Origin of the sequence: Aquimarina sp. BL5 (genome assembly GCF_003443675.1) — a bacterium.
Lineage (GTDB): Bacteria > Bacteroidota > Bacteroidia > Flavobacteriales > Flavobacteriaceae > Aquimarina.
In genome coordinates this window covers 5,139,217-5,254,559 of the sequence record NZ_CP031963.1, presented here as the reverse complement: position 1 = coordinate 5,254,559, position 115,343 = coordinate 5,139,217, and the positions used below count along the sequence as shown (strand labels likewise).

The following is a 115,343-nucleotide window of genomic DNA, read 5'->3' as shown; positions in this document are numbered from 1 at the left end:
GATATTAGCATTTAGTGCTCCGTGATAACCTGTAGCAAAATTATCTCCTAACGGAAGAACTTTCGTATCATGCTCATCTCCAGTTAAACCTTCTGGAAGTTTAAATAATGATGTATTGGCATAAGGCACACGTATAAATTCAGCTTGCCCTCCTTGGATATCATCACCTCCATGCTCTGCAAAAAGAGGTGTTCCAAATAAGCCTCCATGATCACAGGCCGAAGGCAAATCACGTTTACAATAGTAACAATCTCCGTCAACAAACATAGCAGAAGCCACAACGCGGTCTCCAACTTTTAAGGTGTGAATATCTTTACCTACTTGATCTATTACTCCAACGAATTCATGACCTATTCGCATCCCTTCAAACAATCCCATTTCGGGTCCGTTTTGGGTAAATTCTAAATCCGCTCCGCAAACACCCGCAAGGGTAATACGTACGATAACATCATCGTCTTTTAATAATTGAGGTTTTGCTATATCAACGACCTCGATTTTTGCTCTTTCTTTGTATACTACTGCTTTCATAATTTTAATTATTTATTTTCTAGTTTGAAGTAACTTCTTCTTATTTATTGAATTTTATATTTGTTAAAATTGTTGATAGATTTGAATAGGAAAACACTAACTCTGAATGTTTTCTAAATTATATCCATTGTTAAACTTGACATTTTTAGTAAACTGCTCTGTCCACGATCCTTCTAGCTTATTGCCATCCCAATCTGCTGGCGCATATCTGCGATAAGTTGATAAATAGATACCATCTACCTTCTCATACTTTACTTTCATTATACTTGGTTCAGTAATACCAAATCCTGTTGCGTTATATAGAAATTGATCTACTCTATATGTCTGTGGATTGATGTATAGGATATACTTATCTTGGCTCGATTCTCCTATATTATCGCCAAAGGTCATCTCTATAACTTTATAGGTTATGTCTTCAACCTTTCTAGAGGACAATATTTTATGATTCACACCCGGATCAGATAGTTTGAACATCATGGTAAACCAGTAATAGTTGGTTTTCCTAAGAATGTGACCAATAAATGCTGGTTGTTGCTCTGTAATAGCTTTTCCATCTATTTTAGATATAGAGTTTGTACCATTAAAGAACTGTGTGTAAGTTTCACCAGGCATTTGAGGTATTGCATAAACTTGTCTTTTGGTATATTCTGCAAAGGAAACTTCTCTATCAAAAATATACCGCTCTTTAGAAACATCTTCTACATTGTTATCTTTAACTTTAAATGTATAATCAAAGGATACATCTTTTAATTTATGTAATGCATTTTTGCCGCCATTGGCTTCTACTACTTTAGCGATTAGCTCCTTTGCTTCTTGAGCTTGAGTTGAAAATGCAAAAACGATTAATACGAATGGTACGATTTTAAAAATTACTTTTTTCATGATAAATTAATTATTGTGATTTTACTTTGGTTTTATTGTGATTGTGTTTAAAAAAAATTGAATTGAATTTTTGAATAGACTGTTTATTTTTTGTTTAAAGCGTTTATAATATCATAGGGCTCGACACGATTTCTATAGTCACCGCCTCCTGTTTTTGCAAAGGAAATTATACTATCTTTCTCAATGATAAATGTGGCAGGAATGGGAATTTCACTTTTCTCATCGCAATTATAACAATCGTAATCGTGCCCTAAATCGGCCATTTTTTCTAATGAGTCTTCTGGATTTTTATGAACTGTAGTAAACTCCTTTGATACAATATTTCCATTATCACTTAAGACTTCAAACTGCAATGCATTTTTGTCTTTAGTACTGAAAGAGGCATCTGGTGTTTGTGGAGAAATAGCAACTAGAATAGCCCCTTCTTTTTCTATTTCCGGAAGCACTGTTTGGTACTGGCTTAATATTAAGTTACAATATGGACACCAAGTACCTCTATAAAAAGTAAGAACGACTCTTTTCGTTTCTAATAATCTATAAAGGTTAACACGTTCGTTAAGCGCATTTAAAAGCGTAAAATTGGGCGCTTTATCACCGACTTGAAGTTTTAAAATAGAAGTGTGTTCTTCACCTATTCTTTCTGCATCTGAATTAAGGACCTCAAATACATCCGAAGGAAGCGTATGCGATAACTTTTCTTTTAATTCTTTTAAGCCTTCTTTATATGAAGGAATTACTTGTGTATTCATCACTGCTAATTTTATAGTAAAATGAGACATAGTTTTTATAAGTTTCCTATGGTCTCATTATCTATTCTTATTTAGTAAATAATAGACAAGACAAAGTTGCGTCATATGTGAAGAGATAAATATGACGCGTGTTAAGAAAAGAGCTTGACGTTTATCAAGCAGTAAAATTGATATACATCAATTTTTTAAGATTTCGAACGGATTCTACTTATTGATTCAGGAGAAATTCCTAGATAAGATGCTAAAACATACTGGGGTACACGATTTGCAATTTGAGGATATTTATTAACGTACTCCCAATAGCGTTCTTCTGAAGTTTTACTAATATTAGAAATGGTTCTTTTATAAGAGTAAGCCATTGACCTTTCTGTAAATAATCTAAAATATTGACATAAATTATGTATTCTACTACAAAGTTCTTCAACATCATCATATTTCATTTGTAAAATTATAGAATCTTCAAGCGCTTCAGCATAATATTCTGCAGGAGTTCTATTTATATAACTATAAAAGTCGGTAAAAAACCAATCTTCGATTGCAATAATTACAGTATGTTCTTTTCCCAAGTCATCTAAATAAAAAACTCTGACTGCACCTTCTACGATATAGTTTCGATATTCAGATACAAACCCCGGTTGAACAATAAATTGCCTTTTCTTTATTCTAGTGGTTTTTAATATTGAAGTGAACTCTCCTATTTCATCATCTGTTAGCTCAACATATTTGGCTATATGATCCAATAGTCCTTTGTACTTATTCATAGATTTATGTTGTTTTTACTATCACTGATAACGTTTAATATTTTTTTCATTTTGCTTAGATTTATTTTTAAATATGCTACAACCGATTTGTATACAATTTCGCTGCGTGTTTCAGCTTCTAATTTAGCAAATACAAATTGAATAGAAAATCCTAACGGATTTTCGTAAGTAGTCTCATACCGGTTATAAAAATCTAACATCACAGCATAAAGTAAATCACCCAGGGATTCTGTGCTAAATTTTGCTCTAATTTTTATATATTTTGTTTTGTTAAGTTTATTTTCGACAATTAGCATTTTCTATTCTGATCACGCACTTTTATACTCTTTTTTTTCAAATATAAGTAGTTCAAGATTAACTCTTTTATCAGCCTCATCTTCACTTTCAAAATGTCCATTATATATACAGAAAATAACAAACAGTTAATTCATAAAGATAAAATAGTGATAATTGTAAATCTAAAAGGCAGGTGCGTCCTTTAAGAAAGTTATGGATTGATAACTATTGCTTAAACGTTTCTGGGTTTTTATATTTTACAGTTTGTAAATGTTCACAGTATAATACTAATTCTCCTGGCTGTTTGTATACTTCATAACTTACTACAATGAGTCCCATTTCTTTGTACTTCGGCTTTTTACTTAAATGGGTACGAACCGTATAGATTGTATCTCCTATAAATACCGGTTTAATAAATCGTAACTTATCATAGCCATAACTAAAGGTGTTCACATTGTTATTGGCCATTAAGCCTAATCCTAAAGAGAATACCATAGCACCTGCCACTAATCTTTTGCCAAAAAGACCTTCTGTTTCAGCGAAATTTTGGTCGCCAACATAAGGATGCATATCCAATACTAATCCATTAAACATCATGGCTTCTCCTTCTGAAATGGTTCGACTAATTGATCTGTCTTTTTGACCTATCTTAAAATCTTCATACATCCACGTCTCCGTGTTGTACAATGGAATGTCTTTGTGTTTATCTACAGGAGTGTTTTCGGGCATAATTTTGTAAGTTTTGAATACTATTTTTCTTTGTTTTTGTTTATTTCAATTACCTTCTAAAAAATGTACTTACAATTTATCCTCTAACTATTTTTTGTTTCTTTTCATTCCAATTTAGTGTACTTTTCAAATTCATAACAAATCGTTCTAACGGGGAATTACCCATGTGTCTTCAACTTTTATTTAGATTGAATTTTAAATATAAAAGCGTGCTTACAAGGTTTACTTTCCGGTAATTGAATTTCCAATGCATCTAACGTTTGCTAAAAGCAATTTTTGATTTAGAACCAATTAATTCTATTTTTTCTATTTTACCATTATAAGTCGTAGAACTCAATGATTTAATTGGAAGAATTCCTGATTCTGACCATCCTAATGCAATGGCGTATAATTGTCCATCGCGCGTAGTAAAACGAATGTCTTCATCACCAAAACCATCAAACTTCATATCTGCTAAATGCCCTGTTTTTGTTTCTGTAGGGCCTTCACCGTAAATAAGCCAAGGTCGGCTTTCATAAATCGCTTCTCCATTAAGTTTCAGCCATTTCCCTATTTCTCTTAAACGTTGCTTTTGATCCTCAGGGATGGTTCCGTTAGGATGTGGCGCTACATTTAGTAAAAGATTGCCGTTTTTACTTACAATGTCTACCAAATCGTCTATTAAATTGTTGGTTGGATAACATTTTAGATCTTTGTGCCAAATCCATTTTTGTTTAGAGATTGACGTATCGGTTAACCAAGGTTCTGGATATATTTTAGGCATGCGATTGCGTTCAAGATCAACAGTACCTGTTCCAAGTGGAAAGTCAGGACGTTTAAAAGTTAAAACGAATTCTTGTTCTTTTTTAGCTGCTGCATTGTAGGCATAAGCCATCATTTCTTGACGTACTTCTTCAGATAGTATTTGTATGCGGTTATCGAACCAGAGTAAGTCAGGTGAATAACCATCTATCACTTCTTTTACTTTTTCGAGCCAAACGTGTTCAAAAGCAGCACTAGGCATTGGATTTACATTATAGTAGCCTTTAGCTTCTTTTGTACTCCAAGCCGTTTTAGGTAATTTTTCGCCATATAAAGAAGCGTTTTCTATGGCAGCACAATCAGTGCTCTCATCCCAGGTAGGAAACCATCCCCAAAGCCAGGAATGATGAAGACTTACAACGTATTTTAGTCCGCGTTTACGAATTGCTTTTTCCAATTCAGAAACAATATCTCTTTTGGGGCCTTTGTCTACAGAATTCCAAGTATTTACTTTAGAATCCCACATCGAAAAACCATCTGCATGTTCTCCTGCTGGACCAGCAAACCGAGCTCCGGCCTCTACAAATAAATCTGCCCATTCATCGGCGTCAAATTTAGGTGCTTTAAATAAAGGGACTAAATCTTTATATCCAAACTGTTTTTGATCGCCGTAAGTTTGTTTATGCGAGGCATAGTTAGGGTGCTTTTTAGAATACATATTATGACCATACCAGTCTGAAGCCGTTTCCGGAACAGAGTAAACTCCCCAATGGGTATAAATACCAAATTTGGCATCTCGAAACCACTCAGGACATTTATACTGCGAAAGCGATTCCCAATTGGCTTTATATTGTTCTTGGCCGAAAAGAAATTGACAGCTAACAAATAAAGTAACTATAAATAGTACTTTCTTTAATGTGCACATCTTTAATCTGTTTTATAATTATAAGAAATTTTAAGGCTATAGAATGTAGATTAGATTTAAAATAAAACCCAACTTTTTTGTGGCCTGTCTTTATTTAGTCTCGTGTTACAAATCTAAATATTAATACTAGCTCCATGTTATACAGACCCAATGAATCATTTAACAAACCCGATATTACTTCTTTTTCAAATTTTTAATAATTTAGCCTAAATTCACGTTATAGTCAATAAATAAAGATAATGTACAACTTTGGTCTTTTAAAAAACATATCATTTAATTTATCTTCAGTTAAACATTGTCGACTTGGCAAAGAATGGAACTACAAAAATATAATAAGCCCATTTACAAGAATGTATCTTATTACAAAGGGAGGTGCTTACATTTATCTAAAAGGTAAAAAAATAAAACTGAGGCAAGATCATCTTTACTTAATTCCAAGTTATCAGCAGTGTAATTACGAATGCAATGACTACATGGAGCAATTCTATACTACGTTTACAATTCACCTTCCAGATAATTTAAGCATCTATCAATTATATAACTTTAGCATTGAGATTAAGGCAAATGCATTTCATTACGAATTGTTTTATAAATTATGTAAAGCGAACCCTAATAGAAGGTTACCAATTGGGGATCCTTTAATATACCAGAAAACAAATTTGAATACACTTAAACACAAAAAAAGTGGTGCCAAAGAAAATTTAATTACGGGCGGGCTACTGGGCGTATTATTGTCTGAGTTTATCGACTCCACTAAAATGACATTAAAATCGGAGCCGTCTAATAGGATATCAGCTTCTATCATGTTCATTCATAAAAATCTTAGTAATCGTCTTACGGTATCTCAGTTGGCATCACAATGTTTTATGTCGCCAGATCACTATACAAGAAAATTTAAAGACTTAACCAAGCAAAATCCTATTGATTATATTAATAGGCAACGTATTGAAAAAGCACTTTTACTATTAAATACAACTTCAAGTTCATGTAAAGAAATTGGATACCAATGTGGATATAATAGTAATACTTATTTTTGTAAAATCTTCAAAAAACATGTGAAGCTTTCTCCCAATGATTACAGAATTAACTTAGGTAAGTTGTAATCTTAAATTCTCAAACATGTATTTTTTTGTAGTCTGAAGTCTTGACCTAGGATTAAACCCGCTTTATAAAATCACGATTTCCGTCGTTAGGTATCTGAGTAATTTTCATATTCAATATGAGGACGATAAACAGAATGAACAAGATTTTTTCCTTCTATTTAAGGAAATTTCATTTTTACAGAAAAGTAATGATATAGATGGTAATAGGATGATAATATATGTTTATTAATTAATCAGGCTGAATTTTAGATCTCCTTCGGAATGACAATTCATAGTATTCTTAATTAAGAATACGGGCTATTTTTTGTTGTAAGCAATGTTGCTCTGGCTTGGATTGGGTAAGTTGTATTGCTTGTTGATAATACTCAACGGCTATATGAGGTTGTATCAAGCGTTCATGGATTTCTCCCAGAATGGCATGATATAAATAATACTTATTAAGTATTTTATGATCCCTGATTTCTTCTATCGCTTCTAATGCTTCTTCAGGTCCATATAACTCTAGTAGAATTAAGCATCTATTTAAATAAACAATGGGATCTTTATCTATGTTTAACAACAGATCATAATATTTAAGAATTTCTTTCCAATTCGTAGTTTCATAACTTAGAACTGTACAATGCTGATATGCTATGGCCGCTTCTAGATGATATGTAGTAAGTGCATCGCCAAATGCTGCTTGATTAAGATAGTTACTTCCTAACGCAATCAGTTTTGTATCCCAAGTACTTCTGTCCTGATCTGGTAATAGGATGAGCGCTCCTTGTTCCGTAATTCGGCTATTTATTCTAGCGGTATGAAAACACATCAGCGACATCAATGCATATACTTCTGGCAATTGTGTGCGCTCACTATCTAAAAGTGATTTGCATAACCACATGGATTGCGAGATCAAATCTTTTCGTATTAACTGATCATCATGAGTGGAATTATATCCTTCGTTAAACATCAAATAGATTGCGCTTAACACGGAAGAAGTTCTAACACCAATTTCCTCCGGAAATGGTATACTCGGTCTTATCTTATGTTTTCTGAAATATTCTTTAGTACGATATAGTCTTTTAGAGATGGTATCTTCTGATGTAAGAAAAGATTTTGCTACTTCTTTGGTACTAAATCCGCAAAGAGATTTAAGAATAAATGTAATCTGGTTTTCCTGAGAAATATCTGGATGACAACACGCATACATCATCGCCAAAAAATCATCTTGTATATGTTGCTCTTTCCAGAAATCCTTCATAGTACTTGCTAACGTATATTCTGAGGTCAGTAGTTTACGTTCGGGATCAGAGAAATCAATAGTTTTACTGTGCTTTTTTCTTCTGATAATATCTATTGCTTTGTTGCGGGCTGTGCGATATAACCACGCTCTTGGGTTATCCGGCATTCCTCTATACTTCCAGGTTTCCAAAGCACTCACCAGTGCATCCTGCACTACATCTTCTGCAAGTTCTATATTTTCTGTACCGAAGATTTTGATTAAAACAGCAACCATCTTTCCAGACTCTTGTCTAAAAAGATGGTTTATCGTATTGTCTATGTGATCTTTTGGTTCCAAGATGATTGTTTAATCCATCGGAGCTATTTCACGAACCTCTACACTACAATCATACTCGAAACTAGGGCAGTCTTTTGCGATCTCTGTAGCATGCACTAGAGAATCTGCCTTAATAAGTAAGTACCCTCCCACCAATTCTTTGCCTTCTGCAAATGGACGATCCGTAACTTTCTTTCCTCCTTCTGTCATGGTACTTCCTTCATTCATTAAAGGTTGCCCTCCTACTAATTTATCTTCTTGTGCCAAGCTTCCCATCCATTGTTGCCAATGTTCCATATGCTTTTGCATACCTTCTGGAGATACCGAATCATATTTTTCCTGTCCTCCTCGTATCAACATTAAAAATTCTTTCATCATTTATGATTTTTAATTACACTTGCGATTAAGCCTCATCTGGCCAAACTTCTCTAACTTCTACAGAAGACTCCCATTGCAATCCTGGGCATCCTTTCGCCATTTCGGTTGCTTCTTCTATTGTTTCTGCCATTACGGTAATATAACCGCCTACTAATTCTTTAGCTTCAGCAAAAGATCTGTCAGTAATTTTCGTACCTCCAGGATGAATGGTTTTTACAGTTGGATACAAACGTTCACCACCCACATATTTTTCTTGTTCTGCCATTTCCCCAATCCATTCCATCCACTTTTCCATATGTGCATTTTGTTCTTCTTCGGATTTTGCATCCCAAACGTCGTCTCCTCCTTTAAAAAGGAACATAAATTGTTTCATAAGTCTATTTATTTATGGTTTATATGGTTCTATGACGAAGTAGTTTTTAGTATTTGGACAGGTTATCCATTTTTTTTCGACGCACGTCCTCTACTAATGATTCTCACTTAGCTCGAAGCACTACTTTTTTTTCATCATCATCAGTGTAAATCCTCCTAGTAATGCGATAATTATACCCATCACTGCCCATAACCAAATTTTGTTTTCAAAAAGTGGTGCAACAACCTTCTCTCCTTTCTTTTCAATTCTTTTTTCTGTTCCTAACTCTATTGTTTTCAGCTTTTCTGGAACTATATTAGACATATATTGCAAATCGTATGAAGGTTTACCAATCTTAGCATTTCCGTAGACAAGAAAATAGGTAGCAGGTGTTGTAAATCGAGTGATCAATTCATGTGTATATCCTTTTATCTGAATAGCACCAATTGTAAGTGGTTCATTATCCTGATTGTTAATAATCACTCTTAATTTGTTTGTAATCTTACTATTACTTCTAAATTCATTTTCTTCTATAGAATTAAGGATCCCTGAACTAAGGTTTTGATAATTATAACGCCATCCTTTTTCTGTTTTTATACTATCTCTAAGATATTCTATGCGAACTGATCGATAATAATCAAAATCATTACCACCTTCTATTTTTATATAACTTACTGGAACCGCTGTTTGCAAATCGATATCTATTACTGTACTTCGATTTTGTTTTTTCTCCTGCGTACGCATCGATTTAATCGTGTGCATCTTGTAGTCACCTTCTGTTGTTTCCTTTAAGGTTATCTGAGCATTCTTTAGTTCTGGTGCGTTAGTTCCGTTGACGAAAAGGCGATAGTATTGATGCTTAGAATCAGGAAGCTTAAGACTTGTGAACGTATATGCTGTTAGTTCATTTCTAATCGAAAGGATACGATAGCTATCTACAATCGAATACCACTCTTTTAAGTTTTGGCTTCCTTCTAGGTTAACTAATCTATCAAAATTATCCTCTTTAAAGAATAATTTAATCTGATTAATTGCTTGGTCAGATGATATTTTGAAAGTTATAAAAGATCCTTTGCTGGTCGTCGCTCTATTTATAATTTTGAAATTAACCTGTTTACTAGATCTTTTCTCCTGATTTTTTTTCAAAATATAAGGAGCTTCTACCGTATCATTCTCTTTAGTAATTCCATAAATTCTAATATCCGAAAGATCCGATGATACGTTTTTAAATAGTTCATCAGGCAACATAATACGATGCCAACTATCGATAATACCTTTTAGTTCTCTTTTATACTCATACCTATCAATCTGTCCATATATAGAAGAACAGATTAAAAAAAGTACACAACCTAGTATATTAATCTTTGACCTCATCTGTAATGATATGTTTGTATTTATTATATAAGAAAGAAATAACTAATAATAACAACCCTAAGGATACAAATACGATAGTTTTAGAAATCGTATTAAGGTGCGAAATATCATAAAGGAAAAGTTTTATCAAGGTAATTCCAAAAAGCGTAAAAGCAATAATTCGTATATGTTTTATCTTTTTCCAAAAGCCTAAAACAACCAATAATAATGAGTATATACCCCAAAGAATACTTAATCCCAGTTTATCTGAAGATGCATAACCAGCGATATCCAACCAATGAATCAACTCACTGCTAATTATATAAAGGATAGCTATTTGTAATATAATATCAAAGGCTATCTTAAATGTTCTTCCAAGGAACTCCTGTCTTACATATTGATAACAGGCTACCAATAGACCAACACAAAAAACTAGCGATATATATCGAATACCAATATGATAAAAACCTGCTTCACCAGATTCCAGTAGCGTTGGGTCTAGATAACTTTCTCGTAACTCACTAAGTATATACAATCCATTTGTTAGGAAAATAAGTAAGGTGAATATATTAAGGAGTATATTAATATATCCGAAAACCATATTTTTAAACTTCTTGATATTTAAAAAAGATAAAACTGTTAGGAAGATTAGTGTATAATTTATCAACCAAATTCCTCGAAACTCTGATCTATTACCCTCGAAAGCATTCCAATATTCTATAATTTCTAAGAAAAAGGCCATATATAAGATGGATAAAAACATAGCCGAAATCCACAAAGAGATTAGTTGATACAAGGTTTTGTAATTAGGCCAAGGAAATGGATGTTTATCACTGCGATGTATATACAAAATGTATCCAAATGAAACTGCACATAGTAAAGATGTGAGTAAGGAAATATTAAAAAACGGAGTCATTCCTGTTTCTGGTTCTAAAGAAGCATACGAGTATTCCACATAATAAAACCACCAATCCTGAATCAAACTAAAAAAGGTTAATGCCATAACTGGATATGCCAGTTTTTCATAAATAGGAACTTTTTTAGTTCTACCTATCCAAAATAGTAAAGCAGCTTCTGTGGCCCATAATAATGTTACCCAATTACCATCTAACTGCACAGGGAATGCAATACTGATAAAGACCAATACCATTCCTGAAGTAAAGTAAAACAGATTACGATCTGCTAACTTTAATCTGTAAATAACAACGCTTATCACAAAATGTATGATCGCATTTGCCAAAGTAAATATTCCTAATAATTGTTCTCCTACAGGATGATCGTTTAGTATAGCAAAACCAATCCCATAAAAAACAAAAGCATTAATCAACTGAAGTATTACATCTCCCGTACCAAACTTTTCCTTTTTCCGAAGTTTATATACTAAGAATATAGAGTAGAACGTAGCAAAAAACACTAATAAAAAGACAAATGCCAGCTTAAAATGAATGTCAGTTTCATAATCTGAAGCATACCAGCCAAAGTAAATCAACCAAGTAAGGAAAAAAGAAGAATAATACAATGATTTCCAATATCGCTGCAGTGCTATGAATAAAATCCCAATATTAATGATTGCCATATAACTGAATAGTACTGCTACTTGTCCGGATCCATTACTTAATAAAAATGGAACTGCATAAGCACCTACTAATCCTATATGGGCAATTACCGGTTTATTATATTGTATCGCAGCAAATACGGTAAAAATGGTAAACAAAACCATTAATCCAAAAGCGAACAACTGCGGAAAAAGGTCATATAGACTGTACCCTAAAAAGGTAATAAAATATAATATCGCAATAGCACCACTAACCAAAACAGAGCTAAAATTATGATACTTCTTTTTTAATTTCATCCCCACTCCTATCAAACCAATACCAGTTAGATATCCTAGTATGATCCTCGTTAATGGGCTTATTAAATCATTATCTATAGAATATTTGGCTCCTATAGCTACCCCAATTATTAAAATAATGACTCCTATTTTACTAATCAGATTCTCTCCAATAAATTTTTCTATATTCGACTTCCCTTTTGGTTTAACAGCCTTTTTAACCACAGGTTTCGAAACTGGTATCACAGGTTGTTTCTGTGCCACAGGTTCAATGGGTTTAGATGTATCTTCTGCTGTTTTGGGGACTGGTTCAGGAATTGGAGAAATCGTTTTTTCCTTTACAATTGGATTTTCTTTTTGCTCTTCAGAAGTCTTTAACTGATGAATTTCATATTTCAAGTCTAGTATTTCTCTGCGAAAAACTTCCTGTTTTTTCGAAAGAATTTCCAGCTTCTGAAGGAGCTCATTGATGTACTTTTGATTGTCGGCCATTATTTTTTCAATATAAAAATGAATATACGATCTCGATATTCATCATAGAAATATAGGTAAAAAAAAGAGTCTTCTTAAAATATAAGAACATCTTATACCTTTTTGATACTCAAAAATATCATTAAAAGAAATCAATTAACCCCCTGAAAAAAGGGTATTACCCCAATGGTTTATAGTGTTTAGAAATTCTAAAAACCTGTGGTAAATAAATTTCTGGCTCCTCTAATACCACATTTTTGATACTTATGGTAGGATTGAGCGGCTCTTTCATCAATCTGACTTCCTGATTCTTTCCTAACCCATCCATCGATTGCTGCCTTTAATGTATATGCTTCAGGAGCCATAAGATGTGTTGTCCATAATATCGGATTAGCCTTTGCTTTTTTAATTTCAGGAGAAAAATAACTTTTACTATAACATGCCAGAATAATGACATCTCTTGTTTTAGTAACGGATTCTTTATACGTAATATTCACATCAAAATCCATTAAACCATCGTGTCCTACATACGCTAATAAATCCGACCCTCCTCCAAAATCTAATATCCTTTCTTTTTCTTTTATCTGAATCGGAATCTGACCATTAGATGATTTTAAAAAATCTTCTATACTTGTTTTGATTTTAGCCCCATCATATGCATCTGCTAACAGGTAGATGTCCTTAGTAGCATGTTTAAACAATAATCTTTCTAAGATATTAGAATCTTTAGAAGGAATGCTTCTTAGCAGTGTCCAATCTCTGGTTTTAACTTTAAAAAATGTCTTTACACCATATCCAGCTCCCCAGTATAAATTATTTTTAGGATCCTGACCATTTCCTATACTTTTTGGAACAGGAACAATACCTTGATTTATATTATCACATAAAGCCACAAAAACATGAATGGTTTTTGCCTGACCAAAAGAAGGTTTTGAAATTAATATAAATATAAGTATTCCTATTATCCTCATTCTTTTATACTTAAAATCAATTCTATATTCTTTTTTTCTATTTCTGTTAACTTACCAGTCGCATCATCGTCTGAAGGCATATACCAAGATTTTGATTCAAAATAATCCTGCCACTTTTCTGTTGTAAACATATACCCGTGCGAAGCGAAAATCTCGTTTTTAATAACTGCCAATTCTTCTTCGGTCTTCTTATTAAGTTCGTCTAGTGTAAAAACTCTATGAGAGAATATATAGTGGTCTCGTTCAATTGCTTTTAGATCTGTATACGGTTTTGAGAATGCACCATTTTCTTTTATTGGCTGAAACTCCAACCATTCCTTCATTCCAATTTGCTTGCCGTCTCCTAAACAATCTAACTTTTCTCTTGTTTCTTTAAAGACCAATAAATCACTAGCGATAAAAACGGATTTTCTTTTATCATCAAAAGAGCAATCTGCCATTTCTCTTTCATAAGCTATCGTATCAATTCTTTCGCCATTATTACTAAAAGAAGTTATGGAAGATTGTTCACAACTGCCTCCCGCATTGCATTCTAAAATGGTAGATACAATAATATAATCGTTCGTTTTTGCAACTATTTTACCTGCAAATAATTTTTCCGATCTTTCTGTAGGTTTAAAATCAAAATACTTCTTTGCTAACGCTAACGGGATTTCTTTTTTGGACGAATCAAAAAACAGTAGAAGCCCATTAAAATCATTTTTCTGAGCATAGTTTTTAGAAGAAAGGAAAACAACTATGATTAACAAATATCTTATCATAAATGATATTACTTTTTAAAAAAATTAATAAAACAGGTTAATCATCAGAAAAAGGGAGGGTAAAGTACAAATCTAAAAAAAAGCCTATCGAAAATTAACAGGCTTTATGTTTTTTTTTGAATAATAATATATTGTCATCTCTATCTCACTGCAATGAAATACAAAATTCTCTATTATTCCTATCGATATTGATTGATAATAGAAGCATCAACCCAATAAATATCTTGATTACTAGTGTAGAAAAAGTATTTCCCATCTTTGGTAACAAATGGACATAATTCATGTCCTTTAGTATTGATAGAAGCTCCCATATTCTTAGATGTAGCCCAACTACCATCTTCATTTTTAAAACTAATATATAAATCTCCTCTACCCAATCCTTCTTTGCGTGTCGCGCAAAAAATAATATAAGATTCATCCGGAGCTACAAACACATCTGCTTCATAACTTTTAGTATTTACAGCATCACTCAATTTCTTTGGCTCCTGAAATTCACCATTTATTTTTTTTGAAGCGTATATATCAAAATTGTCATTTTCTGAATTGTGATTTGAACTAAAGTACATAGTACCACTATCCGTAAAGGAAATATAATATTCATTGGCATCAGAATTAATATTAGATCCAGCATTTATAGGGTCTGACCATCCATTTTCTTCTTTCTTCACATACCAGATATCTATATCTTTTTTATTTCCTTTTCCTGTTAAGGGTCTATTCGATATAAAATAGAGTTCTGTTTCATCAGGAGAAAGAAATGGGTCATTACCGCTGTATAAAGAATGTGATATGATAGTTTTTGGTACGATCCAAGAATCTTTTTCTAATCTTGTGTACCTAATCTCCGGTTTGCCATTTATATCAACTCCGAAAAAAAATTCTTTTCCATCTTTAGAGAAGACAGATCCAAATTCATATTCTGAAGGTTTAGAAATTATATTAGGGGCAAATATTTCTGGTTGTAATCCAGGAGGTTTTTGTTTTAAGTATAATAGGGATTCTTCTTTATTTTGGGCATATCCTAATATAGGTAGTATAACAAAGAAAAAAAGTATTCTCATAATTTTTAATTTCATCATCGTTAAATCTTGATAGTTTTTAAAATGTGATTACTGATAATTGTCAATCGCTCCGAAATCTTTACTTTGATTATTCTATGAAATCTTAATCCCAAAATTCGATAAGATATCTTTTAATGCAATTAAAGACTAATGTATATCTATATACTATACCTATTTAAACGTATAATGTTACATAGTACCACTATCTTTTTATGTTCTTTTTGAAAAAAATTATGCTAAATTATCAATCAATACTTTTAATTATTATATCTGATCCTGAGTAACTATCATCATGATACTCATGCCAATGCCTTATTCTTGGTATAATAATTCCTTTGTAATTAAAATCTTTCTCAAAATATAATCGTTCTCCTTTTTTAGATTCATTGGGAAAGATGATCTCTAGTCCAACTAATTTGTAATCTGAAGTTCTTATGTATAATTTCCAAAATTCAGAAAACACTGCTTCCTTTAATTCTAATTCAATTTTATAACTCGTTTCATCATTAAAATCAACTATAGCAGTAGTATCAATACTTTTCAAGGTTTGATCATTTAATGCCATTGGTAAACCATACATTATTTGATAAAATTTCTGGTATACACTGCTCCTTTCTGTTTGTAATCGATATTTAGCGACCAATGTTGAATCTATAGTTTCTGAATTGTTTAGTAACACCTTGGTAAGTCCATTCTCATCTACTATATGGGTAGAAACATATTGACCTCTATTTCGCTGAAGTTCAAATGAACCCGTAGCGTTATTCATTTTTATAATAGAATATCGTGTTGAATTTACTATTCTAGGTTCTTGGATATAAACGTCAAAACTTACTTCTCCCCATATATTCGAAGGATCATGATATTTTTTACTTTTTTGTAAAATCTCTCTACCGTTTAACTCTGCTGAAGTTGAAGAACATCCACATAAAAAGAATAGTGATCCTAAAAGTATACTTTGAAAAAATAGCGTCTTTATTGTTTTCCTTACGATCATTTTAAATGATTAGTAAATTACATAGTACTAATCTATAAAATCATTTTTGCAATCTGTACTAATAAACTCTTAATCAATTACAAAACTGAATCTGTCAAGTACAGTATTTCTGGTTTACTTATTCAAAAAAAGGTAAAAAAATAAGCATGTGATCACATGCTCATTAGGAGTTTATTCTTTAAATTTAATTAATCAACTTATAGCTTAGGGCATCTTTTACAATTACTTTTTCCTTTCTTCTTATATTTCTTACAACATTTTTTCTTTTTGCCACCACAACTAACTTCGCAATTCATTGCTGCACAAGGTGAATATAAAGAGGTCATTCCCGAATTTTGCACTACTATTTAATTTTTATTGAATCTAAATAAAGCGCAAAAATATAAAAAAAAGACTCTCAAAAAAAGAATCTTTTAATTTTATTTAGTTACTTATTAACAACAAGTTACCTACTCCTGTTGTGAATTACTTATCTGAAAGGTATTAATATCTCTATCGAATAAATAGTGCCCTGATTTATCATCACCGATAATTTTTAATTTATCCAATAAAGTTCTCGCGACTGCTTCCTCTTCTAATTGTTCTGCTACATACCACTGCATAAAATTATGAACATTATAATCTTTATGTTGTAGACATTGAAAAATAACGTTATTGATCTGTGCAGTTACAAATTCTTCACTTTCTAAGAAAATTTCGAATAATTCTCTTAATGAATTAAAATCATCTCTTGGCTTTTCGATAGCAGGTATTACCGCTTGTCCATTTCTTTCATTAATAAATTTGACCAGCTTAGTCATATGTACACGTTCTTCTTCAGATTGTGTATAAAAAAAATCGGCTATCCCATTATAGCCATTTACATCAGCCCAACATGCCATAGAAAGATATTGTGCAGATGCCGTAGCCTCATATCGTACTTGTTCATTCAATGATTTCTCTATTTCAGGTATCATATTTTTTTAATTTCTTGTATTTATAATATTATTTAAATGTAAAAAGGAACTCACCTATAATAATCTCCGATGTGTATCAAAAGTTTTACTGTAGCTCTTTTCATTTTAATGAACTAAAAGTACATAATTTATAGTCTTTTCAATAGTTTTGACTAGTGTTTTCAGCTAATTTAAAATAAGACTACTTAATAATCCAAGGATCATAAACAGTTCTCCCCTATTTCTTTATAAAACTATTGACGAGTATATTGTGTAATTATCTCTGAATGATCTGGATATTGATTTACCAAAACATCCCTGTTAGCTAACTCAAAATCAGCAAAATCAAAACCAGGTGATACCGTACAACCCACAAAAGAATAACCTTCTGTGTCTTTTACACTAGAAGCAAACCAACAACCTGCAGGCACTACCAACTGAGGAGTTTCTCCTAGATCCAGGTCCATTCCTACAGCGTATCTAGTATATATTCCTTCTGGAGTAATCACGTGCACATACAACGAATTTCCTCCATAAAAATGCCACATCTCATCTTGTTTAATACGATGAAACGCTGAAAAATTTTCTGAAGTAAGTAGAAAATAGATTCCTGTACAATAATTACGATCTCCAGAAAATTTATCTTTTAAAACTGCTTTCGGAATAATACCATCGCTTCTATAAGTCTCCTTATAAAAACCACCTTCCGGATGTGGCATCATATCCAGTTTGGCAACTATTTCTTTTACTTTTTTATCCATACAAAAATCTTCTGCAAAAAAAGAAGCGACCCAAAGTTATGGATCGCTTCAAAATATGTTATAAATCTATACTTAGATATTATGCTAACACTGCTTGCACTTTATCTGCAGCTTCCTGAAACTGTGCAGCACTCTGTACATCCAATCCACTATTATCGATTAATTCTTTAGCGATATCCGCATTGGTACCTTGTAAACGCACAATGATAGGAACATTAATAGCGTCTCCCATATTTTTATATGCATCTACTACACCTTGAGCAACTCGATCACAACGTACAATTCCTCCAAAAATATTGATTAGAATCGCTTTTACGTTCTCATCTTTAAGGATAATTCTAAACGCTTCTTCTACACGCTTAGCATCTGCTGTACCTCCTACATCAAGGAAGTTAGCAGGTTCTCCACCAGCTTGCTTAATCAAATCCATCGTTGCCATCGCAAGACCAGCACCATTTACCATACATCCTACATTACCATCAAGATCCACATAGTTAAGACCTACTTCATTCGCTTCAACCTCGATCGGGTTTTCTTCGCGGATATCACGCATATCTACATAATTCTTATGGCGATACAATGCATTATCATCAATTGTAACCTTAGCATCAACTGCCATGATCTTATCATCACTTGTTTTTAAAACAGGATTGATCTCAAACATAGAAGAATCCGATTTTACATAAGCCGTATATAACGCCATCACGAACTTAGTCATTTCTTTAAACGCACCACCGCTTAATCCTAAGTTAAAAGCAATACGTCTAGCCTGAAATGGTAATAACCCTACTGAAGGATCTATTTCTTCTGTAAAAATTAAATGCGGAGTTTCTTCTGCTACAGTTTCTATATCCATTCCACCTTCTGTAGAATACATAACCATATTACGACCTGTAGTACGATTTAATAATACAGAAATATAAAATTCGTCTGGTTCACTATCTCCAGGATAATATACATCTTCTGCTACTAATACCTGATGTACTTTTTTCCCTTCTGCTGATGTCTGAGGAGTAATCAAATTCATTCCGATGATTTGTCCTGCTATATCTTCTACTTCCTGAAGATTTTTAGCAAGCTTTACTCCACCACCTTTTCCTCGACCACCTGCGTGTACTTGAGCTTTGATCACATGCCATCCAGTACCTGTCTCAGCAGTTAGTTGTTTTGCAGCAGCAACTGCTTCTTTTGCATTCTGTGCAACAATACCTCGCTGGATACGCACACCAAAGCTGCTTAATATCTCTTTACCCTGATATTCGTGTAAGTTCATAGTCTTATTTTTTGCCTTTTGAATAGGAGTCCCAAAAATAGGAAAAGTGAAGTTACTGTGCCAATCTTTTGTGGTAAAAAAAGTTATATCGAAATAGGAATCTTGTAATATGAAAAGTAACCCTAGAATTTATCCAAAATTGAAAGATAACTTAACTATAATTCGAAATCCTCAAAATCCAATGGGTCAAAATTTTTAAAATGGCCATTTAACTTAATTACTTCCTTAGCACGATTCATTTCTCTAACTACTGGAATTGTGATTTTTAGATGACCTATAAGATAGTTCAGTCGTTCTAGTTCACTTCGTAGCTTTAACAAATGATACTCTTGATGTAATGCTAAACCAACTTTATGTGCCACTTGATAACTCACAAATGGAATATTAAAAATAGGAGGTTTCTCGATAGTTAGTTCTACATACAAAATAGCAATATTTTTTAATAATTCTTCCTGTAGTTCTTCTACACCATTCTCTCTATCTTCTAAAAATTCAACCTCTCCGCCAGCATATAATTTACCTGGTAATTGTTTATGAAAACTCTTAATCTTAAAAACTCTAGTGCCAACGCAAATGACATCACTAGCACCATTAGGATGCCTTTTCTCTATTTTTTGCAGGGTAACCTCGGTACCGTATTCTAGTTTTTTATCAATATACGCTGGCACCCCAAACGAGATCCCCTCGGTTTCGCAATCAGATATCAACTGCTGATATCTCTTTTCGAAAATATGAAGAGGTAATCGTTCACCTGGATACACTACCAATTGTAAAGGAAAGAGTGCTAACATTTTTTATTTTAAAAATAGTAAATAAAACGTCTACCCTATGTATAATATTCGTTCAAAAATTAAAAATTCGTTATTTAAGGCCACTTTTTTTCAAGTTTAGATAATTTTATACTAATTACGCGGCGCTTAGAGGTAATCTATAGTAAAAATAGTAATTTCGTAAGCTTAATTTAATTAAAATGGAAAACGCAAATTTATTAGCAATCGCAAAAGAGTTTGGGAGTCCTGTATATGTATATGACTCCGAAAAAATTGTTTCACAGTATGAACGCCTAACCAGTGCCTTTAAACAGGTGAAACATGTAAAGCTTAACTATGCTGTCAAGGCATTGTCTAATCTTGCGATATTAAAACTAATGAATTCATTAGGTGCCGGATTAGACACTGTATCGATCCAGGAAGTTAAATTAGGATTATTGGCTGGTGTAGCACCCAGTAATATCATTTTTACTCCAAACGGAGTTTCCTTAACAGAAATCGAGAAGGTTTCTGAAATGGGTGTACAAATAAATATTGACAACCTATCCATTCTAGAACAGTTCGGAACAAAACATCCGGAAGTACCTGTTTGTATTAGAATTAACCCACATGTGATGGCTGGAGGAAACAGTAACATCTCTGTAGGGCATATCGATAGTAAGTTTGGCATTTCTATTCACCAGATTCCACATATTCTTAGAATTGTAGAGAATACCGGTATGAATATTAATGGTATCCACATGCATACTGGTAGTGATATTTTGGATATTGATGTATTTTTATATGCTAGTGAAATATTATTTGAAACTGCCAAGAACTTCAAAAATCTAGATTTTATAGATTTCGGAAGTGGCTTTAAAGTTCCTTATAAAAAAGGAGATATTGAAACCAATATTGAAGAGTTTGGTCAAAAACTCACAAAACGTTTTAATGATTTTTGTAAAGAGTACGGAAAAGAATTGACTCTTGGTTTCGAACCGGGTAAATTCTTAGTAAGTGAAGCTGGATATTTTTTAGCAGAAGTAAATGTTGTGAAACAAACAACTTCTACGGTTTTTGCAGGAATTGATAGTGGCTTCAACCATTTGATAAGACCTATGCTTTACAATTCTTATCATGAAATCATCAACATCTCAAACCCTAAAGGTAGAGAACGCTTTTACTCTGTTGTAGGATATATTTGTGAAACTGACACTTTTGCTACTAACAGAAGGATTTCAGAAATTACAGAAGGTGATATTATAGCTTTTAAAAATGCAGGAGCTTACTGTTTTTCTATGGCTAGTAATTACAATTCTCGTTTTCGCCCAGCAGAGGTGCTTTGGCATAATAATGAAGCACATCTAATCCGTAAACGTGAAACTTTTGAAGATTTAACCAAAAATCAAGTAAATATGGAAATCTTCTCTAAAGTTACAGAACCTGCTTCGTAAAACAATGCAATTTTTTATATACAAAATGCATCTGGAATCAACCAGATGCATTTTTCATTTTGATTTAATAGTATGAATAATTCTATTCTTTTATACCCGGTTGAATTATAGAAAAGTTTTCAGTCTTTTTAGCCTCATCTACCATTCTTTTTACATCAACAAGCAGTTCTTTAGCATTATATATTACGCCGTCTTTAATGGTATATTGAACACCTCCTGCCCTAATCACTTTATTTTCTTCTGTTAATCTAATCGCACCAGTACCATATAATACTTTTAGATTTTTAAGAGGATTTTCTTTCACCAATACAAAGTCAGCTAATTTACCTACTTCAACAGATCCTATTTTATCTGAAACTCCTAAAGCTTCGGCACCGTTTAGTGTAGCTGCTCTAATTACTTCCAAAGGATGAAAACCTGCTTCCCTTAGAAGTTCCAATTCTCTGATATACGCAAAACCGTACAATTGAAATATAAATCCAGAATCCGAACCAGTAGTAACTCTTCCTCCGCGATTCTTATATTCATTTATAAATGTCATCCATAAACGATAATTCTCTTTCCAAGCTACCTCTTGTTCGGTTCCCCAATCATGCCAATAAGAACCATGTGAAATCTTACTGGGTTGATAGAATTTCCATAGAGAAGGTAATGTGTAGGTTTCGTGCCACTCTGCTCTTCTAGCTCTTTGCAAATCTCTACTGGCCTCATAAATATTAAAGGTAGGATCTAATGTAAAATCTAATTCAAGAAGTTCATTCATCACCTTATTCCAATGATCAGAATATGGTTTTGCAGCTTGTTTCCATAGTTTCCCAGCTTCCTCAAACCTATCTTGCTCGTTCTGGTAATTATAATCTAAAGGATAATGCTGAATGGTTTTATCTTCAAACAACGCTTCGGGTAATCCATACCAATGCTCCATGGTTGTTAATCCCGCTCTAGCAGAATTAAGGACATTCCAGCGAGCAACATCCGTTTGGGCGTGATGGCAAGCGGAACCTAATCCTAATTTTTTATTCTCATCTAATGCCGCTTTCATAATTTCTGGAGCAGCACCAAAAAACTTTATTCCATCCGCTCCTTTTTTAGCATTTTCTCGAACCCAATTTCTAGCCATTTCTACGGTGCTTATGGGTTCTTTATTTCCTTGGCCAAAACCCGTATATGCATAAATACGTGGCGCTATAATTTCATTTCTTTCGCTAGCTTTTTTGAGTTTCAATGTCCAATCAATTCCTCTTCCGCTTGGTTCCCTAATTGTAGTGATTCCGTGGGCCATCCATAGTTTAAAAACATAATCGGAGTCGGCTCCTTGTGCAACTCCTCCAATATGACCGTGCATATCTATAAAGCCCGGCAAAAGGTACATTCCGTGAGCGTTTACCTCTTTTCCACCAGATTTAAGTTTGGGTCGTTTGGCATCATCTATATCAACCCCAGGATAACCTACCACTACAATATCTTTAATGATATTTCTTTCTACAACAATATCTACAGGACCTCTTGGGGGCGAACCATTACCATTAATCAAGGTAGCACCTCTAATAATAAGCTGAGAGAATGGTCCTTCACTAAATTCTTGTGAGTAAATTTCTGCATTACAAACAAAAGACAGAATAAAAAATCCGATGATTAATTTATATATATTCATATAAAATGATTTATGTGATATCAGATAAACAGTAATTTATTTTTAGAAATAAATTTACCTAATTCTTTATGGAATCAAAGAATTTCTAATTAAAGATTACTTAAACTCAAATAAAACTAATTATAACTTTCTAATATTTCTTATCAGATACTCAAGACCATTTAACTTTAGTTCGTAAACAGTTTGCATTTGCCGACCAAGAGTTCCTTTGGGAAATCCTTTGTTATGATACCAAACAATATAATGCTCTGGTAAGTCGATAAGATATCTGTCTTTGTATTTACCAAAAGGCATTTTGGTATTGGCGAGTTTGACTAAAAAATCCTTTTGGGATTGTTGATCCATAAATCCTGAGAGTATGAAATGAACCTATTTGGTATATGCTCTATAGTACCACATTAAATTCTTCACCTTCTTCTCCCATATTTTCTGACTAGTTTTATTCTTGGAATGTTCCGTTTCTATGTCGTATTGTTCTTGCATATTAATACGCATCCGTTCGACTCTTTTATACATCTTATTTAGATCCTTACGAACATTCTTACCTGGTTTGTACTCTTTCAATTTCTTACGCATTATTCTCGCGTGCAATTCGGAAATATCAAAATGGAGTTGTTCATGTGACAGCAGGTATTTAGTGGACTGACCTTTTTTCACCCATGATAATGAGGGGTAACAAAAGCTGTCCACTTCGTATTTTAATTCAGTTTTCCCGTAATCCTTGCTTATAGACCATTGATAAGTTATACCTGTATTGACACTAGCATCAAAATCACTGTCTGTTTTAGGTTCTCCTCTAAAATCTGACCAATCTAACTTACTCTTTTCTGCATAAGAAAAACGCTCTACATATCCATGATTAGCAAAAACTAAAACTAAGAGAATAGTAAAAAATTTACCCATAATTGCAATAATTATGCCCGGCTAAAAGTTGTTGTTTTCTATTTCAGCATCCAAGTATTTAATACGGGGCTAAGTATTAATAATCTTTACTAAAATAGATTTTATTTATATTCAGATATAAAAATTTATATCTATCCCAATCTAAACAATTTTTCCAAAAATCAATAATTACTTTAGTTTATCAAAATCGTTTTCAAACTCTATATCAATTTCCATACCACGTGTCTAAAATTGACTAAAAATCTAAACCAAAGTTTACCTCTGTTTTATTTTCCTATTAAAAAACAAAACAATTCAGCATCTAAAAATAAAAAAAATGATTTTAAAATCAGCTGTAAAATTGATTATTGATGAAATAAATTTTATTCTATAACGGTGAGCTTCAATTCGTCATCAAATTTAATAATATAGGATGCTTTGTTATAATAGCCTCCCAAGAGCTTTTTTGCATAATTAAATTTATTTTCTACATACTCCGTTGTCCCTTCAAAAGTTGCAGCATGGTACAAATCATCTGCAGAACCTAATCGCATCAAAATATCATACGTAATATCAAAACCTCTTACTGCATATTTACTCGGAATAGTTCCATATTCCTTTTTATATCTTGCCACAAAGGGAGTCATACTATTCTCATCGTAATTATCAAACTCTTTATCTATTGATGGATAATGTAAATGTAAATTAGATAAATGTTCATTTTTTATATTATCGTCATCAAATGCATCATCCTTATCCGTAGTAAACAATGTAATCTTATGACTCTCTGCTTTAGCATTAAGTAATGGAGTTACATTACTAATCATTGCTACATCATCCGACTCCAGAAAAACCCAATTTGGCTTATTCTTATTTAGAACTTTATTCAGATGTAATTCGTATAAATAATTACCTTCTTCTATTCTTGCTATTTTAGCATCTGGAAATTTGGCAATCAACTTATTCTTTATATCATCGTGTTTCTTCTTTCCTTGCTGCACAATTATAATAATATTCTTATCAGTAGAATCCCTTTCTACATAATTAATCAATTTATCCTGAAGCATTATGTCCGTCGGAATTGTCTGAAAAAAATTACTATAGAGTTTAGATTCTTTATTAGATAATGGAGAAAGCACTGGTGTTTCGTACTTTTTTAATTCTGCAGTTGCTGCTTCTACATTTGTCTGATACAAAGGCCCAATCACAACATCCATTTCATCAAAATTATTTTGATCAATTAGCTTCTTTATATACCCCGCGTTATTATTTCTTTGAGTATCAAAAACGGTAAGATCAACACTAAGTCCTTTTGTCTTCGCTGAATCAACAGCCATCTGAATTCCTTTATAAAAATCAAGAGCAACTCTAACTCCTCTGGCTTTTCTACTTTTTAAGAACTCTTCTGTTTCTTTTCTGGCATTAAGATCTAATGTATCCAGTCCAAAAGGTAACATTATTGCTAACTTCTTTGTCTTAAAATTATATAGCATATTCTCAAGGGGCACTACTTTTCTTTCAGGAAAATCAATAGCCAATGAATCAACTTCACCTCTTTTAGGGAGCGTTATTACCATACCTGCCTTAAGACCATCTCTTAAATAAGGATTCATATTAAACAAAGAATCTGATGAAATTTCAGTTCGCTTGAGAATACTGTATATAGTTTCTTTTGGTTGAACTTCATACAATTCGAACTCAGGTGTTATAACTTCTTGTAATGGAACGAAAATAGTAGTCGGAACAATAATTTCCATGCCAATAGGGAAACTAGGATCCAATTCCGGGTTGAGTTGATTTAATTCTCCAACAGTAATACCATGTCTTCTAGAGATACTATATCTTGTATCCTTTGGTTTTACGATATATTTTGTGGTAGTAGAAACTCTGCTACTTAAAGAATCTTTAGGAGTTTCTGTTTCTACAACGGCCTCTTCCGCATATATTGGAATTCGGAGCTTATCGCGTTTACGAATTTGTTCAGAATACAATCTTTTATTATGCTTTTTAATATCATCTACAGTAATATCATACTTCTTTGAAATACTATACAAAGTTTCTTTTCTTCTTACCTTATGCGTTTTAAATCGAACAATTTGTCTTATTTCTTCTAACGGCTTGATACTATCTAGGATTGGATCACTTACATTTTCTATAGGAGTATTCTTATCAGTTTCATCGTTTTTTTCAAGTTTAGCTACTCGTAAAATTTGCCCAAGATTAATACCGTTGACCGCATCTGGATTTAAATTGTAAATCGCCTCTGGAGTTGTGTTATACTTCTTGGATAAACTATATACCGTATCATCTTCTACAACGACATGAATTTGATATTCTTGATCATCAATCACCGGGATAGCCAGAATTTGCCCTTCTTTAATTCCTTCTTTTGCTGTCGGGTTTATTTTATAAATTGCCTCTGGAGTTGTATTATATCGTTTTGCAATTCTATATACATTTTCTCCTTGAGCAACTTTATGACTTTTATACTGCTGAGCAAAACCAATATTGGTTAGAAGAAGTACAAAAAAGAACAACAATACTTTTTTCATTCGATTTAATTTTAATGTATATGATTCTTAAAGAACCGAAGCGTTAATACCTTACTAAATTACTCCCATTCTATGGTCGCAGGTGGTTTTGAGCTGATATCATACACTACTCTATTAACGCCTTTTACCTTATTTATTATTTCATTAGAGGTTTTCTGTAAAAACTCATATGGAAGATTTACCCAATCAGCAGTCATTCCGTCTGTACTTTCTACAGCCCTTAATGCTACACATTTTTCATAGGTTCTTTCGTCTCCCATTACCCCAACACTTTGTACAGGTAACAACATAGCTCCTGCTTGCCAAACTTTATCATATAGACCGTTATTTTTTAGTCCATTGATAAATATAGCATCAACTTCTTGCAAAATACTAACTTTTTCTGGAGTAATATCTCCTAATATACGAATTGCTAGTCCAGGACCAGGAAATGGGTGTCTTCCTAATAACTCCGGATCAAGTCCCATAGACTTTCCTACTCGTCTTACTTCGTCTTTAAATAGCATTTTTAAAGGTTCCACTACTTTCAGTTTCATAAAATCAGGTAATCCCCCTACGTTATGATGCGATTTAATTGTAGCAGATGGACCTCCGCTTACAGAAACTGATTCTATAACATCCGGATAAATAGTTCCTTGCGCCAACCACTTGGCATCTTCTATTTGGTTAGCTTCATCATCAAAAACTTCTATAAATACTCTTCCGATTATCTTTCGTTTTCCTTCTGGGTCACTTTCACCGGCTAAAGCATCCAAAAAACGTGCCGAAGCATCTACACCTTTTACATTAAGTCCCATTCCTTCATATTGATCTAATACAGAAGAGAACTCATTTTTACGAAGTAATCCGTTGTTTACAAAAATACAATGAAGATTACTTCCAATTGCCTTATGCAATAAAACAGCGGCAACAGTAGAATCAACTCCTCCAGAAAGCCCTAAAACAACTTTATCGTTTCCTAACTGCTCTTTTAAACCCTTTACTGTTTCCTCTACAAAAGAATCTGGAGTCCAATCTTGAGCAAGGCCAGCTATGCCTACTAAAAAATTTTCCAAAAGCTGTGTACCATCTTTTGAATGATAAACTTCTGGATGAAATTGAATTGCGTAGGTTTCTTCTCCATCAATTTTAAAGGCTGCATTTTCTACATCTTGGGTACTTGCCAAAAGTTTTGCGTTAGTTGGCAATTCTTTAATGGTATCACTATGACTCATCCATACCTGAGAACCTTCAGTAATGTTTTTAAACAAATCATTATTATTTATATATGACAAGTTTGCTCGACCATACTCTCTTGTATTAGATTCCGCTACTCTTCCACCGCCAAAATGTGCTAGATATTGTGCTCCATAACAAATACCTAATAATGGTTTTTTACCCTGCACCTCTGATAAGTCAGGATGTGCAACATCACTACCTCGTACTGAAAGCGGACTCCCCGACAAAATTACAGCACTGTAATCACTCATGTTTTGTGGAGGTTTATTATACGGATGTATTTCTGAATAAATATTGAGTTCTCTTACTCGGCGTCCTATAAGTTGTGTTACTTGTGACCCGAAGTCTAAAATAAGTACCTTGTTATTTTGCATAGGCAAAAATAAAATTAAATTGAAAACCCTGAAATCCTAACTGATATAATTTTCAATTACAGTCATTATTTTATAAACACCTTGTTAATTGTCCCAAAAAACAACAACTTACTTAGTATATTTATAGAAAAACTATGAAATATTCATTTTTACACCTCTTATGTTTTAGTATTCTCACTATTACTACTTCATGTAAAAGCGGATTGGATACAAGAGGCTCTAAAGATTATATCAGTAGTATTAGTGTAGCATCTTTTAAAGCAATTCCGCTAACTCCTGGAAATATAATTAGTACTATCAAAGTCAATGATAAAGAATCTGAATGGAAATATGATCTTACTGTTCCAAAAATTAAAGAAGGTGAGAAAGTACCACTGTTTATTTTACTACACGGAGGCGTAGGTGGCAAGAATTACATTAAGTTTAGTAATTGCCTAGTTGCTCCTGCTTTACAAGATGCCGGGGGTTTCATTTTTAGTCCATCTGGAGCGTGGAGAACCTGGACATTAGATTATCTAGAGAAAAGAATTTTAGATTTTATTGATCTAGCTAAAGAACACTGGCCCATTGATCCAAATAAAATTATATTAGTAGGATATAGTAACGGTGCTATGGCAGGATGGAAATATGCTAAAGATTATGAAAGCATTTTTTCCGGAATGATACTTATGGGATCTAATTGTAAGGTAAAAGAAAAGTTGAACATCCCCATTTATGCTATCCAAGGAACAGAGGATAAGTTTTTTCCCATAAAAAAGGCAAGAAAACGTATTGCTGAAGCTAAAACGTTAGGATGTAATATCACTTTTGTAGAAGCTGAAGGAAACACCCATTTAAAAGCTTGTGAATATCAAGAAGTATTAAAAACAAGTATTTCCTGGATGGAAAAAGAAGTATGGAAAACTAAGTAAACCTTCTTTGATATTAATATCTGCTTTTTTTAGGTTGCTCTATAAATTGATTAACTTTATAATATCATAATAAATCTAACGACCCATGACCGATATTATATTTTCTTCTATTACAGTAGATCTAAAAACTGCTGTCGAAGCTAAGACACACCCTTTTCGATATTTTACGCTAGCCACTTCCGATTTCAATAGTATACCTAGATTAAGAACTGTTGTTCTTAGGGATGTTGATGATGATTTGAATATGACAGTATACACAGATGAAAGGTCTAAAAAAATTGCAAATATTCAAGCAAATAACCGAGTAAGTCTTTTGTTCTATGATCAAGAACGATTATTACAAATTACAATAAAAGCAAAAGCAGAAATTATTTCAGACGATAAGGCTATACAACAAATTTGGAAACAGATTCCGGAACAGTATAGGAAAGACTATTCTACAGAATTATCTCCAGGTATAGAAATCAAAAGCCCTAATGATATCGATTACTTAGAAGGAAAACATTTTTTCTCTGCGATTAGGATTATTCCTATGAGGATAGAATATTTAAGTTTAAATAGGCCAAATCATATTCGGGTTGTATTTAAAAAAGAAAACAATAATTGGAAAGGAGCCTATATAGTCCCTTAATTCTTTTTCACCAATTTGAAATTACTTTGTTGATTCCCTGATGTTATACTCCCTATGTATAACCCATTCGACAAATTTTCGATATTAATATCAGTAGAAGCAACTGAGGATGGAATTTCATTCTCATATACTAATTGCCCATTAATATCATAAATCCTTAATGATTTTGTTTTTACAACATCAGAAGTGGTAAATCTAAAAACATCGCTTACAGGGTTCGGAGTTATCTGAAAAGGTATTTGTTGATCTGGTCCGCCCACGCTTAATGTATTACCGATCACATATTTTATTCCTTCTTCTATGTGTTTTATAAAATTTGCATTATTTGTATAATCACTAGAATTGTGACCTAAAGCTGTATAAAATGATCGCCCACCTCCATATTTTTTATACCAGGACATCGGTCTTTCTTCATCATAATTATTAGAACCTGTAGATTCTACCATCAATAGATTTATATTACCACTAAATAACTGCCCTCCGTTATTTTTCCAATAATAATACTCTTCAGATTTATTCCAAGTAGTTCCTAGAAAATCAACAGATGGATGTGAATTTACTACTGTCATATCTGCATTAAAATTATTACTGGTATGATTCGGGCCTGATTGTACAATTCCTCCTACAAGTTCATTGTAAAATGACCAGCTTCGATCTCTATATGTATCTGTAGCTGCGTGGATACCTAAAAAACCACCGCCTGCAGTAATAAAATCTTCAAAAGCCTCACGTTGCGAAGCATTTAATAAATTATTCCCGCTAGTATTACACCAAATTACGGCGCTATATTGTGCTAAATTATTTGCATTAAAATCATTAGCATTCTCCGTTTGATCAGTTGTCCAAAGACCATTGGTATTTCCAAGATTGGTTATCATCGTAACACCCGCTCCGATGGAAGGATGCGTAAAACCATTAGTTTTGGTAAAGACTAATACTTTATCTTGTGCAGATAAGCTATAGAGTGATAAGAGAACTAGGGTTATTAAGAGGCTTTTTATTTTCATGACGTTAAGAGTTTGTTACTCAATAACGTTAAATATTACTTTAAAATTATATAACTCAATATTAGATATTTAAAATATTTTTCTTCCATACCTATCCTTATGAAGATGAACAACAAAAACTAATGTTTTCTTCTAGGTATTATAATAAGATTTTTTTTTAGTTTTCTTACAGTATCGATCTACCCATCGCTAGTTAAAGTATCAAACAGTAATTTCAAAGAAAACAAGGTTATGTTTGTGTAAATTTTGACAGGTCACATCTTTTTTACAAAGTTCTCAAAACCACCCTTAAACCTCAACAATAAATTGATTTACAGATTATTGACAAGGTGTCCCGCTTTTGTCCTGCACGAATTTTAGCAATTTATTTACCATTTTATCTACGTTTATAGCTGGCTTACTTAAAAACTATTAATAAACAAAAACGCTCATTTTTCCTTTGTTCAAAAAACCAAATTGAACTATGGGGTAAACCGTTTAAAATTACACACAATCATGAAAAAAATACTCGTATTTAAAAAAGGATCATTTATTTATATTAAGGCTTTTATCATAATGTTAGTCTTCTGGGTCCTGTCACCAAATTTATCAGCACAGCAAACTAGTAATGACACGTATCGCCCTAGAGTAGTTGCTAATAAATTACACTCTAAAAAAGCAAGAGTAATATTTTTTAACGAAGATAAATCTAATGACAGAAATGAAAATTTTTATGTTGCTACTGGTAGACATCCCCAATGGTTCAGTAATATAAAGCTCGAAGTACAACATGAAGGAGGAGTAAGCACTAGAAATGGAATGTTTATGGATACCGGGCATTTATTTCTAGTTGGTGATTGGAACAATAAAGGTTCTGAAGATATCATCTTTGACTTTGGAAGTAACCTTAAAGCTAATGTCAGAGAAAAAATGCGTTTAACTGACAAAGGCCATCTGGGACTAGGTACCGAATCACCAAAAGGTATGTTACATGTTACCGGGGATACCTACTCAAAAGGGACTATTTATCTATTTGCCCACGAAGGAGATGGTAAATCTGGGACAGCTTATTTACAGGCTCGGGATAAATCTGGAAATTCTAATATTGGCCTTCAACTACGAAGTCAAAATGCCGGGAATATTGTCAATGCACTTAAAATAATACCAAACGGGAACATAGGTATTGGAACTGGCAGTCCACAAGCAAAATTAGATGTACGAGGGAATACAACTATTATTGGAAATACTAAAATTGATGGAGACACCAATATCAATGGAGATACCTCGATAAAAGGAGATCTTACATTATCTAATCCCAATAGATCTCAAGGGTTTTTGATCAATAAAGGTCTTGATATAAGATTAACAAATATTCCTAACTCTCATTTTTCTATACAAAATGCATTTGGAGCTGACGCTTTATATATAGACACCAAAGGAAAAATAGCCATTGGCGAACTATCAAATTCTGAGCTCACAGAACAACTACACGTAGGTGGTAGAATAAAAGCTCGTGGTTTTATCGCAGACGCATCCTCGTTTCCAGATTACGTATTTAACAAAAATTATGACCTGACACCAATAGAAGAGGTTAAAACGTACACAGAAATACATCACAGTTTACCGGGTATGCCTACCGAAAAAGAAGTCATAAAAAATGGATTAGATCTAAAAAAAATAACAACCATATCCGTAGAAAAGATTGAAGAGTTATATCTGTACACTTTTAAACAACAGAAATTGATAAAAAGACAACAAGCAAAGATTAATGAGCTAAACGATGCAAGAATCTCTCAACAAAAGCTTATCCAAAATCTGCAAGACCGATTAGAAAAACTAGAGAGACCAAAATAACATAGAAATCACCCTTAAACAATTAAAACTAAATACTAATGAAACACACATGTACATCTAATAGAAGATTATTCGCTATTGAAATAATCACAGTATCTATTTTCTTTTTGATTTCGACCTCTAGTTTGTCCGCACAAAATAGTACTCCAAAGCCCGGTAATCCAAGAAAACATATGAAAATTGATTCTAAGATTGGCATCGTAAATCACTTTAATAAAGATAGCAAAGGTGATAACGAAGATTTTTATTTTTCTGCCGGATCGGGAGATTGGAGGGACAAAGTCCAATTTAGAATTCATCATAACGGAACTATAAGTACTACTGCAGGCATACATGCTGATTGGGGGGATTTATACCTAGTAGCAGACTGGGATAATTCCAGTTCTAATGAAGATATTATTTTTGGTTTTGATGGATATCAAAGAAATAAAGTAAAAGAAAGAATGCGGCTTACCGATGATGGCCGTTTAGGTATAGGCACAAAAAGTCCCAGATCACCACTTCATGTTAATGGGGATATCTATTCTAAAGGAAATATTAAAATGTCTTCTTATGAGGGAGAAGGTAAATCTGGGACTGCCTATATACAGGCCAGAGATTTCTCGGGAAACTCTAATATAGCGTTTCAATTCAGAACCCAAAAATCAGGTAATAAAGTTGACGTTCTTAAAATGACCTCAACCGGAAATGTAGGTATTGGAACTTCAAGCCCACAAGCAAAATTGGATGTACGAGGGAATACAACTATTATTGGAAACACTAAAATTAATGGAGACACCAATATCAATGGAGATACCTCGATAAAAGGAGATCTTACATTGTCTAATCCCGATAAATCTCAAGAGTTTTTGATTAATAAAGGTCTTGATATAAGATTAACCAATATTCCTAACTCTCATTTTTCTGTACAAAATGCATTTGGAGCTGATGCATTCTATATAGATACTAAAGGTAAAATTGCAATTGGGGACCTACAAGAAACTGAAATTACTGAACAACTACACGTAGGTGGTAGAATCAAAGCTGGTGGATTTATTGCTGACGCATCCTCGTTCCCCGATTATGTTTTCGCTAATGATTATCAGCTGATGCCATTAGAAACTCTAAAAGCATATACTTCTCAAAATCATAGTCTACCGGGTATGCCAACTGAAGAAGAGGTCTTAACCGATGGATTAGATCTAAAAAAAGTAGTAACCATTTCTGTTGAAAAAATTGAAGAGCTCTATTTACACATGTTTGCACAGCAACAAACCATCAAAAAATTAGAACAGCAAATAAAAAAATTAGAAAAATCTAAATAAACCTATTTAAAAATTAAACAATGAAAAAGACAATTATTATTCACGCAATTTTGACTATAACCCTATTTAACTCAAGTCAATTAATAGCACAAAACAGTAATAATAAGCCTAGACCAAGTGCTTCAATTTTTGGTAGAAACAATGCCATTGTAATGCATATGAACGATGATGGTTCAAGTCATAGAGATGAAGAATTCTTTGTATCCCAAGGCAAAGGAAGTTGGTATAACAACATACTTTTTAGAGTTCATGCCAACGGTACAATTAGTACAAGAGGTGGTATACACGCAGATGCAGGTAATCTCTACCTAATCGCTGACTGGGATAATTCTCGAAATAATGAAGATATCATTTTTGGATTCGATAGCTATAAAAAAGACAAGATTAAAGAAAAAATGCGATTAACCGATGAAGGAAGATTAGGAATAGGAACTTCTAACCCAAAAGAAAAGCTTCATGTAAATGGAAACACATATGCCAAAGGAAATGTTCAGTTGTTTGCAAATGAGGGAGATGGGAAATCTGGAACCGCCTATCTACAAGCAAGAGATAAATCAAATAACTCTAATATTGGATTTCAACTACGAAGTCAAAATGGCGGAAATATTGTCAATGCTCTTAAGATTAGCCCCAATGGCGATATCGGTATTGGAACAACTACCCCTGAAGTAAAACTTGACGTAAAAGGAAACACTACCATTGTTGGAATCACCAAATTGCAGGGAAATACCGATATCAACGGAGATACTTCGATAAAAGGAGATACCTCGATAAAAGGAGATCTTACATTATCTAATCTGGATAAATCACAAACGTTTTTGATCAATAGAGGTCTTGATATACGATTAACCAATATTCCTAACTCTCATTTCTCGGTAAAAAATGCATTTGGGGCTGATGCTTTGTATATCGATACTGATGGAAAAATAGCGATTGGCTCTGTTTCTAGCGAATCTCTTACTGAACAACTAAGTGTAGATGGTAGAATCAAAGCTGGTGGATTTATTGCTGACGCATCCTCGTTCCCTGATTATGTATTTGCTAATGATTATGAATTAATGTCATTAGCAGCTGTAAAAGCATATACTTCTCAAAATCATAGTCTACCAGGTATGCCAACTGAAAAAGAAGTAATAAAGAATGGATTGAATATTAAAAAAGTGATGACAGTTTCTGTTGAAAAAATTGAAGAATTATATCTGCACACTATAAAACAACAGGAATTGATTGAAAAGCAGCAAATATTGATTAAAAAACTTGAAGAACGTATTACCAAATTAGAAAAATAACAAATGATCTAAAACATACCCATGAAAAAATTAAAGAAATTACACTTCATCATACTATTCACCATAGGAACCTCCCTTACTTCATTTGCTCAATCTTTTGGAGTACCTACTGGTGATAAATTTGACACCTTTATCATCAATAATGATAGATCTAATAATAAAAGTGAGTTTAGAATGCAGAATAGAAGTATATCTTTTACGCTTTCTAATTTATCCAATCGAATGGCTTTATCATATTCTTCAATATATAAAGGATGGGCAAATAATGGAACAGAAATTTTCTCTGTAAATACTAACGGCAGTACTACCATGAGCACCGCTTTTGTCGGTCTTACGATATATGGATCAGATTGGGCAGGATTTTCACATGAATCAATGAAAGGCACACCCAATTACAGCTTACTAGCATCCAAAAGCGGAAAACTTACCTTAATAAATAAGGCAGATACGGATGACGGATATATTGGATTTAGAGTTGGTAACATCGACAAAATGGTTCTTTCTAATAGTGGTAACCTAGGTATAGGCACTACTACTCCTAATCGAAAACTTCACGTAAATGGAAATGCAATAATTACCGGAAATACGAAAATAAACGGAACCACAAATTTTGATGATACCGTTACACTTACCAAAGGGATGAATATTAGAGGTGATATTACATCCTATGACACATTCAATGTTAGCGGTACACTAAATTTTGCGAATACAGATATTTCACAGCAAATAACTATCAACAAAGGGCTAAACCTACGTTTAACCAATATTCCTGATTCTCATTTCTCAGTGAAAAATGCATTTGGAGCTGATGCTTTGTATATCGATACTGATGGAAAAATAGCGATTGGCTCTGTTTCTAGCGAATCTCTTACTGAACAACTAAACGTAGATGGTAGAATCAAAGCTGGTGGTTTTATAGCTGACGCATCCTCGTTCCCTGATTATGTATTTGCTAATGATTATCAGTTGATGTCTTTAGAGGCAATAAAAGCATATACCACCAAACATCATAAACTACCTGACATGCCAACCGAAAAAGAGGTAATCAATAATGGGTTGAATATCAAAAAAGTGATGACAGTTTCTGTTGAAAAAATTGAAGAGTTATATCTACATGCTATTGCACAACAAGAATTAATCATTCAACAGCGAAAGGAAATCTTAGCCTTAAAAAAATCACTCAAAGACCAGAAAGAAAGTACAAAGATTCAAAAAGAAAACATGGATGGCTTACATAAAAGATTAGAACAAATCGAACAATATATAAAACAGAAATAGCAAAACTCATAAATCAAAAAAACACACATGAAAAAATTCAAAAACTTACTATTCATTACTCTGGCAAGCGCAGGAACCTCGCTTACCTCCTTTGCTCAATCTTTTGGTGGTGCTACAGGGCATAGTTATGACACCTACGTTATTAATACTGATAGATCCAATCATAAAAGTGAGTTCAGAATGCAGAATAGAAATATATCTTTTACGCTTTCTAATTTGTCAAATCGCATGACTTTATCATATGCTCCCACCTACACTGGATGGCAAAACTCAGGCGCGGAGATTTTTTCAGTTAACACTAATGGTAGTACTACTATGAGCAATGCTTTTGTCGGTATTATTGGACATGGAGCGCATTGGGCGGGGTTTACACATAAATCACAGTTAGGAAAAGAGAGCTATAGCTTGCTAGCTGCTAAAGACGGAAAATTCACCCTTATTAATAAGAAAAACACAAATAACGGATATATCGGATTTAGAGTTGGTAACGTAGACAAAATGGTTCTTTCTAATAGTGGTAACCTTGGTATAGGCACTACTACTCCGAATCGAAAGCTTCACGTAAATGGAAATGCCCTAATTACCGGAGATACAAAAATAAACGGAACCACAAATTTTGATGATACCGTTACACTTACCAAAGGAATGAATATTAGAGGTGATATTACATCCTATGACACATTCAATGTTAGCGGTACACTAAATTTTGCGAATACAGATATTTCACAGCAAATAACTATCAACAAAGGGCTAAACCTACGTTTAACCAATATTCCTGATTCTCATTTCTCAGTAAAAAATGCATTTGGAGCAGATGCTTTGTATATCGATACTGATGGAAAAATAGCGATTGGCTCTGTTTCTAGCGAATCTCTTACTGAACAACTAAGTGTTGATGGTAGAATCAAAGCTGGTGGTTTTATAGCTGATGCTTCTTCATTCCCAGATTATGTATTTGCAGAAGCCTATGATTTGATGTCTTTAGAAAAAGTGAAAGCCTACATTACCCTAAACAAAAGTCTACCTGGTATGCCAACCGAAAAAGAAGTCGTCGCTCAGGGATTAGATGTAACTCAAGTAACTAATCTAACTGTAGAAAAAATTGAAGAATTATATCTACATACAATCAAACAGCAAGAAGAAATAAAAAACCTAAAGCAACTAGTTACTGAATTACAAAAGCAAATAAAAAGTATACAAAACAAATAGCAACTACATACTAATGAAAACAACAAACAAACTATTCCTATTCATTGTACTATTGGTAAGTTTTTTTAACACTAATAAAATGGATGCGCAACGCGATTTCAGATTTAGAGATATATACGCCCGAGGGCATACCTATTATCATGCATTTGAAGGAAAAAACAAGAATGGAACAGCATATATACAAGCTAGAGATAAGTCAAATAGATCTAACATTGCAATGCAACTTCGTACTCAAATTAATGGTAATATTAGAAACGCCTTAAGAATTAATCCTGACGGTAATACTTCTATTCAAAGAAACCTATCCATCTATGGAACTATAGATATCAGAGGAAATGCCTTTGCTAAAGGTGGATTATTTCTTTCAGCGAAAGAAGGATACGGTCAATCAGGAACTACTTTTTTAGAAGCTAAAGACAATTCAGGAAGTTCTAGTATAGGACTACAATTACGCTCACAAAATAATGGAGCTTTTGTTGATGCTTTTAAAATCAATCCAGATGGTAACATTGGTATAGGTACTGCCGCCCCACAACAAAAGTTACATGTAAATGGAAATACGCTAATTACCGGAGATACAAAAATAAACGGAACCACAAATTTTGATGATACCGTTACACTTACCAAAGGAATGAATATTAGAGGTGATATTACATCCTATGATACATTCAATGTTAGCGGTACACTAAATTTTGCAAATACAGATATTTCACAGCAAATAACTATCAACAAAGGCCTAAACCTACGTTTAACCAATATTCCTGATTCTCATTTCTCAGTAAAAAATGCGTTTGGAGCAGATGCTTTGTATATAGATACCGATGGTAAAATAGCGATTGGCTCTATTTCCAATGAATCTCTTACGGAACAATTACATGTAGATGGTAGAATCAAAGCCGTTGGTTTTATTGCAGATGCTTCTTCATTCCCTGATTATGTATTCGCTGAGGATTACGAATTAACACCATTAGCAGTAATAAAAGCACATACTGCTCAACATCATAGCTTACCCGGTATGCCAACTGAAGAAGAGGTTGTTGCAAATGGATTAGATCTGAAAAAAGTAACTACAATCTCAGTAGAAAAAATCGAAGAACTATACCTTCATGCTATCAAACAACAAGAATTGATCAAAAAACAACAGGATGAAAACGATACGATGAAAAAAATGATCCTGCAATTACAACAGCGATTAAACATACTTGAACAAAACACATCTAAAAACTAATCATCTCACACATACCTATTATGAAAACAATATTCACAAAACTTATACTGAATTGGTTATGTATCATCTGCCTAGTGTGCAGTATCAATCAATTGTACGCACAAGAACATAAGGTTTCTAGCACGAACAGAAGTCTTGATTTTGGTTTTGCATCATTAAAAACTCCCGAGCTTAAAAGGAATCAAACCGTAAAAGCATTAATCACCATCTCACCAGATAGCAGAGACAACGAATTTTTGACCAGAACCTCAGAAGGATTGGCTATAGAAGAACGTTCTTTTGTATACTTTCTTAAAAAAAGTCAGTTATGGTGGCTAGTACAAGATTACAAACTTAATGCATTTGCATTAGTAAGTGTTGACGATGGTGCCGATTGGATGTATTTAGATTCTCAAGAAAATGGAACAAATTCGTTACGCATGATCACTAATGATCAAACAGAAAACGAATACATGGATGATAACTATTTCTTTGAATTCGTAATGCCATATGTAACGCAAGAAGACAAGCATTATTTGATCCAAAGTATCGCTACAACAGATCAATACTGGAAGTCTAATGATATAACTTTAGCTTCTCAGAATCTTGATCTAAATGACTCAGCACCTTATACATTTACCTTTAGAACATTTCGTTCGTTTGAAGATAAGTACATCTCAGTTCCGACATACGATTCTGCCTTTCATTCTATTGAAACGCTGGAAAGTGGGGCTGCCGGATCAGAATACACTAAAATTAGCGCTAACGAAGCAATAGCACCAATAGATGATAATACGGCCATTGTAGGATCTGGTAATATTACTATTCTAAAAAGAGGCGGATCCGAAGATATGTTTCAAGTTATTTTTGAAAATGATGCGATCGCAAAAATTGGTTTATTAGATTATAATGTAAGTAAATATACCAAGGAAGCATTACAAACTCCAGGGTCTAGAAAATTATTTTCAGGAATCGAAATGAATGAGGATGGTGAAATTTATTTGTTCAATAAAGGAATAGAAAAATATACTGAGTTTGTTGCAGATACTCCGATCGTTTTTGGATATGATAATGGTACTTTAGTTGCTCGACAAGATACCAAAAGTTATACTATGACAGGAGTACCTACTCCAATCTTACTAAATGGAGATAGTGGTAATTATTCGCGGTTAATCACAATATCCCGAAAAGGAAGCGTACAAGTATCCTATAAACCACAGGCAGTCATTGTTAGTGGAGAAGATTTCGGAGAACTCAATGCTCCTGCACAACATAATACAGATCCACAATTCTCATACGCTCCAAGTAATGGTCCTACAAATGCTTTTGATTGGCGCCAACGCATATACCCTATAGCTTTCGAAAATCAAGGTACTCCAAATACAATTTTCCCATTAAGTCCTTTTTATACCACAGGTGATCCTGATCTATATCCAGTAGCTTCTAAACAATCTGCTAGTGGCACCTATCTGGGAGGAGAAGATTTTAGTTCTATCGATGGATGGGAAATGATACAAATGGATTTTGGATATGATGAAAATGGATTGCAAAAAGAAGACCTGCGTGGGGAGCCTTATATGGTACTATACAATCGGTTTACTGGTACGCTTAGAGTATTCTTATATATTCACAATAGTTCTATTGCCAATAACCTGAGGGTTTCTTTGGTAGATAAAAAAACACAAACCATCAGTGGTCGATACCATCAACCAAGGTTGTGGTCTAGTTATCTACAAGGAAAAGCCTTAGATAATCCAACTTTGGGATCAGAGGCGTATAGTAAATCAGTTCGATTATATAATACTTCAGAAAGCAAATTCTATTATGTAGATTTCATCTTCAACTATGATCCTTGTACCTGTTTCTTCGAATCTAATTTACAGATCAAAGTAGATAAAGTAACTCAAGGATCCATGGAGATCGTAGGTAAAACATTAGGAGGTAGTATTCCTGCCGGAGCAGATGGTTATGATGAGTGGATGGCCAATTCAGACTCTTATCTTACAGGAGTAATGGACACTCCATACGGAGAACAATCTCAAAGCCTTGGAGATATTAGTCTTAAAAGTTTAAATGAATGGGAAGACACTCCTTGGAGTAATGAAACTGATCTTACGATACCTGGCAGAAAAGTACCTGATTGGGAACGAGAAGCCCTACGATTACAATATGAAGGAACCGCAGCTATGGCTGCAGGAGATTTTTTATCTGCTGCAGGGAAAGCAACAAAAGCAATTGCAGAAGCAGGTGACTTAGGGTTTATAAATTTTGGAGGTCCAGGAAAAGTTGCAGGAGAATTTATGGATGCAGCAGGAACGGCCATGAAAGGTGGTGGTAGAGCTACCACAGCTGCTGCGGTAAAAGTAAGACTGGATAACTTAGCTGATGAACCAGATCAGACTACTACGCTATCCTTTCCTCCACCTCAGCCTAGCTTAGTATTTGCAGAATTAGCAGCAAAAGGAACGTTGACTATAGAAACACCCGTTTTTGATAATGTGGTGATCACAACACCAGGATCTAAAAATGCAGAGTATGCTCCTATAGAAACTGGAAATAACACCAAAGGAGCCTTTCCTTATTATAATGAACCATTAGGAGTTTTTAATTTGGTATATACACCACGAGTAGCTATTAGTGTTGTGAAAAATCAAAATGATAAATTTGGAGCACATTTTCGTCTTAAAGAAAAGCCATACATTACCACAAATATGGATAAAATTCAAGGAACGGAATTTGGTCTCTTCTCCGCTAATTATGTGATCACTACTTATAATTCTGAAGGGTATTCTGTGAACTCCCGAAGAACAAAACCATATATGATCTCCAATGGTATTGATCTTGACAAACAATTGCCAACTTCTTTAGATATTACAAGATTTATTGATCAAAATACGCTTGCTCAAAACCTGAATAGTCTTTCAGGAAACACTGCTGTTTCATTAAAAAGGTTTATTTCAGTTACTTTAGAAATTGATTATATGGGATTATCTGGTGTTGGAGAAAGTGGTAAACAAAATGGAGAGATCATCAGACAATCGTATGATGCGATCACAGATTTTTCTTATGCTACAGTAAGTGCATTAACACCCGATCTAAATCAATTGGCTGAAGATAAGGCGATGGCAGACTTTGCTGAATACGATGGATTTAATAATGATATCTGGAAAGAGAATTATCTTATCACTAAAAACACAGAAGGTTTTGATAACAAAATGCTAACTTTTTGTGAGCAAACTGTACCATATATCAATAGTTCATACCGTTCTGTAGCGCAAGGTAAAAATGGAAATGAAACAGAAAACAAAACATCTGACACATCAGAAGAGCTAACATCAGAGTTAGAAGAAGTTGGTTTTGTAGCTTATCCAAATCCAAGCAAAAGAGATTTTAACATTAACTACTATGGATTAACCGAAGGAAAAGTTGACATAACCATTTCTGATCTTAGTGGTCGTGTTATCTTATCACATACAGATGTAGTTATCAAAAAAGGGGAGCAAAAAAGTGCTCATATTAACTTACAACAACTAAGCGGTGTTTACATCTTAAACATTCAGTTTGAAGATGGTGAATCATACAGCACTAAATTAGTAAAAGAAAATTAAATCTTATTTACTTCCAATTTTAAATAAACTTCCTTTCTATTATACATCTAGAAGGGAAGTTTTTCTTTTAATCTAAAAATCAAATAATTACAAATCACAAAAAAAGCTCGTTTTAAGATTGTATTACCTATTTGTTAAGAGAAGTCAATTTTTGAAGTAAAACTTTATTTTTGAAAAACTCTTTAAACCATCACACCTCACAAAATGAAAACTCTTTGTATAAGTAGTATTTGTTATATTATCTTATTATACAACTTTGGTTTACAAGCACAAAATAAACAAATAGTAGATAGTCTTCTACTAATAACTACTAACACTATTACACCAGATACTACGCTCGTCAAAGCATTTAATGACCTGGGTATTCAATATGCAACTTCTAATCCTGTACTAGCAAAACAACATATCAATAAAGCTCTTGGCATTGCTCATAAAATCAAAAAGCCTAGGGCAATTGCAGGAGCCAATAACTGTTTAGGAGTAGTTTATTATTATCAAAAAGAATATGATTCCGCGCTATTTCGCTTTAAAAAGGCCTTGGCAATTAATAAAGAAATAGGGCATTCCTGGGGACAAGCTTCGGCATTACATCAAATTGGTGCAGTTCAAAATCACCTAAATCATTATACGGAAGCAATTGAAAATTTTCAGAAAGCTGGTGAGATATTTAAATCCTTACCAGATTCTATATCCTATATAAAATCTATAGAAAACATTGGAGTTTCTTATAGCTTAATGAAACACAGAAAAAAAGCATTAGAACATTTTCTTACAGCTAACAAACTATATGAACAATACAATAATATAGAAGGTATTGGTCGTACTTATATTCATATTAGTAACTTTCTGATCAAACAGAAAGATTTTAAGAAAGCTCTAGTATACCTCAATAAATCTTTACCTATAATCACAGAAGCCGGTAACAAAAGGCATCTTAGTGTTATTCTCCAAAACATAGGAATAAGTCAAAGAGGATTACACAACTATCAGAAAGCATTAGACCACTTTCAAAAATCCTTATTACTTAGAAAAGAAAAAGGAAATCCTAAAACAATTGCCATTGCTCAATACGAGATTGGAAATACTTATTACGCAATGGAATTATATTCCAAAGGACTTCTTTATCAAAAAAATGCTTTAAAAAACTATAGCTCAACAGGGAATTATATACAAAAAGCGATCACTTACAATTCCATCGCAAAGTCTTTTTTTAAATTAAATCTATTGGACTCGGCTAAGTCTCATGCTGAAAAATCCATTTCTATTTCAAAAAAAGCATATGACCTGGAAACCGAAAAAGAAGCGAATCAAACACTTGCTCATATTGCAGAAAAAGAAGGAAATAGCAGCGATGCCTATATGTATTACAAAAATTTATCAAAGTTGAAAGACTCTTTGGAGATTATTCAAAAAAATAAACAAGCTACCGAGCTTCAAGCCAAATTCGAAATCAGTAAAAAAGAGCTTAAAATTACTGAGCTAGAAAAACAAAACCAACAAACAAAACTTCAAAATATTCTTTTGATTTTAGGATTAGGAATTGGTAACATCTTACTGGGAACGGCTATATTTATTTTTAGAAAGAAGATTAAACTTAGTTGTCTTGAAAAAACATTATTAAATCGAGAATTAGACACTAAGAAAAAAGAGCTAACCACTAATTCTCTACATCTAGCTAAAAAAAATAACGTATTAGAAAATCTAAAAGAAGAAGTAGAACTAATTAGATATTCAGAAGATCAAAACACTCAATACAATTATCAAAAAGTAATTCAAATTATTAATTTTGATTTAAAAGACGATAGTAGTTGGGAGAACTTCAAAAATCATTTTGAACAAGTACATAAAGATTTCTATGCCAATATTAAAAGTAAATATCCTAATGTTACTCCAAATGAGCTACGCTTAATGGCTTTGTTAAAAATGAATCTTTCTTCTAAAGAGATTGCCAGTATATTAAATATAACTCAAGAAGGCGTACGAAAAGCTCGTTATCGACTTCGTAAAAAATTAGAAATACCTACTAATAATGTATTAATGGAAATTATCCTACATATTTAAAACTACAAACTCCCCACATAAAGGATCGAGCTGTTTTATCAATTCCGAAATCAATTCCTCCCCATATTCCAGATACATTTCAGAGAAATTGGTGTTTCGTTCCTGCAAACTTTGATTAGGAAATAGTTCATTTTGGATTGTAGTCAATCGCTGTACGTGATCACTAAGTTTTATTCTTTGGGCTTTTAACAGTCGCTTTTCTAGCACATCTAATCCTTTAAGCTGCTTTACTTCTTGAGCCTTCACAGCGTTTACAAAAGTAACATCCGTTTGCTTAGCTAACTCATACATTCCTTCGAATTGCTCTTTTAGAACTTTACGCTGAGGATCAAAATTAATATCAATATTAGATATTTGTCGCACCTTTCGGTTAATCAGCTCGTGTTGTTTTAGAAATAATTCTGTATCGGAAATAACTAATCTCTTAATTTTGTCCGCTTGCTTTTCAGTTTTAATTAAAACAGAATTACGTAATAACAACATCGGAAATGGAATCTGAACAGCTTCAAAATAATCTTTTAACTCCAACCAATACGCTAATTCTCCTCCTCCACCGATATAGCAAAGGTTTGGTAAAATCACTTCTTGATACAAAGGCCTCATCATCACATTAGGACTAAATCGCTCCGGGAACTCAGAGAGTTCTTTTAGTAATCCACTCTTGCTCCAGGAAATCTCTGTATCATTAACAAAATAACTACCTTCCTTTTCTATAATACGTTCTCTTGATCCTTCAGATAGATAAAACAGATTAATTTCTCGAGGATTTACTTGTACCTTATACCCTTTTGCTTCTAATTTTTCCGCTTTTGGCAATACAGTATTATAGGAAACTTGTTCTTCTAATTCTCTCTTTACATATGGAATAAACAGGCGTTTTAACTCTTTATCATCTGCATCTACAATCACCAAACCATAATCTCTAAACAACTCATTTGCCAAATACCTAGTAGCGTCTGCCAAGTTGTTGTGTTTCAGATAAGCTTCCCGAAAAAGAGACTTTAATCGTTCCGCATTTCGTCCAGATCCAATTTCCGAAGAAAAAATTTCAAAAACTTTATCTAATCCTTCGGTATCAAAAACCCCTACTGCACCACCGTCCTTACGATTCCACTGAATTTTTTTTCCTTTAAAATTAAAATAATTGATCTCATCAAAATCATGATCCTCTGTCGCCATCCAATATATCGGAACAAAATCATATTCTGGATGTTTCTCTTTCAATACGCTAGTGAGATTAATCGTAGAAACTATTTTGTACAAAAAATACAAAGGACCTGTGAATAAATTCAACTGATGTCCGGTAGTAACCGTAAAGGTGGTATCCTTATCCAGAAGATCAATGTTCTTTTGGGTAGCTTCAGAAATATCAACATTTTTATATTGAGAAGATAAAGAAGCTTTCAATACCTTGCGGTTTTCTGATGGAAAAGATTGTTGTTTTTCCTGAAGTTGATCTTTAAAATTGTCAAGCTTTGGAAATCGATGATAAAATTCTTTTAGTTCTGGTTTTTCGTCTAAATAATCACAAATAAAAGATGAAAAGTAATTTGTTTCTCTAAACGGAATACAGTCACTAGGCATAGGGTGGTCTTTTTAAGTCGATAAATATACGGTAGATTGTGATTGCATCTATTTTTTTATATTTTTTTTAATAGTCACTTGATCAACTTCACGCGATCATATCTTCTAAACCTAAATTTATGAATATAGTTATCTCAAATCCTAAAATTTAGTTAATACAATTTATATCCTAAATTTAAGGCGGTATTTTACCAAAATTAAAAGCTCATCAATGAAAAAAATTCTCTTAATGCTCCTTGTTGTATCCATAACTTGGGTATCCGCACAAAACAATCTTCAATCTCCCGCTTCATTTTTAGGTTATGAAATCGGCAGTCAGTTTACACGTCACGCAGATGTAGTAAACTATTTTAATCATGTGGCTGCTAACTCTGATTTAGTTACTTATCAAAGCTATGGAAAAACAAATGAGCGAAGACCATTGACTTATGCTGTCATCACGAGTGCTGAGAATCAAAAAAATATTGAAAACATTCGTCTCGATCATCTTAAAAATACAGGTATCGTAGCCGGAAATAGTAATCCACAAATTGCTGTGGTATGGCTTAGTTATAATGTTCATGGTAATGAAGCTTCTAGTACCGAAGCTTCTATGAAAACCGTTTATGAACTTATCACTACAAAAAAGGAATGGTTAAAAAATACAGTAGTCATCATAGACCCTTGTGTAAATCCTGACGGAAGAGATCGATACGCCAATTGGTATAATCAAACCAAAGCTACTCCTTATAATACAGATCAAAATGCTACTGAACACAATGAACCTTGGCCAGGCGGTCGACCTAATCATTATCTTTTTGATCTTAATAGAGATTGGGCTTGGGCCACACAGGTAGAATCCTATAGTCGATTAACCGCTTATAATAAATGGATGCCGCATGTTCACGTAGATTTTCATGAGCAAGGTATCAACGAACCTTATTATTTTGCACCGGCAGCTGAGCCTTTTCACGAAATTATTACACCTTGGCAAAGAGATTTTCAAACTCAAATTGGTAAAAATCACGCTAGATATTTTGATGCAGAAGGTTGGTTATTTTTTACTAGAGAACGTTTTGACCTATTATATCCTAGTTATGGAGATACCTACCCTACTTTTATGGGAGCAATCGGTATGACTTATGAACAAGCAGGTCACGGTCGTGCTGGATTAGGTATACAAACTGATGAAGGTTATGTGCTTACATTAAAAGATCGCGCTTTACATCATACTACAACGGGATTATCCACTGTAGAAATATCTTCAAAAAATGCTATAAAGTTAAACTCAGAATTCAAAAAGTTCTTTAATAACGCATCCTTAAAGTATAAAAGTTACGTACTTAACGGTCATGCAGACAAAATCAAGGCCCTAACAGAACTATTGGACAAGCATGAGATAAAATATGGATACACCAATAGTGCTAAGATATCCGGTTTTAATTTTAGAGAAAATAAGCAAGGTAGTATCAATGCTAATGGAGCATTAGTTGTAAGTACAGACCAACCTAAAGGTAAAATGGTGAAAGTACTATTCGAACCAGATGCAAAATTAAGCGACCCTCTAACCTATGATATTACTGCCTGGAGTATTCCACACGCATATGGATTAGAAGCTATTGCCTCTACTTCTTTCATACCAGCAAATGGAAGTAAAAAAAGTAGTCAAATTAATAATACTGTCAATACATCTGGAGCAGGATATATTGCAAAATGGAATAGTCTTGATGATGCAGCTTTTCTTGCTGATCTTTTAAACAATAAAATCAGAGTTCGATTTAGTGAAAAAAACTTTGAGAATAGTGGAGAAAAGTTCAAAAAAGGGAGTTTAATTATTACCAAAAGTGATAATCGTAAAACAAAAGATTATGATCAAACTGTAATTAATATTGCTAATAAGCATAACCGTAAACTCTATACTACAACCTCAAGTTTCGCTTCGAATGGAGTCGATTTTGGATCACCTGATGTAAAATTGATTAATAATCAGCGCATAGCAGTACTAAAAGGAAATTACACATCTTCTTTAAGCTACGGGGAGATTTGGCATTTCTTTGAGCAGCAACTACAATACCCAATCACGTCTATTGATACAGATTATTTCAAAAGAGTTAACCTGGATAAGTACGATGTATTGATACTTCCTAATGGATATTATGGTGGATATTTAGATAAAAGTTCACTGGATAAACTAAAGGAATGGATTAGAAGTGGAGGAAAAGTAATCGCAATTGCGAATGCAGTAAATGCCTTTGCTAACAAAGACGGTTTTGATTTAAAAAGCAATAAACCTAAAGACGAGAAAAAAGATTCCATTGGAAATCTAATACCTTACGACAAACGGGAACGCGAAAGAGTTAAAGACTTTATTACTGGAAGTATTTATAAAACTAAAGTAGACACATCACATCCTTTAGCCTTTGGATATGAGGACACCTATTTTAGTCTGAAATTAGGTAGCAGTTCTTATAAGTTTATGCAAGATGGATATAATGTTGCCTATATCGAAGAACCAACAAGTGTTTCAGGTTTTTCCGGCAAAGATGCTTTTAAAGGACTTAAAAACTCATTAGTTTTTGGTGAAGCGAGAATGGGGAATGGAAGTGTAATTTATTTAGTAGATAATCCATTATTTAGATCTTTTTGGGAAAACGGAAAACTGTTTTTTGTAAATGCAATTTTCTTTACTAATAACAATAAGTTTAGATTATAGATTAATTGATAGTAGAATACCTATAATGGCGTTTCTGCCTCAGGCAGGTCGGGCTATTCGTTATATCTTTTTACTTGTTCTCGGTAGTTCTGCTGAGCATTATCGAAGTACGCCACATGAAAATGTGACACTAGAACTGACGTAAAAAGGATGCCACTATTATCCCTAACACAAAAGAATAAAGGAATTAAATATAAAAACATGAATACTCAACACATCTCAAAAACACTGCAAACTATAGCGATTTTTTCACTGATTGCTATAACGGGTTGTAATAAAAAGAAAGAAACCGTGGAAAACACACACTCAGAAGAAAAGATCTCAAATACATTATTAACTGAATGGACAGGGCCATATAGTGGGACTCCTGCTTTTGACAAAATGAATATTGCTGATATCAAACCTGCTTTAGAAAAAGGCATGGAACTGAATCTAGCGGAAATTGATGCTATCACAAGTAATTCTGATGCTCCAACCTTTGAGAACACTATTGTTCCGTTAGAAAAGTCAGGACAAGAATTAAATAGAGTTTTTACATATTATGGAATTCTAAGTAGCAATATGTCTTCTCCTGAGTTTAGAAAAATTCAAAAGGAAATGGCTCCGAAATTATCTGATTTTCGATCTAAAATATCTCAAAACGAAATTTTATTCCAAAGAATTAAAGCAGTATATGATAATTCTCAAAAACAACCTTTGGAAGCAGATCAGCAGCGTGTAGTACAATTGACCTATGAACAATTTGCGATGAATGGTGCTGAATTAGACACGGAAAAAAAGAAACGCTACGCGGAAATAAATAAAGAATTATCCGAATTATACACGAATTTTTCTAATAATATTTTAGCAGATGAAGAAGGATATGTGACTTACCTTACTAAAGATCAATTAGGAGGATTATCAGAACCGCTGATCAAAGCATACGGAAAAGCTGCTGCAGACAAAGGACAAGAAGGTACATATGCTGTAACCAATACAAGATCTTCTATGGATCCATTCCTAAAATATTCTACAGAGAGAGCACTGCGAGAAAAGGTTTGGAAAAATTATTACTCCAGAGGTGATAATGGAGATGATAAAGACAACAATGAGAACATTGCTAAAATTCTTAAATTAAGAAAAGAGCGTGTAGCCTTATTAGGATATAATAATTATGCCGACTGGAGATTACAGAACCGAATGGCGAAGAATCCTGAAAACGCTATGAAATTAATGAATGCTGTTTGGCCAGCTGCTATTGCTCGAGTAAAGGAAGAAGTAGCCGATATGCAGGCTGTAGCAGATGCTAATAAAGATAATATTACCATTGAGCCTTGGGATTACAGATATTATGCAGAAAAAGTTAGAAAGAAAAAGTATGATCTTGATTCTGATGAAGTTAAACAATACTTACAATTAGATAAACTTACAGAAGCTATGTTCTTCGTAGCTGGAGAATTATTTAATTATGAGTTTACCGCAGTAGCAAAAGGAACGGTTCCTGTATTCCACGAAGACGTAAACGTTTGGGAAGTAAAAGATAAAACTTCGGGAGAACATATAGGATTGTGGTATTTAGATCCTTTTGCCAGAACAGGAAAGCGTTCTGGGGCCTGGGCAACAACCTACAGAAGTCACACCACTTTTGATGGCAAGAAAACAGTGTTAGCATCCAACAATTCAAATTTTGTAAAACCAGCTCCTGGAGAACCTGTATTGGTATCCTGGGATGATGCCACAACCTTTTTTCATGAATTCGGTCATGCGTTACATTTTTTCTCTTCAGAAGTACGATATCCTACTCTTAATGGCGGTGTTAGAGATTACACTGAGTTTCAATCTCAATTATTAGAGCGTTGGTTATCTACAGATAAAGTAATTGATACTTATTTAGTTCATTATAAGACAGGAGAACCTATGCCAAAAGCATTAGTTGCTAAAGTGAAGAAAGCAGCTACTTTTAATCAAGGATTTGCTACTACAGAGTATTTAGCATCTGCATTGATGGACATGAAATTTCATTTAGCAGATCCATCAAATATTGATGTGGATGCATTCGAAAAAGAAACCTTAGCAGCACTAGATATGCCGAAAGAATTAGTAATGCGTCATCGTACTCCTCATTTTGGACATGTATTTTCTGGAGAAGGATATGCAACTGCCTATTATGGATATATGTGGGCAGATGTCCTAACATCTGATGCAGCAGAAGCCTTTGCTGAAGCTCCTAATGGATTCTATGACAAAGAAGTTGCTGCCAAATTAGTTAAATATCTCTTTGCTCCCAGAAACGCTATGGATCCTGCAGAAGCCTATAGATTGTTTCGTGGTCGTGATGCCAAAATAGAAGCCTTGATGAAAGATCGGGGGTTTCCTATTACTGTAAAATAAAAGCATAGTTGCTAATATAATTATTCATTCTAAAATCTCTCAATGATGAAAAAAGAATCTAATAAAACCAGTAGAAGAAAATTCATCAAAGGTTCGGCAATACTAACAGCAGGACTAGCAGCTACGCCTTTGATGAGCTTTACAGATGAAACTGCTTCTATAAACACTTCAGATAACATTTATTTGATAGGTCCACAAAAAGGATATTCTCCACAAATTGGTACCTTATTATCTACGATGACTATGATGAGAGCTTGGGTTGTTCAAACTGTTAAAGATCTTACGGTAGCGCAATTGGATTTTCAAATAGATGAGCAATCCAATTCCGTTGGCGCCATGCTGTTACATCTAGCAGCAACAGAAAGATATTATCAGCTTAATACTTTTGACGAAATAGCTTGGGGCAAATGGGATGAAGACATAAAAAAAGAATGGGACATTGCCAGTGGTTTAGGTAAAAAAGGAAGAGAAATAATTAAAGGGAACTCTATTGATTATTACCTTCAAACACTTGCAGAAGTTAGGGAAGTAACCAAAAAAGAATTTGCCAAAAGAGATGATCAATGGATAATGAAATCTGAATCCTTTTTTGGTAATCAACCCACCAACAATTATGCTAAGTGGTTTCACGTATGCGAGCACGAATCCAATCATCGTGGACAGATGAAGTTTATTATTAAAAGGCTTCCTGCGTAATTAAGAATATGAGTAATCCTTTAAAACTAGATCCCGAAAAAATTATTGACACTATCTCTTTGTTGGAGAAAAGAATCTCTGATAGATTTCCCGATTCAGGACTTAAAAAAGTATGTCATAATTTTTTGCAAACCGCTCAAGACAGCAAACAGAATATAGATTGGATTTCCAAACCAAACCTATCGTTGAGAATTTTTGCTTATTTGGTGATATTAGTTGGTTTAGGTGGATTAATCTATAGTATTACTTATATCGACTTACGAATAGAAAACACAACACTTAGTAATATCGTTTCTATATCAGAAGCTATATTTAACGATATCATACTATTAGGTGCAGCTATTTTCTTTTTAGTTTCATTAGAATCTAGGTTAAAAACACGTCGTGCTCTTAAATCTCTTAACGAACTTAGGGTTATCGCCCATGTAATTGACATGCATCAATTAACCAAAGATCCTAATTTAACTGATTTACCAGAATCCGCAACAGAAAATTCGCCCAAAAGAACGTTTACCAGATTCGAACTGCAAAGATATCTGGATTATTGTTCTGAAGCTACAGCACTCGTTGGTAAGGTAGCTGCTCTATATTCTCAAAGTTTACCGGATGAAGCTGTTGTGCGAGCAGTAAATGAGATTGAGGTACTTACAACAGGCTTAAGCAGAAAAATATGGCAAAAACTTATTATTTTAAACGAATCAAATACAAATAAAAGTAAAGGGATAAAATAATATAATCAATGGCATATAATATAGTTCTTGTAGAACCAGAAATACATACAAACACCGGGAATATTGGCCGTTTAAGCCTAGCTTCAGGATCAAATTTACATCTCGTAAAACCGTTTGGTTTTGAATTAAGTGATAAAAGATTAAAACGCGCTGGACTGGATTATTGGAAACATATTTCTTTAAAGACTTATGAAAGTTTAGATGAATTCTTATTGATACATAAAGGAAAGAAAATGGCTTTTTTCTCTAGCCATGGAAAGACAGATCATTGGTCGGTTGATTATGAAGATGATATGTTTCTTATATTCGGAAAAGAATCAGCAGGTTTACCCACAGAGATCACTGAAGCTAATTCGAATAAAACATACAAAATACCAATACTTAATGAGCATATCAGAAGTTTAAATCTCGCTAATGCCGTGAGTATAGTAGTCTATGAAGGACTGAGAAATCTGAATAGATGAAATATTTTTGAAACCATCATACTTTAAAATGGAGTAGTTATAATTAATACACTTAAAAAAGGATATTAAAAATAGGATTATGATAGTTAAACTAGCCGAAACTAATCTAAAAACCAAGTTTGGTGAGTATCGTGAAATTCTGTTTTACGATGGTCAGAAAGAATCCTTTGCACTGGTTATGGGCGATGTAAAAGATGAAGAAAATGTATTATGTAGAGTACACTCCTCTTGCATTTTCGCTCATCATTTTAATAGTATAGAATGTGACTGCAGGGAGCAAATGGAAATCTCACAACAACTTATACAAAAAGAAGGTAAAGGAATTATTATTTGGTTAGATCAGGAAGGCAAGTCTAATGGACATCTTGCTTTGCTTAAAAGTATTACATATAAAAACAAAGGATTCTCGCAAGCGGAAGCTTATGAAGCGGCTGGTTTTAAAAAAGATGCTAGAGACTTTTCTCCGGCCGCAAAAATTTTAAATGAATTAGGAACAATATCTATTAGAATGCTAACTAATAACCCTAAGAAAGTAAATACTTTAAGCGAACTGGGGATTAAAGTTATTGGTACACAACCAACAGTTTTATGATTAAAGCATCTCACTAATCAAAACCATACAACTATACCTTATAACAATTAATCCACAAAACTGGGATTGGTAGGGTTAACAGAATAAAAGCTAATCATAAGCGTAATTAAGAAAATCTTACTAAAATTTATGAATGCAAACCCAATAAATATCTGGCTATAGAAGACCCTTATTCTCAAATCTCAACTTTTAATCAATATCAATATTAAGAACTACATAAACAGTTGTTTATTTCCCTAAACAAAACATTGACCTATGTGACTTATTATTGAAATATTCTTATTAAAACACACATTTTATAAAAAAATAATCAAAACAAACATTAATAAAGGCTTCAATGTTATCAAATTGTTAATTTGAACCGTATTTGATTTTTATTCGATTTACAACTTTTACCTCAAAAGATTGCACATAATTTATCGATTTGTTTCAATACGATACCATATATGCAAACTTCTTTCTTATTTATTAAAGACTATGCACACCTCATATTGCCTAAACCCCTATATGCAAAGAGTTGTTAAGATATTTTTAAGAGTTTGGATTCTTTTTTTAGATACATTTGCACCCGTTTTGAAAAAACAACAAAACTAAAAAGTAAACACATAATTAATTTTTATTAAAATGATCAAAAAAATCCCATTTCTATTTATGCTCGTTATTGCTTTAGCATCTTGCGAAAATACTTCTGTAGAAGACGAGACTTTTAATGAAGGAAATGAAAAACCAGAAATCATTGACATCTATGAAGATAGTAGTCACGGTTTAGGTAACTAAAAAATAAAATATCCCAAAATAAAATTAAAATAATAAAACAAACAGACATGAAAAAAATTACATTCTTATTAGTATTAGCATTAGCATCAGTATTCGTTTCTTGTGAAAACGAAACTATTGAAAGTCAAGTTTTCAACCAAGAAAGCAACAATAACGAAACTGAGGATAACACTGAAGACGAAAACAACGAAGATGGAGAAATCGTAATCGGTGGTAATGACTAATTACGACAAATCTCTTTTATAGATTAGAATTAGCAAACAAGAAGATTAAATCTTATTTTGAAGGGAAAGTCCAGACGACTTTCCCTTTTTTATTTGTATTATTATTAACTAATTAAAATAAATGATTAGACAATTGAACTAAAAAAAAGTATTATGAAACTGGCTGCTTTTTATGGCAACATTCTTTATCAGACAGATCAATATTTTACACGTATTTATATTTAAAAGCAACAAATGACTTCCATCAAAACATACAAATTAACTGATGAAACTGAAAACCAAATTGTTTTTGACATCAAAAAAATGGAAGATATTTACGACAAAAACGGTGGTACCACCGATACACCTCATCGCCACGATTTTTACATCATTCTTTTAGTATCAAAAGCTAAAGGTGCGCATATTATTGATTTTAATGAATTCTTACTTGAAGATCGTCAAGCCTTTTTCCTAAGTCCAGGACAAGTACATCAAATAAAAGAAGAACAGAAATCCTATGGTTGGGTAATCACATTTTCTAGACAATTTCTTGCGAAGAACAACATTAACTATCGTTTTATTGAAGACATCAACTTATTTCAGGATTATGGACACACTCCTCCACTTTATTTAAATGAACTTCAATTAAAACAATTGAATGCATATAGTTCCCAGATTTTTAATACTTATTCCTCCAATTCTAAATTTAAACTAGAAGCCATTGGAGCCTTATTAAAGCTATTTCTTATTTACAGTAATAATATCTGTGATATTGAGACAAAAGACCCTCAGCAACTTCACGTAGGCTCCGTTATATTGAAAGAATATAAAAATTTAGTCGAAAAACATTTCTCAGATTGGCATAAGGTACAGCAGTATGCAGAAGCATTGCACGTTACCCCGGACCATTTAAACAGAACTATCAAATCCCTTATAGGAAAAACTGCAAAAGAATATTTACAATCCAGAATTATTATTGCTGCAAAAAGGCTTTTAAGTTTTTCTGATAAAACTACTAAAGAAATTGGATATGATTTAGGGTTTACTGAACCTGCTAATTTCAGTAACTTCTTTAAGAAATGCACTAGCTTCCCTCCTTCATACTTTAGGCAAAAAATCTAGAGATCGGATTTTTATAATATTCTTTCGTATTCTCACATTTCAGACCAACATATAATACCAGAACTTTGTATTCAAATATAAAGAAAGGATATATTATGAAAACGATAATGCATAAATCAGATACTAGAGGAAAAGCTAATTTTGGATGGTTAAACTCTTACCATTCCTTTAGTTTTGGAAATTACTACAATCCAGAAAGAATGAATTTCGGAGCGCTAAGGGTGCTCAATGATGATACGGTATCATCCGGAATGGGATTTGGTAAACACCCTCACGACAACATGGAGATTATATCTATTCCCTTGGAAGGTGACTTAGAACACAAGGATAGTATGGGTAATACAACCATAATCAAACAGGGTGATATCCAAGTAATGAGTGCCGGGACAGGTGTCTTTCATAGCGAGTATAATAAAAACTCGGACAAGGAGGTAAAGTTTCTACAAATATGGGTAACTCCCAATAAGAAAAATGTAACTCCCAGATATGATCAGATTGCGATAGATAACAAAAACATCAAAAATGAATTGTATCAAATTCTATCTCCTAATCCAGATGATAATGGAGTTTGGATTCATCAAGACGCTTGGTTTCATCTTGGCGAACTAGAAAACGAACACTTACAAACCTATACATTGAAAGACAAAAAAAATGGCGTCTATGCTTTTGTTTTAGAAGGAAGTGTTACTATCGAAGATAAAGTATTAGAAAAAAGAGATGGATTAGGAATTTGGGACGTAGAACAAATTAAAATTAAATCGAACGAAGCTTCTAAAATATTATTAATGGAAGTTCCTATCACACAATAAAATCATATAGATATGCAACTATTAAAAAATCTAGAATGGCGTTACGCCACTAAAAAATTTGATTCAACAAAAAAGATATCCGAATCTGATCTCGAAAAAATTAAAAATGCAATTTCTTTGTCTGCTTCTTCTTATGGATTACAAGCTTATAAAGTTTTAATTATAGAAGATCTAGAAATCCGTAAACAATTACAACCTAAATCTTGGGGTCAATCTCAAATAGTAAATGCTTCACAATTGATTGTTTTTTGCAACTACACAAAAGTGGATGAAAAAGTAATTGATGACTATCTAAAACTAAAAGCAACTATACAAGATTTAAATTTAGATGACTTAAAAGGATATGGTGATTTTATGAAGTCCAAAATCAGTGAATTCAGTGATGACGAAGTAAAATCCTGGACTGCTAAGCAAACTTATATAGGTTTAGGAAACTTACTTGCTGCCTGCGCAGAACTGAAGATTGATGCATGTCCTATGGAAGGCTTTGAACCAAAAGCCTATAATGACATATTAGGATTATCCGAAAAGGGACTATCTGCTGCAGTAATTTCAACAATAGGATATCGATCTGAAGAAGATTTAACTCAGGATAATAAAAAGGTCCGTAAACCGATAAACGAGTTATTCGAAACTATATAAATAAAACCTTTTGGTTAAATATAGAGAGGCTTGAAATCATTAAAATTCAAGCCTTTTTCTTATTCTAAAAGAATTCAAACAAAAATAGACCTAAATAAACACATCAAACTCTCTTATTATATTATAATCAACTTGTCAGCTTTTTCTTTAGAGGAAAATTATTAAAGCAAAGGTGTTTCAATTCCTAATATTACCAAATTGTTAAGTTTACATCCTTTTGGATAAAAAAGGCAATGAATATATTTCAACAAAAGCCTAAAAAAAATACATTCAACTAACCATTTTTTTCATTGCGCTGCCGATATCTCAACCCCTGTCTTTAGAGAGTTACGAAAATCTCAAGTTATCATTTCCTTTAATAATAGAACCAAAAAGAACATTGTCTTAAATTAAGAATTTCGTATCTCTTTTTTAAATACTTTTGCGCCCGAATAAAATTAAATTAAAAATAAAGCGTTTAACATAAAACTTTGTCCCTTAATAAAATAAAGAAATAAAGTTCTCTCTTATATTAGAATTAGCCAAAAAATCTAAAGAGTATTACGCAACAGAATCGAGGATTGTTATGATCCTCGATTTTTTTTATCTTTAAAGTCTCCTTCTTTATCAATATTTCTAAACAAAACTAAACACGGCATATTTTTTACACTAGCATGTATAACGACTATATTATCCGCCTAAAAACAATGTTTATAAATGTACCGAATTTAATTTTTGGGTTGGTGAATGCAATGTCTACAAATATGATACTAACACAATTGTTGGTAAAAGTAAAATTGAAATAATTGTTGATAGTATGGAAATAAAAGAAACCTATCAATTCTACAACATCTTAATATCACAAAACACGTTTAAACAAATATAATCCAAGAACGAATCAATGGGAGTAATTTTGGGTGGATAACTCTGGATTATTACATATCCAAAGAGACATTAAAGATGGGAAATGGTATTACAAAATCAGATCAATACTGAAAAAGGTATACTATCTAATAAAACATTATGGCCTAAAAACCCGGACAATACTGTTAGGTAAACTTGGTTACAAAGCAGCGATCGAGGTAAAAATTAGAAAGTAGTATTTCACGGAGACTACAAACCCGCTACATCCAGATTAAACTAATTCTCCATACAAATCAAAATCCTCTGCTTCGTATATTTTAACGGTGGTATATTCTCCAGTTTTTAAATAAAACTTAGATGCATCAATTAACACCTCGTTATCTACATCAGGAGAGTCAAACTCTGTTCTACCTACAAAATAAGGCCCTTCTTTTCTATCAATAACAACCTTAAATTCTTGTCCTATTTTCTGTTGATTCAGCTCCCAAGAGATTTGTGATTGTATTTCCATGATTTCGTTGGCACGATCCATTTTCACATCTTCCGGAACATCATTTTCTAGGTTATAAGCATGTGTGTTTTCTTCGTGAGAATATGTAAAACATCCAAGACGTTCAAAACGCATCTCCTTTACCCAATCTCTTAGTGTTTCAAAATCTTCTTGTGTTTCTCCTGGATACCCAACAATTAATGTAGTTCGAATTGTCATTTCTGGCACTGCCGCTCTAAACTCATTAAGCAGCTTAGTAGTTTTTGCTTTCGTAGTACCGCGACGCATTGACTTCAGAATCGGATCTGCTATATGCTGTAATGGGATATCAATATAATTACATATTTTAGGTTCTTGTTTCATTACGTCTAATACTTCCATCGGAAATCCTGTTGGAAATGCATAATGTAAACGTATCCACTCTATTCCTTCGACTTTTACCAATTCACGAAGTAAATCCGCTAACTTTCTTTCTTTATAAAGATCAAGTCCATAATAGGTTAAATCCTGAGCAATTAGCACTAATTCTTTCACTCCATTGGCAGCTAACTTTTCTGCTTCGGTAACTAATTCTTCAATTGGTGTTGATTTATGCTTACCACGCATCAATGGAATTGCACAAAAAGAACATGGGCGATCACAACCTTCTGCTATTTTTAGATATGCATAATTCTTAGGAGTTGTTGTTAATCTCTCTCCTATTAGTTCATGTTTATAATCTGCTCCCAACGCTTTCAATAAGCCTGGTAACTCTGTAGTACCAAAATATTGATCTACATCCGGAATTTCTTTCTGCAAATCCGGCTTATATCTTTCTGACAAACATCCAGTAACAAAAACTTTATCTACAATACCTTGATCTTTTTTCTGTACATATTCTAAAATAGTATTTACAGACTCTTCTTTTGCATTTGCAATAAAACCACAAGTATTAATAACCACGACATTCCCTTCTTCTTCGTGAACTACTTCTTTGTTGTTAGCTTTCAGTTGTCCCATAAGAACCTCACTGTCATACACATTCTTACTACAACCTAATGTAACTACATTGATCTTATTTTTCTTTAAAGTCTTTGTTCTCATATCTTCCGGATAAAGGTTTGCAAAGATACAATGAATAACTAAAGTTTAGCACATAATTACCAATAACTCTATATGTTAAAAAAAATCAATCATTTAAACCTTTTGTATATTGTAATGTCTAAATCTACACAACCCCCAACTTATGAAAAATAGAATGACCTTATTTTATTCGGTATTACTTAGCCTTATCCTTTCGTGTTCTGATGGCGCAGAAGAAATTCTTACAGAAGTTCCTAACCCTGATCAAAGCGATTTATATTTTCCTCCTATCGATTCTGAAGCATGGGAAACCACCACTATTAGTGACTTAGGGTGGAATGCTGCGGCAGAACAACCACTTCTTGACTTTCTGGATGAAAAAGATACTAAGGCTTTTATTATTCTAAAAAATGGAAAAATTGCAGTAGAGAAGTACTTTAATGGAGGTTCAGTCTCTGATAACAACCCTTGGTATTCTGCAGGAAAAACATTGACTGCTTTTACTGTTGGATTGGCTCAACAAGAAGGGTTACTAGATATTAACGAACCCTCTTCAACATACCTAGGAACTCAATGGGCAGATATCACAACAGACCAAGAACAAGCAATTACAGTCAGAAATCATTTAACGATGACTACAGGCTTAGATTACACTAATATTCTTTTGCAAAATTGCACTAATTTTGATTGCCTTACGTATCTTAATGAACCAGGGAGTTTTTGGTACTACCATAACGCAGCCTATACACTACTGACAGATATCGTTGCTGGAGCTGTAAACACAGATTACAATACCTATTTTGATACTAAATTAAAAAACAAAATAGGTATGAATGGAGCTTGGGTCAGCCTTGGATACACTAACATTTACTATAGCACAGCTAGAAGCATGGCTCGTTTTGGCCTCTTAAACCTAAACAAAGGAACATGGAACACTACTGAAATTCTTACGGATCAAAACTACTTTACCGAAATGACTACTACTTCGCAAAACCTAAATCCATCTTATGGATATTTATGGTGGTTAAATGGAAAATCAAGTTTTAGAGCACCAGCGTTCGAAAATGAATTCCCCGGAGAATTAATGCCAGATGCTCCAAATGACCTTATAGCAGGTTTAGGCAAAAATGATCAAAAGCTATATATAGTACCCAGTAAGAATTTGGTTATTATCAGAATGGGGGATGATACTGGTCAAGCGTTACTAGGCCCATCAAGTTTTGATAATAATCTTTGGATAAAAATTAATGCGCTTACCAATTAATTGTAATTAACAGGTATTTTACGTTCTTTAGATATCGATTCATACCACAATCCTAATTGTAACAACTTATCTTCTGAAAATGGCTTTCCAATAAAAGTAAGTCCTTTGGGTTCACCTTTATTTGTATACCCCATTGGCACTGTCAAAGCTGGGTATTTAGCCACTGCTGCATAACCGGCGTGGTAATTATTTATTGACAGCACAACATCCAGGTTATGTTGATCAATTTGAGAATCAAAATACTTACGAGCCGTAACTTTAAGATCTTCTTTTATTTTTTTCAGACCTTCTGTAGTAGTACTATCTTTTACAATTCCTTCGAATATACCTTGTCCATACGGAATCCTGACAAGTGTATCTTGTAAATTAAATGCGATTATATCTTCTACCGTTTTTATACTAATAGTATCAGTGGAGTTCCTTCTAATATATTCAGGAAGATCATTCTTCATATCAATATTCAAAATACTAAGAAACCCTGGTAATGAAGGTTGTCCTGGCTCTACTTCTATAATCTCTCCTCCAGCTATTTTGATCTTATTAATCGCTTTAACATATACAGAATCTTGCAACAAACTCTTAATAACACCAAAACGCTTTCCCTCTATAATAGAATCTTTTATAGATATTATAAAATCTGTGTCGGTAGAAACAGAAGTAGCATCCTCTGGATCTTTGCCGATCATTGCATTTAACAAAATAGCATTATCAATTATACTTTTTGTCATAGGTCCTGGTGTATCCAGCGTACTAGAAATCGGAACAATCCCAGACCTACTTAACAAACCAATCGTTGGCTTCAATCCAACAATAGAATTCTGACTCGAAGGCGATAAAATAGAACCACTTGTCTCAGTTCCTATGGCAGCCACGCAAAAATTAGCAGCAACAACTGCACCGCTTCCTGAACTAGAACCACCACTTTCAAAAATCATTCTTCCATATGGATTAAGCGTTTGACCTCCAATTGCACTATACCCCACAGGGCAACCTACACAAAGAAAATACGCCCATTCACTAAGATTTGCCTTTCCTAAAATCAATGCATTTTCTTCTAACAAACGCTTAGTTATAAAAGCATTATCTGTTCTATTATTTTGCAATGCAATCGCACCGGCAGTTGTAAGCATATCTTTGGTCCCGATATTATCCTTAAGCATAATTGGCATTCCATATATAGAATTAACCTCTATGTTCTTTTTATCCACTTTATCCAACACTCTTGCTTGCTTAACAACATCAGGATTTAAGGATATCACTGAATTAAGAGATAAGGAATTATCACTCTCATATTTTCTGATTCTATAAATATAAAACTTGGTCAACTCTTCATAGGATAGTTTACCTTCTTTTATACTTTTCTGGATAGAAGGTATGTCCTGCTCAAGTACAAACGGTTTTAATCTACCATAATCTTCTTCTGAAAAGTAATCCAGTTCTGATTCTAATGTGCTCCAGATATCATTCTTATCTAAAACTTTAGAATTTACAAGTTTTAAATGCATTCTTTCCTGGCTCAGCTTTTTCGTCGATTCTAAATCTTCAACTTCGTCATAAGACTCCCAAACTATTTTGGATTGTAGAGCTTTTTGTTGTATTTCTTTCTCTTTTTTACAGGAATTAAAAATCAAAAGTGATATAAAAATGTATACTAATTTTCTCATAGAATGACGGTTATGCAGAAGTTTTAAAAAATTGAAAGTATAAAAAAAAGGTGCTATGAATATTACATAACACCTTTTTAACTATTCTGTAACAGTCTTGTACTTACTTAAAAAAAGAATCCACAAATTCGTATTTATTAAATACCTGAAGATCTTCAATCCCTTCTCCTACTCCAATATATTTGACCGGAATCTGAAATTGATCACTAATCCCTATAACCACACCACCTTTTGCTGTTCCGTCTAATTTCGTCACTGCTAATGAGGTTACCTCTGTTGCAGCAGTAAACTGTTTAGCTTGTTCAAAGGCATTTTGACCTGTAGAACCATCCAAAACTAATAAGACATCGTGCGGAGCATCTCCAATCACTTTTTGCATTACTCGCTTTACCTTGGTCAGCTCATTCATTAAATTCACCTTATTATGCAATCGTCCAGCTGTATCAATTATAATAACATCTGCATCCTGATTCACTCCAGATTTTAAGGTATCAAAAGCGACAGATGCAGGATCACTACCCATATCTTGCTTTATAATTGGCACATCTACACGATCAGCCCAAACTTGCAACTGATCAATTGCCGCAGCTCTAAACGTATCAGCAGCTCCTAAAACTACTTTCAACCCTTTTTTATTAAACTGATAAGCTAACTTACCAATGGTTGTTGTTTTTCCAACGCCATTTACTCCTACCACCATTAGAACATATGGCTTTTTATCTGCTGGAATATCGAAATCTGTAGCTTCACCAGAATTCGTTTCAGAAAGTAAACCTGCTATCTCTTCTCGTAAAATTTGATTCAGCTCATCTGTTCCTAGATATTTATCTCTAGAAACTCGACCTTCTATTCTTTCTATAACCTTTATTGTAGTTTTTACACCTACATCACTAGTTACCAAGACCTCTTCCAGATTATCCAGTACATCATCATCTACTTTGGATTTACCAGCAACCGCTTTACCTAATTTAGAAAAGAAGCTAGTTTTAGACTTCTCTAATCCTTTATCTAAGGTTTCTTTTTTCTCCGAAGAGAATATTTTTTTAAACAAACTCATGTATTATATTCAGAATGCTAATAAGTTAAAATTTAAACACTAACATAAAATCGCATAAATATATAAAAAGAAAGAGCCATTCCAATTAAATTGAAACGGCTTCTTTTTAAAATATTTTTATTGCTATCTACTTTTTCTTAAAAAAGTCATTTACTGCATCTGGCTGCATAATTGACTCTACGAAAGTATATGCTCCTGTTTTAGGAGATTTCACCATTTTAATAGCCTTGGTCAATCTCTTTGATCCTGTCTGTAACGATGCTACTGATTTCTTTGCCATTGTCTTATTTTATTTCTTTATGAACAGTCATTTTCTTAAGAATAGGATTAAATTTCTTTATTTCCATTCTATCAGGAGTGTTCTTCTTATTTTTTGTTGTAATATATCTAGAAGTACCTGGTTTACCAGTAGCTTTGTGCTCTGTACATTCTAAGATTACCTGAACTCTATTACCTCTCTTTGCCATTATAGTATCTTTTTAAAAGCTGATTTATTTTGTTAAGAAACCTTTAGCTCTTGCTTCTTTTAAAACAGCAGCAATACCGTTTTTATTTATATTTTTTAAAGCCGCAGTAGACACCTTAAGTGTTACCCAACGATCTTCTTCTGGAATATAAAAACGCTTTTTTATTAAATTCGCGTTGAATTTACGTTTTGTTTTATTCATAGCGTGAGAAACGTTATTTCCCACCATCGCTTTTTTACCTGTAAGCTCGCAAACTCTTGACATCTCTTCTTAATTTTGGTATTATTTCAAAACAGGGTGCAAATTAACGAATTATTTACCGAACCACCAATAATAGTTTTGTATTTTTTTCTCTTTTTAAATATTTTATTTCAATACTACCGTAAATACTAAAACCAAAGGTATTCATCTAGCAAAAATGACCTATGATTCATTCATTACACAAAGACATCAAAGATAAAGAAATTCTACTCTCATTTATTAAAACAGGTATTTATACCTATATAACAATTCATGTATACCAAGTACTTTTACACCAGTTAGTTTTCATAACTATAACTAACTACTTGATATGGGGTAATTGAGTAGTAAACAAGCGGATCTTAGGATCCGCTTTTTTTATACACTCTATTTATAGTGATATTGAAAACCAAAAATTCTTACAACAAAAAGCTTATCCTACTAAAAAAAACTTAAAATAACTTATATCAAATGATTGATTTTTAAAACTCTAAATTGTATCTTAGAGAAAAAATGATTGTTATGCGCCAAAATAATGCTAATGACTTCATTAGGAAGCACGTACTTGATATAGGATCTTTCTTTTTTTATAAAAATTTTATGGTTTCAGAAATGAATGAAGGTGCGTCCTTAAATTATGATAAGGCCACAAAATTGTTTTTATTAACCAAAGAATATTATGGAACAAACATACCATTTGTGTATATAACTAATAGGAAAAATTCATATTCTTTTGAACCAACAACTCATTTTAAATCAGCAAAACTGTTTCCGAATTTAAAGGGCTATGGAGTAGTTACATATAACTCTATCAATAACAAAATAGCTACACTAGAACAGTCCTTTCTTAACGTTCCTACAAGAATTTTTGAAAATCTAGACGATGCTAAGCTCTGGGCTGATAAACTAATGCTTCATGATTAAAGTAAAATCGTAGTTTTGATTATACTGTAATGAATTATCACATACTTTAAAAATTAATGCTCCCACATTTAAAAAAAAGACTAATCAAAAAACATGTCATTGCCAAAATTGGTTCTTTTTATTATTGTGATAATTTTATGGTTTCTGAAATTAATGAAGGGGTTATAGTGAGTTTGGAGATGGTATTAAAGGTCACCAACAAATACACAAAAAAATATTACCCTAATAATACTCCATTTGTATATATCGCCAATAGAATTAATTCATATTCTATACAGCCGACCATTCATTTTGAAACTAAAAAAATATTACCTAACGTAAAAGGATATGGGGTAATTACTTATAACTCTATTAATAACAAAATAGCTACATTAGAACAATCTTTTCTTTATGCACCAACAAAGATTTTTGATAATTTAGAAGAAGCTATACTTTGGGTAGATGAACTAATTCTGCACGATTAAACGAGTAAGTTAACGTTACTTATATTTTACAAAATTAACTGTAAAAATGATTTTTTATTAACTTTACATTCTTATTATTGACTAATAATCAAATAAAGAGTATATTACATTTGTAATTGGAAAACATCTTATCTAAAAATGGTTCACGATTTTAACGAAAAGCTTATCCATAAGCATCAACTTTCTATTGGGTCATTTTATTTTTATAAAAATCATATAATTTCGGAAATAAAAGAAGGCATCATCCTTAGTTTTGAAAACTGCTCGGACTTATTTGAACGAATTCATTCCTATTACGGAACTACTATTCCATTTGTATATATATCTAATAGAAAAAATTCCTACTCTTTTGTGCCTACTGGACATTTCAAATCCTCAAAGTTGTTTCCAAACTTTACGGGATATGGAGTAGTAACCTATGATGCTATTAATAACAAAGTAGCCACCTTGGAGCAATCCTTTCTTGAAACTTCAACTGGAATTTTTAATTCCTTAGATGATGCTTTGCTATGGGCAGATGAATTAATTGCACCATTAGCTAATACTAACTAAAATTATCTAACAACAATAAATAAGCAACAAAGTACTCCTGAAAAAACTATTCATGATGTAATAAACTTAATAGAACTATGTACAATTAGGAATGAAGTGTACTTATAGCAAAAAACCCGTTCATAAACACGAGCTCGATATTGGAATATTTTATTTCCACAAAAACTTCGTTATATCAGAAATCAACGAAGGAGTTATTCTTACTTATGAAAATGCCTCAGAGCTTATAAAATTAGGAAAAACGCACTATGGAGACAAAACGCCATTTGTTTATATTGCCAATAGAATCAATTCATATTCTTTTGAACCTACAAATCATTTTAAAACAAATGAACAATTCCCCAATGTAAAAGGATATGCTGTGGTGAGTTACAATTCTATCGGATCAAAAATTGCTGAGTTAGAAAGATCATTCTTAAAAATTCCAACACGTACATTCTATAAGCTTGATGATGCAATTAAATGGGTAGACAAATTAGTCATCTCAGATTAATTAAAAGGTTATCCCAAATTTTATTCTCGACGGAAGAATAGCAAATCCATTATGCTAATATTTTCATAATTTTCTAAAAAAAACCCAACTATAACGTTTGAAATCCTTAAAACACTGAATAACAAATAGTAACAAGAAATGATAACCTTAGTTTCCCGACTTATTCATAACTAACAAAAGAATAAAAGTTATGAAAATCATATCAAATGACACTTTGATCAAAAAATACGATCTTAATCTCGGTACCTATTACTTTTATGACCAATACATCATTGCAGAGATCAAAGAAGGTGAAGTAATTACATTAGGGAAACTTCATGATCTTATACCTATCGTACAAAAACACTATGGAAATGACCAACCATTCACCTATATTTCTGACAGAATTAATTCACATTCGATTATACCCACGGATTATTTGGACTGCCCGCTTATATATATGGACAATTTTAAAGGTTATGGTGTAGTTACCTATAATTCAATAAGCACAATGTCTACAGAAATTGAAAAACATTTTGCAAAAAGGCCTTTTTATAATTTCCAAGACCTGAAAGATGCTATTGAGTGGACAAAAAAAGAAGCTATCAAATAACCAGATTAGGTAATCTCGTTAAAAAGCATTTCAAAGGATTTATTTACAGCCTTCCCTATTGTTCGTTCACGTAAATTACTAAACACGAATTTCTCTGAAAAAACACGATCTGGAGTAGCAATTGCTATAAAAACTGTACCTACCTCAACATCTCCATCTCCTTTAGAAGGTCCGGCATTTCCGGTTGTAGCGATCGCATAATCAGATTTAAACTTATTTTTCACTCCTAATGCCATAGCTTTAGCAACTTCATTACTGGTCACTGTATACTGTTTAATCAAATCCCTATCAACACCCAAAAGATCTGTTTTAGATTGAGTAGCATAAGTAACTGCACCTCCTTTAAAGAATGATGAAGATCCTGCATAAGCCGTTATAGATTGAGAAATTTTTCCACCGGTACAACTCTCTGCAACTGCCAAAAATTGTCCTCGAGAAGCAAGTATCTTACCGATCATTAACTCTATCGACTCATCTTCTTCATAACCTACGATGATATCACCTATAAACGCATGTAAATCAGCTATCTTATTCTCAATAGTATCTATCAATAATTTTTCATCAATTCCACGTGCGGAAAGACGTAATCTAACCCTACCTAAATTTGGCAGATATGCTAGTTTGATAAAAGAAGGTAAATCATCCTCCCATTGTTCTATTTTCTTTGCTATTGCGCTTTCTCCTAAACCATATGTTAATACGGTCTTATGAATAATAAATGGTCTATCAAATTTTTCCTGAAGTCTAGGTAACACCTCATCCTTCATTAGATTTTTCATCTCAAAAGGCACTCCGGGCATAGACACAAAAACAGTATTCTCCTTTTCTAACCACATTCCAGGAGCAGTACCAAAACTATTCATAAGAACAGTTGATGTACTTGGAACGAGCGCTTGCATTCTGTTAATATCCGTAACCGGTGTATGTATATATTTTGCAAAAAGTGTTTCGATATGCTGTAACACTTTATCATTTTCCACTAACGTATCATCAAAAAACTCACAGATAGTATGCTTTGTTATATCGTCTTTTGTAGGACCTAATCCCCCAGTCACAAGAACTATATCAACTCTGTTTTTTGCTTCTTCTAGTGCGTCTAAAATATGTTGTTTATCATCTTGAATGGACGTTATCTGATAAACATCAATACCTATTTTATTAAGCTCTTTTCCAATAAAAGCAGAATTGGAATCTACAATTTGACCAATAAGAATTTCATCTCCGATGGTAATTATTTCTGCAAGCATAATTATTGAAAGTCAGCTTTCAGATCTTCGATAGCCCCATTAACTGTAGTAACGATATGATTTAATATAGGTTCTATTTCTGATTGTGTTTTACCAGATTTAGACCAAGCCTCTACTTGTTTAATCTCTTTTAAAAGATCAATCCCAAACAACTGAAGATTCGGTTTCATCTTATGTGCAAATTGGTACGCAGTTTTGGGATCATTGTTTTTAACTGCCTGTCCCATACTATCCAAATCGGGAGGTATCTCTTCTAAAAATGTTTGTACTAAAACTGTTATAAACTCATCATCTCCACCAGATAATTCATTTACACTTTCTAAGCTATACCCTTTGCTCATCTATTTGATTCTTATTGAAAAAATTTGTTGTTTCTCTATAAAACCAGTTAAAGTATCATCTGCCTTTACAGCTCCAACTCCAGCCGGTGTTCCTGTAAAGATAACATCTCCTATCTTTAAAGTAAAATATTTTGACACATATTCTATCAATTCATCAATTTTCCAAAGCATAAACCCTGTGTTTCCTTTTTGAACAGTCTCTGCATTTTTTTCTAAGTGAAAATTAATATTGTTAACATCCGGAAAATTTTCTTTGGACATCCAATTCCCTATAACAGCCGCTCCATCAAAAGCTTTAGCCTTTTCCCAAGGCAATCCTTTAGATTTCAATTCGCTTTGTAAATCTCGGGCTGTAAAATCGATTCCAAGCCCAATTTCATCGTAATATTTATATGCGAATTTTCGATCAATATGCTTTCCAACCTTTTTAATTTTGACTAAAATTTCTACCTCATGATGGATATCATCAGAAAAATCAGGAATAAAGAAAGGTTGTTTTTTTAACAAAATCGAAGTATCTGGTTTCATGAAAACCACGGGATCGGTTGGTTTCTCGTTTTCTAATTCTTCGATATGATCCGTATAATTACGACCTATACAAATAAGCTTCATAATTGATTATAAAAAGAATTAAAGTTTAAGACTATTATTTAGTTTACGTAGCCTCACTGCAGTAAGAACTTTCTTTGTATATAAAGGAAAATCCGCATTCTGAAGCCAACCAAAATATCCTGGCTCTTCTTCCATCACCTTTTCTACCAATTTACCTTTATGTTTCCCAAAAGAAAATACCTCTCTTCCTTCTTTATCATAGGCAATAAAACCTGCAAAATCTGCAAATTGTTTTCTGGAACTAAATTCGGCAAGAAACTTAGTATCATTCTCTAACTCTGAATACCTATCCAACTGTGCTTTGAGAACTTCGTATGTTGCATTCGTATCAGCCTCTGCAGAATGTGCATTCTCTAAATCCTTATCACAATAAAATTTATATGCAGCAGCTAATGTTCTCTTTTCCATTTTATGAAAAATAGTTTGCACATCTACCGCCACTGTATTTTTCATATCAAAATCTAAATCAGCACGTAATAATTCTTCAGCTAGTAAAGGAATATCGAAACGATTAGAATTAAACCCTCCCAGATCACATCCTTTAATCATTTCGCTAACTTTACTTGCTAATTGCCTAAAAGTAGGCTCATTCGCTACTTTTTCATCAGTAATACCATGTACTTCGGTAGTCTCTCGTGGAATTGGCATCTCTGGATTGACTAGCCAAGTTTTGCTTTCCTTGTTTCCATTGGGAAAAACTTTAAGAATAGAGATTTCCACGATTCGATCTTTAGAAATATTAATACCGGTTGTTTCCAGATCAAAAAAACAGATCGGTCTTTTTAAATTAAGCTCCATAAATTGATTGTGTGATTCAAAGATAATAGGTATATCTTATAAACCCGTATAGTGTTTCTTTTTTTAACATTTATTCTTGTACTATATCACCTTCACAAAAACATTATCCGCAAATTTTCTGGTAACAGTTTCTTCCGTTTGATTAAACTGTATCTTTATAGAACTATCGAATTCTCTTACTTCTAACACCTTTATCTCACTACTTAATGCTAAACCAATTTCCGATACATATTTAAGAAATGTTACAGAAGCATCATTTACAGAAACTAACTGACAAACGGCTCCTTCTTCTAATGACGATAATGTAATTTTCGGCAAAACAGAATATTCCCCATTTGCATTTGGAATTACTTCTCCATGAGGATCTTTAGTAGGGAAATCCATAAAACGATCCAATTCATTAATCAATTTTTGAGATTTTATATGTTCTAGCTGTTCCGCAACATCATGGACTTCATCCCAACTGAAATTTAAATAATTACAAAGAAATGTTTCCCATAATCTATGTTTTCGGATTAGACGAACTGCTATAGATCTCCCTTCTTCTGTAAGCTCTAACTTACCATATTTCTCACTTACAACATACTTCTTAGCTTTTAGCTTTTTAATCATGTTATTTGTGGAAGCAGGAGAAACTTTTAGATAATCAGCTAGTTGATTGTTCCCTACTTTTACAGAATCCCCCTCTATAAGTAAATGAAAAAGAGCCTTTAAATAATCTTCTTCACTTTTTGTTAAATTATTCAAATTTAATTTGTTAGTCATAACTAACTTTTTTAGTTTTGTATCATTAATAAAACAAAAGTACTAAACCTAATGCAAATACGCAGAATCATCTTACTTACTTTTTTGAGTTGTCTAAGTTTCAACGCTATTTTTTCTCAGGAAACCAACAAACTTGGAACCTTAGTTACTGATCGACCTGATCAAACCGAATCTCCTACTTTAGTGCCGAAAGGGTACCTTCAAATAGAAACTGGTGCTTTTTATGAAGATGCTGGAGAAGATGCTTTCAAACAAAAAACCACAACCTTTAATACTACATTACTCAGATACGGATTATTAGACAATCTAGAACTAAGAGTAGGATGGGATTTTGCAGAAACTAAAACCGAAATTAATAGCACAGAACTAGATGATATAGAAAGTGGATTATCACCATTATTATTGGGAGCTAAAATTGGAATTACTGAAGAAAAAGGATGGTTACCCGAAATAGGAATTTTGGGACACCTATATTTACCATTTACGGCTGGGAATGATTTTAAACCAGAAACTACGGGAGTAGATTTTAGATTTTCGTTTGCACACACACTTAATGAAAAATCAAGCTTTTCTTATAATCTGGGAGCCGCTTGGGGCGATGATTCTCCTGAAGCAGCATATGTTTATACGGTTGTTTATGGATACAGCATCACAGATAACTTAGGTGTATATGCAGAACTATATGGAGATTTTCCAGAAGATAGTAGAGCCAATCACCTTTGGGATGCAGGTTTTACTTATTTATTAAGTGATTCAATACAACTGGATGCTACTGTTGGATCCGGAATCACCGATGGACAAAATCTATTACTAAGTGCAGGTGTTAGTGTAAGACTACCCAACTAATTTATTTAAATTTTTAAAATTAAGAACAAAATAATAAAATGAAAAAAATAGTTATAATACTGATAGTTTCAATATTCGTTTTTTCTTGCAAACAAGAAACAAAAGATCCTAATGCAAAATTAAATGTAGTTACCACCACAACTATGATTACAGATCTTGTAAAAAATATTGGAGGTGATCTAATAACGGTAGAAGGATTAATGGGTTCAGGAGTAGACCCTCATTTGTACAAGGCCAGTGAAGGTGATGTTACAAAATTAGTTAACGCAGATGTTATCTTTTATAATGGATTGCATCTAGAAGGCAAACTGGTAGAAGTCTTCGAAAAGATGGGAAATCAAAATATGAAAACTATTGCGGTTGGAGAAGTTTTAAACAAAAGCACCCTTATCGGTTCTGATTATTTCGCTTCTAACTATGACCCTCATATCTGGTTTAGTGTTAAAAACTGGAAACAAGTTACAGCTTTTACTATCGAAAAATTAAAAGAATTAGATCCTAAAAATGCGTTAGCTTTTGAAACTAATGGGAAAGCATATCTAGAAAAACTAGATATACTTGAAGCAGAACTTAAAGGAATCATAGGAACATTACCCAAAGAAAAAAGAATATTAGTAACAGCTCACGATGCTTTTAGTTATTTTGGGAAAGAATATGAGTTTAATGTAGTTGGTCTGCAAGGATTATCTACTGCTACAGAAGCGGGTGTGCAAGATGTACAGAAGTTAGCAACCTTCATCATAGAAAATAAAGTAAAAGCTATTTTTGTCGAAACATCAGTTCCTAAACGTACTATTGAAGCCTTACAGGCAGCTGTAAAATCAAAAGATCATGAAGTAATTATTGGAGGAACTTTATATTCTGACGCCCTTGGAAATCCAGGAACCATAGAAGGAACATATATCGGAATGTTCGAATACAATGTTAATACAATTGTAAATGCTTTGAAGTAATGAAAAACAAAATCGCTGTACAAATAGATGACCTTACTGTAGCATATAACTATAAACCTGTATTATGGGATATTGATCTAGCAATTCCAGAAGGTGTTTTAATGGCTATTGTTGGACCTAATGGTGCCGGAAAGTCTACATTAATCAAATCGATTTTGGACATCATTAAACCTATAGCAGGAAGCGTAAAAATATATGACAAACCATATAAGAAGCAAAGATCTCTAGTTGCATATGTACCACAGAAAGGAAGTGTGGATTGGGATTTTCCTACCACAGCTCTGGATGTTGTAATGATGGGAACTTATGGAAGTTTAGGCTGGATCAAAAGACCTGGACAAAAGCAAAAAAAAGAAGCGCTTGAAGCTTTAGAAAAAGTAGGAATGCTTGCCTTTAAAGGTCGACAGATTAGTCAGCTTTCCGGAGGACAACAGCAACGTATTTTCTTAGCTAGGGCATTGGTTCAAAATGCATCTATTTATTTTATGGATGAACCGTTTCAAGGAGTAGACGCTACCACGGAAAAAGCAATAATAAACATTCTAAAAGAACTAAGAAAAGCAGGAAAAACAGTAATCGTAGTGCATCACGATCTACAAACAGTTCCAGAATATTTTGATTGGGTAACTTTTCTCAATGTAAAAAAGATAGCAACTGGACCTGTGAAAGATATTTTCAACGATGACAACCTTACCAAAACCTATGGTATTAATTATAAAGTAAGTGTACAACAATAGTAATTATTAGTGAATAGCTGTTCTATTAACCATTCAACTATAAACTAATAAGAAGCAAGAAAAAAAATGGATATTCTAGAATATATAGAACTTGTTTTTACAGATTATACCCTTCGTACAATTACGTTAGGAACAGCTGTTTTGGGAGCAATCTGTGGGATGTTAGGTAGTTTTGCAGTACTAAGAAAACAAAGTCTTCTGGGAGACGCAATTTCGCATGCTGCTTTACCAGGTATCGCAATTGCTTTTTTAATCATTGGAGCAAAAAACAGTAATGCTTTTTTATTAGGAGCACTGATAAGTGGTTTAATCGGAAGTTTCTGGATTAGAGGAATTATAAGAAAAACCCATCTTAAATCCGATACCGCATTAGGATTGATTCTTTCTTTATTTTTTGGTTTTGGGATGCTTTTACTTACTTATATTCAAAAACTACCAAATGCCAATCAAGCCGGTTTAGAAAACTATCTTTTTGGGCAAGCAGCGACACTTTTAGCGAGTGATGTATGGATGATGTCTCTGGTAACAGGAATATGCCTCATTGTTCTACTACTCTTTTGGAAAGAACTTAAAATATCACTTTTTGATGCTGATTACACCAAAACTTTAGGCTTTAATATTAAATTTCTAGACATTCTGATTACTACATTTATAGTTATTGCTATCGTGTTAGGTTTACAAACAGTTGGTGTTGTTTTAATGAGTGCTATGATTTTGGCTCCAGCCGCTGCGGCGAGGCAATGGACTAACAGTTTATCAATAATGGTTATTCTTGCAGCTTTCTTTGGTGCTTTTTCCGGAGTTATTGGAACAGCTATAAGTGCCAGTCACAACAACCTTTCTACAGGACCTGTAATTGTATTAGTTGCGGCTGTTTTTGTATTAGTTTCCTTTATATTTTCTCCAGGACGAGGATTGTTATTTAGGGAGATCCGTTTTAGAAAAAACAGAAATGATCTAGAGTTACATAAAACACTTTCGTTTATGTACAATATTGTAAAAGATCATGAAGATATTTCACATCCACATGCTATCAAAATATTAAATAATTTTCAAGGATTTACCAAAAGGTCTTTACAAAAACTAGAAGATAAAGATTATGTCACAATCGAAGGTAATATGTGGTCACTAACGACATCGGGATATGAGACCGCAGCCAATCTATACAATCAATTAACACAGACAGAAGATGAGTAGTGCACAGATAGAAATACAATTGATTGCAAGCTTAGTAGCAATTGCCTGTGCTATTCCAGGTACATTTTTAGTACTGCGCAAGATGGCTTTGATTACAGATGCCATTAGCCATTCTATTTTACCAGGAATTGTAATTGGATTTTTTATTACACACGATCTTTCTTCTCCTCTGTTAATTCTTCTTGCCGCCTTAAGTGGAGTACTTACAGTTGTGCTTGTAGAATTCATTCAGAAAACCGGATTAGTTAAAGAGGACACAGCAATTGGACTAGTTTTTCCGGCTTTGTTCAGTATCGGAGTTATTATGATTGCACAAAATGCTAATGATGTCCATCTGGATATAGATGCAGTACTTTTAGGAGAGCTGGCTTTTGCTCCCTTCGATAGACTTATTGCCTGGGGAACTGATTTAGGACCTAAATCCTTATGGATTATCGGAACTATATTATTGGTTACTCTGGGATTACTTTTTGCATTCTTTAAAGAATTAAAAGTAAGTACATTCGATGCTGGTCTTGCGGCAGCACTAGGGTTATCGCCCGTTGTGATGCATTATGGTCTAATGACAGTAGCATCTATAACTACAGTTGGAGCTTTTGATGCGGTTGGAGCTATTTTAGTCATTGCTTTTATGATTGCTCCTGCTGCTATCGCATATCTACTGACTAATAATCTTAAAAAAATGTTACTATTAGCTTGTATGTTTGGAGTAATCGCTGCTATAGGGGGATATTGGTTGGCACATGGTTTAGATACTTCTATTTCGGGATCCATGACCAGCGTACTAGGTATTCTATTTCTGGCAGTATACTTATTTGCTCCTAGTAAAGGATATTTTTCTGTTCTGTATCGTCAAAAGCAACAACGCATCGAGGTTTCATTGCTTACATTTTTATTACACTTAGGGAATCATGCAGATGATGAAACAGAAAGACACGTAAAACACCTAAATGAGCATATTAATTGGCAAAAAGTAAAATCGAAATCAGTTCTAGATCTAGCCTTAAAAAATAATATGATTGAAATTGATAATAATGTCGTTTCATTAACCGAAAAAGGGCTACATTTTACTACAGAAGCTATTGATTATATTGTAACTAATAAGAACTCTGAAATCGAAAACATGAAGGATAGATTTTTCTTGTTTAGAGGATAGAATAAAAGTTTACAAGGTGTATTTTAATTCTAAGTAAAGAAAAACAAATTCTTTATCTTTAAGCAAAAAGAAGATGAAATTGATTCTTACAACCTATTGTAATCTTGTTATTTATCTCATATCATTTCTTTATTTTTCATTAGTTTGGGGACAAGAAAAACAAGTTCGCTTGATTGAAGATGTCCAGAAAAAACGTACTACTATTTATGTGCAAAATGACACTGACATCGATAAAAGTGTTTTTCTCAAAATAAATCCCATAGGTTATCGCAGAAGTGCACAACGTCCGGTCATCAAAAACATTCCTGCTAAAAGTAAAGTTCAAATGATAATTTTAATTCCACTTACAGATGTAGCCTCTTCTTATACATATAATCTTATTGTTAATGAAGAATTACAAAACATGGAAGTTGATAGAACAAAAGGGCCAAAAAAGGAAGCTCCTCTTTCTTCCATACTAAAATCTGAAATTATAATATTTACCAAAGAAGGTTGTGAAAAATGTCAATTACTTATAACCAAACTGCAGCTAGATCATGTCAAATTCAGAGAAATTAACATTAATAGTAAGAATAGATATATAAATTATCTCTGGAAATTATTGAACGATAAAGGATATAACAAAACAACTGCCCAACTCCCTTTATCACTAAAACAAGGTGAATTAATTCATCCTATTGGTAATATTGATGATTTCGTTTCTTCAGTTTCTAAAAGAAAACAATAAATCACAGCATTAAAATATAACCGGCTTTACGATTTTAAAAATGCAAATTCTACTTAAAAAAAGAACGAAAAACAGATTTCTATTTTTGTTTTGAGGATTATAGTAAAGTCCCTCAGCTTAACTCTTTTTCTAACAAAGTTTTAGAGATTATAGAAAAAACCTAACTCTTATCATCACTTCCAAATCCAGAAAAGTGAATTATATTATACACCCTATGAAACCTTTCTTGATTGTTCTATGTTTAACAAGCAAGAAAGGTTTATTATTTAGCTGCATCTATTTGTTATAACCGAGGCAACCACATGCCCATAGTTGCAGCAAAAACTCCAATTCCTGTAAGCACTGTAAGTATTACAAGAAAAGTAGACATTGCGATTTTAACTGGAATGTTCTTTCTTTTATTTGCATGCAAATACATTTCTAAGACAATTAATGGTATTACATATTGTCCAATTCCCAAAAAGGTAAGAAATGGTCCTCTAAATGTTTCTGGATCAAAACCTACGGCTTCTCCGTGAATAAAAAGCCACAACATTAATCCAATCCTAAAAAACCAAACTCCGTTAACCACTAAGAACAAACGCAATGCCCAACGACGATGCGAATTAAATTTACGGGCAACTGCAGTGCGCCAGGCCAAAGCTGCAAAAAGCATAATAAGAACTCCATTAAAACTTACGCTTATATCACCTATTAAACCACTAATAGTACCTTTTGTAATTACCATATAGACACCGCTAAAACTTATTATAAACGCAGTTATAATGTATAACTTTCCATTCCAACGATGAAATGAACGAGCTCGAGTTCTGATTTGTGAAACAAACTGAAGTGGTCCACCAATCATCATAATAACCGCCAATAAAAGATGTATCCCAACTGCTACATTCCCCATAGTTCCGCCAGGAACATATCCATGTGGCAGCACACGATTCCATTTCATAAAATCCCCATCTATAGCAGCGCCTCCATAAAAAGCGGTGACATAATATGCGAAAATCCATTGACCTATTACTGCGATTATAAACCAAAACTGAACTGAGATGTTCAAGGTTTTACTGGCCCATACATTTGAGTTTTTTAAAGTGCTCACGGCACTAGTATTAGAATTCATAACTGTTCGTTTTTTGATCCCGATTACTCTGGATGAATTGATGATTGATTTTAATTGATGATGAATTGATTTTTTATACTGTTATAAAAAAATCAGATGGTATTATTAATCTAGACTTTGGGTGTGTTTTATAGATTTAAATCTAAAAAGTACTTTTATATAATTCCTCCAAATATAAGCCCATGGAATAACGAGAAGGTCAATCGGTATAGCTATCAAAAAGGGTTTTAGAAGTCCTTCTGAAGTTGGATCTAATGTATTTGTGGACCACATAGGATATGCAATTCCTATGAGCCATACAGATTTATAAAACAATTGTAACAACAGCAAAGGAAGCATTTTAAGAGGAAATCTAACTCCTAATCCCATTAATACTGAATAAGATGCCCAAAAACTATAAGTTACTCCGTCGTAGGCTCCCCAGGTTTCGCTGGGATTGATGATTTCTGACCAGGTGGAATACCCTAATGAAAGGAAAGTCAACAGATACAATGCTCTCATAAGTAATAATTGAAGTTTTGAAACTTCTTTACCTGAGCTAAGATCTCTTTTTACAAAATCTTTAATAAAATGTTGTAGATTCATAACTGTTCGCTTTTTAGTCCTGTTGATTAATCAGAACGATTGATGATTGATTTGATGATGAATTATTTGATTTAAACCGCTTCTTGAAGTTTGTCGGTCCCATTAAACCCTTTGATTATAAGCCAAACTAGGAACATTAATTGACTGATTGCCATTGGCATGTATAAATACATAGAACCTGTACCAAAAAATGCCAACAATACATTTATAAAAATCAAAATAGCAGCAAAAAAACATAAGATTGACAAAATTCTAGGAACAAATTTTGACATATACATTAAATAATAAAAGATAGAAAGTGAAATACTGGAAACAAGTAAATCCATCATATGAACCCATCCTCTTGTTCCTTTTAATATACTCCCTATAGCTTCAAGATTATTCGTATTATTTACTCCCTGCTTAAAATATGCTTCACTAAAAGACACTAAGGATAATATAATTGTATTATCCAAAATACCAATTACAAAAAGAATAACACTAAGGCATAGATACCAAAGCGCAAATCCTCTGTGCAGTTTTTTAAAAACCGAAAAAAGCATAATCGCTACACCAACACCTATTGTTTTAATAATTATAATTAGAAGTATCGAAATTAGAACCTGATTCGTGTTTTCTGAAATCTTTGTAATAAAATCAGATGTAAAAATTAAAGGCCCCAATAAAGAAATATTAATTAGCATCCCTATGGCCATTTCTATGATAAGTAAGACACCTGTTACTCTTCCGAGTTTTTTGATTGAATACATAACTGTTCGTTTTTTAGCTCGCCTAAGACGAATTGATTGATGATTGATTTGATTGATGATGAATTATTTGCGTTCTACACGCTATTATTTATATGATTAGTTTGAAAAATTAATTTCTTTAGAATTACCTTTTAGTTTTATGTTTGCATCAGAGGTAGTTTTGCATTTTATCAACTCATACGTCACTTCTACATCACCAGTACTCTCTCCTGTGAACTCTAGTATCAATTCTTTTCCGGTTACTATTCCTATAGTTTTAAAATGGCCCGTTGAACCTACTTTTACAGTATCCAAATGATGATTAGAAATAAATACTTTTATGGTATCATCTGTATTGATGCTTTTTATTTTTTCGATCATTAATGTTCCTTGATTCACTTTTGTTTTTATATGAGGTATAAAATTTTCCGGAGCTTCAATAGTAATTTCTTTTATACTTTTTTGTTTAAAATACACCCTTATGTTATCTCGTACATCTATACTTCTAAAATCAGAAACCTTTCTTGTTTCTGATTTTATTGGGCCACTCTCTTGAATTACTCCTTTCTTTACATAATTATGTGCAGAAAACTGAAGTATCGTAAAATAAAGAAAGATAGCTCCCAGAACACCTAACAGAATCAGATTACTTCTTTTCATCATCTATATTGTTTATATTTTGATCATACGTTTTTTTAAACTCTTCAAACTTTATATCCAGTAATCTCATTTTTTTAACCACATCGGGTAACATCTCTTCCATAAATTCTTTTCTTTTAATATGAAGTACTGTTTGATACCCATTTTCAGAAACAAAATACCCGATCCCTCTTTTATTATAAATCACCTTTTCTTCCTGAAGATGATTAAAGGCTCGTATAGCAGTATTGGGATTTACTTCTACCATAACAGCAATTTCTCTTACAGATGGTATCCTTTCATCTTCTTTCCATTTTCTGGCAAGAATATTTTCATAAAAGAGATCCACGATCTGTAGATAAATAGGTTTGCTATTATCAAAATCCATATTTACACCTCTTTTTCTAACATCTTACAATAAGCTACAAAAAGCATTACTGGCCCTAAAAACACAACAAAAATTAGCATCCCGAATATCGAAAAATCATTTTGAGCCAAATCAAAAGCTTCAGAAGCTAATGCGCTTCCTGGCAGCACATCATATCTATAATTAAGCATTGTAAATAGTATGAGATTATAAATAATTACTCCAAAAAACACCATGACAAAAATCAACAATGTTTTACCAATTCTATTCTTGTTAAACGCAATAGCACCTACAAGAAAAACTGGCTGAATGATACAATAAAACATCGCTAATCCTAAATACTCTCCAGACAGCATAGGTAGTAAATGAAAATCAGTACCAAAAAGAATACCTCCCGTTAGTATAGCAAATTGTCCTACAAAAAAACTAAGAATTGAAAACACGATTGTATACAAAATAGTGGTTGTAAACCAAATTGCGGTCATCCTCTCATACACAGAAACCGGAAGTACAAAGTATAAATGATTTGCTTTGGAATCATGAGATTCTTTACAAATAGAAAATGTGAGTAATACACCTAACGGAATATAAAACAACCCAAAAACATTTGTAAACTCTCCTACAGTTATGCGATAGTCTTCTCTTAAATTAATCAAGAAAAAAACAAAAAGAATAGCGCTTATTACTATCAAAGCCGTACTTATACTACTTTTTCTTATGATTAGATCTCTGCGAATAAAATGATAGATCCTTTTATAACTAAATTGATACATCATGATATCTCTTTTTTAATACTTGGTTTATTCTATTTGATTCGTTTAGCACAGCATTAAATAACAACTCCAGATCTACATCTGTTTCATCTTTATCTAGTTTTGGCAAAACCGCCTTTCCTCCTAATGAAGGTTCATCATAGATAATAGTATGCTTATCCTTATCTGTAGGTTTACCAAACCAAAGATGTTCTGAAACTTCAAAAAGTGATTCATCGAAGACTACCTTAGACTGATCCAGTATCATTAAATGATTGATCAAACTATGCAAATCTCTAACCTGATGTGTAGCTATAACGATACATTTTCCTTGATCCGCAACCTTCGCTATAATTTTTCTAAACTGACTTTTGGATGGGATATCAAGTCCATTGGTAGGTTCATCCAATAATAATAATTTTGTATTGGTCGCAATCCCAAAAGCTATTAGTACTTTTTTCTTTTGACCAAATGACAAGGTTGCAATATTCTCATCTGGAGAAAGATGAAATTCTTTAATCAACTCATAAAACTGCTCCTTGGAAAACTGTGGATAAAAAACAGAATTCACTTCTTCGTACTTAGAAATTTTTAAGGCTGCTAACTCAAAATCTTCTGGAATAAAGAATACTTCTTGAAGACATCTAATATGTTTCCTAGATACATTCTCTCCAAAAACCTGACAAGACCCACCTTTGGGAAACAGTAATCCTGTCATAATTTTCATTAGCGTACTTTTTCCTTCACCATTTCTACCAAACAACCCGTAAATATTTCCTGATTCAAAACTTAATGACACATCATCAAGGATTACTTTACTCTTTGGATAGCGAAATCTAAGATTTTGAATTTTAATCATAACTAGTGTATTAGTTATCTAGTACACTTCAAAATTAACTAAATCGGCTTATTAAACAAATTTTTTCATGATTTTTTTGAAGTATTATATAAGAAATCCTCTGAGAGTCTTTTATTTATAGAGGTTATGTATCTATTACAATTTTAGAAAACAACTATTAAATCAACCCTTTTCTTCTAAAATAAAACTACATCTGTGTTTATTTGATCTTTATTTAGTTCAATAATTCTATAACCGAAAGTATTACTGTGTACTTTAATTTCTTTTGGATCTTTTTCTACCTGATAAGACCCTGCTGGTGTAATATATTGCGTTATATTTTTATAATGGCGATGATCCTGCATATGATAGTGCCCACTGAAAATGGTAACATCATTAGAAACTTCTTGCAATAAAGCCTGAATCTTTTCTCTTCCTTTTAAAGCAAACTTTTTATCTATGATCGAGGGAATCTCTACAATAGGATGATGAATAAACAACAATATTTTTTTTGGAGTAATCAACTCTCCTTTTAACCATTTTAGCTGTTTTTCACTAATAAACTCTGTACTAGAATCGAAAAAGATACACTTAAAAAAATCACGCTCTTGAACATAAGAAAGCTCTTTAAAATCTTTATAGAAATCAATTTTATAATGCTTTATTACTTCAGAAAAATCATCGTGATTCCCAAGAGAAATAGATAATTGATAATTTTGTAGTGTTTCAAAAAACCAGGAGTTCGATGATTTTTCGCCAATGTCTCCTCCATAGATAATATCATTAATATTTCTTGAAGCTACATCTTTTAGAATCCTTTCCCAGTTTTGTCGTGAGTCGACACCGAGCGTTTTAGGAAATTCTTCATCTATATGTATATCGGTGATATATGCTATCTTCTGAATCACAAAGGGAATGTAAGAATTTTAAATGAGGTTTTTAAATACTAGTTTATTTCCAATAACGTATTATTCACATCTCATGCTTAAAACTTTACCTTCCTTTTTTGCTTTAGCATCCATAGCAGCGCCAATCGCCAATCCTATAGACATTCCTGTCGTCATCCCTAAACTCATTCCATAGATCAATCCGTTAGATCCTCCAAAAACTACTCCAAAAGTCATTCCTAAACTCATTCCGACAGACATACCGACACTCATACAAATAGCCAGGTAATACCCTTCTGATATCAAAGAGAGTTCTTTTTTTATGTAATTTGTGAATTCTGTAAGCATTTTGCTGTAGTATTTTCTTCTATTTTCCCTTTCTACGTCCACATCGAATGCTTCTAATTTATCTTCTACAGCTAGTAGCTGCTGATCGGATAAATCTCTATTTTCTAATTGAGACAGTATAGTAATGAATTTTTTATACACTCTTAACTCAGATTTCTTATCCGTTTCGGTAACGAGATTCTTAAAAAATTTAGAAGCTTCATTAATAGTCATAAGTACTCAATGTTAGTTTTTAAAATTGTCTGCTACCCAATTAGTATCCAAAAGAAGCAATTTGTTACATACGTGATTATAAGAACTTTTAGTATACTATCTTCAAATAGAAAAACCACAAAGCAAAGATTAAAAATATATAGTCGAGACATTTTTACTGGATAATACCTAATGTTACTATCTTTGCATACCAAATGAAACAAACCAATTGTGAAATATATTGAAATACTTGTTAAGCTACGTAAAATAATTCGATCTATTAATTTGGAAAGCAAAAAGATCGAAAAAGAGTTTGGCATTAGTATTCCGCAATTGTTGGTTCTACAGTATTTATCAGAGCAAGAAGATTATAGAGCTTCTGCCAAGGAAATTAGAATCTACATTAATCTAAATGCAAGCACCATATCAGGAATCATAAGCCGGTTAGAATCAAAAGGGTTGGTAGCAAAACTTCCGAAGCCAAATGATAAAAGAACCACATATATTACGCTTACTGCAAAAGGAGCTGACGTATTGCATCGATCTCCTACTACCTTACAAGAAAAAACTAAAGAGAAATTACAGAAACTTACTCAGGAACAAATCGACGAACTGGATCGGAACATAGAGCTATTGGCATCTATAATGGATGCAGAAAATATAGATGCTGCTCCGCTTATTACTATTAAGGAAATGACTTCTGAAGATAACAAATCTTCAAAACGATAATATTTCATCACTTTTCTTTCTACAATTTCTATCCATAAGGCATAAGTATTCCATATCACTTGTTACCAAGTTATTACCCTAACTTTGACTAATTTTAATTTATTTTCTATAGGAAATAGAAAATATAAAAATTTATATTGATCATAAAAAAATTATTTAAAAATCATTATATAAATGGTTTTAACAAAATTAAAACATCAAATAGTTTCTATAGAAACTATTTTTTATTAGATTTGCATAACTCCTATTAAAACTAATAGGAATTATGTTTAATTAAAAAGACTAGTATGAAGAAGGAAACTTATTTGGAAAAAGCATTGGCCTGGGCAGAGAAAAGAGCTACAACATCATTAAAAGCAGTGCCTGATGGCTATGAAGATCCAAAAGTTTTCAGAAGCACAAAAACTGATCTTACAATACAAGCCGATTTATCTTTCGTAACACACGGAGGATCTAAACATTTTTCTGATATAGCACTAAAAGACGAAGATGATAAATCATTAGTCGTAAGATGGAAACTATTAGGTTTTATGGCACAAATGAAACGCGGAAAACTACATTTATTAGCACCACGAGGACACAAATCTTTTACCGAAAAGCTAGTAGCGCGTCACAATATTAATGCGGTAATACATTCAATTTAATTACCGTGCTTACTTTAATCAAAAATAAATAATAGTAATTACCAAAAACAATATATGTCAGTAAACACATTTATTCCTCAAAATAACGGAAGAACAATAAAAACAAAAGATGGTAGAAAAGTAAAAAACGAAATTGATTACTGGAAATCAAAAATTAACAGCAGAAAATGTCAGGAATTTTCTGAAATGTCTTATTGGGAAGTTCTATGCACTAGTAACGCGCTATAAGATAAAAACCAACTGATAACCTAATTTATTTTATGAAAATAATTAAGATTAAAAGAAAAACCAAAATTAGAAACATACATTCCAGAAATATGGGTAGATTGAGCACTAAGGTAACCTCTATAAAGAAATATTTATTAGGAATCCCAATTACGACGATCCATAAATACAGAGAAACGTATTATGGCAAAATTAAAGATTGTAAGGATTGTATATTACAAGCATAGAATATCGTCTTAACGAAAATCACAAAACCCTAGTCTCAAGATTGGGGTTTTATTTTACATATCTACTATTATTTTAAGCATCTCATATTTATCTGGCAAATAATCACTATTTCTATATAAAATACCATACAAGCGTAATTACCGATACCCAAACCAAGGTTCCGACATAATATAATATAACCTCTTGTGCATTTAGATTTTTTTATAATCAAAATCCATCAATTCGAATTATTTTATTTTTCTAAAAGCAAGAGATTCCTCTTTGTCTATAGATACTATATATCACAAATAGTATTCTTAGTTTTTTGCTTTCTCAAACTGCTCAATAAGTTCTATAATATCTTGTTCTTCATACTTCCGTGAGAAATGAACTGGAATTGCATTTTCTATCCCACACGCTTTCATGATTTCTCCAGATTTTAAGGCATAAGAATGATAGTTTTTTTCTGCAAATTCTTTATCCTCATCTTTATAAAAACATTCGATATATACCTCATCGCATCCTGTAAACTTTCTTTTGATTTTGGAATGGTTTTGTTCATTAGCTGCATGATCCAGAATAACTCCCAGCTTCTTACCCTTTTCTAAATGAATCAAATGAAATAACTCTTTGGCCTTATAAGCTTTTTCTTCAATTTCTATAGTTTTTTCTTCATCAGCTGCCTCATAAGCATCTTTTAGTTCTCGCACCCACTTCCCCCCTTTTAAACCATCTCTGAGTTCAATTTTAGTTTTATCCTGAGCTTTAAACAAATATGCAATCGTATCTGTCTTATGATCGAGAATTTCATATTCAACTACAAATCGTTTTTCTTCAAATACAGTAGTTTTTGCAACTACATTTTCTTCTTCTTTCTCCCACATCGGAGGACGTAAAATTGTGGATTTGTATTCTCCATCTTTTAGAATCTCTCTTACTTCATATGTTATTGCATCTTTATCAATAAGATTCCAGCAATAACTCTTGATTCTGTTTTGAATCTGATCTGTAATTCCTTTGGGGCCTGTAACAACAATTTTTCTCTGAACACCGATCTGATGTCTCAGAATCGTATCAAAATTCACAAAATGATCGATATGTGTATGACTTATAAAGAGTGCATTTGTATTCATGCATTCTTTTACACCTAAACTTTTTGCCTCACCACAATCAACGATATAGTTAAACTGATGATTATCAACTTTTATAAGGATACAGATATCTTCATCTGGTGCGCTTTTAATCTCTGCATTGAACATCTTATAACTTTATTTTTAATTTTTTAATTAGAATTTATTTTGTTTTCAATTAAACCAAGTCGATATTTTTTTCATACGCTGAAATTTTTTGATTTAATCGATGATGGAGATATTCATTTTTACCTTGGAGAGATTCGGATATCAATTTAGCCTCTTCACAGTATTTACTTACTTTTTCCTTAGTCCAATGCTTTGGCGGTATCTGCAGATTGGTGATTCGATCGGCTATTTTAACGAGTCCAACTTCTTTTTGTAGTTCATTAATTCTAGTCAAGCTATCTTTCATTCTTTCTTCTTTAGTCAGTAAGCTTTCATTTTTAGTTAAAGCTTGTATAGCAACGGCTATTTTGCTATTAAACTCACGTTTTATTTCATCAAAATCTGCTGTTGTATCCTCAATAGTATCGTGTAAAACAGCTACCTGAACTGCAAAATCAAGGTCAAAACTATCATCAGCTTGATACGCCATCAACACCTCCATCGCAACATTAGAAATATGCAATAGATAATTAGCATTGGTACCTGGCACTTTTTGTTCGCTATGTTTTTCTCCAGCAAATTTCATTGCTTTTTGATAGAGTTCTTGTGTCATGTCTTTTATCGTTTCAAATATTCAGTAATACTTCTTGATCTTATTTTTTTTATGAGCGCGAATATTGCAATAGCCAGAAGAATTAAGTACCCAATTATGATTTTAAAAGTCCCAAGATTTGCAATTACAAGAATAACTCCTGCTATTCCAGGTCTTCTACCTCCAACAAGTTCATATTCAATTCCACTTTCTATTTGAATTGCTAAATACAAAGACCAAATAAAAATTCCTGTAATTGACACTAAAGCGAAAAGTTGGGCTTTTGTGTATTTTACAAAACTCGGAAGTTCAGAACTATATGTAAAATCTACATGATCTGTTTTTATAAATTCAAAAACTTCGTTTTTAATAGTCTCGTCATCAATATATAGTTCTTCTTCAGAGTCTTTTGCGAAGAATATTTTGATATATCTTTTCCCATTTTGATTTTCTATTTTCTTAATATAAACATATGGAATACTGAACATATCCTTTAAAATGGTAACATCAGTAGTTTCTGAGTTTATTCTATTTAAATCACTTTCTTTCGGATTTCCCTTATAAATTATTTTGTCTTTAATCAAAATCAGTTTATTTGACTTTGAATTTTTTAATTTCCAAATTTTATGCATTCAGCTTGATATTAATGATAACATTATCAATAGGTGTTGTTTTATCAAAAAATGTTACCCTGATTTTCCTTTTTTCTTCGTGTTATCAATTTCATTACCAAGAATAAAGTCTCAATATTAGATAATATCATTAGTAAATAGCTCTAAATTATATTCAATAATTGATTTTTTAGATTACAATTCCGTTGTTAATATTCATCTCTTTATAGTTACATAAAAAAGCCTTTAAAATCCAAATTTAGAGTATTATTCAACCTGGTTATTTTTCCAAATAATAATCACGCAATCTTAACTTGTTAATATTTATTTTATCTTTTCCATATTTTGGGAATAAATCATAACACTTCTTTCAAGACACTTTTGGATCTCTCTGTTTAATATTTTACAAACAAATCTTTGTTGCATCCAGTATTCTTTTTATTTATTACTAAGACAAGGCAGAACATCTTCTTCAAAGTAAGGCTTTTGATTTGCCCAAAACATATAGCTGACCTTCAAAAAATCCTTTGCAAAAGCATTTAACATTGGAACAATATTCTTTCTTTTTTTATTTACTTTATCTTCTTCATAATCTTTGTCCGCACCTGTTTTACTGATATAATTTCCATCCTGAATAGCAATTCCAAGAGGAACAGTAAATCTCCCTTCATGCATTTGTGAAAGTGCATGATTCAATTGACCTTTTCTAGTCACCATTAAATCAGGTCCGCCAAGCCCCACACCAATATTCTCTCCAAATTTATAGATACTTTTTAAGTACCCTTTATCGTTAAATGGTAGCCATTCTCCTGGAAAAAAGTTCGCGTATATCATTGTTTTAGTATTCGGAAATGCCGTTTTAAGAGCTAACATATTATTTTTAATTCCCTCGACATAAGCCATTTCTGTAAAACTGGAATCAGTTTTGCTACTAACACCAATAGATGTCTCCTGAAGGTTTATCCCTTCTATTTCTTTGTCAAACTCATCTCCTAATGCTCTAAGTAATAAAGCAAAACGCTTTTGTACTTTTTCGTTCCATCTTTTAGCAGTCCAACCTTCGGGCTCTTTATCATCATTGTATTGCATAACTGCACCGCCACCATATTCATCAGTTAATAAATAATTAGGGACTGCATTGTATTTAATACTGAATGTGGCGTCTTGTAATTGCACAAAAAGTTTTTTATCAAATCGTTTTAGGTAATCTATATCTTTCTTAATGATTGAAAAATCATATTGATCTTTTATCGGTTCTAAATCTTTCCAACTGTACATGATCTGAGCTCCTTCAAATTCTGATTCGAAAAGGAAAAGATGGTCTATTATTAATGCTCTATCACGCGAGAAATACGCAAAATGCTTAATAGTATCTTGTGGCACAGGGCATGAGGCATTCAAATACTTTTTGTAAGCATTTTTATATTTCTCTGAGGGATTCTTCCAATTTTGCGCATTTAACAATCCGCATGCAAGTATCAATATAGAAATAACATAGAATCGTTTTTTCATCATTCAAAAATTTCAGGTTTTGTATTGTTCAAAACTTAGTTCTTCAAAGAGAAAAAGTCCATCTTATATGTTTACATGAAATATGAGTCACCCTCTTTTACACAAACAAATATGAATTAAAAAAGACAGGGGAAAATTAACCTTTTTATTTTTTGTTTTTTATTTTTGAACTAAAACTAAATATAATGAAAAAACTATTATTGATTCCTATTTTATTTTTTACAATTATATCACAAATTTCTTGTAATAATGATGACGATTCTTCAACACAAAACGAAAACTTCGAGACACTCATCCTTGGTAAATGGATCTTGACTGGGATTACAGACAACGGAGTAGAGGAAACCCTTAATGTATGTGACCTCATGGATTCTTATGAATTTAATGCAGATAACACTGCAATATACATTGAACACGGAGGAAATACCGCAGAAACATGTGAACCTTTCGAGGATAGTGAAACCTGGTCTATAAATGGTTCCATCTTAACATCACAATTTGATAACTCTACTGAAAATGCAACTATTTTAGAACTTACGTCGACAGTGCTAAGATTAGAATATACTGAGGGAAATTCTGGAAACGACCCTGACGTTTTAATATTTTCTTATGAAAAATAATAATAATAATAATAATACCTTCATTTTAACACTCTCATTACAAATAAAACCGCATAGTTAATGCGGTTTTATTTGTAATAATAAGATCAATCATCTTATTACTCAAATTCTCTATTCTCATCAAAAGCTTCTAGATAGTCTTTTTTTGCGCGTTTTATAAACTGCACTCTTAATGCTCCGTTTACTACTTTATGATCATAAGAGTGTGATAAGAACATCATATAACGGATACCAATAAAATCGCCATCTGGTATTTCCATCACAGTAGCTACTTTACGGATAGCTTCCAATCCTAAAATTGCTGTTTTTGGCTGTTTGATAATTGCTGTTCCCAAATACTACCTAAAGTTCCCGCATTAGTCACGGTATACGTTCCTCCTTGGGTATCATCAGGTTTTAATGCATTGGTAAGCGCCCCTTTTTATAATGCGTTTGCTTCACGAAGGGAGCACATACATTATACAAATTGTTATAAATAGTTTTTAATTCAAATATGTGATTATTGCTTCGTTATTTTCAGATGCTTTTTTATAAAACTCTTTGAGTTCTTTAAAACTGTCAATTAGAAATTCGTGAGATTCTGATTCCGTCCAAATTTCAGGATAAATACCAATTTCATTCATTTCGGAACCATTGATTTTACTTTTCAAAACTTTATCTGTCATTTTTTCTAATTCAGAATATGTTTCTTTCACTTGATTCGAATTTAGATACTGAGCGGGACCATATCCAAGATCTTGCTCTTCATCAATAATTTGAAAACTAAAAAGAGCTCTTTGTAATTTATTAGGCTCACTTTCAAGCCCTCCAATTATTTCTCCAGTCAGAATATAATTAATTCCGTCCCAAGATTTATCCAAATCGAGAAACCATTCGGCTTCATAACTATCATCTTCATAAATTTTATTTTCCAAAGTTTCTGAGTTTTTCAAAAAGGCATTTAACTCTTCTTGAGATACTCTGATAACATTCCCAATCATTCCCATATTTCTATTTTGTTTTAAGTTTTTCTTTTAAAGTTAAAATAAACAGATTTTGCAGATTTTATAAAAGCACACTAAACCTTGGATTAAACACAAAACCTGTATTAATTACATCTATTATTACCCAACATTCTTATTTAAATAGATTTTTAATTTTGTTCAAAAACCCTTTTTTCTGTGGTTGAGCTTTTGTTTTCGTGTTTTGATTTTGTCCTGTGTACTTTTTTTTGTTTTTCCAGTTCTTCGATAAATTCAAGTGTATCAGCCAACAACATTTCTTTTGTGCAAGCCTTTTCATTGTCTAAACAATAAATAAGTGCATTACACTTGTCAATTAAAGCAATAGAAATAAGTCCAATCGATGCACCAGCTGCAAAGTCTGCTCCACAAATAAAAGAAACAACAGTATCTTGGTCCGTCAAATCCTTTTTGATAAAGTCAAAATCATTTGTTACTTCTCTCGGTTTTTCAAAATAAGTTTCAAAAAAAGTTTTTTCTCCATTTAATTTACATTCAAGTCCGTCAATTCCATAAAAATTTTCAAAATCATCAAGAATTTCAAATTCATATCCGAGTTCAAGAATAGCTATCTCTATTTCCATTTTGCTTGGTAAATCAGCTTTCTTAAAAAAAGCTACTTGGGTCATTCACATATCCGTCTTTTTTAAATGTTACTTAACTATTTATATACGTAATATCGTGCAAATTTCAACTATATATACAATTGTAAACGTTTACAAACTCATAATAAACGTTTCATTCTGCCGCTACATATTTATTTACTTTTAAAGAAACTATGATGTCCTCTAATAAAAAACTACGATTGCTATTGTAGTGATCTGCTTACAATTATTAGATCTAAATTTTCATTATTTTCTAAGATATTTTATCCCTGTTTTGAAATTTCTAATAAAAAATTAGTAATCATTAATCCACTGAGTCAACATAATTTACCTTAAAATATCCATCAACAATTGTTCTTCCTTCAATTTCAGAGTTCTCTATATAAAAATTTCCTTCAATAATATTAGCATCCTTATCGTGATTAATTATAGAAATATAAGAATCATTAGACTGATTAGGGTTATTGGACAGCAAACCTTCGGGAATATTAATTCTATTCTGAAAATGCACTCCTAAAGATTCAAAGCTTCCATCTGGTCTATATAAATAATCATTTCCCGATTCTACACTAGAAAGTACAGATATATTTATTCGTCCAAAGTTATTGTCATATCCATTAATTCTGATTTTATCTACCCCAGAAGATATTGACCGAACAGATTCAGGAGAACCTGGATCATCAGACACAAAACGATATCCATTAATTCGCGCTGATATCAAATTCCTGTCGGCATTAAGGTCTTCACTTTCATCTATATATGGAATCGAAAAGACACCATTATTTAACTCAACATTTTTCAACTCTCCTGTAGTTATATCAATCCACCTAAACAAGACTCCATTAAAGGTTCCTGAGACAATTTTATTTTCTGTATCTAATCTTGAAATATTAATTTCACCTATCAGACTATTACTTAAAACATTACAACCATAAATATCCAAATAATAAGGACCATTACCAGAGTTTGTATCATTTATATCTAAATAGAAAATGTTCGTTTCTAAATTATCTTGCACTGTTCCGATTTTATATGTACCCTCTTGAACTCTATCTTCCAGAAACGATTCTCCAATAGTCAATATCAAACTAGTATTATCTCCCTGCCCCCTTATATTTAATCTTTTATTATCCCAAAGCGTTGCAGTAGCAAAGGTTATTTCATCTGAGGTATCTCCAAAATCCATAGTAACACCGTTTACATCTGCTTTTAAAACTTTTTGCTGAATATTTACTCCATCCTCATCAGATGAACACCCAATAAAACATAGTAAGATTGTTAAAAAAGTAAGCTTTATTATTTTTCTCATATAATCCATATTTATTTTTTCTGGATATTACGCTATTATTTATTATCGTTTAATATTAGTATCAAAATCATACAAAATGTTACCTCCGCTTTCAATTTTAATTAATATCATCCAATAATTTCATTCCGAAAAGCATTCTACATTAATAAAAAAAATGCTTACTTGCTATTCACAAAAGCAATAACACATCAAAAATAATTGAATATCCAATAAATTCTCCTACCTCAAACGGGTGGTTTTAAATAAAAAAACCACGACTTTATCAGTCATGGTTTCATCTATATTATTCAATTTTGCAGTTCGACAACACTTCGACAAGCTCAGTGTGACAGCTTAGTATAAATTTTAAAACTCTCTATTTACATCAAAAGCTTCTAGGTAGTCTTTTACACGTTGTACAAACTGCCCTCCTAATGCTCCGTTTACTACTCTGTGATCATAAGAGTGTGATAAGAACATTTTATAACGGATACCTATAAAATCTCCATCTGGTGTTTCGATGACTGCTGGCACTTTACGGATCGCTCCTAATGCTAAAATCGCTACTTGTGGCTGATTGATAATTGGTGTCCCCATAATACTTCCAAACGTTCCTACATTAGTCACGGTATACGTTCCTCCTTGGATATCATCAGGTTTTAATGCATTGTTACGTGCTCGGTTTGCCAAATCATTTACCGCTTTGGTCATCCCAACCAAATTTAACTGATCTGCATTTTTGATTACCGGTACAATTAGATTACCATCTGCTAATGCCGCAGCCATACCAAGATTAATATTTTTCTTTTTGATAATAGTGTCACCAGATACAGAGATATTGATCATTGGGAAATCTCTGATGGCTTTTGCCACAGCTTCCATAAATATCGGAGTAAATGTTAGGTTCTCTCCTTCTCTCTTCATGAAATCTCCTTTTACCTTCTTTCTCCAGTTCCAGATATTGGTCACATCTGCTTCGATAAACGATTGTACGTGAGCGGAAGTTTGTACAGATTCTACCATATGATGAGCAATAAGTTTACCCATCCTAGTCATTTCTATAATCTCATCTTCTCCCGATGCAACTACAGGCGCGGCTTTTGGAGCTTCTGTTTTCTTAATAGCAGTTTTAGGAGCTGCTTTTTGTTCTGTCACCGCTGGCGCAACAGGAGTTACCGTAGTTTTACCAGTTTTGCGGTCTTCTACAAATTGTAGGATATCATTTTTGGTAACTCTACCATCTTTTCCTGTTCCGGATATATTTTCTAGTTCTGCAACAGAAATTCCTTCTGCAGCAGCGATATTTTTTACTAATGGAGAATAAAACTTAGAAGTTTCTGAGAAATCTGCTTTGGTAGTCACGGTTTCTGTTACCGTAGCCATATCGTTTTCAATTACTGCTGCTGCTTCAGGAACTGAAGCTACTACATCACTTTCTTCTATTGCAGTTCCTACAGGGTTTTCTCCTTCTGTTTCTATAATAGCGATCGTCTGACCAACTTTTACAACATCATCAACTTCAAAAAGTTTTTCGACCAATACACCTTCTACTTCACAAGGAACTTCACTATCTACCTTGTCCGTAGCAATTTCTAATACTGCATCGTCCATCTCGATAGTTTCTCCAACTTCTTTTAACCAAGTTGTTATTGTTGCTTCTGCAACACTTTCACCCATCTTTGGAAGTTTAAGCTCAAATTTTGCCATATTCTTAATCAAAGGTATTTATTAGTTATATTTTTTGCGAAATTAATAAAAGTAAAGATCTTAAATTAATTTTTCTTTATTAAAGTTTCTTTAAAAAGTAATCACCTCACCTTTTCCATCACTAAAATCACTTCCCAATATAAAATTACATCCTACAGGTCTGATCTTAAAGGTCATATTCGATTTCTTTAATCGCTGCATTGAGCTAATGATCTCATTAAAGCTTAGCAACTCATTGTCAAAGATAAGTTCGTTATTAGTATATCCCAAATTCTCTGCGGATTCTAAAGAAATAAATTGTACCTCTTTCTGTAAAGCATCGGTAAGTCTCCGTTTTAATTCTTCGTTTCCCGAAACCAGATAATACTGATCAATCACTCGTTTTTCTTTATGATTATTTTTGAATGATTGTATCAAAGATGTAAGTCTTATTCCAACTGATACAATAAAATCCAAGAGCCAGTTGCTTTTAAAATGTTTCTGATAAAACAATCTCATTGCTCCATAAAAGCGTTTGATATACTCAGCATTACGATCGGTACTCTCTCCTTTATAATGGATCACAGATATCGTACCAATGTAATAGTTTTCTAATCCCTTCTTTTTCATTTTATAAGAGAGGTCAATATCCTCTCCATACATAAAATAGTCTTCGTCAAAACCTCCTACTGATTTGTAATTCTCTTTTTTTACCAAAATAAAAGCCCCTACAAGAATATCAACATTACCTATCCCGTGAATAGGAATATGATCTGAGTAATAATTTTTCACTTTGCCTAGCTTAATACCAAATAATCTCTTAAAAGATGTTAACGGAGACGGCACATTACGCTTACTTTCTGGTAAGAAATTACCGGTTCCGTCGATTAGTCTAGGACCAAGCATTCCCATATGAATCAACTTTTCTGATGCCTCAATAATCTTGCTAAACGTATCTTCTGCAACTACAGTATCTGGGTTTAGAATACAGATATACTCTCCTTTAGCCATAGCAACTCCTTGATTATTAGCTTTAGCAAAACCAACATTCTCCTTATTTTCAATCAATATACTATCAGGAAAACGTTCTCTAACCATTGCGCAACTATCATCAGGTGAGTTATTATCAATTACGATAATTTCTGCTTCTAAGTTAGCTACAGCCTTCTGAACACTAAGAATACATAGCTCTAAAAAGTAACGTACATTATAATTAAGAATGATGACGGATAGTTTCAGAAAATCAAGTTTTAAGAGTGATACATATTACGAATTCTTCAAGGCATTCTCAAACGGAATTCTATTAATAATACTTCTTCCTAAGGTTACCTCATCAGCATACTCCAATTCGTCATTTACACCAATTCCTCTGGCAATAGTAGCTACTTTTATCTCTACTCCTTCTAATTGTTTATATATATAAAAATTAGTAGTATCTCCTTCCATAGTAGCGCTTAATGCAAAAATCAACTCTTTTATTTCACCAGATTTCACCTTTTCTATCAGTGTATCGATTTTAAGATTATGAGGTCCAATACCATCCATTGGACTTATTTTCCCTCCTAAGACGTGATATAAACCTCGATATTGACTTGTACTCTCTATCGCCATCACATCTCTAATATCTTCCACTACACAAATAATATCCTGAATTCTATTAGGATTACTACAAATATCGCAAACTTCTACATCACTAATACTATGACATTTTTTGCAAAACTTCACCTCTTCTCTCAAAGTGCCTAGTGCTTTTACTAAATGCTGTGTCTGTGTTTCTGGCTGTCTCAATAGATGTAATACCAATCGCAATGCCGTTCGCTTACCAATACCTGGCAACTGTGACATCTCATATACCGCGTTTTCTAATAACTTTGAAGAAAATTCCATAGCGGCACAAATGTAATAAATAGTGGTGAGTATTTGAGTATTTGAATAATGGAGTATCGAAGTATATAACGAATCATCAATTCATTCTCCAACTCACTAACTCACAGACTCAAATACTCACCACTATTTACTACTTTTACCACAAAAGAAGAAATCATGTTTGATACACTTTCTGAAGAAACCCAATTAGTATTAGTTGTTATAGGAATAGCACTGTTATTTTTTTTGGTGCGATGGAATTCAGGACGAAACAAAAATAAATTGTATAATAGGGACAAGAGAGACTTTAGAAAGAATTATTTTAAAAAGAAGAAAAAATGACTTTCTCTTGGTTATGGATTGCAATACCCATTGGAGCAATCTTTGTCTATCTAAATGTAAAAAAAGCCAAAGAGGATATTTCGAATTATAAAAAAGACGATCAAGAAAACACAGATGAAGATATATACAAAAACAGGAGATAAAGGTACTACGGCATTATTTGGCGGCACCAGAGTTCCAAAACATCACATCCGCATTGATAGCTACGGCACTGTAGATGAATTAAACTCACATATTGGATTGATTAGAGATCAACGAATAGATGAGTTAAGTAAAAAAGTCTTAATCAATATTCAGGATAAATTATTTACTGTAGGAGCAGTCTTGGCGACAGATCCTGAGAAGGCGATATTAAAAAGTGGACAAAAACGACTGAATATCCCAACGATCTCTGCAGAAGACATAACACTTTTGGAAACTGAAATGGATCGAATGAATGAATCTTTACCACCGATGACACATTTTGTCTTACCTGGAGGACATCAAACAGTGTCATTCTGTCACATTGCCCGCTGTGTATGCAGAAGAGCCGAGCGTTTAGCAACTGCGTTATATGAATTAGAACCTTTTGAAGACACCACTTTACAGTACTTAAACCGACTATCTGACTACCTATTTGTACTGGCACGAAAGTTGTCCAACGATTTGCAGGCAGATGAAATAAAATGGATTCCTAAGAAAAATTCTTAACACTTTTTAAAGCCTGAAAATAAGTTAAGGGTAATACCCGAAAAATCACGTTCTTATAATTATTGTTTAAATAATTAATTTTTTACTTGACTTTTTAAACTAAAAAATTATTTTTGCAAAAAAAATTAAACCAGTAAGCATATGTATTGGACTTTAGAATTAGCATCTTATTTAAGTGATGCACCTTGGCCAGCAACCAAAGATGAGTTAATTGACTATGCAATTCGTACGGGAGCACCGCTAGAGGTTGTGGAAAACCTACAATCTATTGAAGATGAAGGAGATTCGTATGATTCTATAGAAGAGATATGGCCCGATTATCCTACTGACGAAGATTATCTTTGGAATGAGGATGAATATTAAAAAAATATTTAAATAGTATTAAAAGTCTCGCAAGAGGCTTTTTTTTTGCGTAAATTACGCCACTTTTTCAAGCTATTATATAGCCTGTTAAGCATTGTATAATATTGCCTTTGAGGCGTTGAGATTACACTATATTCCAAGAATTGGAGTTTAACTTAAAAACCTTCAAAGGATCAATAAGTTAGTTTCGTTTTAAAATAAATCTCATAAAAAACACATAACCATAAACCATGGGAGTTTTAGATTCTGTATTAAAAGTATTTGTTGGAGATAAATCCAAAAAAGATATAAAAGAAATCCAACCAAAGGTTGAATTGATCAAAAAGCAAGAACAAGCTATTGCCGCACTTTCTGATAACGAACTACGTGATAAAACATTAGAGTTTAAAAACTTTATCAATGAAGCCCGTGCGGATATCAATGCTAAAATTGATGCACTTAGTGAAGAAGCTGATGCAACCGAGGATATCGATAGGAAAGAAGATATCTACGCGGAGATAGACAAGCTAAAGAAAGATGCTTATGAAATCACAGAGAAAGCATTAAATGAACTCCTACCACAAGCTTTTGCAGTAATAAAAGAAACTGCTAAAAGATTTGCTAAAAACGATACAATTACCGTAGAAGCTACTGCTTATGATCGTGAGCTTTCTGGCGACAGAGAGCATATCACACTAGATGGAGATCAAGCCATCTGGTCTACAAGCTGGGATGCTGCAGGAAAAGCAGTAAAATGGGATATGGTACATTATGATGTTCAGCTTATTGGTGGTATCGCTCTACACGAAGGAAAAGTAGCAGAGATGCAAACAGGAGAAGGTAAAACCTTAGTAGCAACACTGCCAGTATATCTTAATGCATTATCGGGTAATGGTGTTCACTTAGTAACCGTAAATGATTACCTAGCACGTCGTGATAGCGAATGGATGGCACCAATTTTTCAATTTCACGGATTAACGGTGGATTGTATCGACAATCACAGACCTAACTCTGCAGAACGTAGAGCTGCCTATAATGCCGATATTACCTATGGAACTAATAATGAATTTGGTTTCGACTATTTAAGAGATAACATGTCTCATGCTCCAGAAGATTTGGTACAACGCCCACATAACTATGCGATCATAGATGAGGTAGATTCTGTATTAATTGATGATGCGAGAACACCATTAATTATTTCAGGTCCAATTCCTAAAGGAGATATCCACGAATTTGATGAGTTAAAACCAAAAATCGCTGATATTGTCGGAGTACAGCAAAAATATTTAACTACAGTTCTTGCCGAAGCAAAGAAACTAATTAAAGAAGGTAATACTAAAGATGGTGGTTTTAAATTATTACAAGTATATAGAGGTATTCCTAAAAATAAAGCATTAATTAAATTCTTAAGTGAAGAAGGAGTAAAAATGTTACTTCAGAAAACTGAAAATTTCTACATGCAGGATAATAACCGTGAGATGCATAAGATTGATGCAGACCTGTATTATGTAATCGAAGAAAAAAACAATCAAATCGATCTTACGGATAAAGGTGTAGATTATCTTTCTGGTAAAGAAAACCCTGATTTCTTTGTACTACCTCAAATTGGGATGGAAATTGCCAAGATTGAAAATCTTGGATTATCTAAAACAGATGAAGCTGAAAAGAAAGAAGATCTTTTTAGAGAATACAGTGTAAAGAGTGAGCGTATTCACACCTTACGTCAGTTATTAAAAGCATATTCATTATTCGAAAAAGATGTAGAATATGTGGTAATGGATAACAAAGTAAAAATCGTTGATGAGCAAACCGGACGTATTATGGATGGTCGTCGTTATAGCGATGGATTACACCAGGCAATCGAAGCAAAAGAAAATGTAAAGATTGAAGATGCCACTCAGACATTTGCTACAGTAACGCTACAGAATTACTTCCGTATGTATGGTAAACTATCTGGTATGACAGGTACAGCAGTTACAGAAGCAGGAGAGCTTTGGGAAATCTACAAATTAGATGTAGTAGAAATCCCTACCAACAGACCTATTGCCAGAAAAGATAAAGAAGATTTAGTTTACAAAACCAAGCGTGAAAAGTATAATGCAGTTATCGAAGAAGTGACAGAATTATCACGTGCAGGAAGACCTGTACTAATCGGTACCACTTCTGTAGAAATTTCGGAATTACTAGGAAGAATGCTTACTATCCGTAAAGTTCCTCATAATGTACTGAATGCAAAACTTCATAAAAAAGAAGCAGATATTGTTGCCGAAGCTGGTAATCCAGGAGTTGTAACGATTGCAACCAATATGGCAGGTCGTGGAACAGATATCAAATTAAGTGACGAAGTAAAAGCTGCAGGTGGTTTAGCAATTATAGGTACTGAACGTCACGATTCTAGACGTGTAGATAGACAGTTACGTGGTCGTGCAGGTCGTCAGGGAGATCCAGGAAGCTCGAACTTCTATGTATCTCTAGAAGATAACTTGATGCGTTTATTCGGATCAGAGCGTATCGCTAAGATGATGGATAGAATGGGGCTAAAAGAAGGTGAAGTGATCCAGCATTCTATGATCTCAAAATCTATCGAAAGAGCTCAGAAAAAAGTAGAAGAAAATAACTTTGGTGTTCGTAAACGATTACTTGAGTATGATGATGTAATGAATGCACAACGTGAAGTAGTATACAAACGTAGATATCACGCACTATATGGTGAGCGTCTTCGTGTAGATCTTGCCAATATGATCTATGATACTGCAGAGGTCATTACTGAAGGAAATAAGAATGCGCAGGATTTTAAAAACTTTGAATTTGAATTAATTCGTTATTTCTCTATGAGCAGCCCTATTACTGCAGAGGAATTCGAAAAAATGGACGCTCAGAAAATTGCAGGAGAAGTTTATAAAGCTGCTTACGAGCATTATCAGGATAAAATGAGGCGTAATGCTGAAGCTGCATATCCTGTAATCAAGCAAGTATACGAAGACCCTGCTAGTAAATATGAGCGTATTTTAGTTCCTTTTACGGATGGAGTAAAAAGTCTGAATGTTGCTACCAACCTTGAAAAAGCATATGAAAGTGAAGGAAAGCAATTAATTACAGATTTCGAAAAGAATATTACTTTAGCTATCATTGATGATGCCTGGAAAACACACCTTCGTAAGATGGATGAGTTAAAACAGAGCGTACAGTTAGCTGTTCACGAACAGAAAGATCCATTATTAATCTATAAGTTCGAAGCTTTTGAATTGTTTAAATCGATGATCGAAGAAGTGAACAAAGATGTTATTTCTTTTCTATTCAAAGGAGAGCTTCCAACAGGTAATACTCAGGATATTTCTGAAGCTCGTCAGGTAAAAAGAAAAGAAAATCTAGAAACTTCTAAAGAAGAAATTCCGAATATGGATGAGCGCGCTGCGCAAAATAGAGCTGCAGGGCAAACACAACAGCGACAGCAAATAACAGAGACTATCGTTCGTGAACAACCTAAAATAGGTCGTAATGACAAAGTTACTATAAAACATGTAATGAGCGGAGAAAGCAAATCCGTTAAATACAAACAAGCTATTCCTCTAATTGAAAAAGGAGAATGGGTACTTGTGAATGAGTAGGTCTGAAAAACATCTATATAGAAACGAAAACCCCCTAAAGTATCTCTTCAGGGGGTTTTCGTTTTATTTTATCACATTATCCCTCTAGGCAAGCGCTCGCTTATACATTGTAAAGAATAAAAATGGCAAATATCCAATAGCAAAAATAAAAGCTCCTGCTAATAACAATACCTCAGCTCCCATCCAATGCATCAGTTTAAACAACCCTGACAAACCTACAATAACACCTGAAACACATCCCAAGATAATTTTTAATCGTTCCGAAAGTGTTTTAGCAATTGCAACCTTATATCTATCAAAAGCTAACATTGGAACAAAAACCAGTAACAACAATAGAAAACCGGTTATAAAAAGTTTGTTGGCTCCAGGATACCATAATATCTTAAAAGTAATTCCTGTCGTTAAGGTTAGCGCCCCAACAAATCCAATAAAATACATCAGTTTTTTCATCATAATAATTCGTTTTGAGTTTAATAAAAAAAATGTTTTATGTTCTAAATCAATCAAACCGTTCGGTGCTAATTCTGATATAGCCTCATGTAATGATTGATCAAATGTTTTACCTGCTTTTAGCTCACTCTCGACAACACAACATAAATGATCTAATATATCATCTCGTAAAGCTGGTATTGTCAGACCTTGCTCATCAACAAAATCTTTAATACTTTTTTCTTGTTCAACACTTAACTTCATATAGCATCCAACTTTGGGAAAATAACATTGTTAAGAGTTGTCATAAAATCTCTAAGCTCTTCTACATAAGTCACTTTTTCCTGTTTTCCCTTTAACGTTAGTAAATAATACTTTCTAACCCTTTTTCCGATGTACTCCTCCTCGCAAGTTAATAAGCCGTCTTTCTTCATTTTTTGTAATGCAGGATATAAAGAGCCATCCTTTAATAAGATTTTACCACCAGAGCGTTCTTTCACTTGCTGAAAAATCTCATACCCATACATTCTACCCTTTTCTGATAATAGATTAAGAATAATAACAGATAAGGTTCCTTTAAGTAGTTCTTTTGAATACATAGTTCAAATATACATAAAATTACAATACATCATAATTCTATGTATTATTTTTTAATGATATATGAAATTATACCGAAGCAACCTTTTAGCATTTTTTGATCTTATAAAAAATGATTCTTATGAAAAGACATTGTTATTGATAATAATATCACTGATTTTTAGCTCTTGCAACAATGACGATGAAGTAATTGAAATCACTACTATTAGAGTGAATCACTATAAAACTACGACTAATGGATTCTTTTTTGGAGGTCTCGGAACTGTTTTACTAATCCAAGATGGAATCAAATCGGACAAGATAACTTTACACCTACTTTTAACACAATCAATGGTTTTGATTATGAACTTGGATGTATATATGATTTAAGAGCAATCAAGAACAACTTACAGGTGTATTTACTCACGGAATTGACAATGAATATATTCTAAAGGAAATTTTAAATGAATAATACCCTACATTTTATCTAAAAAAAGCGGATTCAAAATGAACCCGCCTTTTTTTTGTTTCCCCTTTTACTATTTTTGATATATTACAAATCTGTAACACTGTTTTGAGCTTCAGTAAACTTCTCAACAATCACAGAATCACCTTTACTATTTTCAAGAAGGTATACACCTACAGGTAATTGACTAAGATCTATAATATTTGTCGTTTTTGATAGCACGTGAATTGTATCCTTAACTTCGAATAACTTTAATTTATCTCCTTCTTCAAAGTCTAACACTATAACAAGACTACCTTCTCTCTGGATAGTTAATTGATTTTCATTAGGACTGACATAGTTTTCAATAGTTACCTCTTCTGCATTTATTTCTACATTCTCATCCAACACGATCTCATTACCCTCTTCAACAATAAACTCTTCTTCTTGTAAAATCACAGCTCCTTCTATCATAAGTTCTTCTTCCTGACGGTCGATTACTATAGACTGTCCTTGATTGTTCTCCAATAAATAAGAACCAATTGGTAATTGACTTAAATCTATACGCGAATATGATTTTGATAAAATATGATCTCCAGTTTCTAATTCAAATAATTTCAATTTATCTCCTTCTTCAAAATCAACCACTTCCACAACTAAACCATCTTGGTATACTGCAAGTGCGTTATCTGTATTAGCAGAAATTGAAATAGATAAAAATAGACAGAATATTAAGGCTATAACTTTCATAATTTTGGGGGCTTTGAAGTTAAAGTGTTACGGTTTTACCTTACAAGTATACTACTAAAAACCTACCGCACCAACTAGTAATCAGACTTTTAGACGAAATAGTCGGTATTTTCGTTAAACTACCAAAAATATGTTAAAATAAATAAAAATAAACTGATTATCAGTTATTTAAAAAATTAAAACGTGTAAAAAAACGGATGAAATAATTATTTTTATCGCTAAAAACACACATCACCTGGTCTGGAGTGCTTTTTTCCCTAAAACCGAAACAACATTCATCGAATAAAAAGGATGAAATTACTTTAATGATTATGATTGATACGACCTATTACTATATTAAATCTTCAACAGTAAATTAGGGTCTGGACAATTCTCTAAATAATGTGCTAAATCTCTTTTATTAGAAACTCCTGGGTAATCTCCTATATTTCCCTGTAAATCTTTTATTATCTGAAAATGTAAATGTGGTGCATAATCACCGTTTACAGAAGCATCTCCAAGTGTAGCCAAAACATCTCCAATTTCAAAGCGCTTACCTATTTCTAAATTCTCAATAGACTTTACGGTTAAATGGCCATATAAAGTATAAAAGATAACATCCTGAACTACATGTTTCAAAATAATCGTCGGACCATAGTCTCCAAAATTTTTATTGTTCTGAAAACTATGAACCGTTCCTGCTAAAGGAACAAGTACCGAAGTTTCTGCATCACACCAAACATCTAATCCTAAATGAATATTACGTTCGGTTTCTGGATTTTGTTGATTAAAATGTTCACTTCTATTATATATCCCACGTGTTTCATTATAACCCCCATAAGCTACCTTTGCTTCGTTTAAAGCTAAATACGTGCTTACATACTCTTCAAAGGCTTTTGAAGAAGACACGTCTACGACTTCTAATTTTTTATTATCTATCGACAAATCTATAAAAGTGTATTGTTCTTTAGAAAAGTTAGAATCAATAACAGGAATAAAACTATGAGATAAACTCTGGATAAACTTTGGGAATGATATATTAGTCATTTGGCGTTTTTTAAAATCATCGTAGGCTCTTTAGAAACCCAATTTTCAGGTAATTGTTTTAATAATACTTTTCTAATTTTATGATAATCCATCGTTATTGTATGTCTGGGAGTATCAATTTGTTTATAATGAGGATGTACTACTTCTCGTTTACATATTTTCTTAATATTTATCGGCGTTTCCCATTCGTTATTTTTATTTTACATGTTTTTAAGCCCAATAATACATATAGGTTTTGCCCTAATAACACATATTCTTCTTTTCATGCTATACGCTACCAAATGAAGCATATAAACAAACAATATATTGAAGTTAAAAAAATATTTTATGATTTTGATTGAAAAATAAATTAATCTAGGCAGAGTATATTTTATCTATCCTTCTTTTAATTACAGTAATCTGTACCATAAACAGGATTGCAAGGAATATGATTCCATACATTGTGGCACTATAAAGTTTAAAACCAGCAAATGGATTCTCAACACCATTAAAAAATGAAAAATCCATGTTATCTAAAATCCAGGTTCCTTCTGATAAGAATGGTAAAGAAATTAATAACCCAATCAGCAATACTCCCATTACCAGCCAAGCTTTTTTAGAAATTAATGGTTGGTAAGCAACAGATTTATCCACTGAAGTGGCTCTTATATCACTCATTACATTTCGCAGAAAATCCACAGAAGGATCTTCTGTACCCGCTTCTTTTACTAATCTCTTAATATCTTTATATTGCTCTTCCATTATTAGCATTAATTTCTGGTGAAATATGATACTTAAGTATCGAATATAGTTTTTTTCTACTTCGATATAACTTTATTTTTATATTATCCTCTGTCAAACCAACAATTTCTTTGATCTCTTTTATACTTTTCTCTTCAAAGTAATATAAAGTTATAATTGCCGACTCTTCCTCCGGGAGCTTAAGTATACTATTCGATATAATCTCTTTTCTTTCTATATCCTGCAAATAACTTAATGCATCATTAACTACCCCCACTTCTCCTTCACTTACTTCTTCTATGAGTTCTGTAGCTACAAAACGCTTGTTTTTCTTTATTGCATCCAGGCTTTTACGATATGCGATAGTATATAACCAAGTTGAAAATTTAGCTTCTCCTCTATACTTAGACAAAGACTTATATGCCTTAATAAAGGTGTCCTGAGCTATCTCCTCAGCTTCTTCTTTATTCCTAACCATTCTAAACACTATCGTATATACCAAGCTTTGATAGCGTTCTACTAAGCTAGAAAAAGTATTTACCTCTCCCTCTAGCACCTGCTTGATATAATATTGATCTGATTGATGGTTCATTTACACATTAGACGACACAATTTTGAATATGGTTACATCCTATTTCTAAAAAGGTACAAAATATTTTTTTTTAAGATTTTTGTAACCGAGTTCTAATCTCTGACGTCATAACTAAAAACGAACAGTTAAATTTTTAAATCTAAAAAGTTATGAGTTTTATCGAAGTACTAATACCATTATCAATATTCGGATGCATTTTTGGTATTTTTTATTTATTTGTCACAGCCAGAAACAAAGAGCGTATGGCTCTTATTGATAAGGGAGCAGATGCCTCTATCTTTTATAGCAGTAAAGTGAAAAGAGTAACTCCTATTTGGAAAGTTTTCATTCTTAACTTTTCATTACTATTAATGGGTATTGGTTTAGGTATTTTTATTGCTGGAATATTACACTATACACTAGGAGTAGATGAAGAAGTAGCGTATCCAGGAACTATCTTTTTAATGGCTGGTGCAGGATTATTTACTGGTTTTAAAATGACCAGTAATTTGGATAAATAGGTTATCCAATAATTTATAAACTATAAAGACCTATCATTTCTGATAGGTCTTCCCCCAAATTCTACTTATTTTATGATTAATAAAATAAATTTAATCTTCTAGTTATATGCTACTGTATCTTCATATTGAAGCTCTACATCAAACTTCTCTATCATCACAGCTTGTCCTCTGTCATTTTCTAATATATACTTTCCTGTAGGCAATTGTGTAAGATCAACTAATTTTGTTGTTTTGGATAAAATATGAACCTTATCTACAACTTCAAATAATTTAATTTTATCGCCTTCTTCAAAATCCATTACTGTGATTAAATCACCATCTCTTGTTATTGATAAAGGATTTACTTCTGAAGTTAAATAATATTCTTCTAACTCTTCTTCTACACTCATATTATTAACAGGCATTCTATCACTATCAACTTCTACTATATACTCTGTTCCTAATTCTTCTTCAATAACAATATCAAAATCTGTTTTCTCAATGACCACAGACTTACCTTCATTATTTTCCAATAAATACTTACCTGAAGGTAATTGACTAAGATCAATTTGTCCTCTTGTTTTAGATAAGATATGATCACCTGTTTCTACTTCGAACAACTTGATTTTATCACCTTCTTTAAAATCAATTACAACTACAACTAATCCTTCTCTAGCAATTTCCAGATTATTATCTTCAATCCTTGCATTAAGGTTTGTGAAGAAAAGTAAGCCGAAAATAAATGCTAAAGTTCTCATTGTCTGGAATTTTTAATTGTAATATTATTACGTGATTACCATACAATAATATTGTTAAATTATCGTTTCGCGAAAAAAATAGCGAACTTTTAGATCAAACGTTTTTGATTTTCGACCAATGACACAAAAAAGTTAATTTTTGTAGTTTTAAATCACTAAATATCTGATTATCAATATTTTATTTTTTTAATAATTATTAAAACATAGACTAAACGCATAATATTTAGGTGAACAAACCAAAAAACGTTTTTCTTACAATTCTAATTTTCTTAAAAAAACATTAATAACCAGCACTATATGTGAATAAAATTAACGTTTTAGTGCTAATTTACTTACATAAATTTATGTTCTTTGGTTATAATTATTTAACAAAAAACTCTGGATCGATTTGTTTCTCTACAACTACTTTTCGTCCATTCTTATCAATTAAGAGATATTTTCCAGCCGGAAGCTGACTTAAATCGAAGATTCCTCTCTTGGTTTTGTAGGTAATAATCTTACCTGTTTTCAACTCGAATAATTTGACTTTGTCCCCATCTTTAAAATCTACTACAGTAATAATGTTTCCATTACGGTTAACGATGAGGCTTTCGTCATTTCCATTATTTCCAAACAAAACTGTAGCACACATTAAAGAAAAAATTAGTAATAATTTTTTCATAAGCTACTTAAAATTAGATTGATATGATTTGTATTTTCCCACTTTAAATTTACCACAAAAAGAGAGTGATAAAAAGAGTCTTAAAGATTTTTAGCTTAAGTTTTTCTATATCCGACAAAATGCACAAATAGACTCTTAAAAAAACAAAAAATGTAATCCTATATTTACAAGAAAAAACATTTATACAGGTAAAATTGGCCAATAAAAAAGCCCTACTAAACTGATTAGCAGAGCTTTTCAATAATTAACACATTATTGTAAAATTATTGTAGTATAATATCGCTATACTTAGCGTTTATTGTAATTACTTTATCCGTATCTCTGGTTTTGTTAAATCCATTTACAAACACATTTCCAAAATTTCTTCTTGCATTTGCTTCCATAGTTTTAGGTATAGAGATCCTACTTTGTACACCGCTATAGGCAATATTAAAAGCAGCCTCAGGAAGGTTTAACTTAAAATCACTATTCTCTATCGCCAAATCCAGCGTAGAAAATGATTCTGAAAGATTTGCAACTGTAATTGCTCCAAAACTTCCAGAGATTGCTGCATTCTCTTCTAATTCTTGAATAAAAATATTACTAGAATCTGCATTTATTCTAAGATTCTTAGCATTCTGAATTCTGCAATTTTTTACATAATTAACAGCCAATCTACCATTATTCCATTGTTTGATAAGTACAGGAGAATATGAAGTTCTTATAAATGTACGATCCCCATCTATTACATTAGCTTCCAGATTAGTATGAGATAAAGAGGCAATCATATTGATTGTTTTCTCTGCTAATTTGACATTACCATGTCTAATATTCAGTTTAAGCAATGCCTCTTTTGGTAATCTAACCTTTACAATCCTATTTATGGCTCCTGAAGTATTCATTCTAGAACTATATCTATATACAGTAACATTAGATCCATTTGTTTGAGTTATTTCTAAATCTCCTGAAAATTGAGAAGCCCAAGCTTGCATTCTTCGAGCAAATTCTTCTCCTGCCCAATCCTGAGAAGTAATTGATCCATTCGATTGGATTTGTGAAGTATTTTTATTTAATTCTTTTGTCCAATTTTTTACAACACTTTCATAATTATCGCCAAACTTTTCCTTAATCTGGTCTCCCCACTGCTGGATATATTTTTCCTCATTTTCCTTAAACTTATTCGTATCAAAATTCATACTTGCCAAGTTTTCAGACAATGCACTTGGCATTGGGTTGTTTTTCATATTCTTTAGAATAGGTCTTAACATATCCGAAATAACAGGTTCTAACCTTCTGAATTCTGGTAAATCAGCGTTCTTTGTATTAGCGGCGGATACATTTCCTGACCAAAAGTTACCAGTAATAGAATTTATGGTAATTTCACGACTATTACCCAATGCTTCTATTCGCCAGTTTTGCAAGAAACGTTCTTTGTTGTCTTCTGTAATATCATCACCTTCGATATATGCTTCTATTTCCACGGAATTTTTATTCCAAGTTTCGAAAACAACTTCTGTATGACTGGTATTAAGATGAACTGTAACATCCTTATTTACTACAAACTTCTCACTTAATTTATCTTGTCTATTCTGCGCAAGTACTCCAGAAAAACATACTAGACTAAGTGTAATAATATTAAGCTTGTATATCAATGTAATTTTCATTTTCAATTTTTTCTAATTCTTTTAGTTTGTCTTTTAGTCTTTTCAAAAGAGAGAGCCTAAGCGTTAAATTTTCTATCATCGCTTCAGCACTCTGTACATTAGGTCCCACTTCTATCAATTCTTTATTAAGATCTAAATATTCTTTATTTAGGTTCTCTAATCGTTTCATAAAGCTTTCTACCAAATCTCTGTTAGAATCATCTACATTGATCTGAGATAATTGAAATTTTATCCCTGTCAATAAATAGTTCTCTGCTTCTTCATACTCCGGAAACATCTCAGCCAATGACGAAGTCTGCTTAGTTAACACAACAGTAGCATTCTTTGATTCTTGTGCATCGACATCAACAACCTGAGTTCCATCTATACCATTATTCCCAAACTCATTAAAAGCAAACATAGAAACAGACAATATTACAACTACACTCGCAGCGACCCTTAACCAACCGTAATTAAACTTTCTTGCTTTTTTAGGAAGTTCTTCCTCTAATCTAGCCATAAAACGGTTCTGGTGACCTTCTACTAATCGCTCTGCAGGAATCTTGTTATCCTGTTTCAGTAATTCTCTAATATCCTGTCCCATCTCTTAAATGTTTTAATTGATCCTGAAGCTGTTTCTTTCCTCTATGTACTAGAGTTCTCGAAGCAACCGGTGTAATATCTAATATCTCACTAATTTCTTTATGATCGTATCCTTCTATTAAAAATAGCATTACGGCATATTTATATTTTTCTGGTAGTCTTTCTATGGCGCTTTTCACCTCATCCACTGTGGTTGAGTCAGACACGGACCAATCGTCCATTTCCTCTACTGTACCCATTACTTGTTCATTAATAGCAACCATATTCATTTTTTTTGCTTTGAGCATATCAATACTCTTATTAATCACGATCCTTTTTAGCCATGCTCCAAAAGTAACATCGCCGGTAAATTGATGAAGTTTCATAAAGGCTTTTATGAAAGACTCTTGCATAGCCTCTTCTGCCTCAAAAGGGTCCTTAAGAAATCGTAATGCAACATAATACATACCATCACAGTATTTATTATAAAGCTTCATCTGTGCTTTACGATCATTAGCTCTACATTGTTCTATTAGCTCGCTCTGTAACAAACTTATCCGAATTTTGGTTAGTGATTACTTCTTTAAAACTGTTCTAATTACTATTCTCTTCTAAAGACGACTTTCGATACTTACTTGTTGCAAAATTAAAGATAAAAATCATCAAAATAACCGAATCCGTTGAATATCAAAATATTAATAAAAAATTAACGCCCTGTCTGGTAAGTAATTTTAGTTAATAGATACTAATAGGCAATTAATCAAAACCTTTATAAAAAATGTATAGGCTCTATAAAAATGATAATCAAAACCCAAAAGAGTTAGAAAAGATGATTAACCTTATAAAAAACAATGTAGACTGCTCCAAAGACATCATCAATCGTATCGATAATTTTTTAGAAACAAAACAATTACCAAAATCTATACTAGATGCACTGATAACTCAAAGAAATGCTTGTGCTGTGACCGTAATGAATTTTAATAGAGTAATTAATCAAATATAATAAACTAATATTTTGCGGCTATTTCCTTAAATTGTTTACTCATATTCCATTTTATTATGGTAGTAGCTGTTAATATTCCACTCCCCATAGCACCTCCTATTCCGACCAGTGTTATATCCTGACCGGTGAGATATAATCCTTTAATATGGGTTCTAGGGCGTAAAACTCTTGTTTGATAGCGTTCTGGAGCATGAGTAACACCGTAAATTTCTCCTTGACTATAGTTACTAAACTTTCGGGTGGAAACCGGTGTAGACACTTCAGCGTGAATAATATGCTCTTCTAATTGTGGATACAACTCTCTTAATAAAGATAAACCTTTAGTTTTAAACCTTTCTTTGATCTTATCATATTCCTCTCCTCTGTTTAACCAAGGTTCATCTTCAAATTGACTAAAATCCTTATACCACGCTCTACCTATCAACTGTATAGTTGCTTTATCCGGATGTTCTGATGACCAAAGGCTATCTTTAGCAGATGGAAATGATATGTATGCAAACGATAATTTATTATTTGACAAATTATCTTTATCATTAAGAATACTATCCATATCCTTATCCGTATACCACCATATATTATGTTTTGGTAACTTTAATGCCGCATCACTTTTATTGAGTCCTATATATAGACATAGATGGCAGGTAGAAGGACTAATTTTATTGAAATCTAAATGCTTTTTATTATTAACAGGTGAGTCAAGTAATTTGTGAAATGTATTACGGGCTCCTGCATTACTTATGACTCTCCTACACGTGTGTTCCTTACCATTAATTAACAACCCTTTTACAGATTTTCCTTTGGTAATAATTTTTTCTACTCTTGCCTTTATAAATACCTGAACTCCGAGTGATTCTAAATTATCAACAATAGTTTCATGGATACGATTGGCACCTCCTCTTGGGTAGTAACCTCCTTCCATAAAATGATTAATCACAATACAATGGGATGCAAAACTACTCTCTTTAGGAGACAATCCGTAGTTACCACATTGAGCGCATAACACTGCTATCAACTCCTGATTATCCGTTATACTACTGAGAACTTCATATGTTGTTTTGCTAGCGAGCGGTTTTTGAATCCTTCTAAATAATGGTCCTAATAATATACTTAACAAACTTGGAAAAGCCTTTTGCATAAAGTACAGAAGGTTTTTTTTAGTGGACTTTTGCAGTAATTTCAAGTATTTATCAATAGCTACTCTATCGTTTGGAAAATATTCGTAAAACTTCTTCCTAAAATTTTCCTGACCACCAACGAATTCAAATTTGCGACCTTCGATATACGCTACATCATACGGATCTCCCATTGGATCCCATTCTAGTTTGTTATCCGACAAATAATTAAAGATCCTTCTTAACCCCGAATTCTCTTTCATATTTCCCACATAATGTACTCCTACATCCCAAACAAGACCTTTCCGCCTTTTAAAGGTATGTGTAAATCCGCCAGGTGTGTAATGCTGTTCTAACACTACAACTTTTTTTCCTGCTTTGGCTAAAAAAACTGCGGTACAAAGGCCTCCAACTCCCGAACCAATGATCACATAAGTATCATTTGTAAATACAATATCTGAAGTGAATTTTTTATAGGATTTTTCGACCATAAACTAGCAGTAAGAGCCCAAAAGTAAGCAATTATATGTACTTTCATAGGCAAAATAAATTATCTTTAATCATCAAATATCGAGATATGTCAAAGCTTCTAAAAAGATCACTCATCATTATTATCGGAATTATAATTATTGGTATTGCGGGAAGATCTATACTAATATCTAATACCAAAAAACATAGTCCTGAACAGACAATAACACACAAGAGTAAAGAAGCTAATTTTACTGTTTTTTACAATAGGCCTTTTAGAAAAGAAAGAGTGATTTTTGGGGGTTTAGTTCCTTTCGATCAAGTATGGAGAACTGGAGCCAATGAGGCTACCACCTTTACAACTGATAAGGATATTCTTGTGGATGGCACCGTATTAGAAGCTGGTACTTATAGTTTATGGACGATTCCAGGTGAGAATTCGTGGAAAGTTATTTTTAATAGTGGTGAATATAATTGGGGTGTAAATTTTACAGATGGAAACCCTTCTCATGATCCCAAATATGATATCTTAACTATAGAGGTTCCAGTTCAGCGATTACTGAATGTGATAGAACAATTTTCGATTTATTTTCAGGAAGCCAATGACTTTACGATCATGTATCTGGCATGGGATCAAACGGCAATTGCAGTTCCGATAAAACTAAAGTAAATGATTTTCTCTTTGTATTACCTCAAATAATAACAAGTTTACTCAAATGAATTTATAAATTTGTTATAAAGCTTCATTGTGAATAAAAATGATATGGAACAACAAGATCAATCTTCTAAAATACCTTCTGGAACTAATCAGGATGCTATTGATCGATTTAAAAAACTACAACAAAAAGAGGTATCCATACGTGATATATTCAAAGGAATTATTTCACAAAACACCACATCTCTAAGCAAAGGAATAACATTAGTAGAAAGTAGACAGCAAAAGCACGATAAAAAAGCCCAAGAGCTCATCGAAAAATGTTTACCACACTCAAATAAATCCATAAGAATAGGAATTACGGGAGTTCCAGGTGTAGGTAAAAGTACTTTTATTGAAGCTTTAGGGAACCTACTAATTACTAAGGGTAAAAAGGTAGCCGTATTGGCTGTAGATCCTAGCAGCACTATTTCTGGAGGCAGTATCTTAGGTGATAAAACCAGAATGGAATCATTGGTAAGGTCGCCTAAAGCCTTTATTAGACCTTCTCCTTCGGGAAGTTCTTTGGGTGGTGTTGCTCAAAAAACTCGTGAATCTATCATTCTCTGTGAAGCGGCAGGATATGACGTAATTATTATTGAAACGGTAGGTGTTGGTCAAAGTGAAACTGCTGTGCACGGAATGGTTGACTTCTTTCTTTTACTGAAATTAGCTGGAGCAGGCGATGAGTTACAAGGAATAAAGAGGGGTATCATCGAAATGGCTGATGCGATCGTTATCAACAAAGCTGATGGTGATAACCTAAAACCCGCACGAGAAGCTAAAAACCAATTTAGAAAAGCATTACATTTATATCCTTTAGCAGAAAGCAGCTGGTCGCCAGAAGTACTCGTATGCAGTGCCCTTAAAAATACGGGTATTGATGAAATTTGGGAGCTAATTTTACGATATTTAGAAGTCTCCTCTAATAATGGTTATTTTGAAAAGAATAGAATCCAACAAAATAAATTTTGGTTATTACAAACTATAGAAGAACAGCTAAAAAACTCTTTTTATAATCACCCTACAATCAAAAAAGCTTTATCCAATCAAATCGAAGCCGTTCAGCAACATAAGATTACTCCATTTGCGGCTGCTAGATATTTATTATCCCTTAGTAGATAAGTTGTAAAAAAACTTTATCAATTATAGTTATTATATTTTTTTGTAAAAAGCAAAAACACGACATAATAACTTAAGTTACTATGCCGTGTTTAAACTACTATTTAGAATGCATTCTATACTTTACTCTTTTACTATTCTTATTACTCCATCAATATTTTCTGTAGTAATAGACATAAAGTAAACCCCTCTTGTTAAATTAGAGATGTCAATTGCTTTTTCGACAGTAACATCAGAAAGATTAATTGTCTTTAACATTCTTCCGTTAATATCATATATCTCCGCTTTTATTAAATTGATATTTGTAAGTTTTCTTAAATTAACAATTCCGTTTGAAGGAATCGGATATACACTAATATTTTTAGATATAAACTCATTATCCGCTATCGATAATGTTGTTTGAGCACAATTAAAAAGCATTATTTCATCAATATACCAACCAAACAATCCATTACATCCATCAGTTCCCATTTCAAATCGAAATTGGATAGTAGAATTATCGTTTACTCCAATAGAAGACAAATCAATCAAACTTCTTCCCCAGCTTCCTGTATTCGAACCTTCATCAGCGCCAGTAAAAGCGTTTTCACTCTGAAGTGGATTATCATTTCCTTCAGCAGCAGTTTTTAATGTATTATTATAAGGGTTCTCAGTAAATGCTTCGGATGGTATTAGCGTCCAAGGGCCTCCATCTAAACTATATTTTATGTTACCACCATCCCAAGTAGCTTCTGTAGCCACTAAATGATTAAACGCCAACTCGAAAATACCTCCTTCAGCCACTGCAGGAATATTTATAACTGGACTCTGTAGGCGTATAATACCGTTTTGAAAGTTGCCTCTACAATCGCCATTAATCGGATCTGTACCAAATATACTTTTTCCTTCACGTCCCTCAGGAAGAGAACTTTCTATAGCCCAGTCTCTTGATTCCCAATCACTAGCATTTTCAGGAAGTTGTTCCATTGTCCATCCATCAGTTCCTGTCTCCCAATCTTCGAAAAAGATAGCATTTGTTGATGCGTTGTCACAAAGAACAGTCCCTGTATTAGATAATAATGGTTGGTAACCACAGTTATTTGGCGTTCTCAATTCTACTGCCAATATGGCTTTCTCTACTTCTAACACATCTGCAGCAGTAATAATTTCTCCAGAAGCTCCAACTGGAGCAGTCGTAGAAAGACCTTCTAGATTAGTACCAATAAGATCGGTAGCAGAAGCTTCAATAGCATCAGCTAAGTTTGCAAAATTACTTACAAGTGTTAAATAATTACTTTGC

At 32.8% G+C, this 115,343-nt stretch carries 118 protein-coding genes and 1 pseudogene (2 of these 119 only partly in view); 49 read left to right on the top strand and 70 right to left on the bottom strand.

Going from position 1 to position 115,343, the window contains the following annotated elements:
- The 6 genes from D1818_RS22085 to D1818_RS22055 form a co-directional block, all read right to left on the bottom strand.
- A protein-coding gene (locus D1818_RS22085; protein ID WP_118461916.1) for a zinc-binding dehydrogenase crosses the window boundary here: on the bottom strand, nt 1-528 show its 5' portion. 552 nt of this gene lie to the left of the window's left edge; 528 of the gene's 1,080 nt are visible here — the first part of the coding sequence; it begins with the start codon at nt 526-528; its stop codon lies beyond the left edge, outside the window.
- Nucleotides 529-624: 96 nt separating this feature from the next.
- Nucleotides 625-1,410 carry a DUF6503 family protein gene (locus D1818_RS22080; protein WP_118461914.1) on the bottom strand — a complete coding sequence of 262 codons (786 nt, stop codon included), beginning with the start codon at nt 1,408-1,410 and terminating at the stop codon, nt 625-627.
- Between the two features lie 83 nt (nt 1,411-1,493).
- The gene (locus D1818_RS22075) at nt 1,494-2,159 is read right to left on the bottom strand and encodes a peroxiredoxin-like family protein (RefSeq protein ID WP_118464015.1); all 666 of its coding nucleotides are present in this window, start codon (nt 2,157-2,159) and stop codon (nt 1,494-1,496) included.
- Nucleotides 2,160-2,344: 185 nt separating this feature from the next.
- The gene (locus tag D1818_RS22070; protein WP_118461911.1) at nt 2,345-2,920 is read right to left on the bottom strand and encodes a Crp/Fnr family transcriptional regulator; all 576 of its coding nucleotides are present in this window, start codon (nt 2,918-2,920) and stop codon (nt 2,345-2,347) included.
- A 501-nt stretch (nt 2,921-3,421) separates the two neighbouring features.
- Nucleotides 3,422-3,925: a MaoC family dehydratase gene (locus D1818_RS22060; protein WP_118461907.1), complete on the bottom strand. Its 504-nt coding sequence runs from the start codon at nt 3,923-3,925 to the stop codon at nt 3,422-3,424.
- Between the two features lie 253 nt (nt 3,926-4,178).
- Nucleotides 4,179-5,591 carry an alpha-L-fucosidase gene (locus tag D1818_RS22055; protein WP_199726298.1) on the bottom strand — a complete coding sequence of 471 codons (1,413 nt, stop codon included), beginning with the start codon at nt 5,589-5,591 and terminating at the stop codon, nt 4,179-4,181.
- A 350-nt stretch (nt 5,592-5,941) separates the two neighbouring features.
- Between D1818_RS22055 and D1818_RS22050 the strand changes: the two genes are divergently transcribed.
- Nucleotides 5,942-6,694, top strand: a complete 753-nt coding sequence (locus tag D1818_RS22050; RefSeq protein WP_158597006.1) for a helix-turn-helix domain-containing protein — start codon at nt 5,942-5,944, stop codon at nt 6,692-6,694.
- Between the two features lie 280 nt (nt 6,695-6,974).
- Here the strand turns inward: D1818_RS22050 and D1818_RS22045 are convergent, their stop codons facing one another.
- The 13 genes from D1818_RS22045 to D1818_RS21985 all read right to left on the bottom strand — a co-directional run bounded on the left by D1818_RS22045 (nt 6,975) and on the right by D1818_RS21985 (nt 20,166).
- Entirely contained in the window at nt 6,975-8,252 is a 1,278-nt protein-coding gene (locus D1818_RS22045; protein WP_118461903.1) for an RNA polymerase sigma factor, read from the bottom strand.
- Between the two features lie 9 nt (nt 8,253-8,261).
- The gene (locus D1818_RS22040) at nt 8,262-8,606 is read right to left on the bottom strand and encodes a YciI family protein (protein ID WP_118461901.1); all 345 of its coding nucleotides are present in this window, start codon (nt 8,604-8,606) and stop codon (nt 8,262-8,264) included.
- Nucleotides 8,607-8,634: 28 nt separating this feature from the next.
- Complete coding sequence (locus D1818_RS22035) at nt 8,635-8,982, bottom strand: YciI family protein (RefSeq protein WP_118461899.1); 348 nt, start codon at nt 8,980-8,982, stop codon at nt 8,635-8,637.
- Between the two features lie 120 nt (nt 8,983-9,102).
- Entirely contained in the window at nt 9,103-10,335 is a 1,233-nt protein-coding gene (locus D1818_RS22030) for a DUF3999 family protein (protein WP_118461897.1), read from the bottom strand.
- Entirely contained in the window at nt 10,319-12,637 is a 2,319-nt protein-coding gene (locus D1818_RS22025; RefSeq protein WP_118461895.1) for a DUF2339 domain-containing protein, read from the bottom strand. Before D1818_RS22025 ends, D1818_RS22030 begins: the two co-directional genes overlap by 17 nt.
- 188 nt (nt 12,638-12,825) lie before the next feature.
- The gene (locus D1818_RS22020; RefSeq protein ID WP_118461893.1) at nt 12,826-13,587 is read right to left on the bottom strand and encodes a hypothetical protein; all 762 of its coding nucleotides are present in this window, start codon (nt 13,585-13,587) and stop codon (nt 12,826-12,828) included.
- A complete protein-coding gene (locus D1818_RS22015) occupies nt 13,584-14,348 on the bottom strand; it encodes a YARHG domain-containing protein (protein ID WP_118461891.1) in 765 nt (254 codons plus the stop codon). The genes D1818_RS22020 and D1818_RS22015 overlap by 4 nt, the downstream gene beginning before the upstream one ends.
- Before the next feature lie 179 nt (nt 14,349-14,527).
- Nucleotides 14,528-15,409: a PD40 domain-containing protein gene (locus tag D1818_RS22010; protein WP_118464012.1), complete on the bottom strand. Its 882-nt coding sequence runs from the start codon at nt 15,407-15,409 to the stop codon at nt 14,528-14,530.
- Between the two features lie 244 nt (nt 15,410-15,653).
- Entirely contained in the window at nt 15,654-16,406 is a 753-nt protein-coding gene (locus D1818_RS22005) for a DUF6503 family protein (RefSeq protein ID WP_118461889.1), read from the bottom strand.
- Between the two features lie 449 nt (nt 16,407-16,855).
- The gene (locus D1818_RS22000; protein WP_118461887.1) at nt 16,856-17,362 is read right to left on the bottom strand and encodes a ferritin; all 507 of its coding nucleotides are present in this window, start codon (nt 17,360-17,362) and stop codon (nt 16,856-16,858) included.
- A 233-nt stretch (nt 17,363-17,595) separates the two neighbouring features.
- A complete protein-coding gene (locus D1818_RS21995) occupies nt 17,596-18,102 on the bottom strand; it encodes a cupin domain-containing protein (RefSeq protein ID WP_118461885.1) in 507 nt (168 codons plus the stop codon).
- 79 nt (nt 18,103-18,181) lie between these two features.
- Nucleotides 18,182-19,375 (bottom strand): ADP-forming succinate--CoA ligase subunit beta, encoded by a 1,194-nt coding sequence (gene sucC, locus D1818_RS21990; protein ID WP_118461883.1) that lies wholly within the window; start codon nt 19,373-19,375, stop codon nt 18,182-18,184.
- A gap of 155 nt (nt 19,376-19,530) precedes the next feature.
- Nucleotides 19,531-20,166: an LON peptidase substrate-binding domain-containing protein gene (locus D1818_RS21985; RefSeq protein WP_118461881.1), complete on the bottom strand. Its 636-nt coding sequence runs from the start codon at nt 20,164-20,166 to the stop codon at nt 19,531-19,533.
- Nucleotides 20,167-20,345: 179 nt separating this feature from the next.
- Here D1818_RS21985 and lysA point away from each other — a divergent pair, with 179 nt between their 5' ends.
- Nucleotides 20,346-21,578, top strand: a complete 1,233-nt coding sequence (gene lysA / locus D1818_RS21980; RefSeq protein ID WP_118461879.1) for a diaminopimelate decarboxylase — start codon at nt 20,346-20,348, stop codon at nt 21,576-21,578.
- A gap of 82 nt (nt 21,579-21,660) precedes the next feature.
- Here the strand turns inward: lysA and D1818_RS21975 are convergent, their stop codons facing one another.
- The 5 genes from D1818_RS21975 to guaA all read right to left on the bottom strand — a co-directional run bounded on the left by D1818_RS21975 (nt 21,661) and on the right by guaA (nt 28,258).
- A complete protein-coding gene (locus D1818_RS21975) occupies nt 21,661-23,232 on the bottom strand; it encodes an amidohydrolase family protein (protein WP_118461877.1) in 1,572 nt (523 codons plus the stop codon).
- Nucleotides 23,233-23,352: 120 nt separating this feature from the next.
- Entirely contained in the window at nt 23,353-23,577 is a 225-nt protein-coding gene (locus D1818_RS21970) for a DUF3820 family protein (protein WP_118461875.1), read from the bottom strand.
- 24 nt (nt 23,578-23,601) lie between these two features.
- Nucleotides 23,602-24,135 carry a DUF922 domain-containing protein gene (locus tag D1818_RS21965; protein ID WP_118461872.1) on the bottom strand — a complete coding sequence of 178 codons (534 nt, stop codon included), beginning with the start codon at nt 24,133-24,135 and terminating at the stop codon, nt 23,602-23,604.
- Between the two features lie 362 nt (nt 24,136-24,497).
- On the bottom strand, nt 24,498-26,666 hold the full coding sequence (locus tag D1818_RS21960) for a LysM peptidoglycan-binding domain-containing protein (protein WP_118461870.1): 2,169 nt from the start codon (nt 26,664-26,666) through the stop codon (nt 24,498-24,500).
- Nucleotides 26,667-26,725: 59 nt separating this feature from the next.
- A complete protein-coding gene (gene guaA / locus D1818_RS21955; RefSeq protein ID WP_118461867.1) occupies nt 26,726-28,258 on the bottom strand; it encodes a glutamine-hydrolyzing GMP synthase in 1,533 nt (510 codons plus the stop codon).
- A gap of 134 nt (nt 28,259-28,392) precedes the next feature.
- On the opposite strand from guaA, the gene D1818_RS21950 reads away from it, so the two are divergent.
- Together D1818_RS21950 and D1818_RS21945 are read left to right on the top strand one after the other, a co-directional pair.
- Nucleotides 28,393-29,169, top strand: coding sequence for an alpha/beta fold hydrolase (locus D1818_RS21950; RefSeq protein ID WP_118461864.1), 777 nt, complete (start codon nt 28,393-28,395; stop codon nt 29,167-29,169).
- Nucleotides 29,170-29,254: 85 nt separating this feature from the next.
- Nucleotides 29,255-29,800 carry a pyridoxamine 5'-phosphate oxidase family protein gene (locus D1818_RS21945; RefSeq protein WP_118461862.1) on the top strand — a complete coding sequence of 182 codons (546 nt, stop codon included), beginning with the start codon at nt 29,255-29,257 and terminating at the stop codon, nt 29,798-29,800.
- On the opposite strand, the gene D1818_RS21940 is transcribed toward D1818_RS21945, so the two are convergent.
- The gene (locus tag D1818_RS21940) at nt 29,797-30,807 is read right to left on the bottom strand and encodes a ThuA domain-containing protein (RefSeq protein ID WP_118461860.1); all 1,011 of its coding nucleotides are present in this window, start codon (nt 30,805-30,807) and stop codon (nt 29,797-29,799) included. The two genes, D1818_RS21945 and D1818_RS21940, sit on opposite strands and share 4 nt — an antisense overlap.
- 495 nt (nt 30,808-31,302) lie before the next feature.
- Here D1818_RS21940 and D1818_RS21935 point away from each other — a divergent pair, with 495 nt between their 5' ends.
- From D1818_RS21935 to D1818_RS21900, 8 genes are all read left to right on the top strand, one after another.
- On the top strand, nt 31,303-32,640 hold the full coding sequence (locus tag D1818_RS21935; protein ID WP_118461858.1) for a hypothetical protein: 1,338 nt from the start codon (nt 31,303-31,305) through the stop codon (nt 32,638-32,640).
- A 38-nt stretch (nt 32,641-32,678) separates the two neighbouring features.
- The gene (locus tag D1818_RS21930) at nt 32,679-33,944 is read left to right on the top strand and encodes a hypothetical protein (protein WP_118461856.1); all 1,266 of its coding nucleotides are present in this window, start codon (nt 32,679-32,681) and stop codon (nt 33,942-33,944) included.
- Nucleotides 33,945-33,964: 20 nt separating this feature from the next.
- Nucleotides 33,965-35,233 (top strand): hypothetical protein, encoded by a 1,269-nt coding sequence (locus D1818_RS21925; protein ID WP_118461854.1) that lies wholly within the window; start codon nt 33,965-33,967, stop codon nt 35,231-35,233.
- 21 nt (nt 35,234-35,254) lie between these two features.
- Entirely contained in the window at nt 35,255-36,511 is a 1,257-nt protein-coding gene (locus D1818_RS21920) for a hypothetical protein (protein ID WP_118461852.1), read from the top strand.
- A 27-nt stretch (nt 36,512-36,538) separates the two neighbouring features.
- A complete protein-coding gene (locus D1818_RS21915; protein ID WP_118461850.1) occupies nt 36,539-37,720 on the top strand; it encodes a hypothetical protein in 1,182 nt (393 codons plus the stop codon).
- A 13-nt stretch (nt 37,721-37,733) separates the two neighbouring features.
- Nucleotides 37,734-38,948, top strand: a complete 1,215-nt coding sequence (locus tag D1818_RS21910) for a hypothetical protein (protein ID WP_118461848.1) — start codon at nt 37,734-37,736, stop codon at nt 38,946-38,948.
- A gap of 20 nt (nt 38,949-38,968) precedes the next feature.
- On the top strand, nt 38,969-42,535 hold the full coding sequence (locus D1818_RS21905) for a T9SS type A sorting domain-containing protein (protein ID WP_118461846.1): 3,567 nt from the start codon (nt 38,969-38,971) through the stop codon (nt 42,533-42,535).
- Nucleotides 42,536-42,739: 204 nt separating this feature from the next.
- Nucleotides 42,740-44,596 carry a tetratricopeptide repeat protein gene (locus tag D1818_RS21900; RefSeq protein ID WP_118461844.1) on the top strand — a complete coding sequence of 619 codons (1,857 nt, stop codon included), beginning with the start codon at nt 42,740-42,742 and terminating at the stop codon, nt 44,594-44,596.
- Here the strand turns inward: D1818_RS21900 and bshC are convergent.
- On the bottom strand, nt 44,585-46,180 hold the full coding sequence (gene bshC / locus D1818_RS21895) for a bacillithiol biosynthesis cysteine-adding enzyme BshC (protein WP_118461842.1): 1,596 nt from the start codon (nt 46,178-46,180) through the stop codon (nt 44,585-44,587). The genes D1818_RS21900 and bshC overlap by 12 nt on opposite strands.
- 211 nt (nt 46,181-46,391) lie before the next feature.
- Between bshC and D1818_RS21890 the strand changes: the two genes are divergently transcribed.
- The 11 genes from D1818_RS21890 (at nt 46,392) to D1818_RS21845 (ending at nt 57,278) form a co-directional block, all read left to right on the top strand.
- Complete coding sequence (locus D1818_RS21890; RefSeq protein ID WP_118461840.1) at nt 46,392-48,872, top strand: M14 family metallopeptidase; 2,481 nt, start codon at nt 46,392-46,394, stop codon at nt 48,870-48,872.
- Nucleotides 48,873-49,073: 201 nt separating this feature from the next.
- Nucleotides 49,074-51,242 carry a M3 family metallopeptidase gene (locus D1818_RS21880; protein ID WP_118464009.1) on the top strand — a complete coding sequence of 723 codons (2,169 nt, stop codon included), beginning with the start codon at nt 49,074-49,076 and terminating at the stop codon, nt 51,240-51,242.
- Nucleotides 51,243-51,287: 45 nt separating this feature from the next.
- The gene (locus D1818_RS21875; RefSeq protein WP_233558540.1) at nt 51,288-51,938 is read left to right on the top strand and encodes a DinB family protein; all 651 of its coding nucleotides are present in this window, start codon (nt 51,288-51,290) and stop codon (nt 51,936-51,938) included.
- A gap of 8 nt (nt 51,939-51,946) precedes the next feature.
- Nucleotides 51,947-52,669: a hypothetical protein gene (locus tag D1818_RS21870; RefSeq protein WP_118461834.1), complete on the top strand. Its 723-nt coding sequence runs from the start codon at nt 51,947-51,949 to the stop codon at nt 52,667-52,669.
- 8 nt (nt 52,670-52,677) lie between these two features.
- Complete coding sequence (locus D1818_RS21865) at nt 52,678-53,133, top strand: tRNA (cytidine(34)-2'-O)-methyltransferase (RefSeq protein ID WP_118461832.1); 456 nt, start codon at nt 52,678-52,680, stop codon at nt 53,131-53,133.
- Nucleotides 53,134-53,212: 79 nt separating this feature from the next.
- Entirely contained in the window at nt 53,213-53,725 is a 513-nt protein-coding gene (locus D1818_RS21860; protein ID WP_118461830.1) for a GTP cyclohydrolase, read from the top strand.
- Nucleotides 53,726-54,349: 624 nt separating this feature from the next.
- Nucleotides 54,350-54,502, top strand: coding sequence for a hypothetical protein (locus D1818_RS25540; RefSeq protein WP_158596939.1), 153 nt, complete (start codon nt 54,350-54,352; stop codon nt 54,500-54,502).
- Between the two features lie 47 nt (nt 54,503-54,549).
- Nucleotides 54,550-54,726: a hypothetical protein gene (locus D1818_RS25535; RefSeq protein WP_158596940.1), complete on the top strand. Its 177-nt coding sequence runs from the start codon at nt 54,550-54,552 to the stop codon at nt 54,724-54,726.
- A gap of 234 nt (nt 54,727-54,960) precedes the next feature.
- Nucleotides 54,961-55,827 carry a helix-turn-helix domain-containing protein gene (locus D1818_RS21855; protein WP_118461827.1) on the top strand — a complete coding sequence of 289 codons (867 nt, stop codon included), beginning with the start codon at nt 54,961-54,963 and terminating at the stop codon, nt 55,825-55,827.
- A 95-nt stretch (nt 55,828-55,922) separates the two neighbouring features.
- Nucleotides 55,923-56,636: a pirin family protein gene (locus tag D1818_RS21850; RefSeq protein WP_118461825.1), complete on the top strand. Its 714-nt coding sequence runs from the start codon at nt 55,923-55,925 to the stop codon at nt 56,634-56,636.
- A gap of 12 nt (nt 56,637-56,648) precedes the next feature.
- The gene (locus tag D1818_RS21845; protein WP_118461823.1) at nt 56,649-57,278 is read left to right on the top strand and encodes an NAD(P)H-dependent oxidoreductase; all 630 of its coding nucleotides are present in this window, start codon (nt 56,649-56,651) and stop codon (nt 57,276-57,278) included.
- Between the two features lie 1,114 nt (nt 57,279-58,392).
- On the opposite strand, the gene rimO is transcribed toward D1818_RS21845, so the two are convergent.
- Entirely contained in the window at nt 58,393-59,694 is a 1,302-nt protein-coding gene (rimO, locus tag D1818_RS21840; RefSeq protein ID WP_118461821.1) for a 30S ribosomal protein S12 methylthiotransferase RimO, read from the bottom strand.
- A gap of 142 nt (nt 59,695-59,836) precedes the next feature.
- On the opposite strand from rimO, the gene D1818_RS21835 reads away from it, so the two are divergent.
- Complete coding sequence (locus D1818_RS21835; protein ID WP_118461819.1) at nt 59,837-60,937, top strand: serine hydrolase; 1,101 nt, start codon at nt 59,837-59,839, stop codon at nt 60,935-60,937.
- Here the strand turns inward: D1818_RS21835 and D1818_RS21830 are convergent.
- The 5 genes from D1818_RS21830 to rpmB all read right to left on the bottom strand — a co-directional run bounded on the left by D1818_RS21830 (nt 60,934) and on the right by rpmB (nt 64,389).
- Complete coding sequence (locus tag D1818_RS21830) at nt 60,934-62,601, bottom strand: amidase family protein (protein ID WP_118461817.1); 1,668 nt, start codon at nt 62,599-62,601, stop codon at nt 60,934-60,936. The two genes, D1818_RS21835 and D1818_RS21830, sit on opposite strands and share 4 nt — an antisense overlap.
- 103 nt (nt 62,602-62,704) lie before the next feature.
- Complete coding sequence (gene ftsY / locus D1818_RS21825; protein WP_118461815.1) at nt 62,705-63,658, bottom strand: signal recognition particle-docking protein FtsY; 954 nt, start codon at nt 63,656-63,658, stop codon at nt 62,705-62,707.
- Between the two features lie 127 nt (nt 63,659-63,785).
- Nucleotides 63,786-63,938, bottom strand: coding sequence for a DUF4295 domain-containing protein (locus D1818_RS21820; RefSeq protein WP_081415706.1), 153 nt, complete (start codon nt 63,936-63,938; stop codon nt 63,786-63,788).
- Between the two features lie 4 nt (nt 63,939-63,942).
- Complete coding sequence (rpmG, locus tag D1818_RS21815; RefSeq protein ID WP_118461813.1) at nt 63,943-64,125, bottom strand: 50S ribosomal protein L33; 183 nt, start codon at nt 64,123-64,125, stop codon at nt 63,943-63,945.
- 24 nt (nt 64,126-64,149) lie between these two features.
- Nucleotides 64,150-64,389 carry a 50S ribosomal protein L28 gene (rpmB, locus tag D1818_RS21810; RefSeq protein ID WP_118461811.1) on the bottom strand — a complete coding sequence of 80 codons (240 nt, stop codon included), beginning with the start codon at nt 64,387-64,389 and terminating at the stop codon, nt 64,150-64,152.
- 498 nt (nt 64,390-64,887) lie between these two features.
- Here rpmB and D1818_RS21805 point away from each other — a divergent pair, with 498 nt between their 5' ends.
- The 5 genes from D1818_RS21805 (at nt 64,888) to D1818_RS21785 (ending at nt 67,390) form a co-directional block, all read left to right on the top strand.
- A complete protein-coding gene (locus tag D1818_RS21805; RefSeq protein ID WP_118461809.1) occupies nt 64,888-65,289 on the top strand; it encodes a hypothetical protein in 402 nt (133 codons plus the stop codon).
- 56 nt (nt 65,290-65,345) lie between these two features.
- A complete protein-coding gene (locus D1818_RS21800; protein WP_118461807.1) occupies nt 65,346-65,753 on the top strand; it encodes a hypothetical protein in 408 nt (135 codons plus the stop codon).
- A 138-nt stretch (nt 65,754-65,891) separates the two neighbouring features.
- Nucleotides 65,892-66,305: a hypothetical protein gene (locus D1818_RS21795; RefSeq protein ID WP_118461804.1), complete on the top strand. Its 414-nt coding sequence runs from the start codon at nt 65,892-65,894 to the stop codon at nt 66,303-66,305.
- Between the two features lie 91 nt (nt 66,306-66,396).
- On the top strand, nt 66,397-66,798 hold the full coding sequence (locus D1818_RS21790; RefSeq protein WP_118461802.1) for an STAS/SEC14 domain-containing protein: 402 nt from the start codon (nt 66,397-66,399) through the stop codon (nt 66,796-66,798).
- Between the two features lie 190 nt (nt 66,799-66,988).
- Complete coding sequence (locus D1818_RS21785) at nt 66,989-67,390, top strand: hypothetical protein (RefSeq protein WP_118461800.1); 402 nt, start codon at nt 66,989-66,991, stop codon at nt 67,388-67,390.
- A gap of 5 nt (nt 67,391-67,395) precedes the next feature.
- On the opposite strand, the gene D1818_RS21780 is transcribed toward D1818_RS21785, so the two are convergent.
- The 5 genes from D1818_RS21780 to D1818_RS21760 all read right to left on the bottom strand — a co-directional run bounded on the left by D1818_RS21780 (nt 67,396) and on the right by D1818_RS21760 (nt 71,153).
- Nucleotides 67,396-68,637: a CinA family nicotinamide mononucleotide deamidase-related protein gene (locus D1818_RS21780; protein ID WP_118461797.1), complete on the bottom strand. Its 1,242-nt coding sequence runs from the start codon at nt 68,635-68,637 to the stop codon at nt 67,396-67,398.
- A 2-nt stretch (nt 68,638-68,639) separates the two neighbouring features.
- Complete coding sequence (locus D1818_RS21775) at nt 68,640-68,978, bottom strand: Hpt domain-containing protein (RefSeq protein ID WP_118461795.1); 339 nt, start codon at nt 68,976-68,978, stop codon at nt 68,640-68,642.
- Nucleotides 68,979-69,590: a fumarylacetoacetate hydrolase family protein gene (locus tag D1818_RS21770; RefSeq protein WP_118461793.1), complete on the bottom strand. Its 612-nt coding sequence runs from the start codon at nt 69,588-69,590 to the stop codon at nt 68,979-68,981.
- A gap of 18 nt (nt 69,591-69,608) precedes the next feature.
- Entirely contained in the window at nt 69,609-70,388 is a 780-nt protein-coding gene (locus D1818_RS21765; RefSeq protein WP_118461791.1) for a 3'-5' exonuclease, read from the bottom strand.
- Nucleotides 70,389-70,469: 81 nt separating this feature from the next.
- Nucleotides 70,470-71,153 carry a metal-dependent transcriptional regulator gene (locus D1818_RS21760; protein WP_118461788.1) on the bottom strand — a complete coding sequence of 228 codons (684 nt, stop codon included), beginning with the start codon at nt 71,151-71,153 and terminating at the stop codon, nt 70,470-70,472.
- 51 nt (nt 71,154-71,204) lie between these two features.
- Here D1818_RS21760 and D1818_RS21755 point away from each other — a divergent pair, with 51 nt between their 5' ends.
- From D1818_RS21755 to D1818_RS21730, 6 genes are all read left to right on the top strand, one after another.
- Complete coding sequence (locus D1818_RS21755; RefSeq protein WP_118461786.1) at nt 71,205-71,999, top strand: transporter; 795 nt, start codon at nt 71,205-71,207, stop codon at nt 71,997-71,999.
- A gap of 38 nt (nt 72,000-72,037) precedes the next feature.
- Complete coding sequence (locus D1818_RS21750) at nt 72,038-72,952, top strand: metal ABC transporter solute-binding protein, Zn/Mn family (RefSeq protein WP_118461784.1); 915 nt, start codon at nt 72,038-72,040, stop codon at nt 72,950-72,952.
- Nucleotides 72,952-73,689 carry a metal ABC transporter ATP-binding protein gene (locus D1818_RS21745; RefSeq protein ID WP_118461782.1) on the top strand — a complete coding sequence of 246 codons (738 nt, stop codon included), beginning with the start codon at nt 72,952-72,954 and terminating at the stop codon, nt 73,687-73,689. The genes D1818_RS21750 and D1818_RS21745 overlap by 1 nt, the downstream gene beginning before the upstream one ends.
- Nucleotides 73,690-73,755: 66 nt before the next feature.
- Nucleotides 73,756-74,886 (top strand): metal ABC transporter permease, encoded by a 1,131-nt coding sequence (locus tag D1818_RS21740; RefSeq protein ID WP_118461780.1) that lies wholly within the window; start codon nt 73,756-73,758, stop codon nt 74,884-74,886.
- Complete coding sequence (locus D1818_RS21735) at nt 74,879-76,042, top strand: metal ABC transporter permease (RefSeq protein WP_118461778.1); 1,164 nt, start codon at nt 74,879-74,881, stop codon at nt 76,040-76,042. The genes D1818_RS21740 and D1818_RS21735 overlap by 8 nt, the downstream gene beginning before the upstream one ends.
- A gap of 73 nt (nt 76,043-76,115) precedes the next feature.
- Nucleotides 76,116-76,769, top strand: coding sequence for a hypothetical protein (locus D1818_RS21730; RefSeq protein WP_118461776.1), 654 nt, complete (start codon nt 76,116-76,118; stop codon nt 76,767-76,769).
- Nucleotides 76,770-77,052: 283 nt separating this feature from the next.
- Here D1818_RS21730 and D1818_RS21725 read toward each other — a convergent pair whose 3' ends face one another.
- The 9 genes from D1818_RS21725 to D1818_RS21685 all read right to left on the bottom strand — a co-directional run bounded on the left by D1818_RS21725 (nt 77,053) and on the right by D1818_RS21685 (nt 83,240).
- Nucleotides 77,053-77,883 carry a DUF2306 domain-containing protein gene (locus tag D1818_RS21725; protein ID WP_118461774.1) on the bottom strand — a complete coding sequence of 277 codons (831 nt, stop codon included), beginning with the start codon at nt 77,881-77,883 and terminating at the stop codon, nt 77,053-77,055.
- 105 nt (nt 77,884-77,988) lie between these two features.
- Nucleotides 77,989-78,468 carry a hypothetical protein gene (locus D1818_RS21720; protein WP_118461772.1) on the bottom strand — a complete coding sequence of 160 codons (480 nt, stop codon included), beginning with the start codon at nt 78,466-78,468 and terminating at the stop codon, nt 77,989-77,991.
- A 71-nt stretch (nt 78,469-78,539) separates the two neighbouring features.
- Nucleotides 78,540-79,217: a DUF4386 domain-containing protein gene (locus D1818_RS21715; protein WP_118461770.1), complete on the bottom strand. Its 678-nt coding sequence runs from the start codon at nt 79,215-79,217 to the stop codon at nt 78,540-78,542.
- A gap of 96 nt (nt 79,218-79,313) precedes the next feature.
- Nucleotides 79,314-79,856: a GIN domain-containing protein gene (locus D1818_RS21710; protein WP_158596980.1), complete on the bottom strand. Its 543-nt coding sequence runs from the start codon at nt 79,854-79,856 to the stop codon at nt 79,314-79,316.
- On the bottom strand, nt 79,843-80,223 hold the full coding sequence (locus D1818_RS21705; RefSeq protein WP_118461766.1) for a GntR family transcriptional regulator: 381 nt from the start codon (nt 80,221-80,223) through the stop codon (nt 79,843-79,845). Before D1818_RS21705 ends, D1818_RS21710 begins: the two co-directional genes overlap by 14 nt.
- Before the next feature lie 2 nt (nt 80,224-80,225).
- A complete protein-coding gene (locus D1818_RS21700; protein WP_118461764.1) occupies nt 80,226-80,978 on the bottom strand; it encodes a hypothetical protein in 753 nt (250 codons plus the stop codon).
- Entirely contained in the window at nt 80,962-81,813 is an 852-nt protein-coding gene (locus D1818_RS21695; protein WP_118461762.1) for an ATP-binding cassette domain-containing protein, read from the bottom strand. The genes D1818_RS21700 and D1818_RS21695 overlap by 17 nt, the downstream gene beginning before the upstream one ends.
- A 176-nt stretch (nt 81,814-81,989) precedes the next feature.
- Nucleotides 81,990-82,700: a metallophosphoesterase gene (locus tag D1818_RS21690; RefSeq protein WP_158596981.1), complete on the bottom strand. Its 711-nt coding sequence runs from the start codon at nt 82,698-82,700 to the stop codon at nt 81,990-81,992.
- Nucleotides 82,701-82,760: 60 nt separating this feature from the next.
- Nucleotides 82,761-83,240, bottom strand: a complete 480-nt coding sequence (locus D1818_RS21685) for a hypothetical protein (RefSeq protein ID WP_118461757.1) — start codon at nt 83,238-83,240, stop codon at nt 82,761-82,763.
- 210 nt (nt 83,241-83,450) lie between these two features.
- Here D1818_RS21685 and D1818_RS21680 point away from each other — a divergent pair, with 210 nt between their 5' ends.
- The 4 genes from D1818_RS21680 (at nt 83,451) to D1818_RS21670 (ending at nt 85,044) form a co-directional block, all read left to right on the top strand.
- Complete coding sequence (locus D1818_RS21680) at nt 83,451-83,948, top strand: MarR family winged helix-turn-helix transcriptional regulator (RefSeq protein WP_118461755.1); 498 nt, start codon at nt 83,451-83,453, stop codon at nt 83,946-83,948.
- 287 nt (nt 83,949-84,235) lie between these two features.
- Entirely contained in the window at nt 84,236-84,592 is a 357-nt protein-coding gene (locus D1818_RS21675) for a hypothetical protein (RefSeq protein ID WP_118461753.1), read from the top strand.
- A gap of 54 nt (nt 84,593-84,646) precedes the next feature.
- Complete coding sequence (locus D1818_RS25530) at nt 84,647-84,820, top strand: hypothetical protein (protein WP_158596982.1); 174 nt, start codon at nt 84,647-84,649, stop codon at nt 84,818-84,820.
- A 32-nt stretch (nt 84,821-84,852) separates the two neighbouring features.
- Entirely contained in the window at nt 84,853-85,044 is a 192-nt protein-coding gene (locus D1818_RS21670) for a hypothetical protein (RefSeq protein ID WP_118461751.1), read from the top strand.
- A 297-nt stretch (nt 85,045-85,341) separates the two neighbouring features.
- On the opposite strand, the gene D1818_RS21665 is transcribed toward D1818_RS21670, so the two are convergent.
- The 4 genes from D1818_RS21665 to D1818_RS21650 form a co-directional block, all read right to left on the bottom strand.
- Nucleotides 85,342-86,283, bottom strand: a complete 942-nt coding sequence (locus D1818_RS21665) for a peptidase (protein WP_118461749.1) — start codon at nt 86,281-86,283, stop codon at nt 85,342-85,344.
- A 49-nt stretch (nt 86,284-86,332) separates the two neighbouring features.
- Complete coding sequence (locus tag D1818_RS21660; protein ID WP_118461747.1) at nt 86,333-86,875, bottom strand: HD domain-containing protein; 543 nt, start codon at nt 86,873-86,875, stop codon at nt 86,333-86,335.
- A gap of 5 nt (nt 86,876-86,880) precedes the next feature.
- A complete protein-coding gene (locus D1818_RS21655; protein WP_162897299.1) occupies nt 86,881-87,438 on the bottom strand; it encodes a hypothetical protein in 558 nt (185 codons plus the stop codon).
- Between the two features lie 465 nt (nt 87,439-87,903).
- Nucleotides 87,904-88,980, bottom strand: coding sequence for a hypothetical protein (locus D1818_RS21650; RefSeq protein WP_240338271.1), 1,077 nt, complete (start codon nt 88,978-88,980; stop codon nt 87,904-87,906).
- Nucleotides 88,981-89,162: 182 nt separating this feature from the next.
- Here D1818_RS21650 and D1818_RS21645 point away from each other — a divergent pair, with 182 nt between their 5' ends.
- The gene (locus D1818_RS21645; RefSeq protein WP_118461741.1) at nt 89,163-89,597 is read left to right on the top strand and encodes a lipocalin family protein; all 435 of its coding nucleotides are present in this window, start codon (nt 89,163-89,165) and stop codon (nt 89,595-89,597) included.
- A gap of 98 nt (nt 89,598-89,695) precedes the next feature.
- Here D1818_RS21645 and D1818_RS21640 read toward each other — a convergent pair.
- From D1818_RS21640 to recR, 7 genes and pseudogenes are all read right to left on the bottom strand, one after another.
- Nucleotides 89,696-90,012, bottom strand: a pseudogene (locus tag D1818_RS21640) (2-oxo acid dehydrogenase subunit E2); the annotation flags it as partial.
- 67 nt (nt 90,013-90,079) lie between these two features.
- Nucleotides 90,080-90,583 (bottom strand): YfbM family protein, encoded by a 504-nt coding sequence (locus D1818_RS21635; RefSeq protein ID WP_205487259.1) that lies wholly within the window; start codon nt 90,581-90,583, stop codon nt 90,080-90,082.
- 146 nt (nt 90,584-90,729) lie between these two features.
- The gene (locus D1818_RS21630; RefSeq protein WP_118461739.1) at nt 90,730-91,227 is read right to left on the bottom strand and encodes a hypothetical protein; all 498 of its coding nucleotides are present in this window, start codon (nt 91,225-91,227) and stop codon (nt 90,730-90,732) included.
- A 280-nt stretch (nt 91,228-91,507) separates the two neighbouring features.
- On the bottom strand, nt 91,508-92,512 hold the full coding sequence (locus tag D1818_RS21625; RefSeq protein ID WP_162897298.1) for a DUF6252 family protein: 1,005 nt from the start codon (nt 92,510-92,512) through the stop codon (nt 91,508-91,510).
- 345 nt (nt 92,513-92,857) lie between these two features.
- The gene (locus D1818_RS21620) at nt 92,858-94,198 is read right to left on the bottom strand and encodes a dihydrolipoamide acetyltransferase family protein (RefSeq protein WP_118461735.1); all 1,341 of its coding nucleotides are present in this window, start codon (nt 94,196-94,198) and stop codon (nt 92,858-92,860) included.
- Nucleotides 94,199-94,288: 90 nt separating this feature from the next.
- Nucleotides 94,289-95,398, bottom strand: coding sequence for a glycosyltransferase family 2 protein (locus tag D1818_RS21615; RefSeq protein ID WP_371682609.1), 1,110 nt, complete (start codon nt 95,396-95,398; stop codon nt 94,289-94,291).
- Nucleotides 95,399-95,443: 45 nt separating this feature from the next.
- Nucleotides 95,444-96,064: a recombination mediator RecR gene (recR, locus tag D1818_RS21610; RefSeq protein WP_118461731.1), complete on the bottom strand. Its 621-nt coding sequence runs from the start codon at nt 96,062-96,064 to the stop codon at nt 95,444-95,446.
- 317 nt (nt 96,065-96,381) lie between these two features.
- Here recR and D1818_RS25525 point away from each other — a divergent pair, with 317 nt between their 5' ends.
- From D1818_RS25525 to secA, 4 genes are all read left to right on the top strand, one after another.
- Nucleotides 96,382-96,528 (top strand): hypothetical protein, encoded by a 147-nt coding sequence (locus tag D1818_RS25525; RefSeq protein WP_158597033.1) that lies wholly within the window; start codon nt 96,382-96,384, stop codon nt 96,526-96,528.
- The gene (locus tag D1818_RS21605) at nt 96,500-97,075 is read left to right on the top strand and encodes a cob(I)yrinic acid a,c-diamide adenosyltransferase (RefSeq protein ID WP_118461729.1); all 576 of its coding nucleotides are present in this window, start codon (nt 96,500-96,502) and stop codon (nt 97,073-97,075) included. Before D1818_RS25525 ends, D1818_RS21605 begins: the two co-directional genes overlap by 29 nt.
- A gap of 141 nt (nt 97,076-97,216) precedes the next feature.
- The gene (locus D1818_RS21600; protein WP_006989959.1) at nt 97,217-97,438 is read left to right on the top strand and encodes a DUF2795 domain-containing protein; all 222 of its coding nucleotides are present in this window, start codon (nt 97,217-97,219) and stop codon (nt 97,436-97,438) included.
- A gap of 230 nt (nt 97,439-97,668) precedes the next feature.
- Nucleotides 97,669-101,025, top strand: a complete 3,357-nt coding sequence (secA, locus tag D1818_RS21595; protein WP_118461727.1) for a preprotein translocase subunit SecA — start codon at nt 97,669-97,671, stop codon at nt 101,023-101,025.
- A gap of 84 nt (nt 101,026-101,109) precedes the next feature.
- Here the strand turns inward: secA and D1818_RS21590 are convergent, their stop codons facing one another.
- Entirely contained in the window at nt 101,110-101,718 is a 609-nt protein-coding gene (locus tag D1818_RS21590; RefSeq protein WP_118461725.1) for a hypothetical protein, read from the bottom strand.
- Nucleotides 101,715-102,053, bottom strand: coding sequence for a PadR family transcriptional regulator (locus tag D1818_RS21585; RefSeq protein ID WP_118461723.1), 339 nt, complete (start codon nt 102,051-102,053; stop codon nt 101,715-101,717). The genes D1818_RS21590 and D1818_RS21585 overlap by 4 nt, the downstream gene beginning before the upstream one ends.
- Before the next feature lie 61 nt (nt 102,054-102,114).
- Between D1818_RS21585 and D1818_RS21580 the strand changes: the two genes are divergently transcribed.
- Complete coding sequence (locus D1818_RS21580; RefSeq protein WP_118461721.1) at nt 102,115-102,420, top strand: hypothetical protein; 306 nt, start codon at nt 102,115-102,117, stop codon at nt 102,418-102,420.
- Between the two features lie 163 nt (nt 102,421-102,583).
- Here the strand turns inward: D1818_RS21580 and D1818_RS21575 are convergent, their stop codons facing one another.
- The 4 genes from D1818_RS21575 to D1818_RS21560 form a co-directional block, all read right to left on the bottom strand.
- Nucleotides 102,584-103,225 (bottom strand): hypothetical protein, encoded by a 642-nt coding sequence (locus D1818_RS21575; protein WP_118461719.1) that lies wholly within the window; start codon nt 103,223-103,225, stop codon nt 102,584-102,586.
- A gap of 336 nt (nt 103,226-103,561) precedes the next feature.
- Nucleotides 103,562-104,251 (bottom strand): peptidoglycan DD-metalloendopeptidase family protein, encoded by a 690-nt coding sequence (locus tag D1818_RS21570; protein WP_118461716.1) that lies wholly within the window; start codon nt 104,249-104,251, stop codon nt 103,562-103,564.
- 354 nt (nt 104,252-104,605) lie between these two features.
- A complete protein-coding gene (locus tag D1818_RS21565; RefSeq protein ID WP_118461714.1) occupies nt 104,606-104,992 on the bottom strand; it encodes a hypothetical protein in 387 nt (128 codons plus the stop codon).
- Nucleotides 104,976-105,563, bottom strand: coding sequence for an RNA polymerase sigma factor (locus D1818_RS21560; protein ID WP_118461712.1), 588 nt, complete (start codon nt 105,561-105,563; stop codon nt 104,976-104,978). The genes D1818_RS21565 and D1818_RS21560 overlap by 17 nt, the downstream gene beginning before the upstream one ends.
- 149 nt (nt 105,564-105,712) lie before the next feature.
- On the opposite strand from D1818_RS21560, the gene D1818_RS21555 reads away from it, so the two are divergent.
- The gene (locus D1818_RS21555; protein WP_118461710.1) at nt 105,713-106,063 is read left to right on the top strand and encodes a DUF6249 domain-containing protein; all 351 of its coding nucleotides are present in this window, start codon (nt 105,713-105,715) and stop codon (nt 106,061-106,063) included.
- Between the two features lie 98 nt (nt 106,064-106,161).
- Here D1818_RS21555 and D1818_RS21550 read toward each other — a convergent pair whose 3' ends face one another.
- From D1818_RS21550 to D1818_RS21530, 5 genes are all read right to left on the bottom strand, one after another.
- On the bottom strand, nt 106,162-106,800 hold the full coding sequence (locus tag D1818_RS21550; protein ID WP_118461708.1) for a hypothetical protein: 639 nt from the start codon (nt 106,798-106,800) through the stop codon (nt 106,162-106,164).
- Between the two features lie 361 nt (nt 106,801-107,161).
- On the bottom strand, nt 107,162-107,461 hold the full coding sequence (locus D1818_RS21545) for a hypothetical protein (RefSeq protein WP_120752583.1): 300 nt from the start codon (nt 107,459-107,461) through the stop codon (nt 107,162-107,164).
- A 263-nt stretch (nt 107,462-107,724) separates the two neighbouring features.
- Nucleotides 107,725-109,104 carry a hypothetical protein gene (locus D1818_RS21540; RefSeq protein WP_118461704.1) on the bottom strand — a complete coding sequence of 460 codons (1,380 nt, stop codon included), beginning with the start codon at nt 109,102-109,104 and terminating at the stop codon, nt 107,725-107,727.
- A complete protein-coding gene (locus tag D1818_RS21535; RefSeq protein WP_118461702.1) occupies nt 109,076-109,687 on the bottom strand; it encodes a hypothetical protein in 612 nt (203 codons plus the stop codon). The genes D1818_RS21540 and D1818_RS21535 overlap by 29 nt, the downstream gene beginning before the upstream one ends.
- Nucleotides 109,671-110,162: an RNA polymerase sigma factor gene (locus D1818_RS21530; RefSeq protein WP_118464003.1), complete on the bottom strand. Its 492-nt coding sequence runs from the start codon at nt 110,160-110,162 to the stop codon at nt 109,671-109,673. Before D1818_RS21530 ends, D1818_RS21535 begins: the two co-directional genes overlap by 17 nt.
- Before the next feature lie 281 nt (nt 110,163-110,443).
- On the opposite strand from D1818_RS21530, the gene D1818_RS21525 reads away from it, so the two are divergent.
- Nucleotides 110,444-110,668, top strand: a complete 225-nt coding sequence (locus D1818_RS21525) for a hypothetical protein (protein ID WP_118461700.1) — start codon at nt 110,444-110,446, stop codon at nt 110,666-110,668.
- A 4-nt stretch (nt 110,669-110,672) separates the two neighbouring features.
- On the opposite strand, the gene D1818_RS21520 is transcribed toward D1818_RS21525, so the two are convergent.
- Nucleotides 110,673-112,271, bottom strand: coding sequence for an NAD(P)/FAD-dependent oxidoreductase (locus D1818_RS21520; protein WP_118461698.1), 1,599 nt, complete (start codon nt 112,269-112,271; stop codon nt 110,673-110,675).
- A gap of 86 nt (nt 112,272-112,357) precedes the next feature.
- On the opposite strand from D1818_RS21520, the gene D1818_RS21515 reads away from it, so the two are divergent.
- Both D1818_RS21515 and meaB read left to right on the top strand, forming a co-directional pair.
- Complete coding sequence (locus D1818_RS21515; protein WP_118461696.1) at nt 112,358-112,918, top strand: DUF2911 domain-containing protein; 561 nt, start codon at nt 112,358-112,360, stop codon at nt 112,916-112,918.
- 93 nt (nt 112,919-113,011) lie between these two features.
- The gene (meaB, locus tag D1818_RS21510) at nt 113,012-114,067 is read left to right on the top strand and encodes a methylmalonyl Co-A mutase-associated GTPase MeaB (RefSeq protein WP_118461694.1); all 1,056 of its coding nucleotides are present in this window, start codon (nt 113,012-113,014) and stop codon (nt 114,065-114,067) included.
- Nucleotides 114,068-114,187: 120 nt separating this feature from the next.
- On the opposite strand, the gene D1818_RS21505 is transcribed toward meaB, so the two are convergent.
- Nucleotides 114,188-115,343, bottom strand: the 3' portion of a protein-coding gene (locus D1818_RS21505; RefSeq protein ID WP_118461692.1) for a M4 family metallopeptidase. Its footprint extends 1,418 nt past the window's final position; 1,156 of the gene's 2,574 nt are visible here — the last part of the coding sequence; its start codon lies off the right edge, out of view; the stop codon is at nt 114,188-114,190.

Coding starts and splice junctions, on each gene's coding strand:
- D1818_RS22080 (WP_118461914.1), bottom strand. CDS start 1,410: ATGAAAAAAGTAATTTTTAAAATCGTACCATTCGTATTAATCGTTTTT.
- D1818_RS22075 (WP_118464015.1), bottom strand. CDS start 2,159: ATGAATACACAAGTAATTCCTTCATATAAAGAAGGCTTAAAAGAATTA.
- D1818_RS22070 (WP_118461911.1), bottom strand. CDS start 2,920: ATGAATAAGTACAAAGGACTATTGGATCATATAGCCAAATATGTTGAG.
- D1818_RS22060 (WP_118461907.1), bottom strand. CDS start 3,925: ATGCCCGAAAACACTCCTGTAGATAAACACAAAGACATTCCATTGTAC.
- D1818_RS22055 (WP_199726298.1), bottom strand. CDS start 5,591: ATGTGCACATTAAAGAAAGTACTATTTATAGTTACTTTATTTGTTAGC.
- D1818_RS22050 (WP_158597006.1), top strand. CDS start 5,942: ATGTATCTTATTACAAAGGGAGGTGCTTACATTTATCTAAAAGGTAAA.
- D1818_RS22040 (WP_118461901.1), bottom strand. CDS start 8,606: ATGAAAGAATTTTTAATGTTGATACGAGGAGGACAGGAAAAATATGAT.
- D1818_RS22035 (WP_118461899.1), bottom strand. CDS start 8,982: ATGAAACAATTTATGTTCCTTTTTAAAGGAGGAGACGACGTTTGGGAT.
- D1818_RS22030 (WP_118461897.1), bottom strand. CDS start 10,335: ATGAGGTCAAAGATTAATATACTAGGTTGTGTACTTTTTTTAATCTGT.
- D1818_RS22025 (WP_118461895.1), bottom strand. CDS start 12,637: ATGGCCGACAATCAAAAGTACATCAATGAGCTCCTTCAGAAGCTGGAA.
- D1818_RS22020 (WP_118461893.1), bottom strand. CDS start 13,587: ATGAGGATAATAGGAATACTTATATTTATATTAATTTCAAAACCTTCT.
- D1818_RS22015 (WP_118461891.1), bottom strand. CDS start 14,348: ATGATAAGATATTTGTTAATCATAGTTGTTTTCCTTTCTTCTAAAAAC.
- D1818_RS22010 (WP_118464012.1), bottom strand. CDS start 15,409: ATGAGAATACTTTTTTTCTTTGTTATACTACCTATATTAGGATATGCC.
- D1818_RS22005 (WP_118461889.1), bottom strand. CDS start 16,406: ATGATCGTAAGGAAAACAATAAAGACGCTATTTTTTCAAAGTATACTT.
- D1818_RS22000 (WP_118461887.1), bottom strand. CDS start 17,362: ATGATACCTGAAATAGAGAAATCATTGAATGAACAAGTACGATATGAG.
- D1818_RS21995 (WP_118461885.1), bottom strand. CDS start 18,102: ATGGATAAAAAAGTAAAAGAAATAGTTGCCAAACTGGATATGATGCCA.
- sucC (WP_118461883.1), bottom strand. CDS start 19,375: ATGAACTTACACGAATATCAGGGTAAAGAGATATTAAGCAGCTTTGGT.
- D1818_RS21985 (WP_118461881.1), bottom strand. CDS start 20,166: ATGTTAGCACTCTTTCCTTTACAATTGGTAGTGTATCCAGGTGAACGA.
- lysA (WP_118461879.1), top strand. CDS start 20,346: ATGGAAAACGCAAATTTATTAGCAATCGCAAAAGAGTTTGGGAGTCCT.
- D1818_RS21975 (WP_118461877.1), bottom strand. CDS start 23,232: ATGAATATATATAAATTAATCATCGGATTTTTTATTCTGTCTTTTGTT.
- D1818_RS21970 (WP_118461875.1), bottom strand. CDS start 23,577: ATGGATCAACAATCCCAAAAGGATTTTTTAGTCAAACTCGCCAATACC.
- D1818_RS21965 (WP_118461872.1), bottom strand. CDS start 24,135: ATGGGTAAATTTTTTACTATTCTCTTAGTTTTAGTTTTTGCTAATCAT.
- D1818_RS21960 (WP_118461870.1), bottom strand. CDS start 26,666: ATGAAAAAAGTATTGTTGTTCTTTTTTGTACTTCTTCTAACCAATATT.
- guaA (WP_118461867.1), bottom strand. CDS start 28,258: ATGCAAAATAACAAGGTACTTATTTTAGACTTCGGGTCACAAGTAACA.
- D1818_RS21950 (WP_118461864.1), top strand. CDS start 28,393: ATGAAATATTCATTTTTACACCTCTTATGTTTTAGTATTCTCACTATT.
- D1818_RS21945 (WP_118461862.1), top strand. CDS start 29,255: ATGACCGATATTATATTTTCTTCTATTACAGTAGATCTAAAAACTGCT.
- D1818_RS21940 (WP_118461860.1), bottom strand. CDS start 30,807: ATGAAAATAAAAAGCCTCTTAATAACCCTAGTTCTCTTATCACTCTAT.
- D1818_RS21935 (WP_118461858.1), top strand. CDS start 31,303: ATGAAAAAAATACTCGTATTTAAAAAAGGATCATTTATTTATATTAAG.
- D1818_RS21930 (WP_118461856.1), top strand. CDS start 32,679: ATGAAACACACATGTACATCTAATAGAAGATTATTCGCTATTGAAATA.
- D1818_RS21925 (WP_118461854.1), top strand. CDS start 33,965: ATGAAAAAGACAATTATTATTCACGCAATTTTGACTATAACCCTATTT.
- D1818_RS21920 (WP_118461852.1), top strand. CDS start 35,255: ATGAAAAAATTAAAGAAATTACACTTCATCATACTATTCACCATAGGA.
- D1818_RS21915 (WP_118461850.1), top strand. CDS start 36,539: ATGAAAAAATTCAAAAACTTACTATTCATTACTCTGGCAAGCGCAGGA.
- D1818_RS21910 (WP_118461848.1), top strand. CDS start 37,734: ATGAAAACAACAAACAAACTATTCCTATTCATTGTACTATTGGTAAGT.
- D1818_RS21905 (WP_118461846.1), top strand. CDS start 38,969: ATGAAAACAATATTCACAAAACTTATACTGAATTGGTTATGTATCATC.
- D1818_RS21900 (WP_118461844.1), top strand. CDS start 42,740: ATGAAAACTCTTTGTATAAGTAGTATTTGTTATATTATCTTATTATAC.
- bshC (WP_118461842.1), bottom strand. CDS start 46,180: ATGCCTAGTGACTGTATTCCGTTTAGAGAAACAAATTACTTTTCATCT.
- D1818_RS21890 (WP_118461840.1), top strand. CDS start 46,392: ATGAAAAAAATTCTCTTAATGCTCCTTGTTGTATCCATAACTTGGGTA.
- D1818_RS21880 (WP_118464009.1), top strand. CDS start 49,074: ATGAATACTCAACACATCTCAAAAACACTGCAAACTATAGCGATTTTT.
- D1818_RS21875 (WP_233558540.1), top strand. CDS start 51,288: ATGAAAAAAGAATCTAATAAAACCAGTAGAAGAAAATTCATCAAAGGT.
- D1818_RS21870 (WP_118461834.1), top strand. CDS start 51,947: ATGAGTAATCCTTTAAAACTAGATCCCGAAAAAATTATTGACACTATC.
- D1818_RS21865 (WP_118461832.1), top strand. CDS start 52,678: ATGGCATATAATATAGTTCTTGTAGAACCAGAAATACATACAAACACC.
- D1818_RS21860 (WP_118461830.1), top strand. CDS start 53,213: ATGATAGTTAAACTAGCCGAAACTAATCTAAAAACCAAGTTTGGTGAG.
- D1818_RS25540 (WP_158596939.1), top strand. CDS start 54,350: ATGATCAAAAAAATCCCATTTCTATTTATGCTCGTTATTGCTTTAGCA.
- D1818_RS25535 (WP_158596940.1), top strand. CDS start 54,550: ATGAAAAAAATTACATTCTTATTAGTATTAGCATTAGCATCAGTATTC.
- D1818_RS21855 (WP_118461827.1), top strand. CDS start 54,961: ATGACTTCCATCAAAACATACAAATTAACTGATGAAACTGAAAACCAA.
- D1818_RS21850 (WP_118461825.1), top strand. CDS start 55,923: ATGAAAACGATAATGCATAAATCAGATACTAGAGGAAAAGCTAATTTT.
- D1818_RS21845 (WP_118461823.1), top strand. CDS start 56,649: ATGCAACTATTAAAAAATCTAGAATGGCGTTACGCCACTAAAAAATTT.
- rimO (WP_118461821.1), bottom strand. CDS start 59,694: ATGAGAACAAAGACTTTAAAGAAAAATAAGATCAATGTAGTTACATTA.
- D1818_RS21835 (WP_118461819.1), top strand. CDS start 59,837: ATGAAAAATAGAATGACCTTATTTTATTCGGTATTACTTAGCCTTATC.
- D1818_RS21830 (WP_118461817.1), bottom strand. CDS start 62,601: ATGAGAAAATTAGTATACATTTTTATATCACTTTTGATTTTTAATTCC.
- ftsY (WP_118461815.1), bottom strand. CDS start 63,658: ATGAGTTTGTTTAAAAAAATATTCTCTTCGGAGAAAAAAGAAACCTTA.
- D1818_RS21820 (WP_081415706.1), bottom strand. CDS start 63,938: ATGGCAAAGAAATCAGTAGCATCGTTACAGACAGGATCAAAGAGATTG.
- rpmG (WP_118461813.1), bottom strand. CDS start 64,125: ATGGCAAAGAGAGGTAATAGAGTTCAGGTAATCTTAGAATGTACAGAG.
- rpmB (WP_118461811.1), bottom strand. CDS start 64,389: ATGTCAAGAGTTTGCGAGCTTACAGGTAAAAAAGCGATGGTGGGAAAT.
- D1818_RS21805 (WP_118461809.1), top strand. CDS start 64,888: ATGCGCCAAAATAATGCTAATGACTTCATTAGGAAGCACGTACTTGAT.
- D1818_RS21800 (WP_118461807.1), top strand. CDS start 65,346: ATGCTCCCACATTTAAAAAAAAGACTAATCAAAAAACATGTCATTGCC.
- D1818_RS21795 (WP_118461804.1), top strand. CDS start 65,892: ATGGTTCACGATTTTAACGAAAAGCTTATCCATAAGCATCAACTTTCT.
- D1818_RS21790 (WP_118461802.1), top strand. CDS start 66,397: ATGAAGTGTACTTATAGCAAAAAACCCGTTCATAAACACGAGCTCGAT.
- D1818_RS21785 (WP_118461800.1), top strand. CDS start 66,989: ATGAAAATCATATCAAATGACACTTTGATCAAAAAATACGATCTTAAT.
- D1818_RS21780 (WP_118461797.1), bottom strand. CDS start 68,637: ATGCTTGCAGAAATAATTACCATCGGAGATGAAATTCTTATTGGTCAA.
- D1818_RS21775 (WP_118461795.1), bottom strand. CDS start 68,978: ATGAGCAAAGGGTATAGCTTAGAAAGTGTAAATGAATTATCTGGTGGA.
- D1818_RS21770 (WP_118461793.1), bottom strand. CDS start 69,590: ATGAAGCTTATTTGTATAGGTCGTAATTATACGGATCATATCGAAGAA.
- D1818_RS21765 (WP_118461791.1), bottom strand. CDS start 70,388: ATGGAGCTTAATTTAAAAAGACCGATCTGTTTTTTTGATCTGGAAACA.
- D1818_RS21760 (WP_118461788.1), bottom strand. CDS start 71,153: ATGACTAACAAATTAAATTTGAATAATTTAACAAAAAGTGAAGAAGAT.
- D1818_RS21755 (WP_118461786.1), top strand. CDS start 71,205: ATGCAAATACGCAGAATCATCTTACTTACTTTTTTGAGTTGTCTAAGT.
- D1818_RS21750 (WP_118461784.1), top strand. CDS start 72,038: ATGAAAAAAATAGTTATAATACTGATAGTTTCAATATTCGTTTTTTCT.
- D1818_RS21745 (WP_118461782.1), top strand. CDS start 72,952: ATGAAAAACAAAATCGCTGTACAAATAGATGACCTTACTGTAGCATAT.
- D1818_RS21740 (WP_118461780.1), top strand. CDS start 73,756: ATGGATATTCTAGAATATATAGAACTTGTTTTTACAGATTATACCCTT.
- D1818_RS21735 (WP_118461778.1), top strand. CDS start 74,879: ATGAGTAGTGCACAGATAGAAATACAATTGATTGCAAGCTTAGTAGCA.
- D1818_RS21730 (WP_118461776.1), top strand. CDS start 76,116: ATGAAATTGATTCTTACAACCTATTGTAATCTTGTTATTTATCTCATA.
- D1818_RS21725 (WP_118461774.1), bottom strand. CDS start 77,883: ATGAATTCTAATACTAGTGCCGTGAGCACTTTAAAAAACTCAAATGTA.
- D1818_RS21720 (WP_118461772.1), bottom strand. CDS start 78,468: ATGAATCTACAACATTTTATTAAAGATTTTGTAAAAAGAGATCTTAGC.
- D1818_RS21715 (WP_118461770.1), bottom strand. CDS start 79,217: ATGTATTCAATCAAAAAACTCGGAAGAGTAACAGGTGTCTTACTTATC.
- D1818_RS21710 (WP_158596980.1), bottom strand. CDS start 79,856: ATGAAAAGAAGTAATCTGATTCTGTTAGGTGTTCTGGGAGCTATCTTT.
- D1818_RS21705 (WP_118461766.1), bottom strand. CDS start 80,223: ATGGATTTTGATAATAGCAAACCTATTTATCTACAGATCGTGGATCTC.
- D1818_RS21700 (WP_118461764.1), bottom strand. CDS start 80,978: ATGATGTATCAATTTAGTTATAAAAGGATCTATCATTTTATTCGCAGA.
- D1818_RS21695 (WP_118461762.1), bottom strand. CDS start 81,813: ATGATTAAAATTCAAAATCTTAGATTTCGCTATCCAAAGAGTAAAGTA.
- D1818_RS21685 (WP_118461757.1), bottom strand. CDS start 83,240: ATGACTATTAATGAAGCTTCTAAATTTTTTAAGAATCTCGTTACCGAA.
- D1818_RS21675 (WP_118461753.1), top strand. CDS start 84,236: ATGAAGAAGGAAACTTATTTGGAAAAAGCATTGGCCTGGGCAGAGAAA.
- D1818_RS25530 (WP_158596982.1), top strand. CDS start 84,647: ATGTCAGTAAACACATTTATTCCTCAAAATAACGGAAGAACAATAAAA.
- D1818_RS21670 (WP_118461751.1), top strand. CDS start 84,853: ATGAAAATAATTAAGATTAAAAGAAAAACCAAAATTAGAAACATACAT.
- D1818_RS21665 (WP_118461749.1), bottom strand. CDS start 86,283: ATGTTCAATGCAGAGATTAAAAGCGCACCAGATGAAGATATCTGTATC.
- D1818_RS21660 (WP_118461747.1), bottom strand. CDS start 86,875: ATGACACAAGAACTCTATCAAAAAGCAATGAAATTTGCTGGAGAAAAA.
- D1818_RS21650 (WP_240338271.1), bottom strand. CDS start 88,980: ATGATGAAAAAACGATTCTATGTTATTTCTATATTGATACTTGCATGC.
- D1818_RS21645 (WP_118461741.1), top strand. CDS start 89,163: ATGAAAAAACTATTATTGATTCCTATTTTATTTTTTACAATTATATCA.
- D1818_RS21635 (WP_205487259.1), bottom strand. CDS start 90,583: ATGGGAATGATTGGGAATGTTATCAGAGTATCTCAAGAAGAGTTAAAT.
- D1818_RS21630 (WP_118461739.1), bottom strand. CDS start 91,227: ATGACCCAAGTAGCTTTTTTTAAGAAAGCTGATTTACCAAGCAAAATG.
- D1818_RS21625 (WP_162897298.1), bottom strand. CDS start 92,512: ATGAGAAAAATAATAAAGCTTACTTTTTTAACAATCTTACTATGTTTT.
- D1818_RS21620 (WP_118461735.1), bottom strand. CDS start 94,198: ATGGCAAAATTTGAGCTTAAACTTCCAAAGATGGGTGAAAGTGTTGCA.
- recR (WP_118461731.1), bottom strand. CDS start 96,064: ATGGAATTTTCTTCAAAGTTATTAGAAAACGCGGTATATGAGATGTCA.
- D1818_RS25525 (WP_158597033.1), top strand. CDS start 96,382: ATGACTTTCTCTTGGTTATGGATTGCAATACCCATTGGAGCAATCTTT.
- D1818_RS21605 (WP_118461729.1), top strand. CDS start 96,500: ATGAAGATATATACAAAAACAGGAGATAAAGGTACTACGGCATTATTT.
- D1818_RS21600 (WP_006989959.1), top strand. CDS start 97,217: ATGTATTGGACTTTAGAATTAGCATCTTATTTAAGTGATGCACCTTGG.
- secA (WP_118461727.1), top strand. CDS start 97,669: ATGGGAGTTTTAGATTCTGTATTAAAAGTATTTGTTGGAGATAAATCC.
- D1818_RS21590 (WP_118461725.1), bottom strand. CDS start 101,718: ATGAAGTTAAGTGTTGAACAAGAAAAAAGTATTAAAGATTTTGTTGAT.
- D1818_RS21585 (WP_118461723.1), bottom strand. CDS start 102,053: ATGTATTCAAAAGAACTACTTAAAGGAACCTTATCTGTTATTATTCTT.
- D1818_RS21580 (WP_118461721.1), top strand. CDS start 102,115: ATGAAATTATACCGAAGCAACCTTTTAGCATTTTTTGATCTTATAAAA.
- D1818_RS21575 (WP_118461719.1), bottom strand. CDS start 103,225: ATGAAAGTTATAGCCTTAATATTCTGTCTATTTTTATCTATTTCAATT.
- D1818_RS21570 (WP_118461716.1), bottom strand. CDS start 104,251: ATGACTAATATATCATTCCCAAAGTTTATCCAGAGTTTATCTCATAGT.
- D1818_RS21565 (WP_118461714.1), bottom strand. CDS start 104,992: ATGGAAGAGCAATATAAAGATATTAAGAGATTAGTAAAAGAAGCGGGT.
- D1818_RS21560 (WP_118461712.1), bottom strand. CDS start 105,563: ATGAACCATCAATCAGATCAATATTATATCAAGCAGGTGCTAGAGGGA.
- D1818_RS21555 (WP_118461710.1), top strand. CDS start 105,713: ATGAGTTTTATCGAAGTACTAATACCATTATCAATATTCGGATGCATT.
- D1818_RS21550 (WP_118461708.1), bottom strand. CDS start 106,800: ATGAGAACTTTAGCATTTATTTTCGGCTTACTTTTCTTCACAAACCTT.
- D1818_RS21545 (WP_120752583.1), bottom strand. CDS start 107,461: ATGAAAAAATTATTACTAATTTTTTCTTTAATGTGTGCTACAGTTTTG.
- D1818_RS21540 (WP_118461704.1), bottom strand. CDS start 109,104: ATGAAAATTACATTGATATACAAGCTTAATATTATTACACTTAGTCTA.
- D1818_RS21535 (WP_118461702.1), bottom strand. CDS start 109,687: ATGGGACAGGATATTAGAGAATTACTGAAACAGGATAACAAGATTCCT.
- D1818_RS21530 (WP_118464003.1), bottom strand. CDS start 110,162: ATGAAGCTTTATAATAAATACTGTGATGGTATGTATTATGTTGCATTA.
- D1818_RS21525 (WP_118461700.1), top strand. CDS start 110,444: ATGTATAGGCTCTATAAAAATGATAATCAAAACCCAAAAGAGTTAGAA.
- D1818_RS21520 (WP_118461698.1), bottom strand. CDS start 112,271: ATGGTCGAAAAATCCTATAAAAAATTCACTTCAGATATTGTATTTACA.
- D1818_RS21515 (WP_118461696.1), top strand. CDS start 112,358: ATGTCAAAGCTTCTAAAAAGATCACTCATCATTATTATCGGAATTATA.
- meaB (WP_118461694.1), top strand. CDS start 113,012: ATGGAACAACAAGATCAATCTTCTAAAATACCTTCTGGAACTAATCAG.